This window comes from Aquimarina sp. AD1 (assembly GCF_003443695.1).
GTDB classification, from domain to species: Bacteria; Bacteroidota; Bacteroidia; order Flavobacteriales; family Flavobacteriaceae; genus Aquimarina; species Aquimarina latercula.
Genome location: NZ_CP031966.1, coordinates 2,562,230 through 2,677,572, shown reverse-complemented (window position 1 = coordinate 2,677,572; position 115,343 = coordinate 2,562,230). Strand labels below are relative to the sequence as shown.

The 115,343-nt window shown below is 32.6% G+C and carries 111 protein-coding genes and 1 tRNA gene (2 of these 112 running past the window's edge); 74 read left to right on the top strand and 38 right to left on the bottom strand.

The window, feature by feature from the left end:
• Together D1815_RS11895 and D1815_RS11890 are read right to left on the bottom strand one after the other, a co-directional pair.
• A protein-coding gene (locus tag D1815_RS11895; RefSeq protein ID WP_118387160.1) for a hypothetical protein crosses the window boundary here: on the bottom strand, positions 1–553 show its 5' portion. Its footprint begins 170 nt before the window's first position; the window shows 553 of its 723 coding nt (coding positions 1–553); it begins with the start codon at positions 551–553; its stop codon lies off the left edge, out of view.
• Positions 554–594: 41 nt separating this feature from the next.
• Positions 595–6,690 (bottom strand): alpha-2-macroglobulin, encoded by a 6,096-nt coding sequence (locus tag D1815_RS11890; protein WP_118387158.1) that lies wholly within the window; start codon positions 6,688–6,690, stop codon positions 595–597.
• 482 nt (positions 6,691–7,172) lie between these two features.
• Here D1815_RS11890 and D1815_RS11885 point away from each other — a divergent pair, with 482 nt between their 5' ends.
• Positions 7,173–7,871 carry a peptidoglycan-binding protein gene (locus D1815_RS11885; RefSeq protein WP_118387156.1) on the top strand — a complete coding sequence of 233 codons (699 nt, stop codon included), beginning with the start codon at positions 7,173–7,175 and terminating at the stop codon, positions 7,869–7,871.
• Between the two features lie 119 nt (positions 7,872–7,990).
• Positions 7,991–9,343, top strand: a complete 1,353-nt coding sequence (gene murC, locus D1815_RS11880) for a UDP-N-acetylmuramate--L-alanine ligase (RefSeq protein WP_118387154.1) — start codon at positions 7,991–7,993, stop codon at positions 9,341–9,343.
• Position 9,344: 1 nt separating this feature from the next.
• Here the strand turns inward: murC and D1815_RS11875 are convergent, their stop codons facing one another.
• From D1815_RS11875 to D1815_RS11865, 3 genes are all read right to left on the bottom strand, one after another.
• Entirely contained in the window at positions 9,345–9,944 is a 600-nt protein-coding gene (locus D1815_RS11875) for an FMN-binding negative transcriptional regulator (protein WP_118387152.1), read from the bottom strand.
• 3 nt (positions 9,945–9,947) lie between these two features.
• Positions 9,948–10,391 carry a DUF1569 domain-containing protein gene (locus D1815_RS11870; RefSeq protein ID WP_027392569.1) on the bottom strand — a complete coding sequence of 148 codons (444 nt, stop codon included), beginning with the start codon at positions 10,389–10,391 and terminating at the stop codon, positions 9,948–9,950.
• A 125-nt stretch (positions 10,392–10,516) separates the two neighbouring features.
• Positions 10,517–10,963 carry a hypothetical protein gene (locus D1815_RS11865; RefSeq protein ID WP_027392568.1) on the bottom strand — a complete coding sequence of 149 codons (447 nt, stop codon included), beginning with the start codon at positions 10,961–10,963 and terminating at the stop codon, positions 10,517–10,519.
• Positions 10,964–11,191: 228 nt separating this feature from the next.
• On the opposite strand from D1815_RS11865, the gene radC reads away from it, so the two are divergent.
• The 6 genes from radC to D1815_RS11835 are packed head-to-tail and all read left to right on the top strand — an operon-like array spanning position 11,192 to position 16,768.
• On the top strand, positions 11,192–11,890 hold the full coding sequence (gene radC, locus D1815_RS11860; RefSeq protein ID WP_118387150.1) for a DNA repair protein RadC: 699 nt from the start codon (positions 11,192–11,194) through the stop codon (positions 11,888–11,890).
• Between the two features lie 8 nt (positions 11,891–11,898).
• A complete protein-coding gene (locus tag D1815_RS11855) occupies positions 11,899–13,209 on the top strand; it encodes a polysaccharide deacetylase family protein (RefSeq protein WP_118387148.1) in 1,311 nt (436 codons plus the stop codon).
• Complete coding sequence (locus D1815_RS11850; RefSeq protein ID WP_027392565.1) at positions 13,190–13,879, top strand: YjjG family noncanonical pyrimidine nucleotidase; 690 nt, start codon at positions 13,190–13,192, stop codon at positions 13,877–13,879. The genes D1815_RS11855 and D1815_RS11850 overlap by 20 nt, the downstream gene beginning before the upstream one ends.
• A 47-nt stretch (positions 13,880–13,926) precedes the next feature.
• On the top strand, positions 13,927–14,517 hold the full coding sequence (locus tag D1815_RS11845) for a hypothetical protein (RefSeq protein ID WP_027392564.1): 591 nt from the start codon (positions 13,927–13,929) through the stop codon (positions 14,515–14,517).
• The gene (locus tag D1815_RS11840) at positions 14,514–15,914 is read left to right on the top strand and encodes a DUF5723 family protein (protein WP_118387146.1); all 1,401 of its coding nucleotides are present in this window, start codon (positions 14,514–14,516) and stop codon (positions 15,912–15,914) included. The genes D1815_RS11845 and D1815_RS11840 overlap by 4 nt, the downstream gene beginning before the upstream one ends.
• Entirely contained in the window at positions 15,914–16,768 is an 855-nt protein-coding gene (locus tag D1815_RS11835; protein ID WP_118387144.1) for a hypothetical protein, read from the top strand. Before D1815_RS11840 ends, D1815_RS11835 begins: the two co-directional genes overlap by 1 nt.
• Before the next feature lie 2 nt (positions 16,769–16,770).
• Here the strand turns inward: D1815_RS11835 and D1815_RS11830 are convergent, their stop codons facing one another.
• Positions 16,771–18,048 (bottom strand): replication-associated recombination protein A, encoded by a 1,278-nt coding sequence (locus D1815_RS11830; protein WP_118387142.1) that lies wholly within the window; start codon positions 18,046–18,048, stop codon positions 16,771–16,773.
• A 141-nt stretch (positions 18,049–18,189) separates the two neighbouring features.
• On the opposite strand from D1815_RS11830, the gene D1815_RS11825 reads away from it, so the two are divergent.
• On the top strand, positions 18,190–18,930 hold the full coding sequence (locus tag D1815_RS11825; protein ID WP_027392561.1) for a rhomboid family intramembrane serine protease: 741 nt from the start codon (positions 18,190–18,192) through the stop codon (positions 18,928–18,930).
• A gap of 16 nt (positions 18,931–18,946) precedes the next feature.
• On the opposite strand, the gene rlmB is transcribed toward D1815_RS11825, so the two are convergent.
• The 5 genes from rlmB to D1815_RS11800 all read right to left on the bottom strand — a co-directional run bounded on the left by rlmB (position 18,947) and on the right by D1815_RS11800 (position 27,839).
• A complete protein-coding gene (gene rlmB, locus D1815_RS11820) occupies positions 18,947–19,681 on the bottom strand; it encodes a 23S rRNA (guanosine(2251)-2'-O)-methyltransferase RlmB (RefSeq protein ID WP_027392560.1) in 735 nt (244 codons plus the stop codon).
• An 89-nt stretch (positions 19,682–19,770) separates the two neighbouring features.
• Positions 19,771–20,772, bottom strand: a complete 1,002-nt coding sequence (locus tag D1815_RS11815; RefSeq protein WP_118387140.1) for a hypothetical protein — start codon at positions 20,770–20,772, stop codon at positions 19,771–19,773.
• Positions 20,773–20,784: 12 nt separating this feature from the next.
• Entirely contained in the window at positions 20,785–22,482 is a 1,698-nt protein-coding gene (locus D1815_RS11810; RefSeq protein WP_118387138.1) for a SusD/RagB family nutrient-binding outer membrane lipoprotein, read from the bottom strand.
• Positions 22,483–22,507: 25 nt separating this feature from the next.
• The gene (locus tag D1815_RS11805) at positions 22,508–25,711 is read right to left on the bottom strand and encodes a SusC/RagA family TonB-linked outer membrane protein (protein WP_118387136.1); all 3,204 of its coding nucleotides are present in this window, start codon (positions 25,709–25,711) and stop codon (positions 22,508–22,510) included.
• 433 nt (positions 25,712–26,144) lie between these two features.
• On the bottom strand, positions 26,145–27,839 hold the full coding sequence (locus tag D1815_RS11800) for a ShlB/FhaC/HecB family hemolysin secretion/activation protein (protein WP_118387134.1): 1,695 nt from the start codon (positions 27,837–27,839) through the stop codon (positions 26,145–26,147).
• 183 nt (positions 27,840–28,022) lie between these two features.
• On the opposite strand from D1815_RS11800, the gene rpsL reads away from it, so the two are divergent.
• The 38 genes from rpsL to D1815_RS11610 all read left to right on the top strand — a co-directional run bounded on the left by rpsL (position 28,023) and on the right by D1815_RS11610 (position 52,062).
• Positions 28,023–28,397: a 30S ribosomal protein S12 gene (rpsL, locus tag D1815_RS11795; protein WP_024770883.1), complete on the top strand. Its 375-nt coding sequence runs from the start codon at positions 28,023–28,025 to the stop codon at positions 28,395–28,397.
• Positions 28,398–28,420: 23 nt separating this feature from the next.
• Entirely contained in the window at positions 28,421–28,897 is a 477-nt protein-coding gene (gene rpsG / locus D1815_RS11790) for a 30S ribosomal protein S7 (RefSeq protein WP_027392555.1), read from the top strand.
• Between the two features lie 12 nt (positions 28,898–28,909).
• On the top strand, positions 28,910–31,036 hold the full coding sequence (gene fusA / locus D1815_RS11785) for an elongation factor G (RefSeq protein WP_027392554.1): 2,127 nt from the start codon (positions 28,910–28,912) through the stop codon (positions 31,034–31,036).
• Between the two features lie 10 nt (positions 31,037–31,046).
• On the top strand, positions 31,047–31,352 hold the full coding sequence (rpsJ, locus tag D1815_RS11780; RefSeq protein WP_010181931.1) for a 30S ribosomal protein S10: 306 nt from the start codon (positions 31,047–31,049) through the stop codon (positions 31,350–31,352).
• 148 nt (positions 31,353–31,500) lie between these two features.
• Positions 31,501–32,118: a 50S ribosomal protein L3 gene (gene rplC / locus D1815_RS11775; protein ID WP_027392553.1), complete on the top strand. Its 618-nt coding sequence runs from the start codon at positions 31,501–31,503 to the stop codon at positions 32,116–32,118.
• A complete protein-coding gene (gene rplD / locus D1815_RS11770) occupies positions 32,118–32,747 on the top strand; it encodes a 50S ribosomal protein L4 (protein ID WP_118387132.1) in 630 nt (209 codons plus the stop codon). The genes rplC and rplD overlap by 1 nt, the downstream gene beginning before the upstream one ends.
• 5 nt (positions 32,748–32,752) lie before the next feature.
• A complete protein-coding gene (gene rplW / locus D1815_RS11765; RefSeq protein WP_027392551.1) occupies positions 32,753–33,043 on the top strand; it encodes a 50S ribosomal protein L23 in 291 nt (96 codons plus the stop codon).
• A 9-nt stretch (positions 33,044–33,052) separates the two neighbouring features.
• Positions 33,053–33,877 (top strand): 50S ribosomal protein L2, encoded by an 825-nt coding sequence (gene rplB, locus D1815_RS11760; RefSeq protein WP_118387130.1) that lies wholly within the window; start codon positions 33,053–33,055, stop codon positions 33,875–33,877.
• A 6-nt stretch (positions 33,878–33,883) separates the two neighbouring features.
• Positions 33,884–34,162: a 30S ribosomal protein S19 gene (gene rpsS, locus D1815_RS11755; RefSeq protein ID WP_027392549.1), complete on the top strand. Its 279-nt coding sequence runs from the start codon at positions 33,884–33,886 to the stop codon at positions 34,160–34,162.
• 8 nt (positions 34,163–34,170) lie between these two features.
• Complete coding sequence (gene rplV / locus D1815_RS11750; protein WP_027392548.1) at positions 34,171–34,578, top strand: 50S ribosomal protein L22; 408 nt, start codon at positions 34,171–34,173, stop codon at positions 34,576–34,578.
• A gap of 10 nt (positions 34,579–34,588) precedes the next feature.
• Positions 34,589–35,314: a 30S ribosomal protein S3 gene (gene rpsC / locus D1815_RS11745; protein ID WP_091411336.1), complete on the top strand. Its 726-nt coding sequence runs from the start codon at positions 34,589–34,591 to the stop codon at positions 35,312–35,314.
• Positions 35,315–35,334: 20 nt separating this feature from the next.
• Positions 35,335–35,754 carry a 50S ribosomal protein L16 gene (rplP, locus tag D1815_RS11740; RefSeq protein WP_118387128.1) on the top strand — a complete coding sequence of 140 codons (420 nt, stop codon included), beginning with the start codon at positions 35,335–35,337 and terminating at the stop codon, positions 35,752–35,754.
• A gap of 12 nt (positions 35,755–35,766) precedes the next feature.
• Entirely contained in the window at positions 35,767–35,961 is a 195-nt protein-coding gene (rpmC, locus tag D1815_RS11735; RefSeq protein WP_118387126.1) for a 50S ribosomal protein L29, read from the top strand.
• A 12-nt stretch (positions 35,962–35,973) separates the two neighbouring features.
• Entirely contained in the window at positions 35,974–36,231 is a 258-nt protein-coding gene (gene rpsQ, locus D1815_RS11730) for a 30S ribosomal protein S17 (protein ID WP_027392544.1), read from the top strand.
• A 2-nt stretch (positions 36,232–36,233) separates the two neighbouring features.
• Positions 36,234–36,602, top strand: a complete 369-nt coding sequence (rplN, locus tag D1815_RS11725) for a 50S ribosomal protein L14 (protein WP_027392543.1) — start codon at positions 36,234–36,236, stop codon at positions 36,600–36,602.
• Between the two features lie 13 nt (positions 36,603–36,615).
• A complete protein-coding gene (gene rplX, locus D1815_RS11720; RefSeq protein WP_118387124.1) occupies positions 36,616–36,927 on the top strand; it encodes a 50S ribosomal protein L24 in 312 nt (103 codons plus the stop codon).
• Between the two features lie 2 nt (positions 36,928–36,929).
• Positions 36,930–37,481: a 50S ribosomal protein L5 gene (gene rplE / locus D1815_RS11715; protein WP_118387122.1), complete on the top strand. Its 552-nt coding sequence runs from the start codon at positions 36,930–36,932 to the stop codon at positions 37,479–37,481.
• 2 nt (positions 37,482–37,483) lie between these two features.
• Positions 37,484–37,753 (top strand): 30S ribosomal protein S14, encoded by a 270-nt coding sequence (rpsN, locus tag D1815_RS11710; protein WP_118387120.1) that lies wholly within the window; start codon positions 37,484–37,486, stop codon positions 37,751–37,753.
• Between the two features lie 68 nt (positions 37,754–37,821).
• The gene (gene rpsH, locus D1815_RS11705) at positions 37,822–38,220 is read left to right on the top strand and encodes a 30S ribosomal protein S8 (RefSeq protein WP_091411328.1); all 399 of its coding nucleotides are present in this window, start codon (positions 37,822–37,824) and stop codon (positions 38,218–38,220) included.
• A 20-nt stretch (positions 38,221–38,240) separates the two neighbouring features.
• Positions 38,241–38,783: a 50S ribosomal protein L6 gene (gene rplF, locus D1815_RS11700; RefSeq protein WP_027392539.1), complete on the top strand. Its 543-nt coding sequence runs from the start codon at positions 38,241–38,243 to the stop codon at positions 38,781–38,783.
• Positions 38,784–38,793: 10 nt separating this feature from the next.
• Positions 38,794–39,150 carry a 50S ribosomal protein L18 gene (gene rplR / locus D1815_RS11695; protein WP_118387118.1) on the top strand — a complete coding sequence of 119 codons (357 nt, stop codon included), beginning with the start codon at positions 38,794–38,796 and terminating at the stop codon, positions 39,148–39,150.
• A gap of 6 nt (positions 39,151–39,156) precedes the next feature.
• The gene (gene rpsE / locus D1815_RS11690; RefSeq protein ID WP_027392537.1) at positions 39,157–39,681 is read left to right on the top strand and encodes a 30S ribosomal protein S5; all 525 of its coding nucleotides are present in this window, start codon (positions 39,157–39,159) and stop codon (positions 39,679–39,681) included.
• Between the two features lie 11 nt (positions 39,682–39,692).
• The gene (gene rpmD, locus D1815_RS11685) at positions 39,693–39,872 is read left to right on the top strand and encodes a 50S ribosomal protein L30 (protein ID WP_027392536.1); all 180 of its coding nucleotides are present in this window, start codon (positions 39,693–39,695) and stop codon (positions 39,870–39,872) included.
• Positions 39,873–39,881: 9 nt separating this feature from the next.
• Positions 39,882–40,334 carry a 50S ribosomal protein L15 gene (gene rplO / locus D1815_RS11680; protein ID WP_027392535.1) on the top strand — a complete coding sequence of 151 codons (453 nt, stop codon included), beginning with the start codon at positions 39,882–39,884 and terminating at the stop codon, positions 40,332–40,334.
• Between the two features lie 10 nt (positions 40,335–40,344).
• Complete coding sequence (gene secY / locus D1815_RS11675; protein WP_027392534.1) at positions 40,345–41,685, top strand: preprotein translocase subunit SecY; 1,341 nt, start codon at positions 40,345–40,347, stop codon at positions 41,683–41,685.
• A 1-nt stretch (position 41,686) separates the two neighbouring features.
• Positions 41,687–41,902 (top strand): translation initiation factor IF-1, encoded by a 216-nt coding sequence (gene infA / locus D1815_RS11670; RefSeq protein ID WP_010181908.1) that lies wholly within the window; start codon positions 41,687–41,689, stop codon positions 41,900–41,902.
• A 117-nt stretch (positions 41,903–42,019) separates the two neighbouring features.
• Positions 42,020–42,136 (top strand): type B 50S ribosomal protein L36, encoded by a 117-nt coding sequence (gene ykgO / locus D1815_RS11665; protein WP_013621733.1) that lies wholly within the window; start codon positions 42,020–42,022, stop codon positions 42,134–42,136.
• Between the two features lie 2 nt (positions 42,137–42,138).
• Complete coding sequence (gene rpsM / locus D1815_RS11660; RefSeq protein ID WP_027392533.1) at positions 42,139–42,513, top strand: 30S ribosomal protein S13; 375 nt, start codon at positions 42,139–42,141, stop codon at positions 42,511–42,513.
• Between the two features lie 8 nt (positions 42,514–42,521).
• Positions 42,522–42,905: a 30S ribosomal protein S11 gene (rpsK, locus tag D1815_RS11655; RefSeq protein WP_027392532.1), complete on the top strand. Its 384-nt coding sequence runs from the start codon at positions 42,522–42,524 to the stop codon at positions 42,903–42,905.
• 136 nt (positions 42,906–43,041) lie between these two features.
• The gene (rpsD, locus tag D1815_RS11650) at positions 43,042–43,647 is read left to right on the top strand and encodes a 30S ribosomal protein S4 (protein WP_027392531.1); all 606 of its coding nucleotides are present in this window, start codon (positions 43,042–43,044) and stop codon (positions 43,645–43,647) included.
• Between the two features lie 23 nt (positions 43,648–43,670).
• Positions 43,671–44,663, top strand: coding sequence for a DNA-directed RNA polymerase subunit alpha (locus D1815_RS11645; protein WP_027392530.1), 993 nt, complete (start codon positions 43,671–43,673; stop codon positions 44,661–44,663).
• A 63-nt stretch (positions 44,664–44,726) separates the two neighbouring features.
• On the top strand, positions 44,727–45,194 hold the full coding sequence (rplQ, locus tag D1815_RS11640; RefSeq protein ID WP_027392529.1) for a 50S ribosomal protein L17: 468 nt from the start codon (positions 44,727–44,729) through the stop codon (positions 45,192–45,194).
• A 125-nt stretch (positions 45,195–45,319) separates the two neighbouring features.
• Positions 45,320–46,435 (top strand): glutamine-hydrolyzing carbamoyl-phosphate synthase small subunit, encoded by a 1,116-nt coding sequence (carA, locus tag D1815_RS11635; protein WP_118387116.1) that lies wholly within the window; start codon positions 45,320–45,322, stop codon positions 46,433–46,435.
• Between the two features lie 184 nt (positions 46,436–46,619).
• A complete protein-coding gene (gene eno / locus D1815_RS11630; protein WP_027392527.1) occupies positions 46,620–47,912 on the top strand; it encodes a phosphopyruvate hydratase in 1,293 nt (430 codons plus the stop codon).
• Between the two features lie 280 nt (positions 47,913–48,192).
• Positions 48,193–49,479 carry a citrate synthase gene (locus tag D1815_RS11625; protein WP_027392526.1) on the top strand — a complete coding sequence of 429 codons (1,287 nt, stop codon included), beginning with the start codon at positions 48,193–48,195 and terminating at the stop codon, positions 49,477–49,479.
• A gap of 218 nt (positions 49,480–49,697) precedes the next feature.
• Positions 49,698–50,612: a dimethylarginine dimethylaminohydrolase family protein gene (locus D1815_RS11620; protein WP_118387114.1), complete on the top strand. Its 915-nt coding sequence runs from the start codon at positions 49,698–49,700 to the stop codon at positions 50,610–50,612.
• A 3-nt stretch (positions 50,613–50,615) separates the two neighbouring features.
• The gene (gene ctlX / locus D1815_RS11615) at positions 50,616–51,548 is read left to right on the top strand and encodes a citrulline utilization hydrolase CtlX (protein WP_118387112.1); all 933 of its coding nucleotides are present in this window, start codon (positions 50,616–50,618) and stop codon (positions 51,546–51,548) included.
• Between the two features lie 103 nt (positions 51,549–51,651).
• On the top strand, positions 51,652–52,062 hold the full coding sequence (locus D1815_RS11610) for an Rrf2 family transcriptional regulator (protein WP_118387110.1): 411 nt from the start codon (positions 51,652–51,654) through the stop codon (positions 52,060–52,062).
• 4 nt (positions 52,063–52,066) lie between these two features.
• Here D1815_RS11610 and D1815_RS11605 read toward each other — a convergent pair whose 3' ends face one another.
• The 3 genes from D1815_RS11605 to D1815_RS11595 form a co-directional block, all read right to left on the bottom strand.
• Complete coding sequence (locus D1815_RS11605; protein WP_118387108.1) at positions 52,067–52,696, bottom strand: chromophore lyase CpcT/CpeT; 630 nt, start codon at positions 52,694–52,696, stop codon at positions 52,067–52,069.
• A 53-nt stretch (positions 52,697–52,749) separates the two neighbouring features.
• The gene (locus D1815_RS11600; protein WP_118387106.1) at positions 52,750–54,204 is read right to left on the bottom strand and encodes an SDR family oxidoreductase; all 1,455 of its coding nucleotides are present in this window, start codon (positions 54,202–54,204) and stop codon (positions 52,750–52,752) included.
• A gap of 95 nt (positions 54,205–54,299) precedes the next feature.
• Positions 54,300–54,731 (bottom strand): hypothetical protein, encoded by a 432-nt coding sequence (locus D1815_RS11595; RefSeq protein ID WP_118387104.1) that lies wholly within the window; start codon positions 54,729–54,731, stop codon positions 54,300–54,302.
• Between the two features lie 107 nt (positions 54,732–54,838).
• Here D1815_RS11595 and argS point away from each other — a divergent pair, with 107 nt between their 5' ends.
• The gene (argS, locus tag D1815_RS11590; protein ID WP_118387102.1) at positions 54,839–56,617 is read left to right on the top strand and encodes an arginine--tRNA ligase; all 1,779 of its coding nucleotides are present in this window, start codon (positions 54,839–54,841) and stop codon (positions 56,615–56,617) included.
• A gap of 5 nt (positions 56,618–56,622) precedes the next feature.
• On the opposite strand, the gene D1815_RS11585 is transcribed toward argS, so the two are convergent.
• Complete coding sequence (locus tag D1815_RS11585; protein WP_118387100.1) at positions 56,623–58,611, bottom strand: tetratricopeptide repeat-containing sensor histidine kinase; 1,989 nt, start codon at positions 58,609–58,611, stop codon at positions 56,623–56,625.
• A 152-nt stretch (positions 58,612–58,763) separates the two neighbouring features.
• Between D1815_RS11585 and D1815_RS11580 the strand changes: the two genes are divergently transcribed.
• On the top strand, positions 58,764–59,234 hold the full coding sequence (locus D1815_RS11580) for a GNAT family N-acetyltransferase (RefSeq protein ID WP_118387098.1): 471 nt from the start codon (positions 58,764–58,766) through the stop codon (positions 59,232–59,234).
• On the opposite strand, the gene D1815_RS11575 is transcribed toward D1815_RS11580, so the two are convergent.
• From D1815_RS11575 to D1815_RS11565, 3 genes are all read right to left on the bottom strand, one after another.
• On the bottom strand, positions 59,231–61,690 hold the full coding sequence (locus D1815_RS11575; protein WP_118387096.1) for a TonB-dependent receptor domain-containing protein: 2,460 nt from the start codon (positions 61,688–61,690) through the stop codon (positions 59,231–59,233). The genes D1815_RS11580 and D1815_RS11575 overlap by 4 nt on opposite strands.
• 32 nt (positions 61,691–61,722) lie before the next feature.
• Positions 61,723–62,625 carry a FecR family protein gene (locus tag D1815_RS11570; RefSeq protein WP_118387094.1) on the bottom strand — a complete coding sequence of 301 codons (903 nt, stop codon included), beginning with the start codon at positions 62,623–62,625 and terminating at the stop codon, positions 61,723–61,725.
• Positions 62,626–62,689: 64 nt separating this feature from the next.
• On the bottom strand, positions 62,690–63,205 hold the full coding sequence (locus D1815_RS11565) for an RNA polymerase sigma factor (protein WP_118387092.1): 516 nt from the start codon (positions 63,203–63,205) through the stop codon (positions 62,690–62,692).
• Between the two features lie 79 nt (positions 63,206–63,284).
• On the opposite strand from D1815_RS11565, the gene D1815_RS11560 reads away from it, so the two are divergent.
• The 5 genes from D1815_RS11560 to D1815_RS11540 all read left to right on the top strand — a co-directional run bounded on the left by D1815_RS11560 (position 63,285) and on the right by D1815_RS11540 (position 70,293).
• On the top strand, positions 63,285–63,974 hold the full coding sequence (locus D1815_RS11560; protein ID WP_162897360.1) for a hypothetical protein: 690 nt from the start codon (positions 63,285–63,287) through the stop codon (positions 63,972–63,974).
• A 137-nt stretch (positions 63,975–64,111) separates the two neighbouring features.
• Positions 64,112–65,482, top strand: coding sequence for a fasciclin domain-containing protein (locus D1815_RS11555; RefSeq protein ID WP_118387088.1), 1,371 nt, complete (start codon positions 64,112–64,114; stop codon positions 65,480–65,482).
• A 166-nt stretch (positions 65,483–65,648) separates the two neighbouring features.
• On the top strand, positions 65,649–67,829 hold the full coding sequence (locus D1815_RS11550) for a fasciclin domain-containing protein (protein ID WP_118387086.1): 2,181 nt from the start codon (positions 65,649–65,651) through the stop codon (positions 67,827–67,829).
• A 214-nt stretch (positions 67,830–68,043) separates the two neighbouring features.
• Positions 68,044–69,372 carry a signal recognition particle protein gene (gene ffh / locus D1815_RS11545; RefSeq protein ID WP_027392512.1) on the top strand — a complete coding sequence of 443 codons (1,329 nt, stop codon included), beginning with the start codon at positions 68,044–68,046 and terminating at the stop codon, positions 69,370–69,372.
• A 36-nt stretch (positions 69,373–69,408) separates the two neighbouring features.
• A complete protein-coding gene (locus D1815_RS11540) occupies positions 69,409–70,293 on the top strand; it encodes a bifunctional 5,10-methylenetetrahydrofolate dehydrogenase/5,10-methenyltetrahydrofolate cyclohydrolase (RefSeq protein ID WP_027392511.1) in 885 nt (294 codons plus the stop codon).
• A 304-nt stretch (positions 70,294–70,597) separates the two neighbouring features.
• Here D1815_RS11540 and D1815_RS11535 read toward each other — a convergent pair whose 3' ends face one another.
• The 3 genes from D1815_RS11535 to rho all read right to left on the bottom strand — a co-directional run bounded on the left by D1815_RS11535 (position 70,598) and on the right by rho (position 75,176).
• Positions 70,598–71,758 carry an SH3 domain-containing protein gene (locus tag D1815_RS11535; protein ID WP_147404189.1) on the bottom strand — a complete coding sequence of 387 codons (1,161 nt, stop codon included), beginning with the start codon at positions 71,756–71,758 and terminating at the stop codon, positions 70,598–70,600.
• Positions 71,759–72,662: 904 nt separating this feature from the next.
• Positions 72,663–73,334 carry a peptide-methionine (S)-S-oxide reductase MsrA gene (gene msrA, locus D1815_RS11530; RefSeq protein ID WP_027392510.1) on the bottom strand — a complete coding sequence of 224 codons (672 nt, stop codon included), beginning with the start codon at positions 73,332–73,334 and terminating at the stop codon, positions 72,663–72,665.
• A gap of 168 nt (positions 73,335–73,502) precedes the next feature.
• Entirely contained in the window at positions 73,503–75,176 is a 1,674-nt protein-coding gene (rho, locus tag D1815_RS11525) for a transcription termination factor Rho (protein ID WP_118387084.1), read from the bottom strand.
• A gap of 200 nt (positions 75,177–75,376) precedes the next feature.
• On the opposite strand from rho, the gene D1815_RS11520 reads away from it, so the two are divergent.
• Positions 75,377–75,787 (top strand): DUF4293 domain-containing protein, encoded by a 411-nt coding sequence (locus D1815_RS11520; protein ID WP_027392508.1) that lies wholly within the window; start codon positions 75,377–75,379, stop codon positions 75,785–75,787.
• 57 nt (positions 75,788–75,844) lie between these two features.
• Here the strand turns inward: D1815_RS11520 and D1815_RS11515 are convergent, their stop codons facing one another.
• On the bottom strand, positions 75,845–76,339 hold the full coding sequence (locus D1815_RS11515; RefSeq protein WP_118387082.1) for a metallophosphoesterase: 495 nt from the start codon (positions 76,337–76,339) through the stop codon (positions 75,845–75,847).
• Positions 76,340–76,457: 118 nt separating this feature from the next.
• On the opposite strand from D1815_RS11515, the gene truA reads away from it, so the two are divergent.
• Both truA and D1815_RS11505 read left to right on the top strand, forming a co-directional pair.
• Entirely contained in the window at positions 76,458–77,207 is a 750-nt protein-coding gene (gene truA / locus D1815_RS11510) for a tRNA pseudouridine(38-40) synthase TruA (protein ID WP_118387080.1), read from the top strand.
• Positions 77,207–78,973, top strand: coding sequence for an ABC transporter ATP-binding protein (locus tag D1815_RS11505; protein WP_118387078.1), 1,767 nt, complete (start codon positions 77,207–77,209; stop codon positions 78,971–78,973). The genes truA and D1815_RS11505 overlap by 1 nt, the downstream gene beginning before the upstream one ends.
• Here the strand turns inward: D1815_RS11505 and D1815_RS11500 are convergent.
• From D1815_RS11500 to folP, 4 genes are all read right to left on the bottom strand, one after another.
• A complete protein-coding gene (locus tag D1815_RS11500) occupies positions 78,970–79,746 on the bottom strand; it encodes a DUF3667 domain-containing protein (protein ID WP_027392504.1) in 777 nt (258 codons plus the stop codon). The genes D1815_RS11505 and D1815_RS11500 overlap by 4 nt on opposite strands.
• A gap of 31 nt (positions 79,747–79,777) precedes the next feature.
• A complete protein-coding gene (locus D1815_RS11495) occupies positions 79,778–80,572 on the bottom strand; it encodes a DUF3667 domain-containing protein (protein ID WP_118387076.1) in 795 nt (264 codons plus the stop codon).
• Complete coding sequence (locus tag D1815_RS11490; protein WP_027392503.1) at positions 80,572–81,348, bottom strand: diadenylate cyclase; 777 nt, start codon at positions 81,346–81,348, stop codon at positions 80,572–80,574. The genes D1815_RS11495 and D1815_RS11490 overlap by 1 nt, the downstream gene beginning before the upstream one ends.
• A 79-nt stretch (positions 81,349–81,427) precedes the next feature.
• Positions 81,428–82,258: a dihydropteroate synthase gene (gene folP, locus D1815_RS11485; protein ID WP_118387074.1), complete on the bottom strand. Its 831-nt coding sequence runs from the start codon at positions 82,256–82,258 to the stop codon at positions 81,428–81,430.
• An 83-nt stretch (positions 82,259–82,341) separates the two neighbouring features.
• Between folP and D1815_RS11480 the strand changes: the two genes are divergently transcribed.
• From D1815_RS11480 to D1815_RS11445, 8 genes are all read left to right on the top strand, one after another.
• Positions 82,342–82,884 (top strand): DUF1599 domain-containing protein, encoded by a 543-nt coding sequence (locus D1815_RS11480; protein ID WP_118387072.1) that lies wholly within the window; start codon positions 82,342–82,344, stop codon positions 82,882–82,884.
• Positions 82,885–82,971: 87 nt separating this feature from the next.
• Positions 82,972–84,711 carry a BT_3928 family protein gene (locus D1815_RS11475; protein ID WP_233557628.1) on the top strand — a complete coding sequence of 580 codons (1,740 nt, stop codon included), beginning with the start codon at positions 82,972–82,974 and terminating at the stop codon, positions 84,709–84,711.
• 2 nt (positions 84,712–84,713) lie between these two features.
• Positions 84,714–85,784 (top strand): ABC transporter permease, encoded by a 1,071-nt coding sequence (locus D1815_RS11470; protein ID WP_118387068.1) that lies wholly within the window; start codon positions 84,714–84,716, stop codon positions 85,782–85,784.
• A 54-nt stretch (positions 85,785–85,838) separates the two neighbouring features.
• The gene (tpiA, locus tag D1815_RS11465) at positions 85,839–86,591 is read left to right on the top strand and encodes a triose-phosphate isomerase (RefSeq protein ID WP_118387066.1); all 753 of its coding nucleotides are present in this window, start codon (positions 85,839–85,841) and stop codon (positions 86,589–86,591) included.
• 94 nt (positions 86,592–86,685) lie between these two features.
• Positions 86,686–87,525: a 50S ribosomal protein L11 methyltransferase gene (gene prmA / locus D1815_RS11460; protein ID WP_118387064.1), complete on the top strand. Its 840-nt coding sequence runs from the start codon at positions 86,686–86,688 to the stop codon at positions 87,523–87,525.
• A 57-nt stretch (positions 87,526–87,582) separates the two neighbouring features.
• A complete protein-coding gene (locus D1815_RS11455) occupies positions 87,583–87,858 on the top strand; it encodes an ATP-dependent Clp protease adaptor ClpS (RefSeq protein ID WP_027392496.1) in 276 nt (91 codons plus the stop codon).
• 863 nt (positions 87,859–88,721) lie between these two features.
• The gene (locus tag D1815_RS11450) at positions 88,722–89,564 is read left to right on the top strand and encodes a M57 family metalloprotease (protein WP_118387062.1); all 843 of its coding nucleotides are present in this window, start codon (positions 88,722–88,724) and stop codon (positions 89,562–89,564) included.
• 372 nt (positions 89,565–89,936) lie between these two features.
• Positions 89,937–90,809 (top strand): M57 family metalloprotease, encoded by an 873-nt coding sequence (locus tag D1815_RS11445; RefSeq protein WP_118387060.1) that lies wholly within the window; start codon positions 89,937–89,939, stop codon positions 90,807–90,809.
• Between the two features lie 81 nt (positions 90,810–90,890).
• Here D1815_RS11445 and D1815_RS11440 read toward each other — a convergent pair whose 3' ends face one another.
• The 3 genes from D1815_RS11440 to D1815_RS11430 all read right to left on the bottom strand — a co-directional run bounded on the left by D1815_RS11440 (position 90,891) and on the right by D1815_RS11430 (position 94,978).
• Positions 90,891–93,374: a TonB-dependent receptor domain-containing protein gene (locus D1815_RS11440; protein WP_162897359.1), complete on the bottom strand. Its 2,484-nt coding sequence runs from the start codon at positions 93,372–93,374 to the stop codon at positions 90,891–90,893.
• Between the two features lie 111 nt (positions 93,375–93,485).
• Positions 93,486–94,397 carry a FecR family protein gene (locus tag D1815_RS11435; RefSeq protein WP_118387056.1) on the bottom strand — a complete coding sequence of 304 codons (912 nt, stop codon included), beginning with the start codon at positions 94,395–94,397 and terminating at the stop codon, positions 93,486–93,488.
• Between the two features lie 71 nt (positions 94,398–94,468).
• The gene (locus tag D1815_RS11430; protein ID WP_027392492.1) at positions 94,469–94,978 is read right to left on the bottom strand and encodes an RNA polymerase sigma factor; all 510 of its coding nucleotides are present in this window, start codon (positions 94,976–94,978) and stop codon (positions 94,469–94,471) included.
• Between the two features lie 269 nt (positions 94,979–95,247).
• Here D1815_RS11430 and D1815_RS11425 point away from each other — a divergent pair, with 269 nt between their 5' ends.
• Positions 95,248–98,619 (top strand): T9SS type A sorting domain-containing protein, encoded by a 3,372-nt coding sequence (locus D1815_RS11425; protein ID WP_118387054.1) that lies wholly within the window; start codon positions 95,248–95,250, stop codon positions 98,617–98,619.
• Positions 98,620–99,001: 382 nt separating this feature from the next.
• On the opposite strand, the gene D1815_RS11420 is transcribed toward D1815_RS11425, so the two are convergent.
• The 4 genes from D1815_RS11420 to D1815_RS11405 all read right to left on the bottom strand — a co-directional run bounded on the left by D1815_RS11420 (position 99,002) and on the right by D1815_RS11405 (position 101,746).
• Positions 99,002–99,328, bottom strand: a complete 327-nt coding sequence (locus D1815_RS11420; protein WP_118387052.1) for a hypothetical protein — start codon at positions 99,326–99,328, stop codon at positions 99,002–99,004.
• A 669-nt stretch (positions 99,329–99,997) separates the two neighbouring features.
• A tRNA-Arg gene (locus D1815_RS11415) sits at positions 99,998–100,071 on the bottom strand.
• 44 nt (positions 100,072–100,115) lie between these two features.
• Complete coding sequence (locus D1815_RS11410; protein WP_118387050.1) at positions 100,116–100,343, bottom strand: putative signal transducing protein; 228 nt, start codon at positions 100,341–100,343, stop codon at positions 100,116–100,118.
• Positions 100,344–100,405: 62 nt separating this feature from the next.
• Complete coding sequence (locus tag D1815_RS11405) at positions 100,406–101,746, bottom strand: SPFH domain-containing protein (protein WP_027392438.1); 1,341 nt, start codon at positions 101,744–101,746, stop codon at positions 100,406–100,408.
• A 365-nt stretch (positions 101,747–102,111) separates the two neighbouring features.
• Here D1815_RS11405 and D1815_RS11400 point away from each other — a divergent pair, with 365 nt between their 5' ends.
• Complete coding sequence (locus D1815_RS11400; RefSeq protein WP_027392437.1) at positions 102,112–102,624, top strand: adenine phosphoribosyltransferase; 513 nt, start codon at positions 102,112–102,114, stop codon at positions 102,622–102,624.
• A gap of 61 nt (positions 102,625–102,685) precedes the next feature.
• On the opposite strand, the gene D1815_RS11395 is transcribed toward D1815_RS11400, so the two are convergent.
• The 4 genes from D1815_RS11395 to D1815_RS11380 all read right to left on the bottom strand — a co-directional run bounded on the left by D1815_RS11395 (position 102,686) and on the right by D1815_RS11380 (position 106,239).
• Positions 102,686–103,507, bottom strand: a complete 822-nt coding sequence (locus tag D1815_RS11395) for a hypothetical protein (protein WP_027392436.1) — start codon at positions 103,505–103,507, stop codon at positions 102,686–102,688.
• Positions 103,508–103,634: 127 nt separating this feature from the next.
• Entirely contained in the window at positions 103,635–103,784 is a 150-nt protein-coding gene (locus D1815_RS23925) for a hypothetical protein (protein WP_027392435.1), read from the bottom strand.
• A 66-nt stretch (positions 103,785–103,850) separates the two neighbouring features.
• Positions 103,851–105,878 carry a M56 family metallopeptidase gene (locus D1815_RS11385; protein WP_118387047.1) on the bottom strand — a complete coding sequence of 676 codons (2,028 nt, stop codon included), beginning with the start codon at positions 105,876–105,878 and terminating at the stop codon, positions 103,851–103,853.
• A 4-nt stretch (positions 105,879–105,882) separates the two neighbouring features.
• A complete protein-coding gene (locus tag D1815_RS11380) occupies positions 105,883–106,239 on the bottom strand; it encodes a BlaI/MecI/CopY family transcriptional regulator (protein ID WP_027392433.1) in 357 nt (118 codons plus the stop codon).
• Positions 106,240–106,422: 183 nt separating this feature from the next.
• Here D1815_RS11380 and D1815_RS11375 point away from each other — a divergent pair, with 183 nt between their 5' ends.
• Entirely contained in the window at positions 106,423–107,376 is a 954-nt protein-coding gene (locus tag D1815_RS11375) for a calcium/sodium antiporter (protein WP_118387045.1), read from the top strand.
• 292 nt (positions 107,377–107,668) lie between these two features.
• Here the strand turns inward: D1815_RS11375 and D1815_RS11370 are convergent, their stop codons facing one another.
• Positions 107,669–108,691, bottom strand: coding sequence for a glutamine synthetase beta-grasp domain-containing protein (locus D1815_RS11370; RefSeq protein ID WP_118387043.1), 1,023 nt, complete (start codon positions 108,689–108,691; stop codon positions 107,669–107,671).
• A gap of 220 nt (positions 108,692–108,911) precedes the next feature.
• Between D1815_RS11370 and D1815_RS11365 the strand changes: the two genes are divergently transcribed.
• The 6 genes from D1815_RS11365 to D1815_RS11340 form a co-directional block, all read left to right on the top strand.
• Positions 108,912–111,098: a glutamine synthetase III gene (locus D1815_RS11365; protein WP_027392430.1), complete on the top strand. Its 2,187-nt coding sequence runs from the start codon at positions 108,912–108,914 to the stop codon at positions 111,096–111,098.
• Positions 111,099–111,433: 335 nt separating this feature from the next.
• On the top strand, positions 111,434–112,624 hold the full coding sequence (locus D1815_RS11360) for a hypothetical protein (protein WP_035084888.1): 1,191 nt from the start codon (positions 111,434–111,436) through the stop codon (positions 112,622–112,624).
• An 83-nt stretch (positions 112,625–112,707) separates the two neighbouring features.
• Positions 112,708–113,223 (top strand): hypothetical protein, encoded by a 516-nt coding sequence (locus D1815_RS11355; protein WP_118387041.1) that lies wholly within the window; start codon positions 112,708–112,710, stop codon positions 113,221–113,223.
• A 50-nt stretch (positions 113,224–113,273) separates the two neighbouring features.
• Entirely contained in the window at positions 113,274–113,966 is a 693-nt protein-coding gene (locus tag D1815_RS11350; protein WP_158594453.1) for a CsgE family curli-type amyloid fiber assembly protein, read from the top strand.
• A 16-nt stretch (positions 113,967–113,982) separates the two neighbouring features.
• The gene (locus D1815_RS11345; RefSeq protein WP_027392426.1) at positions 113,983–114,390 is read left to right on the top strand and encodes a curli production assembly/transport component CsgF; all 408 of its coding nucleotides are present in this window, start codon (positions 113,983–113,985) and stop codon (positions 114,388–114,390) included.
• Positions 114,391–114,396: 6 nt separating this feature from the next.
• On the top strand, positions 114,397–115,343 hold the 5' portion of the coding sequence (locus D1815_RS11340) for a CsgG/HfaB family protein (RefSeq protein ID WP_118387037.1). It continues 529 nt past the right edge of the window; only the first 947 of its 1,476 coding nucleotides appear in the window; the start codon lies at positions 114,397–114,399; its stop codon lies off the right edge, out of view.

Below are 115,343 nucleotides of genomic sequence, written 5' to 3'. Positions count from 1 at the left end.
AATCTGGGGTTATCTTAGTAAAATTTGACCCATCGATATTGCTGATGTATAAAGATTTTAAATCTTGATAATCTAGAATTTGATCTTGATTAGTGTCTTTATCTATCACCTTGTACAGTAAATATTTTGATTTAGTTCGATCAAACACTTCCTTTAGAAAAGTTACCGATTGAATATTAATTGTCTCTTCTGTTAGTGGAACTAGTTTTTCAGAATCGATATGTTGAAACTTTAAATTTGTTAAGTTTCCAGTAATCTGATATTTAGATTGATTGGATACAGAAAAATTGGTATTCTTATAATCCGAAGATCTGTAAGATGTTTTAGACCAAGATTTGCTAATTTTTAAAAAACCAATCGGGTGTATTAAATAATCTGTACTATCCATCTGAATCGGCAGATCCGCAGCCTCGATTAAGGTAGTATCTTTTTTTAATTCTGTTGTTTCTTTGTTTTTACCGCTGTTATCATATACTATTTTTGGCTTTTTATCATCAGTACAACTTGCTAGTACACAAATTAAAAGTATAAGTATTAAACTATTTTTTATCATTATATTTTAGTAATCAAATTAATTAGATTCGAACTTAAAGTCTATTTTACTTTTACTCTTATTCCTTCAGAATGGCTGCTAAACTCCGGTGCATACATACTTTGTATTGTAGTGATGCCATTAGAGAAATCTCCTTTATTATTCACACGTAAATCATATTCAAAGACATAAACTCCTTTTGGTAAATAGTCAAAGAAAAAGTTGGTAGAAGCATCTTTTGTGCTTTGATAATAGCCCAATCCATCTTGGTATTTGTATCGTGAGATAACATTAATAGGTTCCAATCCAGAAGCACGCATATCTTTCATGTGTACAAATTCCATAGCGCGATCAGATCGTAACTCGATACGAACTCTAACTAAATCTCCTAATTCTAATTGTGTCTTATCTGTGATTTCTGTAATCTCTTCACCAGTATCCGCATTCTTTTTTAAGAATAATTTTTTCTTCAACTGTAAAGGGGTTTCTGCTGAGGTAATTTTATCCAGATTTTCAAAATATTGCCAGTACAATGCTCCCCAAGCGATCCCTTTTCCTTTTTTGGTGATTTTGGCAGTTGCCATATCTTTCTGTATCTCATTCCCATTCCAGGATGTTTTGAAATATCCTGTTCCTGCTTCTACTTTTACATCTTCCATCGTACTAGGATCAATTTTTTGATTTCCTAATACGATTTCTACCATATCAGTTACAGATAACCAGTCGCTACCTTGTAATAATAATGCATACACTGCCTCTGTAGTAGCTTTGGTAGTTTTCCATTGATTAGTTTGTTTGTTTTTAAGTAACCAAACTTTAAGATTGTCTACAATTTCAGTCTTTTTGGGTTCTTGTTCGATTTCTGCAAAAACTTCAATCATCAAGGCTTGTGTTTCTATAGGAGCCTGATACCAATACCAACTAGCAGTATTAGATTTCCAGTACATGCCTAGTTCTTCGCTAGTGATGCTTTTTTCATCTAATGATCTAATGATTTTAGTGGCAGTATTAGTATCATTATTTCGATGTAATATTAGCGCTAATAAACCTTGTGGATACAAACCTCTTTTTAACCAATATTTTTTGGATTGTCCTAAATAATAATCCCAAGCTTCATTAGTATTATTTGCTCTTTTAATATCTGTAAAGAAGCTACGCATATATAGATAATACATTTGCGTGTAACTAAGATGGTCTTCATTAATATCTATCTTGTTGCGCTTACAATATCTTTTAAGCTCTTCATATTCTTTTATAAATTCTTTATCTAGATAACGAACTGCTTTTTGAAGCATATTCTGAGTTTTGTTGTCATATTTTGTAACACCTAGTTTTTTAAGATGTCCAAAACCTGAAGCTATGTGCTGAGTGATATAACGATTTTCTCTTCCTTCTTTAAACCAAGGGAAAGCTCCAGAACCATACTGCATTTGCTGTAGTTTGTTAATAGCACTTTGCAATTCATTATTCATCTTATTAAGATCGAAAAGTAATGCAATGCGTTTCTTTTGTTCTGTTTCACTTTGTGCATCTCTTAACCAAGGTGTCTCTTGTATGATTAGCGATTTTAATTCTTGATTTTTCTCTAGATTGCTAAGTAAAGCATCCGTGTTTTTCCACTGATTGAATACTTCCTGAATTCTTGGGTTAGAATTAGCAATATGACTTGCTAAAGAATTTGCATAATATCTAGAGAATGTTTGTTCTGCACATTCGTATGGATACTCCATTAAGTAGGGTAGTGCTTGCACAGCATACCAAGCTGGATTAGATGTCATCTCTAATGTGAGCTTATGATTTTTTAATGTAGTGGATGTGTTTTCTTTTAATTTATCTAATGTAAATGTCTTGGTCTGATTAGAACGGATCCACATAGGTAATGTTTCTGTAACCAGCATTCGGTTTGATAACACAGGTAATACATTCTGTTCTCCATCAGAAAACTCACCAGCTTTTGCTATAATTTTATATTGTACCGTTTGTACAGTAGAGGGAATCGAAAGTTCCCACGATACATTAGTATTTCCAGCCGCTTTTACAGAAAAATCTTTGCGAATACTAGTGTTCTGTAAATCGGTATCAATTGATTTACCGGTCAAAGCATCTGTTAATTGTAACTCGATAACTCCACTAAGATCTTTAGAAGAAATATTAGAAACTTTAGAACTCAGAATAATCTTATCACCTTCTCTAAGAAATCTTGGAGGATTTGGTAAAATCATTAGTTCTTTTTGGGTAATAGTTTCTAATAGTTGTGTTCCAGCATTTAGCTTTTTAGTATGTGCCAATAGTTGCACTTTCCATTTAGTCAATGCCTCTGGAGCAGTAAAATTAAAACTTATGTTACCTTCTGCATCCGTAGTTAACTTCGGAAAGAAAAATGCGGTTTCCTGAAGATTTTTACGAATCTTAACTCCTTCTAGGGATGGTTCTTTTTTCTCTTCATCTTGTTCATTCTTTTCAAAAGTACCTCCCAAAATTTCTTTAGAAGATTTTTCTTCAACTACAGCAACTTCTTCTAGTTCTGCATCATCCGCGGCCATTTCCATAGATGCCATGGGAGCAGAAGCTAATTTTCTGCTTTTTTTACCTCGTACACCAGAGGCGAAAGAGTCCATTCGGTAATTGTATGAATTTCCAAAATATAATCCAAACCAATTTAGTTGATCATATCCCTGGTGTTGGAAACTAGCGATCCATAGTTGTTGATCATAGATATTAAAATTCCCTTTAGCAAAACTTTTGGTTGCATTTCGTTGTGAGTACGAATAGTAAATAGGTCGATTGATAGGATTAAAATACCATTGATGCGGCTTAAATTGATCTAAAGAAGCATCATACATACTGGCTAGTAGCTCTGCAGTTACTTTATCTCCTTTAGGTCCTTTTACAGTAAAACTCCAAGTTTCTTGTTGTCCTGGTTGTAACTTATCTCTAAAGGTGTTAGTTTCTATAGTAAGCGCTGTCGGTTCATACGGAACTGCAATCGGTATAGTACCACTTTGATATGCATTATAATTTGCAAAACTATATGTAACGGCAAAACCACCTAGATCTTCTTTATTTACGGGTATTTTGATAGTCTTACTATTGTTAGATAATTTAATCAGTTTAGTTTCAATTACCTTTTGATTTTTCTCAATATCTAAAGTGACTGTAATATCTTCTGAGGCAGAACTTAGTTTTAGTATAACTTCATCTCCAATTGCGTATTCACCTTTGTCCGTAGTAATTTCAAACAGTTTATTGTCGGCTATAGTTTTATCAGATTGGTCATAGATATTAATATATTTAATATCCTTTACTTCTTGTCCAAATCGATCTTTAGTTAAAAGTTCAATTACATACTTACCAGTTTGCCATTTCTTAATAGTTTTTAGTAATATGTCCTTAGTTCCTTTTGCATTTTCTTTAGTTTCCTTAGTGTCATACATTCTTTCTAAAACAAGATTTCCTTTTTCCCAATTCCTATAATCATCTTCGTTTTTATAAGCATCATGCGGGAATAATTTCTTGAATTCTTCTTTACTCATATTACTGTAATCAGGAGCTTTCCAAGGGCGAACTCGTAAAGGGCATTCAGGAGCTTGTAGTCTGTAAATTTTAAGACTTCCTGTATTTGCTATAAATTCATTGTTCAGATTTTGAGTAGTAATATTTAGGATATTGCCTTTTTTGGTTTTATCAATTTCGGAATCAATATTAATAGATGCTGTTAATGCATGATATCCCACGTTTACATAGGTTGTAGTGCTTCTGGTTTCTCCATTAATATCTGTAACATCCGCTATTATTTTATAAGTAAAAGTAGGTTGATTATCTTTTGAAACACTTTTGTCTGGTAAAGCAGCGAATGTAATGTTGTATTCTCCTATATCATTGGTCGTGGTCTCACCATGTGTGATTTCTTGTTCTTCACTGTTTCTAGGATACCAATAACACCAACGAGGATACTGTATTTGTCTATATACTCGGTATACTACTTTAGCGTCTGTAATATTGCTACCGGCATAGGCAGTAGCAGTTGCTGTGAGTTTAATATTATCATTAACTCTATAGGTTTCTGTAACTGGATTAAAATTTGTTTCGAATTTAGGGCGCTTGTATTCTTCTACAGAAATATAGGTGCTATTGTAATTATCTGTTTGGATTGTATAATTACCTGTTAACCCAGAAAAAGGTAGAATAAATTCTCCAGCAAATGATCCATATTCATTGGTAGTGAATTTTAGTAGTTTAATTTCTTGCCCATTTACATCAATAAGTTTTGCAAAGGTTGGTCTATTAGCTACTACTTTAGGATCTTCTTTTCCTTTGGTAGCCATCATAATCCCTTTGAAATATACGGTTTGTCCAGGTCTGTAAATACTTCGGTCTGTAAAAAGAAAAGTAGAATATCTGGTGCTATTATCTGGTTGACTATCACCACCATATTGATTAAGATATATTCCTTTAAAATTTGCTTTATCTGTACCCTTAGTAACAGTTGCTAATACATTGTAGTAATAACCTTCTTGAGAAAAGAACGCTTCTCCTTTTTCGTTAGTTGTTAGCGTTTTATTTAAACTATTTCTTCTACTATCTGCAAAGAGTTTAATCGAGGCATTAGGTATTGGTATTCCATTATTTCTATCAATAACCTGAAACTTAGTTTCTTTTGTTGTTTTGTTTTCTAAAAGAGTCAGGTTAGTAACTTGTAAATCTCCAAAAGTGAATGTATGATCTGCGCTTAAATCTTTGGTAATTGATCCAACAATAATATATGATCCTTGCCCTAATGAAGGAACGGCAATTTCCATGTTATGGTTTTGGTAATCTTTTTTGTCAATAAATTTTGATTCCCATGAATGAACTTCTGATAATTTGTTTAGAAATGCTACTTTCTTTTTTGGCTCATATATTTTCTGTAAAGATTGTATTTGATTTTGATTTGCTTTTAATACTTTAAAATATAGAAGTTCAAGGTTTTTATAGTTTACTAGAAGCCTAGATGGTTTGTTAATTGGGATGTAACTTTCTAACTTTATAGAATTAACTTGCGCATCAAGAATTTGTTCTTTTTGATATGCACAATTAATAGCTCCTCTGGATTTAGGATATTGCGAAATAGCTGCTTCACAAACTTCCAAGGCTTTTTTAAGTGCCCAACGATGAGTTTCATTCTCTTCAGGAATATAAGTAGCGGCTTGTGTCTGATAAAGAGTAACTATTTCATAGTCGTATAGGGTGGAGGATGGGCTGTTTTTATGTTTTTCTTTTTCTGAAAGTAAGGTAGCTAGTAAAAGTTCTTGTTTATCATTAAACACAGCATTGTCATGAATGAATTTTAAACGTTCAATATTTACTTCGATTAATGCATCAGGTTTTTTATCTCTCTTATGAAAATTGATAAGACTTTGGTATATTTTTAAAGCATGGAACTGTAAGGATAAAGAATCCTTAGTGTTAAGTTTGATTATAGAAAAAGGTTCGTGATCTTTTAAGTAATCAGGGGAGTCAATTTCAAAAGCATATGCTGGTTTAGTAATGCTTGTTTCTGAAGTTTTATAAAAAGCTAAAGCATTATGCGATAGAAAATCAAAAAGTGTAGGTCGATATATTTTAGAACCTGTAGACTCTGATAAAATGTCATTGAATCGTATTAGATCTGTCTGTTGAGCTAATAAGCCATTTTCTAGTGATTTCTGATAATACAGATGGATTTCTGCAAATAACGTTTCTAAATCCCATGTTCTGAAATCTTCTTTATCTACTTTTTCAGAAGTTTTAGTACGATCATAAAATTGCCATCTATGTTCTTGGAAATATTGCCAATATAAATTGGCTAAAATACTTTCTAAGATATTTCTGCTAGGGAATTTACTGTTAGAAATTTCACTTTTAAATTCCTTAATGATATTTAGCTGAGCATTTTCTTCTAAAACTAAATTGTATTTAGCTTTGTAAATCAAAGCTTTAGTGATTTGATTTGTGTTGTTTGCTTTTTTTGCCTTACTATGGATCGTTTCTATAATTTCTAGAGCGGATTTAGGAAGACCTTGTTGGTCAAACTCTTCTACTTTTTTCCAATCGTCTTGATAATTATAGTCGTTCTGAGCCATCATATAATTTAGGTTTGTAATAAAGAGTATGAAAACAAGAATGATGTGTTTTTTCATCTGTTTGGTTTTTTTGTGTTTGTTAAAACAATAGTACAAGTCTTATACCACATATTTTAGATAAAGATTTGTAAATAGTAAATAACTATATAAAGCTACATAATTGCAACGATAAATTAGGGAAAAGCTTGTTTTGATTAGTGTAGTATTTAATTGAATGAGTATTTAGAGCTCTATTAAGTGGTGATTTTAGTGATTTATGTTCAGGAAATAGACCTAGATTTAATTTGAAAGTATGCCTATTAGTCACATTTTATTTTTGATTTTAGCTGTTGGTGTTAATACTCCATACAGTACATTCTGAAATAATTGAGGGTCGTAGACTTAATAGTTTCTGTTTTTATGACTATATTTATAAGTAATAATAAAAGTTGATTTTTCCCCAAAAAAAGGTTCGTATCCGTTTCGAGCCAACTATACTCACTGTGCTTATGTATAGCAGATGATCATTTATATTTTTACTATAAACCAAATTTTAAATTATGAAGGGTATTATTATTTTTCTATTAGTTATTATAACATTAGTTATGGGGTATAATCAGTATCACAAATACCAAAGATTTCATCCTAAAAATGTGAATTATGTATCCAAAGATACCGTGGATAATTCCTATTACGATCAAAATGTTGTGATGGATTATTATGAAGCAATTGAGATGTTAAATGGATTTGTTATATCCCAATGGTCTACAAACCGTATAGATGTTAGAAATCCAAAAAAAGACAATGCCGCGACTCAATATGCTGTAAATGAGTACCAAAAAAAAATAGGGAAAGTGAAGTATTATGAAGCTATTTTGCTTCAATCTACGGCGTATAAATCTAAAGGATTATCTAATGAAGAGATTCGATTACTAGAGAATAATCAACGGTCTAGCGAAGATCTTTCGAAACAAAAACAAAAAGATGAGTTTTATAATGTTTTCGAAAAGGTAATTTTACAGAAAACACTACAAATTGGAGACCGAGGACCTTTCGTATATGAGTTGCAAAAACAACTTACTATAGATGGATATGTTATAGCGGTTGATGGGAATTTTAAAATTGAAACACAAACTGCATTAAAGGATTTTGAATTAAAAAATCAATTGTATCCAGATGGAATATTAGATGTTTTAACGCTTCGTGAACTTCTGAAATCTCCAAATGAGAAGACACGACCATTAATTGCTACTCAATAATCTATTCATTTATGATCGTTTATAAATACGAACAAAACCTTTTACTTATTTTAGGTTTTACTTTCTTTTATAATTAAATGTAGATTGTATCTTTACTTTTTTGAATTAAGAATATAATTATGCGTGTACATTTTATTGCTATAGGAGGTAGTGCTATGCACAATCTAGCTATGGCGTTGCATCAAAAAGGAGATGAGGTAACAGGGAGTGATGATGTAATTTTTGAGCCTTCAAAATCTAGATTAGATAGATTTGGACTATTGCCACAAGCTTTCGGTTGGTATCCTGAAAAAATTACTTCTAATATTGATGCGATCATCCTTGGAATGCATGCAAAAGAAGACAATCCAGAGTTGCGTAAAGCGCAAGAGTTAGGATTAACAATATATTCATATCCAGAATTTCTGTATGAACAGTCTAAGAGTAAAACACGAGTGGTGATAGGAGGTTCTCATGGTAAGACTACGATTACTTCTATGATTCTTCATGTATTGCATTATCACGATAAAGAAGTAGATTATATGGTTGGAGCCCAGTTAGAAGGGTTTGATACGATGGTTCATTTAACTGAAGAAAATGATTTTATGGTTTTGGAAGGTGATGAATATCTTTCTTCGCCTATAGATCGAAGACCCAAATTTCATCTATATAAACCTAATATAGCATTGCTTAGTGGTATTGCTTGGGATCATATTAATGTATTTCCAACATTCGAAACTTACGTAGAACAGTTTCAGATTTTTGTGGATAGTATAGTTCGTGGAGGAAGTATAAACTATAATTCTGAGGATCCAGAGGTTGTTAAAGTAGTGGAGAATTCTGAAAACCAAATTCGAAAAATAGCTTACAATACTCCAGAATATAGGGTGGAGAATGGAGAGACTCTTCTGCAAACTCCAGAAGGAGAGATGCCTATAGAAGTTTTTGGGGCTCATAACCTGAGTAATTTGGCTGGTGCAAAATGGATTTGTCAACATATGGGTGTTGATGAGGATGAGTTCTATGAAGCCATAGCTTCTTTTACGGGAGCTTCTAAAAGGTTAGAAAAAATTGCAGAAAGTGATACCGCGGTTGCTTATAAAGATTTTGCGCATAGTCCATCTAAAGTAAGTGCAACTACTAAGGCAGTTAAAGAGCAATATAAGGATAGAAAGGTTGTCGCTTGTTTGGAGTTGCATACATATAGTAGTCTTAATGCAGAATTTCTAAAGGAATATGAAGGTGCACTGGATTTTGCAGATGAAGCTGTAGTTTTTTATTCGCCTAATGCAGTAAAAATAAAACAACTGGAAGAAGTATCAGCGGATCAAATAGCAAAAGCATTTAATAGAAAAGATCTTATTATTTATACAAATCCCGAAGAGTTTAAAGCATACTTGCACCAAAAAGATTTTACTAATGCTGCTTTGTTACTGATGAGCAGTGGTAATTATGGCGGGTTAGATTTTGATGAGATAAAAGGAATGATGTAATCTAAAAATGCTTTTTAAATAATCCATTTACAAAATCAGCAACGCTTTTTTGATTGTTTTTAATCAATTCCTGTTTTGCATTTTCGATATCTTCAGGTATTTTGTCCTGGCTTAGTTTAAATTTTCCTTCCCAGTCTTGTACTTCAATTTCGAAAGTATGTATATAAGGAATTAAGCGATCCATTCTGGGGTCCTCTATGGATAGTTTAAAATTTTGATCAGGGTTTTCTAAAAAATCAGTCATAATGACCATGGATTTTTTTATTAATTCTGGATCTTTAATTTCTTTAACAGTTCCTGTGGCATGTGCAATTATATAATTCCAAGTCGGCAATTGGTTTGTTGTGTATATAGATGGCGAGATATATGTCTGAGGCCCCTGAAAAACTGTTGTGATAGGATAATTATCTTTTAGTAAACTTATATGAGGATTGTTTGCGTCAATATGGCCAACCAGTTTGTCTCCATGAAATATAAGAGGAGCGTGTGTAATAAAAGGTTTTGTTTCTTGAGCTGAGACTAATATAGCAAAAGGGTAGGTAGTCGCTACGCTTTTGATGTTTTCTAAATTATAGTCTTGATGGTGCTTTGGTGGATACACAGACTATACGTTAAATTGTTGTAAATGATGATCTAAATGCTTGTACTGCATTTTTCCCCATTGATCTTTTGTGAATTTTCCGAACATAGGATGTGGATCCCATTCTGAAACGGTTCTTTTTTCAGAGAATTCATTAACAAGCGCTACAAGATGTTTTTTCTCCTGATCAAAAACTTTAGCGTCTACAACTTTTAATTTGGGATGAGTAGGTAAACTCCTTTTCCAAGGTTTGTCGTTATACAAAGATTTTTTAAAGAATAATTTAGCCAGTAAGCTAGGTTTCATTGATGGATACTCCTTTTTAAGAGCTATTTTAAGAGGAAACTGGCAATGATAAAACATCTGAGAAATATCCATTTTACCCCAAGAAGGAGTACTCGTGTTAGATAGTCTATGAATACGTTCTTCTATTTCGTTTTTCGTAGTTTCGTCAAAAAGAGATTTCATATCAGTGTAGTTTAGTATTCACTACTCAAAAATAATAGAATTATTTTAAAAATAGTATATAAGAATACTAAGCTATTGCTAAATAACTTCTTAATCAATATTTATGAAATAAAAAAGATTTGGTATTAACCTACTTTCTCGAAAACAAGTTTTAGAATTCCTTCTAAATCTCCATTGGCAGAAATATCTTGAGGTGTTCCGAGATTAATCATTAACGGTTGCTCTTTAATTTTTCCCATTAAGAAATATTGAAAAGTAGTACCTGATTTAAATTTGAAACCTGTTAGTTGAGATCCAAATGAAGTAAAAGTTACTGCTGTTTTGGAAGTGTTATCAGCTCCAAATGCGTCTATAGTAGCATCAAAAACTGCGGTTAACATATCATCACTGTAATAGTCCCATTTAATAGAGGTTCCATTACAAGCCTGTAGTTCATATTCTGATTGTGCTTGACATCCTCTTGGTACTTGTATGTGGTTTCCTACTAGATTTAGAAAGCTAATACGTTTTCTGTCTTGTCCATAAAAACTAATAGTAGCCAATAATAATACGAAAGTAAAAATGTTCTTCATAAATAGGTTAATTTGAAGTTGTTAAATTCTTTGTTTTTAGATTATGGGTGGTCAAATATAGTAAAACTTTCATTTTCAAACAAATATATGTATGATGAATATTTAAATATCGACAAGATATTCCGTTTTCATTTGTATTTTTTAGGCAATAATATCTTGTATTTGAGATAAATAGTTTATACTTATAGGTTGAAAGTTATAGGGAATAAAACTGCATAAAAAAATTGTATGAGTGAGCTTAATTCGTCATTTTCTATTAGGAAATGGAGTGAAAATGATCGACCAAGAGAGAAATTGTTGGTTAAAGGGAAGAATTCGTTAACTGATTCAGAGCTGATAGCAATTTTGATTGGTTCTGGAAACCGTGACGAAAGCGCTGTAGCATTAAGTAAACGAATTTTGGCAAGTGTTGATCATCAAATTAATTCGTTAGGAAAATTATCTATCAAACAGTTGATGAGTTTTAAAGGAATAGGAGAAGCTAAGGCAATATCGATAGTAGCAGGTTTAGAACTAGGGAGAAGAAGAAAGGAAGAAATTGTTCCGGTTATACCCAAGATTAGTACAAGTAAAGATGTTTTTGATATACTAAGTCCTCTTGTAGGAGATTTAGAACATGAGGAGTTTTGGGTATTGTATCTTAATAATTCGAATAAAGTATTACAAAAGAAGCAAATAAGTGTAGGAGGAAAGACCGGTACATTGGTGGATCCTAGAATTGTATTTAGATATGCGTTAGAATTTAATGCAACTTCGATAATATTAACTCATAATCATCCGAGTGGCTCATTAACTCCCAGTCAGTCTGACAAATCATTAACTCAAAAACTAAAACAAGCCGGACTTAGTTTAGATATTAAATTATTAGACCATTTGATAATAACAGAAAAGGAGTATTTTAGCTTTGCAGATCAAGCAATACTATAATTGAGAATATGTTATTAGTCTATGTTCAAAAAATAACTCCGAGGGTATCTTATACTTTTAAGCATATTTGTAAGCGAATTTTGGGATTGGAAGTAGGCTTTACTTCTAAAATAGAGTCTTTTATTGCTCATGATGGACCTAAACTTTCTTATGGTAAACAGCCCTTAGGTAAAGAACTTTACTTTCAGAGTGTAGATTTACTTTTCGAACATGGATTTAATGAGGTGGATATTCAAGTGATTCCCTGGGGAGAAACCCAATGTTTCTTTCAGGTTAAACATCCTGATACTGCTTTGCCTTTTGATATTTTTGCAGCTAGTTTTTACTTATTAACCAGATACGAGGAATACCTTCCGCACGTAAAAGATGAGCTTGGTCGATTTACAGCTACAGAAAGTATAGCTTACCAACATGGATTTTTGCAAGAACCAGTGGTTGATATATGGGCGTTTGAATTTAAGAATATTCTAAAAGAAAAGTATTCGGATATAGCATTTCAAGAAAAAGAATTTAGAATATATCCCATATTGTATATCAATCAAACTTTTGCTTATTGGCAAAAAGGAATTTTAAGATCAATTGGTGGCGGTTTACGTGATTTATGGCAGTTAAAAATAAGTGATGTCACGGATAGGTTTAAAGTAATGTTAGGGATAAAGAAAGACCCTTATAATACATTTGATTTTGTAATTAATTTACAAAAAAATAAAATAAGAGACTGTCTTGTATTTTTTGGTTTAGGTGATTATACTAACCTTGAAAAAAACATTAGTCATAGTAATCCAGAACACCGAAAAGTTATCAAGCACGTTTCTGATTATGTAAACGTAGGACTTAAAGTGTCGTATGATGCTATCTCGGATTTAGAAATGTTAAAAGAAGAGAAAACTAGAATAGAGAATATTGTGAATAGGCAGATGCTGTATTCTCTATGTTCATTTTATAAAATAAAACTACCAGAAGCCTATAGAAATTTTATTGAATTAGAGATAAAGGAAGATTTTTCTATGGGTTATCCTGAGCAAGCAGGGTTTAGAGCAGGAACGTGTACCCCGTTTATGTTTTATGATTTAGATTACGAGGTGCAAACTCCTTTAGTGATACATTCTTTTTGTTGCACTGCTAAAAGTTTTGATAAGGCAGAAAATGAGTTTACAGTAAAGCAAGAATTACTAGATTATATTAAAAAGATAAAAAAAGTAAACGGATTATTTATTCCTGTTTTTAGCAATGGTTTGTTTAGTGATCTTAATGAGCAGAGTTTTTGGGAATCAATATTTGAGTTTATTTGGAATCAAGATGAAGATAAAAAAGATTGATCATGTGTTTTTTGATTTAGATCATACGCTATGGGATTTTGATAAAAATTCTACTTTGGCTTTTGAGTTGATGTTTACTAAATTCCAAATATCAGTTCCCGTAAATGATTTTTTAGTTGTTTATCAACCTATAAATTTACACTATTGGAAACTCTATAGAGAAGAACAGGTTACTAAAACAGAACTTAGAAGAGGTCGTTTAATAGAAGCTTTTGCTGCTTTTGAGATGCAATTTCCTTTAGAGATTATCGATGCTTTATCAGATGATTATATTAATTTTTTACCATTGAATAATTACCTTATTGCTGGTGCAAGAGAGCTGTTGACATATTTAATGCCTAAATATCAATTGCATATCATTACCAATGGTTTTAGAGAGGTCCAAAATACAAAGCTTTCTAACTCCGAAATCAATCATTATTTTAACACAGTTACAAATAGTGAAGATGTGGGAGTTAAGAAACCAAATCCAATAATATTTGAACATGCAATTAGGGTTTCTGGCGCGAATATTGTTAATAGTTTAATGATTGGAGATAATTACGAAGCTGATATTGTTGGTGCCGAATCATTGGGAATTAAAGCAATATGTTTTAATTATCATAAAGAAAAGTTACCAGAATCCGCAATACAAGTTTCTGAATTAAATGAAATAAAAAGATATATTTAGTAATAAATATTTGTATATTTTCGTTAATACTAAACAACTCCCCCCAGATGAAAACAAAAAAAGCCAGTTTATTACTGCTACTTTTTAGTGCAGTTTTAACAACAGTTTCCTGCGTAAAGGAACTAGATTTTGAGCAACTCGAAGATGTTGTTCTCACACCTGTAATTGAAGCAGATTTTATTTATTCAGAATTTGATGTGTCCGATTATATACCTGATGGCCTTCCTTCGGATACAGATTTTACAATTCCTCCGGATGTTCTAAGAGATACTATTAATTACGATTTAGTTGGGACTGATTTTGCAATCGATAATTTAGATAGAGTAGAGCTAACTATAGAGGTTCGCAATACAATTCAAAGATCTTTTACGCTTCAGTTTCAGTTTTTAACAGAAGGTGAACAACCATTAGGCCAATTATATAGTGTTCCTGTGCAAGCTGGGATGGGAGAAGGTACAGAGCCTGTAGTGTCGTTCTCTGTTCCTAATCCAATTGTATTGGATAATGCTACGTTAAATCAATTATCATCTGCCCAAAAAATTGCAACAGAGATTATTGTACCAACTCTCAATACCGATTTAAGAGGTGTTTTAAATATAAGGTCTAAAGCTAGTTATTATGTAAATTACGAATTATGAGAATCTTATTATGCCTTTGCTTAGGTTTATTGGGATACTCGGGATATTCTCAGAACAAGGAAACCTTATATGATTTTACAGATTTGCCGCAATCATTAATGCTTAATCCTGGTGCGGATGTAAATTTTAAATACCATGCTGGAGTACCGTTTTTATCGCAAATTCATTTCAATGTTGGATTTAGGGGAACCTCTCTTTATGATGTTTTCGCTGATGATGGTAGGGATATTAATGATAAGATAGAGAATACTATAAATACATTAACAAGTAAAGATTACTTTACATTTACCCAGCAATTGGATATTATTAATTTTGGTTGGAGAAGTAGGCGTAATAAAGATTTATATTACTCTGCTGGTTTATATCAAGAGCTAGACCTGATTGTATATTTTCCTAAAGATTTTGCAGTATTGGCTTATCAAGGAAATCAAGACTTTATAAATGTACCGTTTCGATTTTCTAATGTAAGCGCTACTGGAGAGTTACTCACAGTATATCATTTTGGTTATAATAAAAAAGTAAATAAAAAACTCACTTTCGGTGCAAGAGCAAAATTGTATTCTAGCATATTTAATTTTAGAAGTACCAAAAATAGAGGTACGTTTACTACTATAGAAACTCCACAAGGAAATAATATATACCAACATGTAATTAGTAATGCAGATGTAAGTATTCAAACGGCGGGATATGCTTCTTTGAGGGATATCGAATCGGAAGATAACTCGGATGGATCAAAACAAGTTCTAAATAAATTTTTGGGTAGAGCATTTCTTGGAGGTAACTTGGGGGTTGGTGTCGATGTTGGGTTTACCTATAAGTTAGAGGATCAATGGACCATTACGGGTAGCGCAACTGATTTAGGGATGATTTTTTATACTAAGGATGTTGAAACATATCAGGCAAGAGGTAATTTTGTTTTTGAAGGATTCGAAACTCCAATTACAGATGATAATGGCCAGGATATTTTAGATGAGTTAGAAGAGGCGATCCCAATTGATACTTTAAATACTAGTTATGCTGCTTTACGTCCTTTAAAACTTAATGGTTCTATTAAATATTCTTTTAATAGATATGATGATGGGACTTGTAATTGCTTTATTGAAGGCGAGGATCCTCCTTATCAAGATGCTTTTGGTTTGCAACTGTTTTCTCAATTTAGACCTAAAAGACCGCAATACGCTGCTTCTTTATTTTATTACAAACGCTTATCTAATTTTTTAAAAGCGAAAGTTACTTATACAGTCGACGATTACTCTTATAAAAACGTTGGATTTTTAATGTCTACTCATATTAACAAAATTAATTTCTATATTTCGGCAAATAATCTTTTAGAATATTCTAATCTTGCAGATGCCAGGGGGGCATCTATTCAATTAGGATTTAATGTAATAATGTGATGAATATAATACGTGTTTTATTTTTTGGGCTTTCTTTTTTCTTTACAATTAATTTTTCGGCGCAGAGTACTGTGAATGATTATAAATATGTTATAGTGCCTGAAGGATATGTTTTTTTAAGGGAAAACGATGATTATCAATTAAATTCATTAACCAAATTTTTATTTGAAAAATATGGATTTACAGCATTTATTAGAGGAGAAGATTTGCCAGAAGATTTAAGAATGAATGGTTGTAAAGGGCTAAGAGCAGATGTGAGGAAAAATTCAGGATTATTAAAGACAAAACTTATAGTCGATTTAATTGATTGTAATGGGATTGTCGTATTCAGTACAAAAGAAGGAACTAGTAGAGAGAAAGAGTTTAAAAAATCATACCATGAAGCTCTTAGAGATGCTTTTAAGGATATAGAAGCTCTCAACTATAAGTATAATGGTAAAAAGGAGAATAATCCTGCTAAAAGCGATATTGTTGTTAAAGATAAATTACCTTCTGTTAATCAGACCGTACCTTCTAAAGATGCAATTGCTAAAAATAGTGAGGAGATAATTAAGAAAGCCGAAAGTAAGGTTTCTAAAGGAGATGTGTCCAAGGCTAAATCTTTGTCATATGTTTATAATGAGAGTATATATGCATTTGAGAAAAAAATATATGGTTTTGAATTGTTAAAAAAGAATGCTGATGGATCCGTTTCTATTGGTAAAATATATAAATCTAGTAGAGATAATAATTATATAGTAAGAGCAGGAGATTTAAGCGGTGTTGGCTATTTTGATTCGTATGGAAATTTTATTCTTGATCGAGTTAATCCTGCAACTAGTAGGTTGATAACGGATACTTTTGCTCGTCAATAATATTAGTAGTTATATTTTTCTCCCCATCGGGATTTAAGAAAAGATCTAAATGCATTTTCTCGCTGGTTATCTCCAGGTTCATAGAGCTTAGTGCTTTCTATTGACTCAGGAAGAAACTCTTGGTTAATAAAGTTGTTTTCGTGATTGTGCGCGTACTTATAATCTTCTCCATACCCTAATTCTTTCATTAATTTGGTTGGCGCATTTCTTATGTGTAATGGTACGGATAAGTCACCAGTTTGTTTTACTAACTGTTGCGCTTTGTTAATAGCCATATAGGAAGCGTTACTTTTTGCAGAAGTAGCAAGGTACACTGCGCATTGACTTAAAATAATTCTTGCTTCGGGATATCCAACTGTAGTTACTGCCTGAAAAGTATTGTTAGCCATTATTAAGGCTGTTGGGTTAGCATTGCCAATATCTTCAGATGCTAATATTATCATTCTACGGGCAAGAAATTTAAGGTCTTCTCCGCCTTCTATCATTCTTGCTAACCAATAAACCGCTGCATTGGGGTCGCTACCACGAACAGATTTAATAAAAGCAGAGATGATGTCATAATGTTGTTCTCCTGTTTTGTCATATCTGACAGTATTTTGCTGTACAAGTTTTAAAACAAGATCATTAGTTATTATAATTTTGTCTTGATCTTGACTAGAGACTATAAGCTCAAAAATATTTAATAGTTTTCTTGCATCTCCACCACTTAATCTTAATAAGGCATCTGTTTCGTTTAGTTTTATGTCTTTGGATGAAAGGTGTTCGTCTTGTCGCATAGCTCTCTCTAGCAATGCTTCTAATTCTTCTTTTCCAAAGGCATTAAGAACATACACTTGGCAACGAGATAACAATGCTGGAATTACTTCGAAACTAGGATTCTCTGTAGTTGCACCAATTAACGTGATCCAACCTTTTTCTACAGCTCCTAGTAGAGAATCCTGCTGAGATTTGCTAAAACGATGAATCTCATCTATAAATAGTATAGGGTTTTTAGAAGTAAATAATCCACCACTTTGTTTAGCTTTGTCAATAACTTCTCTTACTTCTTTTACTCCGCTATTAATTGCACTTAGTGTATAAAACGGTCTATCCGATTCGTTGGCTATAATATTAGCTAAAGTGGTTTTTCCCACACCAGGAGGACCCCAAAGAATCAGAGAAGGTATAATTCCTCTTTTTATTTGTTTAGTCAAAGAACCATTGTCTCCAATTAAATGTTCTTGACTCAAATATTCCTCCAGAGATTTAGGACGTATTCTTTCAGCTAATGGTTTGTTCATATTTACAAAGGTAACAAGTGTTTAATAGAATATCATAATCGTTAACTTTATTCTGCGTTTCATTATTATAAATATTTGTATTACTGACAATTTAACTGTAATTAAATTTTTGGATGGTTTTTTGATTATTATAATAAAATTATGGAAGAAAATAGTGATTTTAGATTTAGTACTGGAGTTGTAGGGTATCCACTATTGTTTGTATTAGCAATTTGGGTGGTTTTTTGGTTTGAGGTTCGTTTTGGTTTTGACTTTAATGGTTTTGGAATATATCCAAGAACCTTGATAGGGGTTAGGGGAGTATTATTTTCTCCTTTTATTCATGGTGATTTATCACATTTGTGGCATAATACTTTGCCACTTTTGATTTTATCTATGGCTCTTTTTTTCTTTTATCCCAAAAACTCTTGGAAAGTATTGCTTTTTGGAGCAATTTTAACAGGTGTTTTAACTTGGTTTTTTGGAAGACCTGCTAATCACATAGGGGTGAGTGGGGTTATTTATATGTTGTTTGGTTTTTTGTTTTTTAAAGGAATACTGGCAAAGCATTTTAGATTAATTGCGCTATCATTTATCGTTGTTTTTATATATGGAAGCATGATATGGTATACGTTACCTGTAGATCCAAAAATTTCTTGGGAAGGGCATTTATCTGGTCTAATTGTAGGAGTGTTATTGGCTTTTTGCATAAAAAAAGGTATTGCCAAGCAAAAAAAGTATCACTGGGAAACAAAAGATTTTAATCCAGAAGATGATCCTTTTTTAAAACATTTTGATGAAAATGGGAACTTTATAGAAATTTTACCAGAAGAAGAGTTGAATGATGAAAGTGTTGAAATAATTTATGAGTATAATCCGAGAGATGAAAAAAAAGGTGACTAAAAATAAGTTTTAGATCTTATAATCTTTGGCGGATTGATTCATATAAAATTACACCACAGGCTACAGACACATTAAGAGAAGCTATTTCACCGTACATAGGTAGTTTAGCCGAATGATCCACTATTTTTAAAACAGAGTTGGATATACCTTTACCTTCACTACCCATTACTATTGCAGTTGGATTTGTGAGATCTTGGTCATAAATAGTTGAATTTGCCTTTTCAGTAGCGGCTATTATTTGTATGCCAGAAGCTTGTAAATAAAACATGGCATCTTTAATGTGGTCAACTTTACAAATAGGGATTTTAAAAATTGCTCCTGCTGAAGTTTTTACAGTATCTGCACTTACAGGTGCTCCTCCTTTTTTCTGAATAATAATACCATGAACCCCCGTACATTCTGCTGTTCTTATGATCGCACCAAAGTTACGGACATCGGACAATTGATCTAGGATTAAAAACAAAGGAGTTTCACCAGATTCAATCACATTTAATACTAAGTTTTCCAAGTCTTGAAATTCAATAGGTGCGATATGTGCTACAACTCCTTGATGATTTTTATTAGTTAATCGGTTGAGTTTTTCTACAGGAACATAGGAGATATTAATATTTTCTCTTTTCAGTAAGCTTATTAATTCTTTTGATAAATCACCTTGCAGACCTTTTTGAATAAAAATTTTGTCAATTGTTTTTCCCGAGTTTATGGCCTCTAAAACCGTTCGGATACCAAAAATTTTTGATTCATTTTTCATAGAGAACAAATATAGTGTATAAAAAAACATCCCGATGAAATTTTCATCGGGATGTTCTAGTTAATTTATTGTATTTTAAACTATAAATTTTATATTCTTGTAAAACGAACTTGTACAAGTCCAGCAGCTGGACCACTACAACTAGATGTGTCTTCTGTCATATTGATCTCGAAACTATTGTCATCTGTAAATGTAGTATCAAATTCAGTATTTGTAGTAGCAGTTCCTAAAGCGATTATAGGTCCGCCTGGACACTGTAATCCTGTACTCTGTGCTGCATCCCAAATAATTTTACCACATACTAAAGAGAAACTATAATTTCTGTCTAGACCAAATCCATTCCAGTCTCCATCAAATCTTCTTTTTGTAGGGTCATTTTCATCAACTGTAATTTCTACTGTTTCATCAAATACAGATCCAAATGCACCATTAACTGTAGTTTCTATCATATAAGTACCGGTAAAAAAAGCTGGCTCATCAAATACACAAACAACCGATCCTTGATATTCAAAAGGAGAGTTAAATACAGGTTGGCTAACAATGTTAGTACCGGTATTTGTTGTAGTATAAGAGTTTCCGTCTGTTAAATTAAGCGTAAATCTTACGAAAAAATTATCAGCACCATCAAGATTGTCATTAATCAATCCAAGAGCAGTCAAAACTTCTGGCATAGTAGTTTGATACGTTACCTCAGGCTGGCTATTACTATTCATTGAAAAAGCGGATGCCGGGATAGTTTCATAAAGAATTTCGTCTTTACTGTTATCAATGTCATCATCTGGATCCATTGGAGTAGTTGTACCATCTTCATCAACAGTGTTGTCAGTAAATCTTACATATACATCAACATCTTGTATTAAGCTTCCATCATTTAAAGCATCATGCTCTTCTAGAGTTACTTCAAATCCAGATCCATCAATGTCGAATAAATCTACTACGAATGATGAGGATATGGTTTTTAAATAAGCACCATTTGTTTCTACATCAGATGCTTCTAAAGGATTTGGTAGTTTTTCGTCATCAGTACAACTATTAAATAGTAAACCAATTGATAATCCACCTAGAACTAAAAATTTATTTATTAATTTCATTTTCATATGTTTTTAATTGATAAATCCTGCAGGATTCGTGTCCCAAAAGATTTGTTCTGTTCTTTGTCTTTGTGATGCATTAGTGTTAGCATTCACATAATCGCTAGGATATAGAGCAGACCTGTAGAAATCACCAGGAGTTGGAGATAATGAAGGTTGTAAATTTGCAGGATATCCCGTTCTTCTATACATATTATAGGCTTCAATACCATTACCAAATAATGCAAGATAATACTCTTTAGCAACTATTTCTAATCTTTGTTCGTCGTCCATGGATGCTAGATATTCTTGATCAACAAATGATTGATATAAAGCAAGATTTCCAACAGATTCGGCACTACCTGCAAAATTACTTACTTTGCTAAAGCTATCTGCGATACCTTGAGTAAGATATACTTGTGCGTCTCCTGTAGTCCCAAGAGTTAAAGCTGCTTCAGCAAGCATAAAGTTCACAAAAGATGATGTTAAGATTGGTGTAATTCCTGCACCACCAGATCCATCAGCTCCTTCATTTTGTACGGATCCTCCAGAACCATCATCAAATTTACCACCAGCAGGGTATAACCCCATAACTGTTCTCTTATTTGAGTCAGGTGGTAATCCAGCGTTATCTAAGTGATCTCTTCCCCAATATCCTCTGTTTATGTCGGTAACACAGAATGGGACAACAGTATTGTTTCCATCGTATTGAGAAGTCACACCAAAATAATGAGGAGGTGTTGCTGCGGTTGCACATTGTAATGTAAAATTATCTTCATTAGTAGCATCAAGATCCTGTCTGAAAAAGTAAAAAGGTGTTCTTGGATCTTCTAATGGTTTTTCAAATAACATTGTCCACATGTAGTAATTCGAAACATATTGTCCTCCTGGATCATTCTCGTAGAAAGTTGAATAGGCAGGATGTCTATTGTCAGGATTTTGTCTATTACCACCGTAATTTAGTTGCCAATCTTCGTCGGCTGCATCTATTAAATTACCCTCTGCGATCAAAGTGTTAATTTCAGATGCTATATCTGTATTAATAGCAGTACCATTTAATCTTGCAGTTAAATATATTTTTAATTTTAAAGTATTTGCTGCAGTAACCCATTTCGCCTGAGTTGTAGCATCAGTACCATCACCACCTAAACCATAAAATAAATCTAGAGGAGGGAATGAACTTGGTTCAGTATTTAATAACGCAATCGCTAAATCTAATTCATTAAGAGCATCAATGTAAATCTGAGCTTGATCGTCTGCATTAGGATTTAGATTGTCATTTCCTTGTAAAGCCTCACTAAAAGGAACATCTCCGAATAGATCAACTAAAGTAACAATTGTATATGCTTTTATCACTTTAGAAACACCTTGGTGGTATGTTAAGTTAATATCAGCGGCTAATGGTTCTAAAGAAGATATATCTTTTAATACGTCCGCATAAGCAGCTTCCCATACTGCATCAAAACCAAGTGGGCTATATGCTTCAGAATATATAGCTCCTCCTGTTGCAGCGTGCATTCTGGTAAGATCTGATGCAAATGAGGTAAATCCAGCAGCTTGTTCTACGAAATTATAGAATGAAAGTTGGACGTTGTTAAATAAGAAGTCAGGATCAACGTCTTCTTGACCTACTTGATTCGGATTTACTGTTAAATCCAGTTCTGTAGTCTCACAAGATGTAATTATACTTATAATTACAAAGAGACTGAAATATTTAAATATTTTTTTCATAATAAACTTTATTATCTATGTTATCTTAAAAAGTTAACGATAAGTTGAAACCGTATCTTTTAGCTGTTGGACCAGTTAAGTAATCAAATCCTTGACCATTACCAACACCTAAACTAGTAACTTCTGGATCAAAGTTAATACCCTTTGGGAAGTTGAACGCTTTATACCACATGTTTTGTGCTATAAAAGATATTGAAACTCTACCAAAAGGAGTTTTATCTAAAAATTTACTAGGAACATTATAGCCTAAAGTAGCTTCTCTTAGTCTTAATGTAGTTGCATCGTAAATACCTCTTTCGTTAATTCCTCCTGCGGAAGCTACACCTATATTGTTAAAGTATAAATCCGTAGCATTTATTTGAACTGTGTTAACCGATCCATCTGTTTGAACTCCATCAAGAACGAAAGTTTGTGTTCTGTCAAAATCAGTATCGGTTGTTAAACCACGAGCAAGTAAAGCACCAGCTGTTGTAGAATAAATATCACCACCATGAGTATATTCCCACTGCATTCCTAAAGTAAATCCTTTATAACTGAAATTGTTTATTAAAGTAGCTCTCCAATCTGCGTTAGGATCACCAATAATCGTTGGTTCAGGGTTAGCTATATAGTTACCGTCAGCACCAACAACTCTATTTCCGTTGTCATCTCTCTGATATGTAGTTCCAAATATAACACCATAAGCTTCTCCCGGAATAGCATAGTTACCGAATCCAATAAATCCAGCGATAACTTCACCTTCAGATTCACCACCTAAACTCTCAACAATATTTTCATTTATTGTATATTGACCAGAAATATCCCATCTAAAATCATCAGGGTCATTTCCTCTTATTGGCGTTAATCCAAATCCAACTTCAAGTCCTTGGTTAGAAACTTCAGCAACATTGTCGGAAGTTACTGTATTACCTGTTGAAGGATCAAGAAATCTATTATTAAGTATTAAATCTTTTGATCGTTTGTCATAAACAGATACATCAAACGAAACTCTATTGTCAAATAACTTAGCTTCAACACCAGCTTCTAATTCAGTGATTAATTCTGGTTTTAAGTTTGCGTTACCAAGTCTGTCTGCTTCGGATAGTGAATTAATTATTGCACCACCATTTGGATCAATAAATGTATTAGCATTACTATCTAATCCAATTACTGTAGCGTAAGGATCAGGGAAACCTGCTGAAGATCCATATCCTAATCTTAATTTTAAATAATTAATAGCTTTACTTCCTCTTAAACCTTCGAAAGCACTAGTTGGTACAAAAGATAAACTTGCAGATGGGTAAAAGATCGATCTGTTTTCTTTCTGTAATGAAGAATACCAATCATTTCTACCAGCAACGTTAAGGAATAAGTAGTCATTGTAATCTACAGTAGCTGATAAATATGCTCCAACGATATTAAATTCTCTTAAATCACTAAAACCAGTAGTTTCTTCAAAGTTTTGGTGATTAATTAAACCGAATACAAATTGTTCAGTACTACTGGTGAAATCTCTTTTTCTTTCTTCTCTCCTTGGGTTAAATCCAAGGTTACCACTTAGTCCCCAAGAATCATTAAGGTCTTTGTCAAAGTTTAAACTTAATGTATGATCCCAAACTGTATTTGAAGTTACAAAAGTTGATAAAAATCCACCGGGTGCTTGAGTACCACCTTTATTTACATATCTATCCTCATCCTGAACATAAGAATCTAGTGATAATCTGTAACTTAAATTAAGCCAATCGTTAAACTCATACAAAGCCGTAAAGTTTCCAAAAAATCTTCTAGTATCTTCAATGTTACGAGCATTTTGTTGAGTCCATCTCGGGTTTTGAATACTATTATCAGTACGATAATAAACACTAGAACCATCAACAGGGTTTTGAAAAGGCAGATTGAATAAATCGATACTTCTCGGGGTATACAAAATGTTTGCAAATAAACTAGCCGCTCCATCATTTGCATTACTTCCAAAACCGGCAGATGTTGGAGGAGTTATTAAATCAGTTAATACGTAGTTAAATGAACTACTAATTGTAAATTTATTAGAAAGTTTAGTACTTCCTCCAGCACTAAAGTTTAGTCGTTGGTATTTGTTACCAATAACAAAACCTTCATCATCTGTTCTACCAACACTGATGTTGTAAGATGAAGTGTCATTACCTGAAGAAACAGATAAAGAAGAAGTTACTACATTACCAGTTCGGAAAAAAGGCTCGATGTTATCGTATGGTCTGTAGTCATATCTCGCTCCTACGAATTCTGGAAAAACTGCATTTAAATCTGAGCGATCGTATGGATGGGCAATAGTTCCATCAGCGGCAACCCCATCACCTGCTATTCTCTGATTAAAATCTGCTCCCCAATTAGAGAATGCTGCCGATGCCGTTTGGTTAAATCCATTTCCATAAGAATCTTGAAAATCAGGTAAATCTGAAATCTCATTTGAAAAATAAGATTGATTAAACGTAATTTCGAATTTTTTATTAGCGCCTCCTTGAGCGGCTCCAGATTTAGTAGTTACTAAAACTACACCGTTTCTACCTGCTTGTCCGTATAGCGTTGTTGCACTTAATCCTTTTAATATAGAAATTTCCTTAATATTATTAGGGTCTATATCAAGAAATCTACTTGAAGCTGAAGCTCCACCTGTAGTAAATCCTTCAGAACTGTTGGTGTCAGAATTGAATGGTACACCATCAACAACAAATAAAGGTTGGTTATTTCCGTTTATAGAAGAATACCCTCTAATAATAATATTAGTACCAGTACCGGATAGTCCAGATGTTTGTGTAATATTCACTCCTGGCGCCTTTCCAGTAAGTGATCTTACTACATCGGTTTGAGGTTGAGATGCAATATCTTCTGATGCAATCGTAGCTACCGCATATCCTAAGGCTTTTTTAGCTTTTCGAATACCTTGGGCAGTAACAACCACTTCTTCCAGTGTCGCTGCATCTTCAGCCAATTGAACATTTACCGTGTCGCCGTCTCCAACAACAACTTCTTTTGTTGTAAATCCAAGGTAGCTAAATGAAAGTACAGCTCCTCTGTTTACTTGAATGGTATAATTACCATCAAAATCAGATTGCGTACCCTTACTAGTACCCTTTACAACGATATTTACCCCTGGCAGAGGTAACCCACTATTGTCGGTTACATTACCTGAGATCGTTTTTTCTTGTGCAAACGTTAGTTGCACTACAAACGCCAGCAATAGCGTTAGAATTCCTCTAAACTTTGTTCTCATTTTATAATTTATTTGAATTAGCCAATGCCAAAAATCATAATAATATCTTAATTAAACAACTTTTATTTAGTTAAAAATTAAATTATTGTTCACGTCTGGTTAATATAATGTGAAATCCTACTATAACGTTGTAGTGGGTGGTTTTTGCTTTTTTGTTAACAGTGTTACGTGATATTTTGGTCCGAAAATTTTGATTTCAAAAATGGAGTGCTTGTTTTTTTCTTAGAGGTTGTAAGGCTTTTGTTTTGAGAGTATTATCTGTTGCTTGGTGTTTTGGTTTTGGGCGGTGGTAATACAGCTTTTTTTGTTTCTAAGTCCTTTGGTACTCTAAGATGAATAAGGTTTTGGTTTAGGGCGAAAGATCTCCGATCTTGAGGGGGTATAGGCTTTTTTTGGTTATTGATTTTTGTGATTTTTTTAAGGAAGATTATTGTTAAAATGATGCATTTAGGCTTAAATGAACCTTTGTGTTGGAGAATTTGAAGTTGGAATCACTGCTTTTTCCGTTTGCGAAAATTATTTTAAATAGGCCAGTTTGTGTGTTTAAGCCAAGGCCTATTCCAAAACTTGTGAGGTTGTCTGATATTTTGTTGGTTTCGTCTTCAAAATAGGAATAATCTATAATCGAATGGATGTACAAGTTCGAAGATAGGATGTATTGATATTCGGTGTTTAAAACATTAAAAAGGGAGGCGTTGATGCTGTTTTCTTCAAATCCTCTAATTGAATTAATACCTCCAAATCTAAAAAGTTCATTTGTAAATAGGTTGTCAGAAAAAATAACGGAAGCAGTGTTTTTTATTAGTACAGAGTTTCTTTGGTTTAATTCGAAAATAGAACCAAGACTAAGGGAGCCTTTTGTTTGATTTAAATTAGTGTTATCAGTTCTTCTTGATCCAAATTCAATTTCTATATTATAAAAATTTTTTATTGGGAATAAGTTTTTGTTTTGTCTTCTGGTGTGGTTGAAGCCTATTCCGAAGAATGATGAGTCGTAATCGTTGATATCGAGTGAAGGCAGGGGGTTGTCAAGAAGGTTGTTTGAGGAAACTGAGGAATACCCTAGCCATATTTTATTTTTATCACTGATTAGGTAATTAAGATTGATATTTTGCTCGGTTATCAAAAAGCTGGAATCTTTTTTGAATATTTCTAGGCCTGCTTCAATACCAATTGGTGTTTTAAGGATGTAAGGTAGCGTGATATTAGCTTGAAATCTTTGTTGCTCATTTCCGTCGCTTTTGTAGATTAGATTTAGTCTTTCTCCAAAATTTAAATTATTGACAAGATTTAGATTTAGATATCCGTTTAGTTCTAAGTTTCCGGATTCTGTGTCTGTTGAGAATCCAAGAAAACCATCAAAATTGTTTGCTGATTTTTTTTCTAAATATAAGTATACTTTTGTTGAGTCTTTTTCGAATAGAACTTCTGGTGCCTTGATGTTTTTGGCAAAACCTAGGTTGTCGATTGTTAGAGATTTTTTTAAAATATCATTCTTTTTAAAAATTGCCCCTTTGCGTATTCTGCTATTATATTTTAAGTAAGAAAAAGGGAACTTGCTGTATCCTTTGATTATAATGTCGTCGATTTTTCTTATGTTACTCTTTGAACTAATAAGTTTTGCGGATATTTCGTTGCCGTGTTTTGTGATTCCTATTAATGATAAGTTACTAAATGTATTTCCTTGGTTTACGAGGAAGTTTGTTAGGAATTGAATTGTTTTCTCTGTGTTTTTTAAGGGTATTGAGAAGTGTTTTTCTGTAATTTCTGTGGATATTTGTTCTAGGATATTACGCGGTATAGACTCCTTGTTGTATTGGATTCTTATTTTTTTGTATTTTTTGTTTAGCTCGAAAACACCTCTAAATGTGGAGTCAGATGTTTTTTTTAGTTCTAATAGTTGAGAGTCTAAATATCCTGATTCTAGTAATTTCTTTTGAGTTTTTATTATCTCTTCTTTTAAATCTAGAAAGTTTTTGAAAGTCTTAGTGTATTGGGTGCTATCTATTTTTTGTGTTTCTAGAGTGTCTTTTCCTTTAATGCTTAGGTTTATAATTGGATTTTGTGCGCTACAAAATGAATGTATACATATAATAAGGACAAGGATGTGTAACGAATGAGTTTTCAAATTTCTTTTTAATACTGCTAAAATAACGGAAAATACAGGGATTTCTTACGGTTAGACAATATGATTTTAAATCTGTTTGAAAATTAATGCGTTAGGATTTGAATTGATAAAAAATATTTCTACCTTTGCAGCCCTCATAAAAGAGGTAATTAAAAATATTTTAATAATAGTGTAAAGCAAATTATGCCAACAATTTCACAATTAGTAAGAAAAGGTAGAGCCAAAATAACTAAGAAGAGTAAATCGGCTGCTTTGGATTCGTGCCCGCAACGCCGCGGTGTTTGTACGCGTGTTTATACTACTACACCAAAGAAACCAAATTCAGCTATGCGTAAAGTAGCTCGTGTTAGGTTAACTAATGGTAAAGAAGTAAACGCATACATCGGTGGTGAAGGTCACAATCTACAGGAGCACTCGATAGTATTAGTTAGAGGTGGAAGGGTAAAAGATTTACCAGGAGTTAGATATCACATTGTACGTGGAGCTTTAGACACCGCTGGTGTAGAAGGAAGAACGCAACGTAGATCTAAGTATGGTGCAAAACGCCCTAAGAAGTAATTAAAAAACTTTAAGAAGAAGACATGAGAAAAAGAAAGGCTAAAAAAAGACCTATTTTGCCGGATCCACGTTTTAACGATCAGTTAGTGACTCGTTTTGTAAACATGATGATGTGGGACGGAAAAAAATCGGTTGCTTTCAAAATTTTCTATGATGCTATTGATATCGTAGAAGAGAAAAAACAGAACGAAGAAAAAACAGCTTTAGAGATGTGGAAAGATGCGTTGTCTAACGTAATGCCACATGTAGAGGTAAGAAGTCGTCGTGTTGGAGGTGCTACCTTCCAAATTCCTAACCCAATTAGACCTGATAGAAAGATATCTACTGCTATGAAGTGGTTGATTCAATTTTCTCGTAAGAGAAATGAAAAGTCTATGGCTCAGAAACTTGCTGCGGAGATAATTGCAGCAGAAAAGGAAGAAGGAGCTGCGGTAAAGAAGAGAGTAGATACCCATAAGATGGCTGAAGCAAATAAAGCATTCTCACACTTTAGATTTTAATCACGAACAGAAATGGCTAGAGATTTAAAATATACAAGAAATATAGGAATTGCTGCGCATATTGACGCAGGAAAAACTACGACTACCGAACGTATTTTGTATTATACTGGGGTGAGTCATAAGATAGGTGAGGTGCACGATGGGGCTGCAACAATGGACTGGATGGAACAGGAGCAAGAAAGAGGTATTACTATTACTTCTGCTGCAACCACTTGTGAGTGGAAGTTTCCTACAGAAAATGGTCAGGCAGTTTCGGATACCAAAGGATATCATTTTAATATTATTGATACTCCAGGGCACGTTGATTTTACGGTAGAAGTAAATCGTTCATTACGTGTTCTTGATGGGTTAGTATTCTTGTTTAGTGCTGTAGATGGTGTAGAGCCTCAATCAGAAACTAACTGGAGACTAGCTGATAATTATAAAGTGCCTCGTATTGGATTTGTGAATAAAATGGATCGTCAAGGATCTAACTTTATGGCTGTATGTCAGCAAGTTAAAGATATGTTAGGGTCTAATGCTGTGCCAATTGTAATGAATATTGGTGACGAGGCGGATTTTAAAGGTATTGTAGATTTAGTGAAAAATCGTGCTATCGTTTGGCATGATGAAACACAAGGATCTACTTTTGATGTAATCGATATTCCTGAAGAATTAAAAGAAGAAGCGGCTGAATTAAGAGGTAAGCTTATAGAAGAGGTTGCGGCTTATGATGAGAATCTTCTTGAAAAATTTATGGAAGATGAGGATTCTATTACAGAAGAAGAAGTACACGCTGCACTTAGAGCTGCTGTTATGGATATGTCTATCATTCCTATGATTTGCGGATCTGCATTTAAGAATAAAGGAGTTCAGTTTTTATTAGATGCGGTATGTCGTTACTTGCCTTCTCCAACAGATAAAGAAGGTATCGTGGGGGTTAACCCTAATACTGATCAGGAAGAAACACGTAAGCCTGATGTGAAAGAACCTTTCTCAGCTTTAGCTTTTAAGATTGCTACAGATCCTTTTGTAGGTCGTTTAGCATTTTTCCGTGCATATTCGGGTCGTTTAGATGCAGGTTCTTATATATTGAACAACCGTTCGGGTAAAAAAGAGCGTATTTCTCGTATTTATCAAATGCACTCTAATAAGCAGAATGCTATTGATTTTATTGAGGCAGGTGATATTGGTGCTGCTGTAGGGTTTAAAGATATCAAGACTGGTGATACTATGACTGATGAAAAGAATCCTATTGTTTTGGAATCTATGGATTTTCCAGATCCAGTAATTGGTATTGCAGTGGAGCCTAAGACAAAAGCTGATGTAGATAAGTTAGGTATGTCTTTAGCAAAACTTGCTGAAGAAGATCCAACGTTTACAGTAAGAACAGACGAAGCTTCAGGACAGACAATTATTTCTGGAATGGGTGAGCTTCACTTAGATATTATTGTTGATCGTTTAAAGCGTGAATTTAAAGTAGAAGTTAATCAAGGTCAACCACAGGTTGAGTACAAAGAAGCTATTACTCAGGCTGCTGATCACAGAGAGGTTTATAAAAAGCAATCTGGTGGTCGTGGTAAATTCGCAGATATTGTATTTACAATTGAACCAGCTGCTGAAGGTGAAGTAGGTCTTCAGTTTGAATCTACAATTAAAGGTGGTAACGTTCCTAAAGAATTTATACCTTCAATTGAGAAAGGATTCAAAATGGCGATGGCTAATGGTCCTTTAGCTGGGTATGAAGTTGATGCTATGAAAGTAACGTTGAAAGATGGTTCTTATCACGATGTGGATTCTGATCAATTGTCATTCGAATTGGCGGCTAAGTTAGGGTTTAAAAACTCGGCAAAAGCTGCAAAAGCTGTGATAATGGAGCCTATTATGAAATTAGAAGTTATTACTCCAGAAGAAAATATGGGTGATATCGTAGGTGATCTTAACAGACGTAGAGGACAAGTTAGTGATATGGGTGATAGAGCAGGTGCAAAAACTGTAAAAGCTACTGTGCCACTTTCAGAAATGTTCGGTTATGTTACTACATTAAGAACATTGTCATCTGGTAGAGCAACATCTACTATGGAATTTTCTCACTATGCTGAGACTCCTTCTAATATTTCAGAAGAAGTGATTGCAGCAGCAAAAGGAGTTAACGCTTAATTTTACAGAAATGAGTCAAAAAATTAGAATAAAACTAAAATCTTACGATCATAATTTGGTAGATAAGTCTGCAGAGAAGATTGTTAAGACCGTTAAAAGTACTGGAGCTGTGGTTACAGGCCCGATTCCATTACCAACACATAAAAAGATTTTTACAGTATTACGTTCTCCGCACGTTAATAAGAAATCTAGAGAGCAGTTTCAATTAAGTTCTTATAAAAGACTTTTGGATATTTATAGCTCGTCTTCAAAAACAATTGATGCGTTAATGAAGCTAGAGTTACCGAGTGGAGTTGAAGTTGAAATCAAAGTTTGATAAAGCTTCTAAGTAAGAAAATCTTACGATAAATGTCCCGAGCTGCGTGCGAGGGAAAAACGGCAAAAGAATACATTCAGGGTTGAAGTATTTTGACCCTGTTTTTTTGCAAAATAATAAGTGAAATACTAATTAATAATTAATAAATATGTCTGGGTTAATAGGAAAAAAGATCGGTATGACCAGCATCTTCGACGAAAATGGAAAGAATATTCCATGTACAGTTATCGAAGCTGGACCATGCGTGGTTACCCAAGTCAGAACTGAAGAAGTTGATGGTTACAAAGCTGTTCAGCTAGGTTTCGATGACAAAGCAGACAAAAATGCTACAAAAGCGGCTTTAGGTCACTTTAAAAAAGCAGGAACTGTTGCTAAACGTGAAGTTGTCGAATTCCAAGGTTTTGATGAGGAGTACAAATTAGGTGATACGATAACAGTAGAGCACTTCGTAGAAGGAGAGTTTGTAGATGTGTCTGGTACATCAAAAGGTAAAGGTTTTCAAGGAGTTGTTAAGAGACATGGTTTCGGCGGTGTCGGACAGGCGACTCACGGTCAACATAACCGTTTAAGAGCTCCAGGTTCGATTGGAGCGGCATCTTATCCAGCTAGAGTATTCAAAGGAATGCGAATGGCAGGAAGAATGGGTGGAGATAAAGTAAAAGTTCAAAACTTAAAAGTGTTAAAAGTAGTTACTGAAAAGAATCTGCTTGTTGTGAAAGGGTGTGTACCTGGACATAAAAATGCTTATGTAACTATTCAGAAGTAATGAAGGTAGCAGTAATTGATATTAACGGAAAAGAAACAGGTAGAAAGGTAGACCTTTCTGATGCTGTTTTCGGTATAGAACCAAACGATCATGCTGTATACTTAGATGTGAAGCAGTATTTGGCTAATCAACGTCAAGGAACTCACAAGGCTAAGGAACGTGCTGAGATTGTAGGTAGTACAAGAAAGATAAAGAAGCAAAAAGGAACTGGTACAGCGAGAGCAGGTAGTATTAAATCTCCTATCTTCAAAGGTGGGGGTAGAATTTTTGGTCCTAGACCACGTAACTATTCTTTTAAATTGAATAAGAATTTAAAAAGATTAGCACGTAAATCTGCACTAAGTATTAAAGCAAATGACAAAGCTATTACAGTTGTTGAAGACTTTACTTTTGATACAATAAAAACAAAGAATTTTACTGCTGTTTTAAAGTCTTTGGGGCTTGAAGGTAAAAAATCTTTATTTGTGTTGGGAGAGTCAAATAAAAATGTATATTTGTCGTCACGCAATTTAAAAAGTTCTGAAGTTGTAACTTCCTCAGAATTAAGTACTTATAAAATACTTAATGCGAAGAATGTTGTGCTTTTAGAAGGTTCTTTGAAAGGAATTGAAACGAATTTAAGTAAATAGAAGCCATGAGTATCTTAATAAAACCTATTATTACGGAAAAGGCTACTGCTGATAGTGAGGTGTATAACCGCTATGGTTTTGTAGTTGATAAAAAAGCGAATAAGGTAGAGATCAAAAAAGCAGTTGAAGCTGCTTATGGAGTATCTGTTACTAAAGTTCGAACTATTAATGTCCGTCCGGACCGTAAAACTCGTTATACAAAAACGGGTATGGTTACTGGTAAAACAAAAGCTATTAAAAAAGCTATTGTACAGGTGGCGGAAGGTGATGTAATTGATTTATATAGTAATCTTTAAGACTAAGAAATGTCAGTAAGAAAATTGAAACCAATTACCCCAGGTCAGCGTTTTAGAGTAGTTAATGGGTACGATGCCATTACTACTGATAAGCCGGAAAAAAGCCTATTGGCTCCGAAAAAAAGATCTGGAGGTAGAAACAATCAAGGAAAAATGACCATGCGCTACAAAGGTGGTGGTCATAAAAAAAGGTATCGTATTGTTGATTTTAAACGTGATAAGCAGGGAATTCCTGCTACCGTAGCAACAATAGAGTACGATCCAAACAGAACTGCTTTTATCGCGCTTCTAAATTACCAAGATGGTGAGAAGCGTTATATTATAGCTCAAAACGGTCTACAAGTTGGTCAGAATGTTGTTTCTGGAAGCAATGTTGCTCCTGAAATAGGAAATGCAATGCCGCTTAGTGATATTCCATTAGGTACAATCATATCTTGTATAGAGTTACGTCCTGGTCAAGGTGCTGTTATGGCGCGTAGTGCTGGTTCGTTTGCGCAGCTTATGGCTAGAGATGGTAAGTTTGCGACTGTAAAATTACCTTCTGGAGAAGTGAGATTAGTGTTAGTTAATTGTATGGCTGCTATAGGAGCTATCTCTAACAGTGATCATCAGCTAGTTGTAGGTGGTAAAGCAGGTAGAGGAAGATGGTTAGGTCGTCGTCCTCGTACAAGACCAGTAGCTATGAACCCTGTTGATCATCCAATGGGTGGTGGAGAAGGTCGTTCGTCTGGAGGTCACCCTCGTTCTAGAAAAGGTCTTCCTGCTAAAGGATTTAGAACCCGTTCTAAGACGAAAGCGAGTAATAAATATATTGTAGAACGTAGAAAGAAATAATAAGATATGGCACGTTCATTAAAAAAAGGACCTTACATTCACTATAAGTTAGAGAAAAAGGTAGCTGCGAATGTAGAGGCTAATAAAAAGACTGTGATAAAAACTTGGTCAAGAGCATCAATGATATCTCCGGATTTTGTTGGTCAAACGATCGCAGTACATAATGGTCGCCAATTTGTTCCTGTATATATTACAGAGAATATGGTAGGTCATAAACTAGGAGAATTTTCGCCAACACGTTCTTTCAGAGGGCACGCTGGTGCTAAAAATAAAGGTAAAAAATAATTTAAGCTATGGGAGTTCGTAAAAGAGAAATGGCAGAAAGAATTAAGGAAGAGAAAAAGCAGATTGCTTTTGCTAAACTTAATAACTGCCCTACTTCACCTCGCAAGATGCGCTTAGTAGCAGATTTGGTACGTGGTGAGAAAGTTGAAAGAGCGCTTCATATTCTTAGATTTAACCCTAAAGAAGCATCACGTCGTTTAGAAAAGTTATTGCTTTCTGCGATAGCTAACTGGCAAGCGAAGAATGAAGACGCAAACATCGAAGAAGCAGACCTTTTTGTAAAAGAGATTCGTGTAGATGGAGGTAGTATGTTAAAAAGACTACGCCCTGCTCCACAAGGTCGTGCACACAGAATAAGAAAACGCTCTAATCACGTTACAATCGTGGTTGCAGCAAAAAATAATACACAAAGCTAATATAAATAGTATGGGACAGAAGACAAATCCAATCGGAAATCGCCTTGGTATCATCAGAGGATGGGAGTCCAACTGGTATGGAGGTAATGACTACGGTGACAAACTTGCCGAAGACGATAAGATTAGAAAGTACGTACACGCACGTTTATCTAAGGCTAGTGTATCTAGAGTAATTATTGAGCGTACGCTTAAACTTGTAACCGTTACTATCACTACTGCTAGACCTGGTATTATTATCGGAAAAGGTGGTCAAGAGGTAGACAAGTTAAAAGAGGAGCTTAAGAAAATTACAGATAAAGAAGTTCAGATCAATATCTTTGAAATTAAGAGACCAGAACTTGATGCATTTCTAGTTGGATCTAGTGTTGCTAGACAAATTGAGAGTCGTATCTCTTATCGTCGTGCAATTAAGATGGCTATTGCGGCTGCAATGAGAATGAATGCAGAAGGTATCAAAATTCAAATTTCAGGACGTTTGAATGGAGCTGAGATGGCTCGTTCAGAGTCTTATAAAGATGGTCGTATTCCTTTATCAACGTTTAGAGCTGACATAGATTATGCTTTAGTTGAGGCACATACTACTTATGGTAGATTAGGTGTAAAAGTATGGATTATGAAAGGCGAAGTATATGGTAAGAGAGAGCTTTCTCCTTTAGTTGGTCTTTCTAAGAAACAAGGAAAAGGAGGCGATAGAGCCGGACGAGGTGGAAATAATAAATCACGTCGTAGAAAGTAATTTTTTAAAGTAAATTAACAATGTTACAGCCTAAAAGAACAAAATTCCGTAAACAACAAAAAGGACGTATGAAAGGTCTTGCTCATAGAGGGCATACTCTTTCTAATGGAACTTTCGGAATTAAATCATTAGATTCAAGTTTTGTTACTGCTAGACAAATAGAAGCAGCACGTATTTCTGCTACTCGTTATATGAAAAGAGAAGGTTCTCTGTGGATTAAGATTTTCCCAGACAAGCCTATTACAAAGAAACCTCTTGAAGTACGTATGGGTAAAGGAAAAGGAGCTGTAGAATATTGGGCAGCAGTAGTAAAACCAGGAAGAATCTTATTTGAGATCAGTGGTGTCCCTTATGATGTAGCTAAAGAAGCATTACGCTTAGCTGCTCAAAAGTTACCAGTAAAAACTAAGTTTATCGTAGCTAGAGATTATCAAGCTTAATAATTGAAGATTATGAAACAATCACAAGTAAAAGAGTCATCTACAGCTGAATTGCAAGAAGAACTTGGTAAATATCGAAAAGAATATTCAGATTTAAAAATGGCTCATGCGATGTCTCCATTAGAGAATCCTTTACAGTTGCGTAAAGTAAGAAGATCTATTGCAAGAATGGCTACTGAGTTAACTAAAAGAGAATTAAACGGTTAATTCTGCTGAAAGATGGAAAAAAGAAACTTAAGAAAAGAGCGTATAGGTGTAGTTACTAGTAACAAGATGCAAAAATCAATCGTTGTTGCTGAAGTAAAAAAAGTAAAACACCCGATGTACGGAAAGTTCGTGTTAAAAACAAAGAAATATGTTGCACACGACGAGAAAAATGACTGCAATATTGGTGATACTGTAAAGATCATGGAAACAAGACCTATGAGTAGAACCAAATGCTGGAGATTAGTAGAAGTAATTGAAAGAGCGAAGTAATTATGGTACAACAAGAGTCTAGATTAAAAGTAGCAGACAACACAGGTGGTAAAGAAGTTTTAGTTATCCGTGTTTTAGGTGGTACAAAAAGAAGATACGCCTCTGTAGGAGACAAGATCGTTGTCAGTGTTAAAGAAGCAACTCCTAATGGAAACATTAAAAAAGGAGCGGTTTCTACTGCAGTTGTAGTTCGTACCAAGAAAGAAGTGCGGAGACCAGATGGTTCTTACATTCGTTTCGACGATAATGCTTGTGTTCTTTTGAACCCTGCAGGAGAAATGAGAGGAACACGTGTTTTTGGTCCTGTAGCAAGAGAACTTCGTGATAAACAGTTCATGAAGATTGTTTCACTAGCGCCAGAAGTGCTTTAATAGTATAGCAAAGATGACAAAGCTAAAAATTAAATCAGGAGATACAGTAAAGGTTATCGCTGGAGACAATAAAGGTCAACAGGGAACTGTACAGAAAGTATTGAAAGATAAGAACAAGGCAATTGTAGAAGGTGTAAACCTAGTGTCTAAACACCAAAAGCCTAGTGCTGCTAATCCACAAGGTGGTATAGTGAAGCAAGAAGCAGCTATTCATATTTCTAACTTAACATTGTTAACCTCTAATGGGGATGCAACTAGAGTAGGATATAGAGTAGAAGGAGATAAGAAAGTAAGATTTTCTAAAAAATCTAATGAAGTAATATAGTTATGGCTTATATCCCAAGACTAAAACAAGAGTATAAGGACAGAGTAATGTCTACTCTTACAGAAGAATTCAGTTATAGTAATGTAATGGAAGTGCCAAAACTTAAAAAAATTGTTTTAAGTAGAGGTGTAGGTGCAGCTGTAGCTGATAAAAAGTTAATTGACTACGCTGTAGATGAATTAACAATGATCACAGGTCAAAAAGCCGTTGCTACAATTTCTAAAAAAGATGTTGCGACTTTCAAGCTACGTAAAGGAATGCCAATTGGTGCTAAGGTTACGTTAAGAGGAGAAAGAATGTACGAATTTTTAGATCGTTTAATTACTTCAGCTTTACCTCGTGTAAGAGATTTTAATGGAATTAACGCTACTGGTTTTGATGGTAGAGGTAATTATTCATTAGGAATTACTGAACAGATCATTTTCCCGGAGATTGATATTGATAAAGTGAACAAGATTTCAGGAATGAATATCACTTTTGAAACTTCAGCAAATACGGATAAAGAAGCAAAATCATTGTTAACAGAACTAGGGTTACCTTTTAAAAAGAATTAATTATGGCTAAAGAATCAATGAAAGCCCGTGAGGTGAAGAGAGCAAAAACAGTTGCTAAATATGCTGAAAAACGTAAAGCTTTAAAAGAAGCTGGAGATTATGATGCATTACAGAAACTTCCAAAAAATGCGTCTCCAATCCGTATGCATAATCGTTGTAAATTAACAGGAAGGCCAAAAGGATATATGCGTCAATTTGGTATTTCTCGTGTTACATTTAGAGAGATGGCTAATCAAGGATTAATTCCAGGAGTAACTAAAGCTAGTTGGTAATAACAAAAAATTAATTGATCTCAGGTTCGATTATACTAATTGAAAACCAAGATCATAAATTATATACAATGAATACAGATCCTATAGCAGATTATTTAACCAGAATACGTAATGCAAATAGTGCTCAACATAGAGTTGTTGAGATTCCTGCATCGAAGGTTAAAAAAGAGATCACTAAGATATTATTCGATCAGGGATATATTTTAAGTTATAAATTCGAAGATAATACAACACAAGGTAGTATTAAGATAGCTCTTAAATACAATAAACTAACAAAAGAACCTGTAATAAAAGAATTACAAAGAATCAGTAAGCCTGGTTTGCGTAAATATGCAGGATCTAGCGAGATACCAAGAATTCTTAATGGATTAGGTATTGCGATTGTTTCTACTTCTCACGGTGTAATGACTGGTAAACAGGCTAAGCAAGAGAATGTAGGTGGTGAAGTACTTTGTTACGTATATTAACAGTATAAAAGACAAAAGAAATGTCAAGAATAGGAAAAAATCCAGTAACTATTCCGTCTGGTGTCACTGTAGAAGTGACAGGTAATGTTGTTACTGTTAAAGGAAAATTAGGAGAGCTTACACAAGAGATAGATGCTATCAATGTGAAAGTAGAAGAAGGTCAGGTTGTTCTAGAAAGACCTACGGAAGCTAAGGATCATAAAGCAAAGCATGGCTTGTACAGAGCTTTGATTAACAATATGGTGCAAGGTGTGTCTGAAGGTTTTACTAAAGAGTTGGAATTGGTTGGAGTAGGTTATAGAGCTTCTAATCAAGGACAAAAATTAGATTTAGCTTTAGGTTTCTCTCACAATATCGTTTTAGATGTTGCTCCAGAAGTGAAAATAGAGACTATATCAGAAAAAGGTAAAAACCCGATCGTAAAATTAACTTCCCATGATAAACAATTAGTGGGACAGGTAGCAGCTAAAATTAGAGGTTTCCGTAAGCCAGAGCCTTACAAAGGTAAAGGAGTTAAATTCGTAGGAGAACAATTAAGAAGAAAAGCAGGTAAATCTGCATAATAACGAAGTTATGGCATTCTCAAAAGATTTAAGAAGATTAAAAATCAGAAAGCGAATCCGCGGTAAAGTAAGCGGAACAGAACAACGTCCTAGATTATCTGTTTTTAGAAGTAATAAAGAAATCTATGCACAAATCATAGATGATGTTACCGGTAAAACTATCGGTTCAGCTTCTTCAAGAGATAAAGATATTGCTGCTGCATCAGGTAATAAAGCAGAAAAGGCAAGCTTGGTAGGTAAAGCCCTTGCTGAAAAAGCTAAGGAAGTTGGTATAGATACCGTATCATTTGATAGAGGTGGATATTTATATCACGGAAGAGTAAAATCATTAGCTGAAGGAGCTAGAGAAGCAGGACTTAAATTCTAAGAAATTATGTATCAAAAATATAAAAACGCAGAATTAGTAAAACCAAGTGGACTTGAATTAAAGGATCGTTTAGTTGGAGTACAACGTGTTACTAAAGTAACTAAGGGTGGTAGAGCATTTGGATTCTCTGCTATTGTAGTTGTAGGAGATGAAAACGGTGTTGTAGGTCACGGGTTAGGTAAGTCTAAAGAAGTTGCTGAAGCTATTGCAAAAGCAGTGGAAGACGCTAAGAAAAATTTAGTCCGTATACCATTAACTAAAGGAACATTACCTCATGAACAAAAGGGTAAGTACGGTGGAGCAAGAGTATTATTAATGCCTGCTGCAACTGGTACAGGAGTTATCGCGGGTGGAGCTATCCGTGCGGTATTAGAATCAGTTGGTGTTCACGATGTACTTTCTAAAAATCAAGGATCGTCTAACCCACACAATGTGGTGAAAGCAACGTTTGATGCTTTATTGCAAATGCGTAGTGCAGAGCAAGTAGCAAAACAACGTGGTGTTTCACTTGAAAAAGTGTTTAAAGGATAAATATAGGAACGATGGCAAAGATTAAAATAACTAAAGTAAAAAGCGCGATTAACCGTACTCAGAGACAAAAAAGAACTCTGGAGGCTTTAGGTCTTAAAAAGATCGGTCAGGTTGTTGAGCATGATGACACTCCTAATATCCTTGGGATGGTAAATAAAGTTAAACATTTAGTTTCTGTAGAAACAAAATAATATAAGCACATGGATTTAAGTAACTTAAAACCTGCTGCAGGTTCAGTAAAAAATAACAGTAAGCGATTAGGTCGTGGTCAGGGTTCCGGAAAAGGTGGAACTGCCGCTCGTGGTCATAAAGGAGCGAAATCTCGTTCTGGATACTCTAGAAAGATAGGATTTGAAGGTGGGCAAATGCCTCTTCAAAGACGTGTACCAAAATTTGGTTTCACTAATATCAACAGAAAAGAGTATCAAGGGATAAACCTAGATACGCTACAAAAGTTAGTTGATGCTGGTAAAATAACTGATACAGTTGATTTAGACGTGTTATTAAATACACGTCTTGCAGGAAAGAATGATTTAGTTAAGATACTGGGAAGAGGTGAGTTAAAGGCTAAATTAAAAGTCACAGCTCATAAATTTACAGCCACTGCAAAAGCAGCTATAGAAGCAGCAGGCGGCGAAGCAGTAACCTTATAAAAGACATTTCATGAAATTTATTGATACAATAAAAAACATTTGGAAAATTGAAGAACTAAAAAATAGAATTCTAGTTACACTGGGATTGCTTTTGGTTTATCGTTTTGGAGCGCAGGTAGTTTTACCTGGAGTTGACGCGGCAGAATTAGCTAATTTGGGTACTCAAACTCAAGATGGTTTATTAGGGTTGCTTAATGCATTCACAGGAGGAGCATTTGCTAATGCTTCTGTATTTGCTTTAGGGATTATGCCTTATATATCCGCTTCTATTGTTGTTCAGTTGATGGGAATAGCTATTCCTTATTTGCAAAAACTACAAAAAGAAGGAGAAAGTGGAAGAAAGAAAATTAATCAGATTACGCGTTGGTTAACAATTGCGATTACCTTGGTTCAAGGTCCTGGTTATATTTATAACTTGTTCGCTACACTACCTCCTGCTGCCTTCAGTACGGAAATAAGTCAAACTGTTTTCGTTGTATCATCTGTAATAATATTAACTACTGGATGTATATTCGCTATGTGGTTGGGTGAGAAGATTACCGACAAAGGTATTGGTAATGGTATTTCATTATTGATAATGGTTGGTATTATCGCTACTTTACCTCAATCATTTGTTCAGAATTTTATTTCTAGAACATCTGGTGAAGGTGGAGACATTATAATGGTGTTGATAGAACTAGTGATATGGTTTGTAATAATATTGGCGTCTGTATTATTGGTAATGGCTGTTCGTCAGATTCCTGTGCAGTATGCTAGAAGAACTGCTAGTGGAGGGTATGAAAAGAACGTTTTTGGTTCAAGACAATATATTCCATTAAAGTTGAATGCTTCAGGAGTGATGCCAATTATATTTGCTCAAGCTATTATGTTTATCCCTGCTGCTGTTGCTGGTCTTTCTGAATCAGAAACTTCGCAAGGAATAGCTGCTGCTTTTAGCGATATTTTTGGATTATGGTATAATTTATTATTTGGATTATTAATCATAATATTTACATATTTCTATACTGCTATTACCGTTCCAACTAATAAAATGGCTGATGATTTAAAAAGAAGTGGTGGTTTTATACCTGGAATTAGACCAGGTAGTGAGACTGCAGAGTATTTAGATAAGATCATGTCACAAATAACATTACCAGGATCTATTTTCCTAGCGTTAATTGCTGTTTTTCCTGCAATAGCTGTAAAGCTTTTAGGTGTTCAACAAGGTTGGGCATTGTTTTTCGGTGGGACTTCATTATTAATTATGGTTGGAGTTGCTATAGATACAATGCAACAGGTTAATTCATATTTATTGAATAGGCATTATGATGGATTGATGAAAACTGGTAAAAATAGAAAAGCGGTAGCATAAAATGGCAAAACAACCAGCAATAGAACAAGACGGGAGTATAATCGAAGCTTTATCAAATGCAATGTTTCGAGTAGAATTAGAGAATGGTCACGTAGTGACAGCTCATATTTCGGGTAAAATGCGTATGCATTATATTAAATTATTACCAGGAGATAAGGTGAAGTTAGAAATGAGTCCTTATGATTTATCTAAGGCTCGTATAACATACAGATACTAATAATTTTAAGAATATTAGTTAATTAAGATTTTTTACGTACTTTTGCGGGCTGAAAATCTTGTTAACGAGACCTTCTGAAATGCTTACTAAGTATTTTCAGGATTTAAACACAAAGAGATGAAAGTTAGAGCATCAATAAAAAAGAGAAGTGCCGAGTGCAAGATTGTGCGTAGAAAAGGCCGACTTTACGTAATTAATAAAAAGAATCCTAGATTTAAACAAAGACAAGGGTAATTATGGCAAGAATTGCAGGGGTAGATATACCTAAACAAAAGCGAGGAGTTATAGCATTAACCTATATCTTCGGAATTGGTAGAAGTAGAGCTAAAGAAATTTTAGACGTTGCCAAAGTAGATGAAAGTATTAAAGTTTCTGATTGGGATGATGACCAGATTGGTCGTATTCGTGAAGCTGTAGGAGCCTATACCATAGAAGGAGAATTACGTTCTGAAGTACAGTTAAATATCAAACGTCTTATGGATATAGGATGTTACAGAGGTATTCGTCACAGAGCAGGTTTACCACTTAGAGGTCAACGTACTAAGAATAATTCTAGAACGCGTAAAGGAAGAAGAAAAACAGTTGCTAACAAGAAAAAAGCAACTAAATAATAAGTAGTATGGCAAAGTCAACTTCAAAAAAACGTAAAGTAATTGTTGAGTCAGTAGGAGAAGCACACGTAACAGCATCTTTTAACAACATTATTGTTTCGTTAACAAATAAAAAAGGAGACGTAATTTCTTGGTCTTCAGCTGGAAAAATGGGATTCAGAGGTTCTAAAAAGAACACACCTTATGCTGCACAATTAGCTGCGGAAGATGCTGCTAAGGTTGCTATCGAAGCTGGACTGAAGAAAGTAAAGGTATACGTTAAAGGTCCGGGGAACGGAAGAGAATCTGCAATACGTTCTATTCATAACTCAGGAATTGAAGTTTCAGAAATTATTGATGTAACTCCAATGCCTCATAACGGTTGTCGTCCTCCAAAAAGACGTAGAGTATAAGTAAATGCATCCCGAATATTTTCGGGATCTTTTATGTTTTATATTATAATTAAAGTAAGTCAAATGAGGAACAAAGGATTATCGAAGGAAAGTGACCTTAATTCATATCCTCCTCAACAATTAAATTAATAAGAAAATGGCAAGATATACTGGTCCAAAAACAAAGATCGCTCGTAAGTTTGGAGAAGCGATATTCGGTGACGATAAGTCATTCGACAAGAGAAATTATCCTCCTGGTCAACACGGAAATAACAGACGAAGAGGAAAGAAAAGTGAATATGCAATCCAGTTAATGGAGAAGCAAAAAGCTAAATACACATATGGAGTATTAGAACGTCAGTTCAGAAATATGTTTGAAAAAGCGACAAGATCTACAGGTATTACAGGTGAAGTTTTACTTCAATTGTGTGAATCTCGTTTAGATAACGTTGCTTTTAGAATGGGACTTTCAAATTCTCGAAGAGGAGCTAGACAATTAGTTTCTCACAGACATATAACTGTAAATGGGGAATTAGTAAATATTCCTTCTTACCAATTGAAGCCTGGTGATGTTGTTGGGGTAAGAGAAAAATCAAAATCATTAGAAGTTATCCAAAACTCTCTTGCTAACAATAGTAAAGTGTACGAGTGGATTACTTTTAATAATGATACAAAAGAAGGTACTTTCGTATCGGTTCCGGCAAGAATTCAAATTCCGGAAAACATTAACGAACAATTCATCGTCGAATTATATTCGAAGTAATAACTCTTAGAAGAAACAATAATATGGCAATATTAAATTTTCAGAAGCCCGATAAAGTTATCATGATCGACTCTAGTGAGTTTGATGGTAAATTTGAATTTAGACCATTAGAACCTGGGTACGGATTGACAGTTGGTAACGCTTTACGAAGAGTTTTGCTATCTTCTTTAGAGGGATTCGCTATAACTTCTTTAAGAATTGAAGGGGTAGATCACGAATTTTCTACTATTTCTGGAGTTGTAGAAGATGTAACAGAGATTATTCTTAATCTTAAACAGGTACGTTTTAAACGTCAGATTGAAGATATCGATAATGAATCGGTTACAATTTCAATTTCTGGTCAAGAGCAATTAACTGCTGGAGACTTCCAAAAATTTATTTCAGGTTTTCAGGTTCTTAACCCGGATTTGGTTATCTGTAATATGGATAAAAAAGTAGCTCTTAACCTAGAGATTACTATAGAAAAAGGAAGAGGATACGTTCCTGCAGAAGAAAATAAGAAAGCCAATGCTCCGATAGGTACAATCTTCACAGATTCTATATATACACCTATCAAAAATGTTAAGTATAGTATTGAGAATTATCGTGTAGAACAAAAAACAGATTACGAAAAATTAGTTTTTGAAATTGTTACTGATGGTTCAATTCATCCTAAAGATGCATTAACTGAAGCTGCTAAGATTCTTATACACCACTTTATGTTATTCTCTGATGAGCGTATAACATTAGAGGCTGATGAGATAGCACAAACAGAAACATATGATGAGGAATCATTACATATGAGACAATTGTTGAAAACTAAATTGATCGATATGGATCTCTCTGTAAGAGCACTTAATTGTTTAAAGGCTGCAGAAGTAGATACTTTGGGAGATTTGGTATCATACAACAAAAACGATTTAATGAAGTTCCGTAACTTCGGTAAGAAATCTTTAACTGAGCTAGAAGAGCTAGTAAATGTTAAAGGACTTAATTTTGGTATGGATCTTTCTAAATACAAATTAGATAAAGACTAACACATCATATTTTGCTCTCTACACGAGGTAGATTGAGCAAGATGGTGTTTAAATTTTAACGTCATGAGACACGGAAAAAAAGTAAACCACTTAGGTAGAAAAACTGCACATCGTAAAGCTATGCTTGCTAATATGGCTTGTTCTCTTATAGAGCATAAGAGAATAAACACTACTGTGGCAAAGGCTAAAGCGCTTAAGCAATTTGTAGAGCCATTAGTAACTAAGTCGAAAGAAGACACAACGCATAATAGACGTCTTGTTTTTAGTAAGCTTCGTAACAAGTATGCAGTTGCAGAATTGTTTAGAGATGTTGCTGCAAAAGTTGGTGACAGACCTGGGGGGTATACAAGAATAATCAAATTAGGAAATCGTCTTGGAGATAATGCTGATATGGCGATGATAGAGTTAGTTGATTATAATGAGTTATATAACGCTGGTAAACCTGCTAAAAAGAAATCTACTCGTCGAGGTAGAACTAAGAAAGCGGAAACTGCACCAGTAGTAGAAACTCCTAGTTCTGAAGAAGAATAAATGAAAAATGTGATATACACATAGTTATAAAGGATAAACGTTCATCGTTTATCCTTTTTTTTTGAATTTTTATAAAAAAAGTCTAAGTCCTTGAAAGGGAATTTTAATATTAAAAAAGATAAAGGATGAAATATCAATCTCGAAAGAAAGCAATTGTTTTATTAGCAGACGGCACGATTTTTTATGGCAAAGCTGTAGGAAAAGAAGGAACAGCATTTGGTGAAGTATGTTTTAATACTGGAATGACAGGATATCAAGAGATTTTTACAGACCCATCTTATTTTGGACAATTGATGGTTGCTACTAATGCACATATTGGTAATTATGGAACTAATATTGAAGAGGTGGAATCTGATTCGATAAAAATAGCAGGTTTAATTGTGAAGAATTTTAGTTATGAGTTTTCACGTGATCGAGCCGATAGCTCTTTACAGGATTTTCTTGAAAAAAATAATTTACTTGCTATATCCGATGTTGATACTAGAGCACTAGTTAGTTATATTAGAGATAATGGAGCAATGAATGCATTAATTTCTACAGAAATTGATAATATTGATGCATTGAAAAAGCAATTAGCAGCTGTTCCGGATATGAATGGATTAGAGTTAGCTTCTAAAGTTTCTACTAAAGAACCGTATTTTTTTGGTAATCCAGATGCAACTTATAAAATCTCTGCTTTAGATATTGGAGTGAAAAAGAATATACTACGTAATCTTGCAGAAAGAGATGCTTATATAAAAGTATTTCCTTATGATGCTACATTTGATGAAATGAGTGAATGGCAACCTAATGGTTATTTCTTGTCAAATGGCCCTGGTGATCCTGAACCATTATCTCAGGCTATAGAGACTGCAAAAGAAATTATTTCAAAAGATTTACCACTATTTGGAATTTGCTTGGGGCATCAAGTAATTGCATTGGCAAATGGCATCAGTACTTATAAGATGCATCATGGTCATAGAGGTATAAATCATCCTGTTAAAAACTTAATTACGGGTAAGGGAGAGATAACGTCACAGAATCACGGTTTTGCTATTAATAGAGAAGAAGCAGAAAGCAACCCAGATGTAGAAATAACCCATGTACATCTTAATGATAATACTGTGGCTGGTATGAGAATGAAAAGTAAAAATTGTTTTTCAGTTCAATATCATCCAGAAGCTAGTCCCGGTCCAAATGATTCAGTTTATCTATTTGATCAATTTATAAATAATATAAAAAATACAAAGGTAGAAGCTTAGAATTTGAAGTTTATTGTAAATATTCTGTACTCCGAATAATAGGTTGATCTATAACGTTATAGTTGATAACTTGTCGTGTTTACTAGGGTTTAAGCAATAAATTAAGAGATTTTCTGAGGTATTTAAATTTACCGGTTTTGTATATTGCGAAGAATTAAAATTATCCAACAAAAACAAATCAAAAATGAGTGTAATTATAAATATTCACGCCAGACAAATTTTAGATTCACGTGGTAACCCAACAGTAGAAGTTGACGTGATTACCGAAAATGGTGTTTTAGGTAGAGCTGCTGTTCCTTCAGGAGCTTCAACAGGAGAACACGAAGCAGTGGAGCTAAGAGATGGTGGTAGTGACTATATGGGTAAAGGGGTTAAAAAAGCGGTTGAAAATGTAAATACTATAATCGCAGAAGAATTATTAGGATATTCTGTGTTTGATCAAAATTTATTGGATCAAACTATGATAGAAATAGATGGAACTCCTAATAAATCTAAATTAGGTGCTAATGCAATATTAGGTGTTTCATTAGCAGCAGCAAAAGCTGCGGCAAATGAATTAAATATGCCATTGTATAGATACGTTGGAGGAGTTAGTGCTAATACACTGCCGGTGCCAATGATGAATATCATTAATGGAGGATCGCATAGTGATGCCCCAATTGCTTTTCAAGAGTTTATGGTAATGCCAGTGAAGGCAAAAGACTTTACTCATGCTATGCAAATGGGTACAGAGATTTTTCATAATTTAAAGAAAGTACTTCACGATAGAGGATTAAGTACCGCAGTTGGAGATGAAGGTGGTTTTGCACCGACATTAGATGGAACAGAAGATGCATTAGATTCTATAGCTTTAGCAGTAGAGAAAGCGGGATATAAGTTTGGAGATGAAGTTATGGTAGCTTTAGATTGTGCAGCTGCTGAGTTTTTTGTAGACGGTAAATACGATTACACAAAATTTGAAGGAAAGACTGGTGTAATAAGAACAAGTGAAGAACAAGCAGATTATCTAGCTGAGTTAGCTTCTAAATACCCTATTATATCTATTGAAGATGGAATGGATGAAAATGATTGGGATGGTTGGAAATACTTGACTGATAAGGTTGGGGATAAGGTACAGTTGGTAGGTGATGATTTATTTGTTACCAATGTAGAAAGATTATCTAGAGGAATTGAAAATGGTATTGCTAATTCAATTTTGATTAAGGTGAATCAAATAGGAACATTAACCGAAACTATTGCAGCTGTGAATATGGCTCATAATGCAGGTTACACTTCTGTGATGTCTCATCGTTCTGGTGAAACTGAAGATAATACAATTGCTGATTTAGCAGTGGCGTTAAATACTGGTCAAATAAAGACAGGTTCAGCTTCTCGTAGTGATAGAATGGCTAAGTACAACCAACTACTTCGTATAGAAGAAGAATTGGGTGTTGTTGCTTATTATCCGAAAGAAAAAGCATTTAAGATTAAAAAGTAAATTAAAGCGTAATAATAGAAACTTTCGGTTTACTAAACTTTTTATTAATGAAAGAACCCTAGATATTACATAATAAGATTATGTTAGTATCTGGTTTGTTCATTTTTTCAAAAAAAACACACGTTTTTAAAAGAGGATTCATAACGAATCCTCTTTTTTTAGCTATAACCATAAAGTGATGTTTCTATTGTAAAATAGATGGTGTGATTAATAATATATTAACACTATATTTTGTAATTTAGCATCCCTTATTATAACAGCAAAATTCTAAATAATCACAATGTCAAAAAAAGCTACTTTAGAAATAGACGGTAACAAATATGAGTTCCCCATAATAGAAGGAACTGAAAAAGAATTAGGAATTGATATCAAGACTCTCAGAGGTGCCACAGGTGGTATAACAACTATTGATCCTGGATTTAAAAATACAGGAAGTTGTGAGAGCGGAATCACTTTTCTAGATGGAGAAAAAGGAATTCTAAGATACCGCGGATATTCTATAGAAGAATTAGCAGAAAAAGCTGATTTTTTAGAAGTGGCTTATTTGTTAATTTTTGGTGAGTTACCAACTGCTGAGCAGTTGGATAAGTTTGATAAAGATATTAAAGAGGAGTCTCATGTAGATGAGGATATGAAGAGAATTCTTGATGGATTCCCTAAAAGTGCTCATCCTATGGGAGTACTTTCATCTTTAACTAGTGCATTGATAGCTTTTAATCCAGGTTCTGTAGACGTAGATTCCGAAGAAGCTATGTATAATGCTATTGTAAAAATAATGGCTAAATTTCCTGTTCTTGCGGCTTGGACCATGAGAAAGCGTAAAAGCCTTCCTTTAGATTATGGAGATAGTTCGTTAGGCTATGTGGAGAATTTACATAAAATGATGTTCTCTAGGCCAAACAAAACTTATGAAGCAAATAAAATTGTAAATGATGCATTGGATAAGCTTCTAATATTACACGCTGATCATGAGCAAAACTGTTCTACATCTACGGTGCGTATTGTAGGTTCTTCACACGCAGGTCTATTTGCATCGTTATCAGCTGGAATTTCCGCTCTTTGGGGACCATTACATGGAGGTGCAAATCAAGCAGTTATTGAAATGCTTGAAGCTATCAGAGAAGATGGAGGAGATACTGCAAAATATATTGCTAAAGCTAAAGATAAAGAAGATTCGTTCCGTTTAATGGGATTTGGACATAGAGTATATAAAAACTTTGATCCAAGAGCCAAGATCATAAAAGTATCTGCAGAAGAAGTTTTAGGAGATTTAGGAATAGAGGACCCAGTTCTTGATATTGCCAAAGGTCTTGCTAAAGTTGCGTTAGAAGATGAGTATTTCGTAAAGAGAAAGTTATACCCTAATGTAGATTTTTATTCAGGGATTATATACAGAGCTTTAGGTATTCCTACTGAGATGTTTACGGTAATGTTTGCATTAGGAAGATTACCTGGTTGGATAGCACAATGGAGAGAAATGCGCCTTCGCAAAGAACCAATAGGAAGACCTAGACAAATATATACCGGTGAGACTTATAGAGCTTTTAAATCTGTTTCTGAGAGATAAGAAAACCAACAATATAGAAAAGGGATGTAGCACTAGTGTTACATCCCTTTTTTTATGGAATCAATAATTTATTGTTTCCTTAAGGATTGAATTTTAGGATTTGATAAAAAGTTTGTATTTTTTTTAAATAAAATTAGCATCTACATAATACCTCTTCCTATATTTGTTCATATATAAAAGTTAGTTATTAATAATAGTTTTACTTTAAAATCAGGCCATTGAAATTAAATATTAAAAATGAAACTTCTAGACTTAGAGCAGTTGTTTTAGGAACAGCCATTAGTAATGGTCCGATACCTAAAATTGAGGAGGCGTACGATCCAAAGTCAATACAACATATAAAAGCCGGTACCTACCCAAAAGAAGTAGATATGGTTGCTGAAATGAAAGAAGTCGCTAGGGTATTTGAAAAGTATGATGTAAAAGTATATAGACCTGAGATAATAGAAAATTATAATCAAATTTTTGCAAGGGATATCGCATTAGTTATAGATGATACTTTTATAAAATCTAATATACTACCGGATAGAGAAAAAGAAATAAAAGCAATTCAATACGTAATAGATCAGGTGGAACCTGGAAAAGTTCATAAAGCTCCATCAGAGGATATCCATTTTGAAGGAGGTGATATTATTATTCATAATGATCATATTTTTATTGGAACCTATAAAGGGAATGATTATAGCGATTGTATTGTGGCTAGAACTAATATGAAAGGAGTAGCATATATTAAGTCTCTTTTTCCTAATAAAATTGTAAAAGAATTTGATCTTCAAAAATCAATGGAAGATCCTAGAGATAATGCTTTGCATTTAGATTGTTGTTTTCAACCTGTTGGAAAAAATAAAGCTATAATTCATAAAGAAGGATTTAGGAATGTAGAGGATTATAAGTATTTAGTTGACTTTTTTGGTAATGAAAACTTATTTCATATTGATAGAGATGAGATGTATTACATGAATTCTAACGTGTTTTCAATATCAGAAGACGTGATAATTTCTGAAAAAGGATTTACGAGATTAAATGACTGGTTACGTAATTTAAATATAACGGTAGAAGAAGTTCCATATGCGGAAATAGCAAAGCAAGAAGGACTTTTACGTTGTTCTACAATGCCACTGATAAGAGATTAGATAATGAAACAGATAACAAATACTATAGTGATGATTCGTCCAGTTAAGTTTAGGATGAATGAACAAACAGCTGTAAATAACTATTACCAGAACAGTTCAAGTAGTAGTACAGAAGATGTGCATATAAAAGCACAAAATGAATTCGACGGTTTTGTTGAGAAATTGAAATCTATCGGAGTAAATGTAGTGGTTATTGATGATAAGGAAGAAAATGATACTCCAGATTCTATATTTCCAAATAATTGGGTTTCCTTTCATGAAAATGGTGATATTGGATTATATCCTATGTTCGCTGTTAATAGAAGGAGAGAGCGCAGACCGGAAATTTTAGATATTATAGAAGATACTGGTTTTGAAATAAAAAACATTGTTGATTACACATCAGCAGAAGAAGATGATGTTTTTCTTGAAGGTACCGGTAGTCTTGTACTTGATCGAGTAAATAAAAAGGCTTATTGTGCATTGTCTCCTAGGGCAGATGAAGAACTACTTATTGAATTTTGTGAGGATTTTGAATACACTCCAGTTATTTTTACAGCATATCAAACAGTAAAAGGTGAACGATTAGCAATTTATCATACAAATGTTATGATGGGGATTGGAGAAACTTTTGCAGTAGTATGTGTAGATTGTATAGATGATAAAAAAGAACGAAAGAATCTTCTGAATCACCTAAAAAATGATGGTAAAGAAATTATATCAATTACAGAAGCTCAAGTAAATAATTTTGCTGGGAATATGTTACAAGTCATTGGAGCAAATGACAAGAGATATTTGGTAATGTCTTCAGCTGCATATAATAGTTTAAGTAAAGACCAGGTATCGAAAATAAAAAAACACTGTGAGATTGTTCATAGTGATCTGGGAACAATAGAAGAACTTGGAGGTGGAAGTGCCCGATGTATGATGGCAGAAGTTTTTCTTCCAAGAAAATAGATAGTTTGTCGATAACTTTTCTGAGTCTGAAAATAGTTAAAAGATATCATTGAAATACCAAGTTATATCTTTTAACTATTTTTGATTATATTCAATTTAAAAAATGCTTTCGAAGAAAACAAAATACGGATTAAAAGCCCTAACATATATAGCAAGAAAAAAGTGTGAGCACCCCGTTTTAATATCAGAGATTGCTAAAAGCGAAAATATTTCTCAAAAATTCCTGGAAAGTATATTACTTACACTACGTAAAAATGGTTTTTTAGGCTCCAAAAAAGGAAAAGGAGGGGGTTACTATTTAATTAAAGAACCTAGCGAGATTTCAATGGCTGCGGTGATTAGAGTGTTAGAAGGGCCTATAGCTATGTTACCATGTGTAAGTCTTAATTTTTATGAAAAATGCGATGACTGCCCGGATGAAGATGCCTGTACAGTGCATGAATTGATGATTGAAGTTAGAGATAATACGTTAAAAGTTCTAGAGAATAAGACCTTAGGAGATTTTATGGATTAGGTTTTTACTCTTCTTCTATAACCCTAAGGAACACATAAGGACCTTGAATTTTTCCCCATACCTGTTTTCCTTGATTGTTGTACCCTCTGTCCCAAGAAGAAATTTTATTTCTACTAATTACTATATTACTGGTTGTGTAGGATATTGTTTTGCTAAAACTACTAGAACATGTTCCTTTTTCGGTTTTTCCTTGATAAATAGTGGAAGTCTTTTTTTTAAAATAAACATCGCACCCTTCTCTAATTTTCAAACTGTCTTTTGTTAAACTATCAAAAACAGATACATTTTTCCATGAATTAACATATTTTTTTTGATTCGGAATAACATAGCTGGTTGTACTTATTGTAACACTATCCACTCTTTTAATATGTACTATTCTTTGATTATATACAGAGGTGTTATTTTTATGATCAAATAGTTCCTGATAAAACCAATACCCAGATCTGTTTTCCCAGATTGGATAATTATAAAGATTAACCGCAGAATAACCGGATTCTTGTTTAGATTGTTTTTTAGAAGAAAAATTCCCCGATATTATTTTTACAAAATCATCTAGCTCTTGGTCTTTGCTTTTTTTTGTATTACAACCAAGAGTTACTATTATTAGAAAAAGAATCAGAAAGGGTTTCTGCATTTATTTTTTAGTAAAAATACTAATATTAGATCAAATAAACGCTATTTATCGTGTTATTTTGCTTTTTGTCCGATTTTTTTGATCTTGTTTGAACTAATGTTACGTATCATTCCTCCAAATATGAAGTAGTGAAAAGGTACCATCAGATACCAATATAATCGTCCCCAAATGCCTCTTGGTCTAAACGTAGCAGTTTGATGAAGTATGTTGTTTTTGTCGATATCAAATTCAAGCCAGGCTTCACCGGGAACCTTCATTTCTGCAAAAAGTAGTAAACGTTTTTCATTCTTATCAGCCACTAAAACTCTCCAAAAATCTAAAGCATCTCCAGAGTTGATTTTATCGGGATTAGTCCTTCCTCTTCGTAATCCTACTCCGCCAAAGAACTTATCAATATGTCCTCTTATTTTCCACATCCAATCTCCATAATACCAGCCAGTCTCACCACCGATAGCCCATATTCTTTCGATTACTCTATTAGGGTTATCTATATTGATTTTTTTATAATCTCTAAGACATCCCTTTTTTGGAACTTTTACATATTTCTGAATATCTTTATCAAAACGACCACTAACCATAGAATCTTTCCAGCTTGATACCACTTGGTTTTGTTCTATTTTAATAAAAGCTAATTCTAAAGCTTTGGTATATGTCATAGGTTCAATACCTAATATCTTTTGTAATCGATTGTCGTTTGCAATTACTGGAATACTCATACTATCAACTAAATTTAGCGCAAGTTTATATGATGTAGAAGTAACAAAATATAACCAATATGAGGAAAGTTTGGGAGTCATTACAGGAAGCGTTAAAATAAGTAGCCTGATTCCACGTACTTTAGAATATAACAAAAGCATTTGTTTATAAGTAATAACATTAGGCCCGCTGATATCAAATGATTGATTATAACATTCAGTATTTCCTAATACTCCAGTCATAAAACTTAAAACATCTCTTATGGCAATGGGATGTGTTTTGGTATTTACCCATTTTGGTGTTAACATAATAGGTAATTTCTCACATAGATCTCGGATTATCTCAAAAGAAGAACTACCAGACCCAACAATAATTCCTGAGCGTAAAACAGTAAGATTAAAATTTCCTTTATATAAGGTTTCTTCAACATTTTTTCTAGACCATAAATGTTTAGATAGATTTTTTTCGTTTACAATACCGCTTAGATATATTACTTGTTTTATGTTAGTTTGCGCTACATAGATATTGAAATTTTGAGCAGAAATTTCTTCTTTTTTGTCAAAATCTGAAGTAGAAGAACTCATAGAATGAATCAGGTAGTATGCTACATCAATATCACGAGGTAGTTTAGAAGTATTTGGGTCTTCTAAAAAGTCTATTTCTACAATAGATACTTTTTCGATCATTTCATGATCTATAGAAAGCCTGTCTCGATCTCTTACGCAGCAAATGATATCGTGACCAGCGTCTAGTAATAATGGGAGCAACCTCATGCCAATATAACCATTAGCACCTGTAAGTAATATTCGCATCTTTTTAGGTATAAGATACGAAGAAATACATTGTGATTTTGTCAAAAAAGTAGATTGCTAAAGTTTTTATTACTTAAAATTAGTGTCAACTCGATTTATATGTCTTCGATGTTCGTAGGACTATTGTCTGCTTTATAATTAAGTATTTTTTTAATGTACTGATGGATAGCAGTATCCGTGTTTTTTACTTTTATTTTAATATGATAATTGTCTTTATAAATGCAGTATTCTTCTGCTTTTCCTTTATAGATCGTTAACTTATACAAAGGGATAACTAAAAGATATGTTTCTAAACATACACTAAAACCAACCAAAATACCTTTTGGTCTCAATTCTATATTACAAGTACGTATTTGGTTATCTAACATTAATAGATTATTAATTTCTACACTGGACCCTACAATATGAAGTTTTGGAGAACCAATCCCTCCTAATTTTATTCGCTCTATTAAAGTAAATGGTTTTCCAACTTGTTCTATAAGTTTCTTTTTGAGTTCGAGGTCTCTGTAAGTATTATTAACAAGCATCTTTTTCTTTTATCACAAGATACGAATTGATGTCAATAGAGGTGGCGGAAGATTATATTTCTATTATCTTTGCTGCCTGATTTTTATATCAAAATACAATTCATAAAATGGCATTACAACAAACTATTACAGAACAGGTAAAAGCGGCAATAAAAGAATTATATAGTGCAGATTTAGAATCTATAGAGTTACAAGGTACTCGTAAGGAGTTTGAAGGAGATATTACGGTTGTTGTTTTTCCGATGTTGCGTGTAGTAAAAGGAAACCCAGTTCAGATAGGAGAGGCTTTAGGAGCTTATTTAGTTGAGCATATGAAAGAAATTACTTCTTTTAATGTTGTAAAGGGATTTCTTAATTTGGTAATAGAAGATCAATATTATTTAGATTTTTTTGCTAAAATAAAAGACACTAAAAATTATGGTTTCGCTTACCCGTTAGAGGGAGATAAGGCGGTAATGGTAGAATACTCTTCTCCAAATACAAACAAACCATTGCATTTAGGACATATTCGAAATAACTTATTAGGATATGCCGTAGCCGAAATAATAAAAGCTAGTGGTAAAAAAGTATATAAAACTCAGATTATTAACGATAGAGGAATACATATTTGTAAAAGTATGGTAGCCTGGCAAAAGTTTGGGAATGGAGAAACCCCTGAATCTACTGGTTTAAAAGGAGATAAGTTAGTAGGGAATTACTATGTGCGTTTCGATAAAGAATATAAAAGTCAGATATCAGAATTGGTAGCATCAGGAAAAACAGAAGATGAAGCAAAAAAAGATGCTCCTATCCTTATTGAGGCTCAAGAAATGCTTAGAAGTTGGGAAGCAGGAGATGCAGAGGTTGTAGATCTGTGGGAAACTATGAATAATTGGGTTTATGCAGGATTTGATCAAACATATAAGGCACTAGGTGTTGATTTTGATAGCTATTATTATGAAAGTAATACATACCTTTTAGGTAAAGATAATATAGAAGAAGGTTTATCTAATGGTGTATTTTTTAAGAAAGAAGATGGATCTGTTTGGTGTGATCTTACAGATGAAGGTTTAGATGAAAAATTAGTGTTACGTAGTGATGGGACAGCTGTATATATGACACAGGATATAGGTACAGCTATCCAGCGTGTAAAAGATAACCCTGATATTGGAGGAATGATTTACACTGTTGGTAACGAACAGGATTATCATTTTAAAGTTCTTTTTCTAATTCTTAAGAAGTTAGGATATGATTGGTCTAAAAATTTACATCATTTAAGCTATGGAATGGTTGATCTTCCAAGCGGTAAAATGAAAAGTAGAGAAGGGACTGTTGTAGATGCGGATGATCTTATTGTCGAAATGGCGGTGACTGCAGGAGAAATTTCAAAAGAATTGGGAAAACTCGATGGTTATTCTGAAGAAGAGAAGACTACAGTCTATAAGACTATTGGCTTAGGAGCATTAAAATATTTCATTCTTAAGGTGGATCCTAAGAAAAGAATACTATTTGATCCATCAGAATCAGTAGATTTTCAAGGAAATACTGGTCCTTTTATTCAATATACTTATGCAAGGATTCAGGCTATTTTACGTAAAGCTGATTTCAATTCGAGTACTTCTGTAAATGATATAGTACTGGATGGAAAAGAAAAGGAATTGATTAAATTATTGGAGATATATCCTGATATTATACAGAGTGCAGCTAAGGATTTAAGCCCTGCAGTTGTTGCTAATTACACATATGATTTAGTAAAGGCGTATAATTCGTTTTTTCAGAATGTATCAATATTTGGTGCAGATTCTGAAAACGAAAAAGTTTTTAGAGTTCAACTGTCCGAAATGGTGGGTAAAACTATTAAATCTGCATTTAGTTTGCTTGGGATTCAGGTTCCAGAGCGTATGTAATTATTTTAAGAGTTTAGGGTTTTTGGTAGTGTAATACAAAAAGAACTTCCTTTTCCAAGAGTACTTTCAACAGTTAGATTTCCCTTGTTAAGAGTGATCAATTCTTTACAAATATTTAGCCCTAGTCCAGTGCCAGCTTCATTGTTAGTGCCTTTTGTAGTCAAGGTTTCTTCAGAAAAAATTTTCTTTAGATTTTCTTCGGATATTCCAATTCCAGTATCATTAAAATAGATTTTTACAACGTTGTTTTCTTCTTTTTTAAATAAGGTTATTGTGTCTCTAGGATTACAAAATTTTATTGCGTTTGCAATTAGGTTCTGGGTTACTATGGTGCACATATCTTTATCGGCATATACTTGTGTGGTATCTTTTAAGTCATTAATGATTTTGATTTCTTTTTGAGAAGCTTTTGATGAAAAAAATATAATTTTTTCTCGTATGATTTCTGAAAAATCAAACGTACTAGGGTTTGCCTTAAGCTCATTCATCTGAGACTTGGACCAGTTTAATAGATTAGTCAATAATAACGATGTTTGATGAGCGCTATTAGAAAGTAAAGGGATTATCTCTTTAAATTCATTTTCAGAAATGACATCATCTCTTAATAAGTTAAGAGTATTATCTAAACCGTGTATTTCATTTTTTAAATCATGAGATACAATAGAAAATAATTTGTTTTTTACTTGATTAGACTCATTTAGTTCTTTTATATATTTAGCTCTCTCTAATCTACTTTTTACTATACCAATAATAAAAATGAAGGCAACAACAAAAGCTGCAATTGCTACATAGGTATATATTTTTTGTTTAAACAATTCTTCTTTAGCTAATTGTTCACTTCTTTTTTGCTTATCTAAAATTATTTGTTGCTTTTTTTCATCTTCAACTCTTCTTTTTACAAGTTCTATTTTTTGACTAGTTTCTTTAAGCGTATGGGCGTTAAATAAGTTGTTATATTTTTTTTGCCATCTATATGCGTCTTGATATTTTCCTTGCGCAGAATCTAGAGCAGACGATAAATCATAACAGTTGAGAAGTAATGGTGTAGAATTAAGTTTTTGTGATTCACTGGTAGCTGCAGAAATATAGCTTTCTGCATCTTGAAATTTCTTAGTTTTTATAGCAACTTCGCCAAGAGATAATTTTGTTCTAATTAATCTTTCTTTATAAGCTACTTTGCCCCCAATAAAAAGGGCTGATTCATAATATTTTTTAGCTTGCTGGTACTCTTGTTTAATAAAAGATATTCTACCTAGAGCACTATAGGCTTCAGCAATTCCATGACTGTCATTTTCTTTTTTATTAATTTTTAAGGATTCATTTAGTAATACTAATGCACTATCTAATTTTTTTTCTTTGATATAGATTAGTGCTAAATTATTAAGGGTAGAACCTATAGTTTTCGAGTCTGTGTTTCGTTTTAGTGCTAATGATTGATAGTAATATTTTTTAGCGGATTCAAGTTCATTAATGTCTCCATAGACATTTCCAATATTATTAATAGTTGTGGATAGGCTAGCGCTATCTTTTAATTTTTCATAATATTGATTAGCTTCTAAAAGATGAGTAATGCTTTTTTCGGGATTTCCTAGTCGCTGTTCAATTACTGCTTTATTATTTTGAATTATCGCCAGCCCTCTTGTGTAATTTATTCTTCCGTAATATAAAGCGGCTTGATCAAAACATTTTAAAGCTTCGTATAAATCATCTGTGTGATTATAGATCGCAGCTTTTTCGTTATGTATTTGTCCAACACCTTTATCGTATTTAATCTCTTTAGAAATTTTAATAATGCTATCACAATATTTTAGACCTTCTTCAAATTCTTCATTTAGATTCAATTCATAGATCAAGTCAGCTGCAAGATTAATATTTAAGGAATCCGATATAGTTTTTGTAACCTGAATAATGCTATCCAGTTTTTTTTGTTGTGATAGTCCAATACTACTAGTAAATAATAGTAGAATGGTGAGGTAGTAATAGGTATGTTTCATAAAAATAGTTTAGGGCACTTAAAAATTACGATATTTATCGCTGGTTTTATGTTTTTTTTAACTAAAAATTTCATTCCTACGGCATTTTTTTTATTTTTATAGGAAATGTTGTTTTACCCCATAATAAGAGAAGTGTTCTTCTGCCTAACTAAATGAATTATCAAATATCCAAAGCTACTGATAGTGATTTGCCATTAATGCAACGATTATTCTATCAAACAGTTACCATCTATGGTTCTAAGATTTTCACCAAAGAAGAGGTGAAAATATTTTCTAGACTAGCATTAGATAAAAACCATTGGAAAACAAAGTTTGTAGATGATTATGTATATAATGCTAAACTTAATGGAGAAGTTATTGGTTCATTTTCGCTTAGTAAAAATGGGGAAATAGAATATATTTTTGTTCATCAAAATTATCAAGGAAGAGGAATAGCAAAGAAACTTTACCAGACTTTGGAAGAAGTTGCAAGAGAAGCTAACATGATAACCTTAAGTACTCAAATTAATTCTAACACAAAAGACTTTTTCAGGAAAAATGATTTTGAGATAATTCAAAATATAGAAAAAGTTGCGGGAGGAGAGGATATTGTTGGGTATAATGGCGTTAAAAAGCTTGGTTAGAAACTTAATCGAAAAACAGCATTAGGTGTAATACCTAAACCAAATTCTTTTACAGTTTCAATTTCACTTTGATTTCTTATGACGAAATATTGATTAAAAATGTTTTCTTGATTTAAAAGATTCCATATTGAAAACCCAGCTAAACCGTTAATGCTTTTTCCTATTTTAAAAGTATAGGTAGATGAAAGATCGATTCTCGTGTAACTATTTAATCTATTGCTATTTGGGTTTTGGTAATTTATGATATCATTTTCAATGCTATTTGTGGTATTAGGGAATGTAGTTGGTTTTCCGCTATGCCAATTTACACCAGCAGATATCTTTAAGTTTTTATTGTTATATGCAGCTGCAAAGTTTACGTTATGCATAATATCAATATTGTTGGCAAAATTGGATGGACTTAAATTAGAGAATGAGTATTCATTATCTGCATATGAATAACTAAGCCAAGTACTAAAGTTTTTAAATCTCTTGTTAATCAAAAAATCAATTCCTAATACCTCGTAGGAACCGTGGTCATTTGAGAATTCGAATTGATTCTGGAATCCTTGACTTCTAGTAATAATTCCTTTTACATCTTTATAATAAATATCTGTAGTTATAAGCCAATTATTGTGGTTATAGCTAAGGCCTATAGAAGCTTGTTTACTTTTTAAAATAGGAATGTTTTCATCATTCGATAATACCCATCTTCTGTTTTCAATGCCCAGAAAATCATTCTGTAGATCTATAACTTGAGATGTAGATTGACTTTTAATTTCTCCCAAAACCTCAATTGTAAAGTGATTATTAAATCTTTTGTAAAAATTAATTCTTGGTTCCAGAATATATGTGTCAAACTTTTCTAAGTAATTGAGGCGAGCACCTAAGTTGGCGTATATGGCACTGCTATCAGAATTATATTCTATCTCAGAAAATAAACTATGCGTACGGATAACTTCCTTAGTAAGATCTCTAAATGTTGGATTGTTTAATTCTTGTAAATATGATATACCCGTTTCATTGAATTGGTACCCGTTTTTTAAATTAATATTAGCATCAGTTTTAAGAAATGTATTTAGTTTTATACCATTCTCTAAAACATCATTGTTTTGCAAAAGTCGCTGATTATTTGGTATGTCAGAATTAATTGTTTCTAGGACATAATTTGTGCCATACAGCAGTAATTCACTCTGAAAAAGTTTACTCCAATTTCTTTGATAAAGAATACCACCTACAATATTGTTTTGTGTGGCACTGCTTTCTCTAGAGTTATTAATCGTGGTGTCAGAAGAATTTTCCTGAAAAACAAGGTTATTTCGCATTAGAAGAGCATTGACCTTTATCAGATCTTTTGGTGATAATTGATACAACCATCTCATACTTATATCATAAAAAGAAAATCGCTCTCCAGAATTATTGGTGCTAAATACTTCGGAATTTTGAAATGCTTTATCAAAGTACTGGTTATATGTAGGTGTTTCTAAAATATCATTAATAGAATGTCTTACCGCTAATTGAATGGATGATTTTTTATTTATTGGAGTATCTATATAGGTGTCAACACTAATTAAATTTAAACCAATGCTTGCGTCTAACTTATTGTTAATTTTGTTGGCAGTATTCATTGCTATTACACTTGAAACACCATCACCATATTTAGCACTTGAACCATTTTTGTATACCTGAACATTTTTAGTTAAATAAGGGTTAAATGCAGAGATAAGTCCAAAAAAGTGACTGGATTGATACATTTTAATACCATCCCATAGAATTAGGTTTTGATCATTAGTACCTCCTCTTACATTGATATCAGAAACAGTTTCGTTTACACTAAGAACTCCTGGAAGCGCCTGTATGGTTTGTAATAGATCTGGTTCTGTGAGACCAGGTAGAATACCAAAATCATTATAATCAATTTGAATAGAACCATCAAGTTGTTTATCTATACCTTTAATTAAATAGTCATTCAGGACGATTTCGTTTATATATTCAAGTTTTTGAATTAATTTTATTTTCTTACAAGGTTTTCCAAAAAAATCAAGTGCAGAAATAGTGACAGGTGAGTAACCTAAAAAGCTAATTTTAATTTTTTCATTAGGAGAATTCACTTTAAGTGCGAATTTGCCATTGATATCACTAATAGTAGTATACTCAATTCCTTGAATAGAAGCATCAGATATGATTTTATTAGTGATGTCAACTAAAACACCGCATATTTCTACGAACTTAAAACTAACAGCAACAGAATTGCTTTTTAGGACAGTATAATCAAATGGAGTATTATTTCTAAGATATACAAGCGTTTGTTCGAAAGAACTGGAATTAGAAGGTTTTATAATATTAATATTTTCCAATTCTTGGTTAACATACGAAAAATCATATCCAAACTTTTCTTGTGTAGTATTTAAAAATGATATAAGCGAAATCGCATCTTTTTCGGTTTGAGAATTTACCTTAAAAAGAAAAAATAACATTAAAAAAATAGAAATGAGGATTTTGGGTTTAATCACTCTTTAGATAAAGTTACTGTTTTGTTATTAATCACATATTTTATACGCATTGGAATCGTAACTGATTTTAATGCATTTTCAATATCTGAATGTACAAAATTACCTGTAAATAATATTGAAGTATCTATATTTTTTGTTTGTAGCGTAACTCCATATTGCCATTCTAATTCTTTAAGAACTTTAGAAAAGGGAACTTTGTAAAAAGAACTTTTATTATCATACCATTTAGGTAGCCGGTCGATAGTTTTCTTATTTAAAATATCGTTTGAATGATATTCTAGCACATCTCCAGCTCTCAAATACTTTGTTTCATTACCTATAGTAACACTAACAACTCCTTCGTAACAGATTACCTCAAAAAAGTTTTCCCTTTGCTTAATATTAAACCTAGTTCCTATAACACTTACGATCCCTGATGGAGTATGGACATCAAATTTTTTACCTTTAGCAACTTTAAAATATGCTTCTCCTTGTAATGATATTTTACGTTCACTTTCCCAATTTTTTTCATTGTAAGTTAATGAAGAGGTAGCATTAAGTCTTATCATTGAATCATCAGGAAGATTAATGGTAGATTTATCACTTATCGTTTTAATTGTGGTGTCATATTGTTTGAAAAAAGAAAAATATATGCCAATCCCAATCACAAAGATTGCAGCTATAGGAAATAATCTTTTAATATAAGATTTTCTTTTTGGTATTTGTTTTTTCTTAGATAAATCGTTAGTAAGGTTTTGTAAATTACTTATTGTATCATAATCAGGCGCACTAAATTTTTTAGCAGTTTCTGATATTTTTACATAAGAATCATAGGCGTCCAATTTCTCAAACGCCTCTGATTCCTGCTTAGTGAGTTGTTCATTGTTCAACCACTTATTAATAAGATCCTCCTTTTTCATAACAAGTTTCTTAATATTATAACAACTGATAGGTGGAAATTCCTACCTTAGTTTTTAATTATTTTTAAATTCCTTCAATATCTTTTCTCAACTTCTCTAGAGCACCATAAATTCTTTTTTCTACAGCTTTTCTGGAAATGCCTAATAATTCAGCAATTTCTTTGTGCTTTTTACCTTCTATTCTATTCATTAAAAATGCAACTCGTTGAGATTCTGTTAAGTTAGACAGTGCATTTTGATATTTTAAAAGGTATTCTTTTTCCTCCATTATAAATTGAGGACTTTCATTTGTACTATTTTTTGTTTCTGTTAACTTATAATTTAATTTTACTTTATCATGTTTTATCTGATTTAAAGTAAGATTATTAGCTACGGTGAATAAAAAACTCTTTGCTTTTTCTATTGAAACTTTATTACAATTATCCCATAGCTTAATAAAAGCTTCCTGAACTTGATCTTTAGGATTTATATGAGAACCATATTTGTAATAAATGAAGTCGTGAAGATTTTTAGAATGTTTTTTAAATAATTCTGAAAACAATCTTTCCTCGCAAACATCTTTGAAGAGGGTTTTTGGCATTTTGAATTTTTTTCAAAATTAAAAAAAAACTTAAGCTAGTGGGAATTTGAGTACTTAAATTGTTATAATAGTGAATTAAATGAAGAAAAGTACTATGGAAAAAATAAGAAATTTTATAATCTTGATGTTAATAAGTTTTACGGTATTAATGATTTCTTGCCAAGAAGAAGAGAGAGAACTTATTGATCCTGAGTTGGATAATGTTATCCATCAGGATTCTCAACTCGCTGGTTTAATGAGGAGTATTGTTACTCACGATGGGTCTTTTGATGATTTAGTTGATGGAGGTAACTGCTACAGTATTAATTTACCGTATTCGATAATCCTAAATGGTGCAGATGAAATAATCATCAATCAAATTTCAGATTATGATCTTTTTACAGAAACAGATAATATTCAGATCCAATTTCCTATTACGATTACACAACACAATTATATAGAAGAAATAATCGAAAACGAATCACAATTACAAATGTTGGCGAATAGTTGTGAGCTACAAGATGACGATATAGAATGTATTGATTTTGTATATCCTTTTAGGTTCGCAACTTACAATACCGCTAATAATATTTTAAATACAATAGAAGTAATTCATGATGCTCAAGTGTATGGATTTATGGATGATCTTGATGAAAATACATTAGTTGCCATTAATTACCCTTTAAGATTATCATTAAGTGACGGAACCAGTATAGAAGTAATACATAATGATCAATTAGTATCTGAGATACTAACGTTTGAAGCATCTTGTGATGAGAATGACGGATAATTTTTTGTTTAATTTTTTCAGTTAAATAGTTAAACAAAAAGTTAAAAAAATACTAAAATCGTTTTTTAAGGTAGCACTTTTACTTTATCAGTTGTTTCATCAACGAACAATAAATTAAAAAAATAAAAACCAATAACATGAAAAATTTCTTCAAAAAAGCTTTTTTAGCATTCTGTATTATTTCAATTGCTTCTTGTAGTGATGATGATGATACTACATTTATCCCTGATGCAATGACAATAGCTGATTTTGTTGCAGATAATGCGGATTATAGTTCTTTATTAGCTGCATTAGAAAGAACTGATTTAGACGTAACATTAAATGGGAATGGTAACTTTACTGTATTTGCACCTAACAACGCTGCATTTACTGAATTCTTAGATGGAACACCATTAGAAGATGTGCCTGTTGAAACGTTAGAGCAAATTTTATTAAACCACGTTTTAGGAACTACGCAAGCTTCTACTAGTCTAACAACAGGTTATGTGAAAAATTTAGCTACAGAATCTAATTCTAATACTAATATCAGTATGTATATTAATACAGCAAATGGTGTAGTAATAAATGGGGAGTCTACTGTAACAACTCCAGATATAATGACAGATAATGGTATTATACACGCAGTGGATAAAGTAATTCCATTGCCTACGATGCTTACTTTTGTTACAGCTGATAGTGATTTCTCTTCACTTGCTGGAGCAGCAACTACGCCTGGTTTTGACACGGATTTTGTAGCTGTATTAAGTGGTGCAGATAGTAATTTAACATTACTGGCGCCTGATAACGATGCATTCATAGATTTAGGAGATATTTCTGGATTATCAACTGCTGCATTAGAGCAGGTTTTATTAAATCATGTAATTGCTGGAACCAATGTTTCGACTGCCCTTACTACTAGTTATAATAATACATTAGCTACCTACGGTGATACTATGGATAACTTAAGTATTTATATAAATACTGAAAGTGGAGTTTCTTTTAATGGTATATCCGATGTTAGTGAAGCAGATATTGTTGCTTCTAATGGAGTAATTCATAAGGTTGATGCTGTAATCACTTTACCAACAGTGGTTACTTTTGCTACAGCTGATGCAACTTTTAGTAATCTGGTAGCAGCCCTTACTAGAGATGATCAATTAGATGAAAATTATGTTTCTATATTAAGTACAGAAAATGGAACATCCCCAGCACCTTTTACCGTATTTGCTCCAACAAATGATGCATTCGCTAGTCTTTTAACAGAACTTGGAGCAGCTTCTTTAGCTGATATAGAAGAAGCTACATTAACGGCTACGCTAAATCTTCATGTTGTAGCAGAAGCAAATGTTAGAGCAGAAAGTTTAATGACTGGTACTGTAACCACATTAGGAGGAGATATTACAGCAGATGCAACCAACGCAACATTAACAGATGCTAATGATAGAGTAAGTAATATTATCGTTACAAATGTTCAGGCAGCAAATGGAGTAATCCATGCAATTGATAATGTAATTCTTCCTGCACTATAAGAAGAAATTGACTAGAACAGTAAGCTAAAATATATAGTTCATTGTGCCTCTAGATTATAATTCCCCCGAAAGGGCATTTAGATATTGAATCCCCCTATTAATTCAGGACTAAATGCCCTTTTTTCTCACACATATTTTAAATAATAACTAATTTAAATTTAAACTCATGAAAACGCTAATCAAAAGATTAACGGCACCCTTTTTGTGCCTTTTTTTAATGAACTTTATCATTTCTTGTCAAAATGATAATAATGAATTAGACCCTGAAAACCCTGATCAAATTGAATTTGAAGAATCAAAAATTATTAGTTTTGACGAAGTCGAGGAAATGACTCAGAACATTATCGATGGTGAGTTGCTTGAGCCCGTAAATGAAGATGAAGCCTTTGGTAGTTCTAAAGATTCTAGATTTGATATCAGTAGAGAACGACGAGTATATGATTTTTCTGCAACAGTGAATAGTGGAACAGGAGCAGGAACAGATATTACAGGGAAACTTCGCTTAAATTTCACCTTGTATCATGCAAGCTTTACAATTGTTCGAGGAAATTTGGTATTGCCTGATGGAACTAAAGCTAGAACTAGAGGAGCTATTGTAAGTGATGGAATTGTTTATTTAATAATTAATCCTCCTGGTAGAAATTTGATTTTTGGAATTGGAAGAGTAGATGAAGAAGGTGATCTAGAGGGGCATTTTAGAATTTTTGGAAATGGAATAGGAAGAGGAGATTGGAATGCTAAACTAGTTAAAACTATTTTCCCTAATAAAACGATCGTTGATTTAATTGTAGAAGATGGTAAATTCACATCTTTAGTTGGCGCTTTACAAGCTACAGATTTAGTAGCTCCTTTGTCCGGAGAAGGTCCATTTACTGTTTTTGCACCTACAGATGACGCTTTTGCGGCTTTAGATGAAGTTCCAGAGCTAGAGGTGTTAAAACAAGTTTTGCTATATCATGTAGCGAGTGGAAGATTTAATACTCCAAGATTGTTGCGAGAAGAAATGATAGAAACGTTACAAGGAGAAAACGTTAAGGTAAGTCTTGATGAAAACAATGAAATTGTTATCAATGATACTGTTAAGTTGCTTTCTGCAAATATTGGCGGTTCCAATGGAGTAATCCAAATCATAGATGCAGTATTAATACCACCATCTTTTCAGCCTTTACCATCTATTGTAGAGATAGCAGTTGCAACTCCAGAGCTTTCTACTTTAGTAGGAGCATTACAATCAGCTAATTTAGTGGATACATTAAATGGAGAAGGTCCTTTTACAGTATTTGCGCCAACTAATGATGCATTTGCTGCTTTAGATGCTATTCCTGATGGAGATGCTTTAACAGAGGTGCTTTTGTATCACGTAGCAGCAGGAAGATTTACTGCAGAAGAGTTAATTGCAGGGCAAACAGTTACTACGGTGCAAGGAGATGAAGTAACCATTGAAATGATTAATGGAGAGGTGTTTTTAAATGGTACTATAAAAGTACTTTTGGCAGATATCGAAGCAGCTAATGGTGTTGTACACGTAATTGATGAAGTATTACTCCCTCCAGCCGATCTTCAATCTATTGTAGAGATAGCTGTTGCAACTCCAGAGCTTTCTACTTTAGTAGGAGCATTACAATCAGCTAATTTAGTGGATACATTAAATGGAGAAGGTCCTTTTACAGTATTTGCGCCAACTAATGATGCATTTGCTGCTTTAGATGCTATTCCTGATGGAGATGCTTTAATAGAGGTGCTTTTGTATCACGTAGCAGCAGGAAGATTTACTGCAGAAGAGTTAATTGCAGGGCAAACAGTTACTACGGTGCAAGGAGATGAAGTAACCATTGAAATGATTAATGGAGAGGTGTTTTTAAATGGTACTATAAAAGTACTTTTGGCAGATATCGAAGCAGCTAATGGTGTTGTACACGTAATTGATGGAGTATTACTCCCTCCAGCCGATCTTCAATCTATTGTAGAGATAGCTGTTGCAACTCCAGAGCTTTCTACTTTAGTGGGGGCATTACAGGCAGCTAATCTGGTAGACATACTAAATGGAGAGGGACCTTTTACCGTATTTGCACCAACTAATGATGCATTTGCTGCTTTAGATGCAATTCCAGGAGGAGAAGCTTTAACCGAAGTGCTATTGTATCATGTGGCATCCGGTAAATTTACTGCCGATGATTTGCTTACAAGACAAACGGTTACTACTGTTCAAGGAGATGAGGTAACTATTGACATGATTGATGGACAAGTCTTTCTAAATGAAATTATTAGAGTAGATATTGCAAATATTGAAGCTTCTAATGGTATCGTGCATGTTATTAATGGAGTATTAATTCCTCCATCTTTATAAAGGACATAAAGTTGAATTAGCCTAAGAATAATGTCCGGAAAGCTATTAGAAAGATAACCTTATGTTCTTTCTAATAGCTTTTTTTGTTTCAGTAAAATTTCTTTCTTGATATTTAGAATTCTGTTATTGGCATTCTTTATTAATACACTTCAAATCATTAAATTTGCACCTGTCTACTAAAAAAGTAGATTTTTTCAAAATCTGAAGAAAGCATATGTTTGATAATTTAAGTGATAAGTTAGATAAGGCGTTACATATTCTTAAAGGCCACGGTCAAATTACGGAAGTAAATGTTGCTGAGACACTTAAGGAAGTTCGTAGAGCGTTGGTTGATGCCGATGTTAATTATAAAATCGCCAAAGATTTTACAGCTACTGTAAAGGAAAAAGCATTAGGTCAGAATGTACTAAAAAGTTTAAAACCTGGTCAATTAATGGTGAAACTTGTAAAAGACGAGTTAACCGAATTGATGGGAGGAGAAGTAGCAGGTGTTAATCTTTCGGGTAATCCTTCAGTAGTTTTAATGTCTGGATTACAAGGATCTGGTAAAACTACTTTTTCTGGAAAATTAGCAAACTTTCTAAAGAATAAAAAAACTAAAAAACCTCTTTTAGTTGCTTGTGATGTATATCGACCAGCAGCTATTGATCAGTTACATGTAGTTGGAGAACAAATAAATGTAGAGGTTTTTAGTGATAGAGGAAATAATGATCCGGTTGCGATTGCTAAAGCAGGTGTTGCCCATGCTAAAGCAAACGGATTTAATGTAGTTATTATAGATACAGCAGGTCGTTTAGCGGTTGATGAAGTCATGATGACCGAGATTGCTAATATCCATAAAGCGGTTACTCCTAATGAAACATTATTTGTTGTAGATTCTATGACAGGTCAAGATGCCGTTAATACAGCAAAGGCATTTAATGATGTGTTAAATTTTGATGGTGTTATTCTTACTAAATTAGATGGTGATACTAGAGGTGGAGCAGCAATTTCTATTAAATCTGTTGTTAATAAACCGATAAAGTTTATTGGTACAGGAGAAAAAATGGAAGCAATTGATGTTTTTTATCCTTCTCGTATGGCAGATCGTATCTTGGGCATGGGAGATGTTGTATCTCTTGTAGAACGAGCTCAAGAGCAATTTGATGAAGAAGAGGCCAGAAAATTACAGAAAAAAATTGCCAAAAATCAATTTGGTTTTGATGACTTCTTAAAACAAATTCAGCAGGTTAAGAAGATGGGTAATATGAAGGATTTGGTTGGAATGATTCCTGGAGCTGGTAAAATGATGAAGAATGTCGATATCGATGATGATGCTTTTAAACACATCGAAGCAATTATTCATTCTATGACCCCTGCAGAACGAACAAAACCTCAGATCATAAATGCAAGTAGAAAAAAACGCATTGGTAAAGGATCGGGAACTTCTGTACAGCAGGTTAATCAATTGCTTAAGCAGTTTGATCAGATGAGTAAAATGATGAAAATGATGCAAGGTGGAGGCGGAAAGCGAATGATGCAGATGATGGGTAAAATGAAATAATATATAATTAAATTAATAATAGAGTAGGGGCTCAATATGGAAGTTTTAGACGGTAAAAAAGTAAGTAACGATATAAAAAATGAAATCGCTGACGAGGTTCAAAAGATGAAAGATCGTGGCGAGAAAGTTCCGCACTTAGCAGCTGTATTAGTTGGTAATGATGGTGCGAGTCTTACTTATGTTGGTAGTAAGGTAAAGGCATGTGAAAGAATAGGTTTTGAATCTACTTTAGTAAAAATGCCAAGTACTACAAGTGAAGTTGAGCTATTGGCTAAAATTAAAGAACTGAATGAAGATTCTGATATTGATGGATTTATAGTTCAGTTACCACTACCTCCACAAATTGACACTCAAAAAGTATTGTTGGCTGTAGATCCAGATAAAGATGTTGATGGCTTTCATCCAATGAATTTTGGAAAAATGGCTTTGGATATGTCTACTTTTATTCCTGCTACACCTTTTGGTATTTTAGAACTTTTAGAACGTTATAATGTTGACACAAAAGGAAAGCATACCGTAGTTATAGGTAGAAGTCATATTGTAGGTAGACCAATGAGTATTTTGATGGGTAGAAAAGGATGGCCTGGTAACTCTACAGTGACATTAACACATAGTCATACAAAAAATATTACTCAAATCATTTCTCAGGCAGATATTGTTATATCAGCTTTAGGTGTTCCTAATTTTCTTAAAGCAGAAATGGTAAAAGACGATGCTGTTATTATTGATGTAGGTATTACTAGGGTAGCTGATGATTCTAGAGAAAGAGGATATCGAATTGTAGGGGATGTGGATTTTGAAAATGTTAGTAAAAAAGCTTCCTTTATTACACCAGTTCCTGGAGGAGTTGGTCCGATGACCATTGCTATGCTTCTTAAAAATACATTGTTAGCTAGAGAGAGACATCGCAATAATGGGTAATGTTTAAAAGATAGTGTTTAAAGGATTTTTTAGATTTATTTATTTTTTAATCTGCAATTAGTTAAATTATTAAAAGCTTTAGGTTTAAAAAAACTTAAAGCTTTTTTATATATGTGGTTTAATTTGATAAACTAATATTTGTGATACTATTGTTTATCATTCTTAATTGTATTTATCTGTAAACATTAAAATAAGTTTTGTGCGGTATAGCAACAAAAAAAACGTCCCTAAAAGACGCTTTTTTATCTTACATTTATTATTGGTGATAATAAAATTAATATTTTAAATTATATACCTTCTTGTCTTAGAAAGAATTGAAATCAGACGCTTTGATATTATCTTGATCTTCTGATCCGTTATATAATGTTCCATTATCCATAAGATCTAATGAAAGACTATAATTAGGTACATTTAATCCTGCCTCAGTTTTGATAGTTTTGAAGTCTAAGATGTCCTGTCCTTTTTCATACAAAGCGTTTTTTGTAAACGTTCCTTGACGCTTTCCATTTTTGCTAGGAGACTCTCTCCATTCTTTTCCATAAGCAATAACACAGTAGTATTCCCCTTCTGGTATATTTCTTATAAATTGGGTTTGGCTACTATTGATAAAAACGATTCTCACTGTTTCATCATCTTTCGCAGTTTTACCCATTTTTACTAGTTTAACAACAACGTCCGTATTTTGACCAACCTCTATTTTAAGATAATTATCTAACTTGTATTCATATTTACCTTTAAAGTTAAATGATTTAGGGGTAGCTCCTGATTTATATGCTTTCTTTTCCCAACTAGAATATTTATTTTCTCTGGTTACCTTAGTAGGAGCAGCAGTTGCTCTTGTTCCAGCATTACTGCCGCCTGAAGCTGTTTTAGATTCAATAGGAGTATACGCAGTTTCTGTAGATCCTAAAGTTCTTTTATTAGCTTCTTCTAGTGCTTTTTGGGTCTCAGCTAATTCAGCTAATCTTCTTCTTTCAGCAGCCGTTTGATTTTGTTTCGCGGCAGCAGCAGCAGCTTCAGCAGCAGCTGCGTCAGCTTCAGCTTGTCTTGTTAATCTTTCTGCTTCGGCAATTGCTTTTCTTGCAGCTTCAGCAGCAGCAATTTTTGCTTGTTCTGCTTTTCTAATTGCTTCTTCTGCTGCAAGTCTAGCAGCATTTCTTCTAGCTTCAGCAGCTTTTGCAGCTCTTTCAGCTTCTGCAATACTACTATCTTCTGCTAGTAATTTTGTTAGTACAAAACCGTTTCCGTTTTTGTATTGAACTGTACTCCAGTCTCCATAACCAGAACTAATAACATATACTTGTGTTCCTTGTGGGATTTCACCAATAATGTCAAAATTTGCTCCTGGTCCAGTTCTTAATTCTAATTTGGCGGTGGACATTAAATAGCGATCCAGCGACTTTATTTGAGCGAAAGTCGAGGAAGTCATCACCAATAGCAAAATAAATGTAAAAATTGATTTCATAATCTTTCTGTGTTTACATAGTTAAAATTCAAAAATAAAGCAGATTAGGGTTCTTTAATCTTAAGACGTTAATCTTTAGTTGCTTTTTTTATACTCTTTTAAATAATTTTTTAAAAGTTATTGTTCAAAAATCCGTTCTCAAAAAACATGCCAAACTATTTTTAATGACATTTCTAAATTGTTAACAAAAGTTGCCTTTGTGTTAAAAAAAGTAGATTTTTAAAGAACATTTATAAGTTTAAGTTGTTGTTTTTCAGTTAATTAAACATGTTTTCCTTGAGCACAAGTTTAAACTTATTTATTAATCAGCTGAGTTGAAAACTCTTAAACTATAAACAAAAGTAAGTTATTAATATGAAAAACACAACTTGTTTTGACTTTATTTGCATAAAAATCTACTTTTTTTTTAATCAATTTGTGTTTTTCAACGATTATTTTGTGTATTACAACTGATTTACGCCGTGTTTATTGGGCTTGAAGTCGGTGGGCGATTTTTTAGTTTTTTTAAAATTTATTTTTACTTTTTTTATCAATGGATTATTAGTGATTGGATTTTGTTTTTTACAATACTTTAACATTTTTAATTATGCATGCATAGTATATTTCTGTGCTTTTAAATAGATATTATTCTTCTTGGTGATCTTATCTTTTTGATATTAAGTAGTTTGAGTTTTTTCTTTCTTTGTTTTGTTTTAAATTCTCATATATTTCAGTTTGTTGTATTAGGTATTTTATTTTAAGATTAACATGGCTAATACTCTATTGAAAAATTCACTTATTTACGTTGTTTTTAGATCGAGTTTTGCCTCCGTCAGAAATAGCTGACCGTTTTTGTGGTGTAAGATTTTAGTGAGAATGTGATTATTATTTAAAAGAATTTGTATATAGTCGTTTAGAAAACGATTTAGTGGTTTTCTTTGATTAATTCAGGGAATTTTTTTTGAAAACGTTTTAATCTTGGTATGGATACATTCTGAATATATCTATTATATGGATTTCTTTTTTCGTAATCTTGGTGATAATCTTCTGCTTTCCAAAATTTTTGAAATGGAGTTACTTCTGCTGCGATTTGTCTATTTAAACTTTTGCTAAGAAAGTTTTTCTTTTTTTGAATTATATTTTTTTGTTCATCATTTTGATAAAATATAATTGATCTGTATTGAGACCCGTGATCTGGGCCTTGGCCGTTTATTTGTGTTGGATTTTGGGAACCAAAATAAACGTCAATTAGTGATGAAAAGGAAATTATTTTTGGATCATATAAAACTTCTACAGCTTCTGCGTGCCCCGTGCGTCCAGTATTGCTCGATTCATAGGTGGGATTTTTGGTATGTCCTCCAGAGTATCCAGAGACTACTTCTTGTACGCCAATAACGCTTTCATATACTGCTTCTACGCACCAAAAACATCCGCTGGCGAAATATGCTCGTTCTAATCCATTAATTGGTTCGGTTTGGATAGCTTTTATGTTTTGATTTTGAGCGGTATTACTAATTTGGTTATTATTTTGACTATTACCTTGGCAACTAGTTAGTAAAGTAGAAACGGTGAGTATGCTATATATTAAGGTCTTCATAATTTTTTTTTATAATAGTCTTTGTTTGTTGTTAAACCTTTCAGTGTTTAATCTTTATTGCAAAATTACATAGATGTGCTGATTATGATGCTTAAAAAAACTGTAAATAAAAAAATGGCTGTCATTTTAGTGACAGCCATTTTCTACATTATATATATAAGGTGTGTTTTATCCGTTCATGGAAATCAAGAATTCATCATTGTTTCTTGTTTGTTTAAAACGCTCATTGATAAATTCCATAGCTTCTACAGGATTCATATCCGCTAGGTATTTTCTCATTACCCACATCCTTTGTATTGTGTTTTCGTCTAATAATATGTCATCTCTACGTGTACTTGACGATGTAAGATCAATAGCAGGGAAAATTCTACGATTGGATATTTTACGATCTAATTGTAATTCCATATTACCTGTTCCTTTGAACTCTTCAAAAATAACTTCGTCCATCTTAGAGCCGGTTTCCGTTAAGGCTGTGGCGATAATAGTAAGGGATCCTCCATTTTCTATATTACGTGCAGCTCCAAAGAAACGTTTTGGTTTGTGTAGTGCATTTGCATCAACACCACCACTAAGAATTTTACCAGAAGCAGGTTGTACGGTATTGTATGCTCTTGCTAGACGGGTAATAGAGTCTAGTAGTATTACTACATCATGACCGCATTCTACTAATCTTTTAGCTTTTTCTAAAACTATATTGGCTATTTTTACGTGCTCGTGAGCTTCCTTGTCAAATGTTGATGCTATAACTTCTCCACGAACATTACGCTGCATGTCGGTAACTTCTTCGGGTCTTTCATCGATCAGTAATATCATTTGGTATACTTCGGGATGATTGGCTGCAATTGCATTGGCTACATCCTTTAGTAGCATTGTTTTACCTGTTTTTGGTTGAGAAACGATCATGCCTCGTTGTCCTTTACCAATAGGGGAAAACAAATCCATTATTCGTGTTGATATAGTGCTTTGTCTTTCTGCTAATTTAAATTTCTCTTGTGGAAAAAGTGGTGTTAGGTGTTCAAAAGAAACTCTGTCTCTTACTACTTGAGGATCGAGGCCGTTAATTTTATTTACCTTTATAAGAGGGAAATATTTTTCACCTTCTTTAGGAGGTCTTACTTGTCCAAGAACTGTATCCCCTGTCTTAAGCCCAAATAGTCTAATTTGTGATTGTGAAACGTATATGTCATCGGGAGAAGAGAGGTAGTTGTAGTCACTAGATCTTAAAAAGCCATAACCATCTTGCATGATGTCAAGTACTCCTTCGCTTTGGATGATTGCATCAAATTCGTAATCTGGTTCTTTATAGCGATTTCTATTGTCTCTATTTCCGTTATCCCTATTTCCGTTATTATCTTTTTTATTATTGTTATTACGGTTTTTGTTTTGGGATTTATCGTTATTTCTATTGCGATTATCTTTCCTGTTATCGTCTTTACGTTCCTCTTTTTTGTCTTCCTGTTTTCTTTGAGGTTTTTTGTTTTCCTTGACCTCTTTCACAGGTTGGGTGTTCTCCTTAGGCTCTTGTTTAACAGGATTACTTTTTTCTACAGGAGGATTTGTGTCTTTTTTAGCTTGAGGATTTTGAGTGTTTGCAGTTTTACGCGGTCTTCTTTGCCTTGGCGCTTGCTTTGATTGTGGTTTTTCGGTTTTCTTCTCTGTTTTAGTAGAAGAATCTTCTGTGATAACCTCTTTTACCTTGTTAGGGTTTGCTGCTTGGTAATCAAGTATTTGATATACCAAGTCTAACTTTTTCATGGTGCGAAATTTAGGTACATTTAAACTTTTCGCAATTTCCTGTAGCTCAGGAAGCTTTTTTGCTTTTAATTCAGAAATCTCTAACATTTAAATTTGTTATATAATTTAAGGTTCTGGTATTAAATTTTCTAAAGAAGAATTCTAGGAAAATTTTATTTTGAAGGTAAGTAACCTAAATAGAATGGGTTACATAAATTGTGATGCAAGTATACGACTTTATTTTTGATTTTTACACATAATTATGAAAAGAAACTCTTATTTTTGCTTTTCCAAAAGAATAAGGGGGAATGATACAAAGAATTCAATCAGTCTATTTGTTTTTAGTAGTTTTAATATCCGGTGGGTTGTCTACTATTTTGCCTTATGGACTTAATGAAAATGGAGAGGAATTATTACCTCAGGATAATCTTTTGGTTTTGGGAATGTTTGCTGGGTCAGCAATTTTGGCTTTAGTAAGTATTTTTTTATTTAAAAATAGACAGCTTCAATTTGTTTTGGGGCGTATCAATATCTTATTAAACTTTATTTTACTAGGAGTATTTGTTTATTGGTCACTAACATTATCTGGAGAAACCTTGGTTTCGGAGAAAGGTATTGGGATGTTGATTCCTATTATTTCTATCGTTTTATTAGTTGTAGCCAACAAGGCTATAAAAAAGGATGAAAATCTCGTAAAATCTGTAGATCGATTACGATAAACCTAAAATCTTAGTAGTATTAGTGCGTTAGGACCCGGAGTATGCCAACTTCGGGTCTTATTTTTTACCAAGCTCGATTACTTCGAGGTTTTCTATTTTTCCTTTACTCAATGTAAATCGTAACATGGTTCTTACTTTATGAAATCCGTGTTTTCCGGCTGCTCCAGGATTCATATGTAATACGCCGTTATTTTTGTCAGGAATCACTTTTAAAATATGTGAATGTCCACATATGAATAATTGCGGTGGGTTTGTTTTTATTTCCTGTATTGTATTGCGATTATATTTTGGTGGATATCCTCCAATATGAGTGATCCAAACAGAAACTTCTTCACAAGAAAATCGCTGATGTAGCGGAAAACAAACTCTGGCTTTGTCATCATCGATATTTCCGTAAACAGCACGAAGTGGTTTAATGGCTTCGATCTTATCGGTTACTTTGAGGTCACCGATGTCTCCTGCATGCCAAACTTCATCTGCTTCGTTTACATAATGTAAAATACGATCGTCGATATAGCTATGAGTATCGCTAAGTAAGAGTATTTTTTTCAAATTATTGAATAAGAAAGATTTATGATGTAATAAATAAACCGAAGTGTTACTATATAATTCATCTCTATATTATAAAGTATATTTGCGATTAGAACTAGGACAAAAATAGGATAAACCTTTGAGATATTTTTTAGAACTTTCATATAATGGAACTCCATATCATGGATGGCAACGACAACCTAATGCAATTTCTGTACAAGAGGTTTTAGAAAATTCGCTATCATTATTGTTGAAATCTAAGATTGATATTGTTGGTGCTGGTAGAACAGATGCTGGCGTTCATGCAAAACAAATAATGGCTCATTTTGATAATGAGGATGAATTGGATGTTGTTCAATTTCGATATAAGCTTAATTCTCTTCTTCCTAAAGAGATTTCAATAAAAGAAGTGAGTTTGGTAAGTGATGATGCGCACGCAAGGTTTGATGCGATAAGCAGATCTTATGAGTATTTTGTAACACTGTATAAAGACCCTTTTAGCATAGATAGTGCGTATTATCTAAAGAAAGAGTTGGATGTTGACTTGATGAATGAAGCTGCTAAATTACTGTTAAACTATACGAGTTTTAAATGTTTTAGTAAGTCTAAAACCGATGTAAAAACGTATAATTGTACTATTACCCGTGCTGTTTGGGAGATGAATGATAATAAATTAATTTTTAAGATTTCCGCAAATCGTTTTTTAAGAAATATGGTAAGAGCGATTGTTGGAACGCTTATAGAAATTGGAGAACATAAATTAGGTTTAGAAGATTTAGAAAGAATAATTAAAAGTGAAAACAGAAGTGAAGCTGGGTATTCTGTGCCAGCTCATGGTTTATATTTGACAGAAGTACAGTACCCAAAAACTATTTATTGTAAAAAATAATGGCTGAAAAAAGCGGAAAGGCATTTGATTTTAAATTATTTAGAAGATTGATTAGTTATACTAATCCTTATCGGTTTACATTTTATTTTGTGGCTTTATCTGCTATCTTATTATCCGCTTTTGCGGTGTTAAGACCTCTCTTATTACAGAAAACAATTGACGAAAGTTTTATTCCTAAGGATGAAAAATTAATAGTTTTTTATATCAGCTTAATCTTCGGAGTGTTATTATTGGAGGTTATTTTCCAATTTCTATTTATATATTTTGCTAATTGGTTAGGTCAGGAGGTGATTAGAGATGTTAGAGTGAAGCTCTTTGATCATATGTTAGGTTTTAAGAAACAGTATTATGATAAGTCTGCGGTAGGTAGATTAGTAACTCGTGCAGTGAGTGATATAGAAACGATTGCCAGTATATTTAGTCAAGGACTTTTTATGATTATAAGTGACTTGTTAAAAATGGCGGTTATTCTTTGTTTTATGTTGTACTACAGTTGGCAACTTACCTTAATTGTTTTAGCAATTTTACCTTTTATAATTTTTGCTACTAGGGTTTTTCAAAGAAAAATGAAAACTGCTTTTGAAGAAGTAAGAACTCAAGTTTCTAATTTAAATTCTTTTGTACAGGAACGAATAACTGGAATGAAAATAGTTCAGCTCTTTACTAGAGAGGATATTGAATATGATAGTTTTAAAGAAATAAATGAAAAGCACAAAAAAGGATGGATAAAAACCGTTTGGTATAATTCGATATTTTTTCCTATTGCAGAAATGTCTAGTTCGATCACTATAGGATTAATAGTTTGGTATGGAGGATTGAGAGCTGCGCAGGGTGATGTGATTACCTTAGGTGTTGTAATTGCTTTTATTGAGTTATCTCAAATGCTTTTTAGACCACTGCGACAGATAGCGGATAAGTTTAATACTCTACAAATGGGTATGGTTGCGGCTAATCGAGTATTTGCAGTATTGGATACACATTCTAAGATAAATGATTTAGGAACGATAGAACTTCAGAATATAGAAGGGAATATTGATTTTAATGATGTTCGTTTTAGTTATATAGAAGGAGAAGAAGTGTTAAAAGGAATCTCGTTTTCTGTTAATTCTGGAGAAACAGTTGCAATTGTAGGGGCCACTGGTGCAGGTAAATCGACAATTATAAATTTGTTAAATAGGTTTTATGAAATCGACGGAGGAGTTATTTCTATTGATAAAAAACCTATTGATACCATTGATTTAAAATCTTTGCGAAGCCATATCGCTGTAGTTTTGCAAGATGTGTTTTTGTTTGCAGATACTATTTTTAATAATATAACGCTAAATAACACGAATATAACAGAGGATCAAGTTGTGAAAGCTGCTAAAGAAATAGGGATTCATGATTTTATAAGTAGCCTTCCTGGCGGTTATCATTATAATGTGAAAGAAAGAGGGGTGATGCTCTCTTCTGGTCAAAGGCAATTGATATCTTTTCTTAGAGCTTACGTTTCTAATCCTGGTGTTTTAGTTTTAGATGAAGCCACATCTTCTATAGATTCTCATAGCGAACAATTGATCCAGGACGCTACCGACAAGATTACAGAAGGTAGAACTTCTATTGTTATTGCTCACCGATTAGCAACCATTAAAAATGCTGATAAAATTATCGTTATGGATAGCGGTAAGATTGTAGAACAAGGAAACCATAATGAGCTGTTGGAGGTTGAAAACGGCTACTACAAAAATCTTTATGATGTGCAATTTTCAGAAGTCCGAGAAGCTTAGTTAAGAAACCCGTATTCTTCAAGAAACTTTGTAGATAGAGCCATCGCAACTGCTAATCCGATAAAGATTAAAAGAATCAATAAGAATCCAATAAGTCCTTTTACGATAACCTTTATGTATTTAATTTTATATAAATTTTTGAATAAAAATGTTGCGTAAATAGCCTGGATCCCTAAAAAAACAAAACTACTTTCTTCTATATAATCACCAAAGCTAAACGAAATTAGATAAGGAATAAAGGTTAATATCGTTAGATGTGCTATTAGGTATGTGTTTATTACGATATGTTCTGTGAAATTATACTTCTTATATTTTCTAAATATAAATTTGGATATAAACGAGTAAAAAGGTATTAATAAAAAATAACCAAGTGTAGGATATTTTTCTGTTACTTCTATAAAAAACTTCAATGTTTCTGATTGGTCATCTAATTTTTCATATTCAGATGCAATGTTAAAAGCTTTTTCCTTTAAGAAGGTTAAGATAGTCGATAATGTAAGTGATAATAGAAAGTATGAAGGTAGATTAAGGTGTTTTTTTCTGACACCATTAATATAATCATCGATTACTAAGTGAGGTTTTATAGTAAGATCTCTAATTGTTTTTATAAAAGTGTTATCTACATTAAGATAGACTTCACTTATTTCTGTAAGTAAGTTTTTAAAAGTAATACGTTTTGTGATTTTTTTAGCACCACAGTTAGAACAGAAATTAACATTTTTTATATTATCTCCACAGTTCTTACAATTATTAACTGCAACAGTTTTATCCATTATATATTACGCTTGTTTTTTTTAATATTAATTAAATAGAAGATGTTGATTCACCGGTCATAACACCTGTTTTCATCATTACAATTGCTACGATTATGCTAAAAATCACAAATAAAACAGACATAATTATAATAAAAAACAAGGTCTTAATTAGTATTTTTTTTAGATTTATCTCATAAAGACTTTTAAGTACGTATGCAATATAAATAATGGAAACGGGGAACTGAACCCATAGAATTAAGTATATGTTTTTAACGGTTAGAAGTAGTGGTAAAGTAATAAAACTTATAACCATAGTAATATGTGAGTACGCATATAAGTAGATTACAAAATGTTCAGTAAGGTTATATTTTTTATAGTTTATAAATACCAGTCGCGATATCAAAGCTAGAATCGGTATGGTTAAAAATGAGATCACAGATTGATATTCAAACGAAAAATCAGAAGCTACTTTTGAGGCTTTAATTTGATTGGCATCTGTAAATACATTCGAGAAGATTACATCTTTATACTTACCGAGAATGAAACTATATAAACTTGATATAGTTAGAGAAATAGCAAAGTAACTAAAAACATTTACATATCTTTTTCTTAGACCATGAATGAATCCGTCAATTACAGTATTCGGTTGGGTGAATAGGTGTATAAATGTTCTTATAAATGAATTGTCAAGATTAAGAAATCGATCACTAAATTCTTGAGTTAAGTTTTTAAATGTGATGCGTTTCGTTATTTTTTTAGCACCACAATCAGGGCAAAAGGAATAGTGATCAATCTGAAAACCACAATTTTTACAATGATTTATATTAGTTGGATAGTTGCTCATTATTGTAAATCCCTTGTTATTTTTTCAATCAATTCTTCAGGAGTTTTAAAAATTACAAACTCTCCATTTTTAACATAAGATATTTGCCCCGTTTCTTCACTTACAATTAATGCTAGTGCATCTGTTTTTTCTGTTATACCTATAGCTGCCCGATGTCTTAATCCAAAACGTAAAGGAATGTTTCTGTCGTTAGTCACAGGGAGAATTACTCGTGTAGCAACAATTCTATTATCTTCTACAATCATAGCACCATCGTGTAATGGACTATTTTTATAAAAAATGCTTTCTATTATTGGTGTCTTTACTAAAATATCAAGTTCATCTCCTGATGTTTTTACAAAATCTAATGATGTATTCCTCTTAATTACTATTAATGCACCAGTGAATGTGTCTCCCATTTTCGTGCAAGCTTTAACAATAGCAGTAACATCCGTAAGACTATCTTCTGGAGTGTCCCTAATAAATTTTAGTTGTCTTAGAAATTTTCTTCGTCTTCCAAAATTTGTAGATCCAATCATTAATAAGAATTTTCTTATTTCTTGCTGAAAAACAACAATTAAAGCAAACATTCCCACGCCAATAAATTCTCCTAAGACACTACTTAGCATTTCCATGGCTAGAAATTGCGTAAGTTTCCAAACCAAGTAAATCATTACGATTCCTATAAAAATGTTAATTGCTGCTGTTCCCTTAACCAACTTATAGATATAGTATAGCAAAAGTGCCACGAGTACGATATCTAGTACATCTAATATTCTAAGGTTGATTAAATCCAAATGCGGTCTTTTTGTAAAAATAGAAAAATTAGTGAAACTCTGATTTGAAAAGCTTGAAAAAGCATCGTTTTAAAAAACATTAAGTCTGTACTTTATATTTGTTCATCAGTGTAATGCATTCCATAGCTTCTTTTACATCATGTACTCTTAAAATCGAAGCACCTTTTAGTAACGCAATAGTGTTTAAGGATGTTGTGCCATTTAAAGATTTAGATGGGTCAATTTTTAATGATTTGTAAATCATTGATTTTCTTGATACGCCTACTAGAATTGGTAACCCTTGAAGGTTAAATAAATCAAGTTTTTTTAGGAGCTCAAAGTTTTGGTTTATATTTTTTGCAAAACCAAAACCAGGATCGATAATAATATCGTTAATTCCTTCTTTTTTGGCTTCGATTATTTTTTTAGAAAAATAAAGCTGCACGTCCTTAATCAGATTATCATATTGATTTAAAGATTTCATGGTTTGCGGAGTACCTTTCATATGCATCATAATATAAGGGACTTTGAGCTTACCGACAGTTTTAATCATTTCTTTGTCTAGACTACCAGCAGAGATGTCATTGATAATTGATGCACCAGCTTCAACACATTGTTTTGCAATTTTACTTCTAAAGGTATCAATCGATAAAATAGTATTAGGAAACTTAGAGAGAAGTAATGTTATTATTGGTAAAATTCTATTCTCTTCTTCTTCGATCGAAATATGATCTGCACCAGGTCTAGACGAATAAGCTCCAAGATCTATAAAGGTTGCTCCTTCTCGCAGCATTTTTTCGGCTTGATGTAAAATCTGTGATTCGTCTTTATATTTTCCACCATCATAAAAAGAATCTGGTGTTAGATTTAAGATACCCATCACTTTTGGTGTAGAGAGATCGATTAAAGAACCTTTGCAATTAATAGTCATAGAAGAGTTTATACTATATTTTTAATGTTTATTTGGTATAATTGCCATATTAAAGCGAAATTTACGCAAAATTCAACAGTAATATGCAAGATACGTCAACACAATATGACGCGGTAATTAAGAAATGTCGTGATCTCTTCATCAACAAAATGAAAGATTACGGTAGCGCTTGGAGAATTCTAAGATTACCATCCCTTACAGATCAAATTTTTATAAAGGCACAACGAATTAGAGGTTTACAGGAGAATGCTGTAAGAAAAGTAGATGAAGGAGAGGTTTCTGAATTTATTGGAATCATAAATTATAGCCTTATGGCTTTAATACAGTTAGAAAATGGAATTACAGAACAGCCAGATTTGTCTACAGATGCAGCTACAGAACTGTATGATAGGCATATTGGTATTACAAAAACACTAATGATGAATAAAAATCATGATTATGGTGAGGCTTGGCGTGATATGAGGGTTAGTTCACTAACTGATTTAATTATTCAAAAATTGTTACGAGTAAAACAAATTGAAGATAATAAAGGTAAAACATTGGTGAGTGAAGGAATCGATGCTAATTATCAAGATATGATTAACTATGCAGTTTTTGCGATGATTCATTTAGGTGAAGCGAAATAATGTAGATTTTATAAAATACTGTTAAACTAAAAGTAACAAGATGTAAACCTATTATCTTGTTCAAAATAAATTATAATTACTATTCTAATGATGAAAATACTTGTTGGTTTTTCCAGAATATTTGTAGCAGCTCTTTTCTTATTTTCAGGTTTTATTAAACTTAATGATCCTTTAGGATTCTCCTATAAACTACAAGAGTATTTTAGCGAAGGCGTATTAAATATGGAGTTTTTGATTCCAATTGCCTTACTTATGGCAGTATTCCTTTGTATTTTTGAAATAATAGTTGGGATTACATTGCTTTTAGGATATCTACCCAAGTTTACGGTATGGTCATTATTGGGTATGATTGTCTTTTTTACATTTCTTACCTTTTATTCGGCATACTTTAATAAAGTTACTGATTGTGGATGTTTTGGGGATGCACTGCCATTAACTCCTTGGGAATCTTTTACTAAAGATGTGATTTTATTAGTGTTTATTTTAATATTATTCTTTGGAAGAAAATATATAACACCTATTCTCCCGGAAGCTTCTCATAAATGGATTGTGTTTGTTTCTTTTACGGCCTGTTTAGCATTTTCGTATCACGTATTAATGCATTTGCCTTCATTCGATTTTAGAGCTTATAAAATAGGAACAAATATAGAAGAAGGAATGTCAGTTCCGGATGGGGCTGCAGAGGCAGAGTTTAAGTATTCTTGGAAGTTTGATGTAAATGGTAAAGAAGAGATTGTAACGACTAGTGGAGAATATCCGCAAGTTGATGGTAAGTATATTGGTGTAGAAACAGAAATGATTAATGAAGGATATATACCACCTATTCATGATTTTGCCATTGAAAAAGATGGAGAAGATTATACCACAGAATTTTTAGAAAAAGAAAATGTTGTGCTTATTGTAATGTATAATTTATCAAAAAGCGAAGGAGAAGGAATGAACGTGATAAAAGGACTTACTGATAAGGCTATGGCTCAAGGGTATGATGTAATAGGTCTTACCGCATCTTCTCCTCAAGAAGTTTCTCAGAAAAAAGAACAGTATAATCTAAGTTTTGATTTTTACAGTACTGATGAGACTGCTCTTAAAACAATATTAAGATCAAATCCTGGAATCGTAAAACTAAATAAAGGAACCATTACAGAAAAGCTGCACTGGAATGATGCTGATCAGTTAATTTTGGATAAAGTAGAACCGTCTAAACCTAGAATTAATGTACGATTAAAATCTCAGTTAGATAGTATCGCTAAACTAGACCAAAAGTTTAGAAAATTAATGCAAGCTAAGACAATAGAGGAGCGAGATAGTATCGCGAAGTTAGTCGGAGCAACAGAAGAAGAAGTAACTACAGATCTATGGCAACAACAGAGTGCAATAGATTCTTCGAATACAGTATTTATAGAACAAGTTTTTAAAAAACATGGATACCCTGGTAAAAGTTTAGTTGGTGAACCAACCAATAAAACAGCTTGGTTTGTGATTCAGCATTCTTATAAAATAGATCAATACCTTCCATTGATTAAAAAAGCAGGAGAAGAAGATGAGATTCCTTTTAGGTTAGTAGCTATGATGGAAGATAGACATCTAATGAGCATTGGTGAAGAACAAGTATATGGTACCCAAGGAACAACATTGAATCATAATACGAATACACCGATCAAGATTATTTGGCCAATTAAAGACGTCGAAAATGTTAATCAACGCCGAAAAGATGCTGGATATAATACTACAATAGAGGAATATGCTAAAAGATTATATGGAGATACTTTTGAATATAAAGTCTATACATTGGAAGAGGTCGAAAAGTTGAAAGAAAAGGCAAATTAGTAATGACTAAATACTTCTATAAATTTGGGTATGCATTACTTACTTTATTAGGAGTAATTACTGTTATATTTCTTTTGTTTACTATTCTTCCCGGAGATCCGGCGCAAATGATGATGGGACAGAATGAAAATAAAGAACAATTAGATATTATTAATAAAAAATATGGTTTTGATCTTCCTTTAAGTACACAATATCGATATTATCTTAATGACCTTTCGCCAGTTTCATTTCATAGTATAGAAGAAAATGACTTTTCATTTTTTGACACCGAAAAATATACAGGCTTTTCATTATTTACAATTGGTAGAACAAAAACAGTTTTTAAGTACCCTTATCTAAGAGAGTCCTTTCAGAAGAACGGTAAAAAAGTAAGTCAGGTGATTAAAGAAACCTTGCCAAATACTGCAGTACTTGCTGTGTCTGCTATTTTAATAGCTATATTTCTGGGGATTTCTATGGGTATTGTTAGTGCATTAACTAAGGATCAATGGGCAGATCGATTAATTCAATTGGTAAGTACTATTGGTATGAGTGTACCCTCTTTTTTTAGTGCTATTATTTTTGCTTGGTTGTTTGGTTATGTTTTACACGAGTATACCAATCTTAATATGACAGGAAGTTTATATGAAGTAGATGATTTTGGAGAAGGAACTTATATTCAATGGAAAAATTTAATATTGCCTGCAATAGTTTTGGGAGTGCGACCATTAGCAGTAGTTACTCAATTAATGAGGAATTCATTATTAGAAGTGATGAGTCAGGATTATATACGTACAGCTAAGGCAAAAGGCTTATCACTATTTCAGGTAATTAAAAGACATGCATTAAAAAATGCGTTAAATCCTGTAGTGACGGCTATTTCTGGTTGGTTTGCATCCATGTTAGCAGGAGCCGTTTTCGTAGAATATATTTTTGGTTGGAACGGTCTTGGTAAAGAAATAGTAGATGCATTAAATACATCAGACCTTCCTATTATTATGGGAGCTGTAATCGTAATCTCCTCTGTATTTATCTTAATCAATATATTTGTAGATCTTATATACAGGTGGCTAGACCCTAGAATAAGGGTGTAAGTATCTTTTTTAGAATTGTAACCAAATAAAAACCACACACATAAATTAAAATTAATGAGAACAAAAATTGTAGCAGGAAACTGGAAAATGAATAAAAATCTTGCGGAGACAGGAGTTTTACTTTCAGAATTAAAGGCAAAATTTGAAGATTCACCAGAAGCTAAAATAATCGTAGCTCCAACCTTTACAAATCTTTATTATGCTTTCGAAGAACTTAAAGAAGTTGATATCGATGTAGCAGCACAAAATATGCATCAAGCAGAAAGTGGCGCATTTACAGGAGAGATTTCTGCGGATATGTTAAAAAGTGTAGGTGTACAAACCGTTATACTTGGTCATAGTGAGCGTAGAGCTTATTTTGGGGAAACAGATGAGTTGTTAGAAGAGAAAGTAAATACAGCTTTGAAGCATAAAATGACTATTATCTTCTGTTTTGGAGAAGAACTAGAAGATCGTAAAGGTGGTAACCATTTTAATGTAGTAGAGGCGCAATTAAAGAATGCTTTATTTAAATTAGATAATGATGCTTGGAAACATATTGTTTTAGCATATGAACCAGTTTGGGCAATAGGAACAGGAGAAACTGCAAGTCCAGAACAAGCACAAGAAATGCATGCTTTTATTCGTAAAACTATTGGAGACGCTTTTAATGCAGAAATTGCAGAAGATGTTTCTATATTGTATGGAGGAAGTGTAAAACCTGCAAATGCTAAAGAGATTTTTGCAAAACCAGATGTAGATGGAGGACTAATAGGAGGAGCTTCATTAGACCCTGATAGTTTTGCAGCTATCGCTAATTCATTTTAAATTATATTTTTAAAAACAAATAAGAGGTATTCGTAAGTGCGAATACCTTTTTTGTTAGTCAAAGTATTAACTTTGCTGCCTAATTTAAATAAAGATGACTACACCTATATACATAGGCTATTATTTTAATATTGCACCATTGCAGCCCGCTACAGAAATTCTGATAGCAGAATTAGGGAATGTTGGTTTTGAGAGTTTTGTTGAAACAGAAAAGGGGTTAGAGGCCTTTATCCAAAAGGAAGAGTGGAAAGAGAATATTTTAGATGATATTTATATACTAAACTCTGATGAATTTGAAATTACTTTTTCAACTAAAGAAATAGAACAGGTAAATTGGAACAAGGAGTGGGAGAAGAATTTCACTCCAATCGTAGTCGATGATACTTGTGGTGTAAGAGCACCTTTTCATGAAAAGCCAGAATTACTTTATGATATCGTGATAGAACCAAAAATGTCTTTTGGTACAGGTCATCACGAGACAACCCATATGATGATTCAGCACTTACTTAAACAAGATTTACAAGATAAAAAGGTTTTGGATATGGGGTGTGGAACAGGTGTTTTGGCAATTTTAGCTGAAATGAAAGGAGCGCAACCTATAGATGCAATTGATATTGATAATTGGTGTTATTTAAATACAATTGAAAACGTAGAGCGAAATAATTGTAAGCATATTACCGCTTATGAAGGAGATGCTGCGTTATTGCTGGATAAAAAGTATGATGTGGTGATTGCTAATATTAACAGAAATATATTGTTAAAAGATATTCCTACTTATGCCAACACTTTACGTACTGATGGTGTTCTTTTGTTAAGTGGTTTTTATCAAGAGGATTTAGAGTTAATTACCAAGCAATGCAAAGACAATAATTTAGAGTTTGTTGAGTGTTTTGATAGAAATAATTGGATAGCAGCTGGTTACAGGTTAAAATAATGTGAGAGACGATAATTTTTTCTTTTCGAAATAGTATATTTGTATAAAATTAATGAGATGAGCACTCAAGAAAAGGTTTTAGAAGAAGTTTTAGAAAAAACAGTAGAACAAAATAATAATGAAATTGTTCTATATAATGATGATGTCAATACGTTTGATCATGTCATTGAAACATTAATATATACATGCGAGCATACACCAGTTCAAGCAGAACAATGTGCAATGTTAGTTCATTATAAAGGAAAATGTACTGTAAAAACAGGAGTTTACGAGGAATTAGTACCTAGATGTTCTAAGTTACTGCAAGCCGGTTTAAGTGCCGAAATCGTATAGGAAAATATATTTAAAAGAAAAATCGCTCAATAAAATTGTTTATTGAGCGATTTTTTTTTGAATAAAAACTGTTTTATGATTTTAACCTAATAATGATCGAGTTTGAATCATTTTTGTGATTGTATCATTCGTAGAAAAAATCGTTTTACACTAAATATATGTAGAGTTTTAGTCATTTTTTACTGGAAAAAGAGTGTTGGTTCTGATAGGGTTATATATCCTAGGTGCGCTAACAGGTAATGATGCAACAACTGGAGAGTTTAATGGAAATGATATAGCTGCCTGAAAATATTTTCATTAAAATTTTAGAATAATTGTAATTGCTATAGTAAGATAATAAAAGTGCAATTTCCGTTAGGTTTTTATTATTGTAAATTATTCATAATGTTCTTATTGGAAATGTTACTCTCTATTTTTTTTAAAAAACAAGTGCTAAAGCCGATATTAATTTTTTTTTAACACTTTTTAGTTAAAAATTTATAATATGAAAGAAAAAGACTACATTTTTTATAAAAAATAAAATACTTATGAATTCTTTAACATCTCTTATATTATCATAATTTTTTGCTTAATCGCTAAGTTGGGTGTTAATTTTAAATATGCATTTAATCGGTTTTATTGTGTAATTTAAGGATATGTATTTGTTATTAATTACACTACTTTATTGAATTAAATATATGTATTCGCCTTATTATTAGGGGATTATTTAAATTTTTAACTGATATTTTAAAAAAATTATCATATCTTCAACCCGCTTAAAATTTAAAAAGGTTCAAAGCTTTACTAAATTAAATGCAGGCAAAATAAATTTTGTTGAAGATTTATTTTGTTAATAGTAACTACACAAACTCAACTTTTTAAAAATGAAGAAAATCAAAGTATTAGCGCTTTGCGCTATCGCGGCTGGTGTAATCACATCTTGCCAAAAAGACGAAATTAACAACGAAACACAACCTGAAACTGCAGCATTGACAAAAGCTCATTTGGATGCACTTATCGATGCTGGTGTTAACACTTACGGAGCTACATACACTACCTTTAAAGGTCTTCCAGGTGATCCAGAGATACAAGGTGTTCAATCTGATGATATTTTTATGTCAATAGAAGATTTAGAGTCGGGTGTGCAAAAATTAGGAGTAACAGAAGATGGTAACAAGCAGTTTAGAACTAACAACTTGGTTACTGGTTCCAATCGTAGCTTTAGAGTTGTTGGATATACAGGATCTTGTTGTGCGTTAACGAGCAAAATGAGAACTGCTTTACAATGGGCGGTTAATAATTATAATAGATTAAATACATCTCTTAACTTATCTCTTGTTTTCCAAAGTAACTTTAATAACACCGATATGGTTGTTTATAATAACGGAGCTTCTGGTGGAGGTGGATCTGCTGGATTCCCATCTGGTGGACAAGCATTTAAAAGAGTTCAGATCAATGCTGGTACGGATTCTTTTAGTACAAATGTAGTAGAGCACGTAATGACTCACGAAATCGGTCATTCTGTTGGATTCCGTCACCAAGATTGGACAACTCGTCAGAGTTGTGGACAAAATACTAATGAAGGAACTGCTGGAGTTGGAGCAATCTTAATTAACGGTACTCCAAGTTCTGATAGAGCAGATTCTATAATGTTAGCTTGTTTTGGTTCTGGAGAAGACGGAGAATTCACAAGTACAGATATTACTGCTTTAAACGCTTTATACTAAAACTAACTAAGTATACAGTAAAAATTATATAATATAAAGGCTTTGAATCTTTTTATAAAACCATCTTGATAAAATTTCAGGATGGTTTTTTTATGAAGGATATTGAAAATAAGATTGTTATAGATTTGTTTTCTTAAATTATGGAATTGGTATTTTCATGCCTTTTTAAGGTTTTTTAATAAATTTATTTTACAGTTTTCCCGTATTTTCAATAAATTATTCAAAGTTTTTGTTGTTTCATTGAAATAAATGTATAACTTGCAGGCTGCAAAAATTTTTAAAAAAGTTCAAAGCTTTCACAAAAATATTTGCTTGCAGAATAGATTTTAAAACGGATCTATTCTGTAATAATACACAAACTCAACAATTTAAATGAAAAAATTAAAATTTTTAGCGCTTTGCGCTATGGCTGCTGGTGTGGTTACATCTTGCCAAAAAGACGAAATCACAAATGATGAACAACCGGTTTCATTAGAATTAAGTAAAGATTTACAGGATAAAATATGGGCTACAGGAGTTAATCCTGGTAATGCTACTATTGAAAAGATTACTCTTCTTAATGGAATAGAAGAGGAATACGTTCTTTCTGGAGATATTATGATGAAACTTTCTGAGATTGAGAAAGGAAGTTATGATTTAGAAGATTCAGAAGATGGTGTTAATAAGCAATACAGAACGAATAACTTAGTTTCTTCTGCTAATAGAACTATTGATATTTTAGGATATACAGGATCTGGTAATGCATTAACGAGTAATATGCAGACAGGTTTACAATGGGCTGTTAATAACTATAACAGAATTAGTACTACTTTAAACTTTAGATTAACTTTTGGGACTAATTTTGAAGCTGCTGATATGGTTGTTTATAACAATAATGGTAGCGGAGCTGGTGGTCAAGCAGAATTTCCTGAAGGAGGAAGACCAGGAAAGTTTATCCAAATCTTAAATGGAACAGGAACTTTCGGTGGAAGTAACGTAAATAATGTAAATGAGCACGTAATCGGACACGAAATAGGTCATGCCTTAGGTTTTAGACATACTGATTATGCTCGTAGAAGATGTGATAATAGTAATGAGGGAACTGCTGGTAGTATAGGAGCAATTAATATTCCTGGTACACCTACTGCAAATCAGTGGGGTCAGAGCGGTTTGGATTCTGGTTCATTAATGATCTCTTGTTTTGATGGTAGTGAAGATGGAGAATTTAGTAGCTTTGACATCGTAGCTTTAGAATATCTATACTAATAATAAATTATAGTATAAAATAAAGCTTTGAACTTTTTATAGACCATTCCAAATTTGTTGTTTGGGATGGTTTTTTTTGTTTTAAAAATCTATTCGAAAAGACACATTAGGTGTAATTCCGGCAGAAAAGGTGTTTACTTCTTGCAGTAAATAAGTATTATTATCAAATCTAACACTATATGTTCGATTTAAAGTATTCTCTCTATCATAAAGATTAAATAACGATAAACCAATTTTGCTTTGCAAAGCATCATCTTTTGATAAATTAAATTTATAAGAAGCAGAAAAATCTAGACGATGGTAAGTATCTAATCGATCACTATTAACTTCTCCATAGTCAATAAGAATAAATTCATTAGTTTCTACAATACCTAAAGCAGGAGTATAAGGTCGACCTGTTCTTGCAGTCCATCCTAATGAAAATTCGAAATTATTCCATTGATAGCTGTGTATCCAAGATAAGTAGTGTTTAATGTCAAAATTACCTCGAAAATATTGGTTGTCATTTACATTTTCAAATCTGAAATCTTGATCTGTATATGAATATCCAACCCAAGTTCTATAATTTTTTATTCTTTTTTTGATTAATACGTCTATTCCAAAAACCTTACTTGATCCTGTTTCTAAGTCTAGAACCCCATTAAAACCATTAGCAAATGAAGTAAGTCCGCTTGTGGATTTATGATATCCTTCGATATCAATATACCAGTCGTTTTTGTTAATAGTAAATCCAGTAGATATTTGATCACTACTAAGCATGGATACAAACTCTGAATCTGCCAATAACCATATTTGATTATCTAGGTTAAAATCATTCGGTAAATAATTAGATATTTGACTAATTACTTGGTTTTTTCTTTCAGCTGCTAACTTTGTTATGATATTTTTTGATAGGTTCACCTCTAAGTTTATTCGAGGTTCCCAGTATGTTTTATTAAGAACAGAGAAATAATTACCTCTAACTCCCGCGCTTATTTTAAGTTTCTCATTAGCATTAAATTTATATTCTCCAAATATGGCGTGGGTAATATTACTATTACTTTCATCAAAAGAAAAATTGTCAAAAGAATAGTCAGCATTATATGCTACATCATTGGTTGAAAAATCATAGCCAGAAGCAAAATTGTGTTTAGTATTTATTGTCCAATTAGTATGAATAGAGGCGCCAGAGTCTCTAATTGTATTCTCTTCTATTATATTATTATCAAAGAACAGAAACCCATCACTACTTGCTCTAGATTCTCTTAATCCGTTATAGTTAAAATCATAATTAGAAAAATAAATATTAGTTGAATGAGAGAAACTATTGTTCCATTTTTTATCCCATTTTATATTAGCTCCTTGATTTACAAATTCTAAATTGTCTTTTTGGATTTCATCGAATGGTTCACTAAATCCTTGAATGTTTTTAATATTAAGGGTGTAGTTGAGGTTATTATTAGTGAAAATAGAACTAATTATTAATTTTTCATTTTTGTCAATATCAAAAATTCCTTTTACAGTAAGATCAGTAAAATAAAATACATTTTTATTTTCTACAGTTTCTTGATCTAATTTTTGATTGTCTACAAAAAATCTAATACTTTGAAAAGCTCTATCAGAATAGCTGCGAAAAGTTGGTGTTTCTATAAAATCAGTAAATGCTCTTCTAGCCGATATGATAACTCCAAACCCTTCATCAACAGGAGCTTCGAGATAAGCGTCAATATTAGTCATGTTAAAACCAAAACCGAAGCCTAACTCTTTAGGTAGTTTGTTTTTAGATTCGATATCTACAACTCCAGAAATTCTATTTCCATATTTAGCTTCAGTACTGCTTCTATAAAGTTTAATATTTTCGGTTATGTATGGATTGAAAATGGATAATAAATCAAAAAAATGACCTGAACTATACATTTTTATTCCATCCCATAAGATTAAATTATGATCAGGGGTTCCACCTCTAATATGTAATCCAGAAGCGGTTTCGGTAGGGCTTTGAATTCCAGGGAGAAACTGAAGTGTTTGTAATACATCGGGTTCTACTAGTCTGGGTAAAATACCTAGTTTACTGGGATCTATATTTACTGCACTACTAGCTCCTTGTCTTGATATTCCAGAAGTCATATACTCCGTAATTACTACTTCGCCTAATTGGAAATCATCTTCGGATAGTAGTATTTTAATACAATCACTATTTTCTAATTCTTTGGCAATGAATTGTCTTTTTTTGTAGCCTAAAAACTGAATGTTAATAGTGTCATTAGGGCTTGATAAGAATAATTGAAAATAACCTTTATGATTTGATGTTGTAGATTTGGCTTGGCTTTTATTATTAATAAAAGCTTCGGACAACGGTTCTTTTGTTAAATTGTCTAATAAATACCCGCAAATTGAAATTTTTCCTTTTTGATTCTTTTTTCTTATTACATAATACCTGTCATTGATTTTTTCAAAAAGAATAGAGGTTTGAGATTCAATCTCTTTAAGAACTTCTTCTAGAGATGTTATTTCAGAAATATTGATTGATTCGTTTTTTACTATTTCAGGATTAAAGGAGAATTTAATTTCATTAGATTTTTCCAAGATTTTTAAAAACTCTTGTAGTGATATATTTTCATATCTTTTGTTGACCGTAGTTTGAGAAAAACAGTTAATATATATAAGTACAAAAAAAGATAAAAAAAAAGATTTCATTTATTCCTTAACGAGAACTATGTGGTTTTCGTTGTTAAAAGTATATGAAATTTCCATAGGAACAAAGATTGTTTTTAAAGCTAGCTCAATATCATTGTGATTGTAGCTACCTGTAAAACGCTTATCTTGATTAATGCTTTTCTTGTCAAAAGAAATTTTAAACTGATTTTCTAAAGATTGTATTACTTGTTTTAGGGGAGTGTTTATGAACGTAGTTTCTCCAGACATCCAGCTAGGCTCTGTTATTTCAGTTTCCCAATTTTCAACTATGTTATCCGAAACTCTAAAGGCTTTTCCTTTGGTAAGAATGACTTCTTTAGTACTATTATGCCCTATAGCTTTTACCTTACCTTCAGAACATATTACCTCAAAATAATCTTTTTGTACATTAACATTAAATTGCGTCCCTAATACTCTAACCTCTCCGGATTCAGTTTCTACAACAAAATTAGATCCTTTTTTAACTTTAAAAAAAGCTTCTCCTACCAGAGTAACTTTTCTTTGGTTTTCCCAATCTGATTTTTTGAATTTTAATTCCGATTTCGAATTTAAAACTACTTCAGATCCATCTAAAAGCTCAATGGTGATTTGTTCTCCGTAATCCGTAGCATGAGTAGTAGTGTTGTCAAAGAAAAAAAACAGTCCAATAAGAGCTAACAAGGCAGCAGCAGCACCATAAGTCCATCTAGTAATAAAAGTTCTTACTTTTGGTTTTTCTTGTAATTCATTTTTAATAGTGTTAAAAACTTCTTTCTTGTTGTAGTTAGGAGATTGTAATTTATCTATTTTATCAATAATAGTGATGTATTTTTGATAATCTTTTGATTTTTCAAATTCCGCTTTCTCCTTATCATTTAGATCGTTATTTAACCACCTTGCTAAAAATGTCTCGTCTGAATATGGATTTTTCATTAATTTTTCTTCTACTTCGTTTAGGCTTCCTTAATTATTAACAGGCTTATACTATATTACCCTACAAATGATTACAAAATATCTCCTAATTTTTGCCTTAAGCTTAATAAAGCATAATGTATTCGCTTTTCTATAGCTTTAACGGAAACTCCTGTAATTTCGGCAATTTCTTTATATGATTTTTTATCAATTCGTGATAATAAAAATGTTTCTCTTTGTTTTTTGGGGAGACTATTTATTGCATCATTAAGTTTAATCATAAATTCTTTCTCTTCAATAATAAACTGAGGATCTTGATTGTTAAGATCTGAATGAGGTCTTTGTTCGTATCTTAACACAACCTTTTTATGAGCTATATGATTTAATAAGTTGTTATTTGCTACTGTGTATAAATAAGATTTAGCTTTGAAAAAAACTACTTTTTTACAGTTCTTCCATAACTTTATAAATGCATCTTGTATTATATCTTCTGCTAAATCAATATCTCCACATTTATAATAAATAATATTCCGCAGTGACTCAGAACAATCATCAAAGATTGATTCAAAATTTTTTTCATCACAAACAGATTTCTTTTCCATATATTTTTCGAAGATATTTATTTTATTGATATATCAAAACAGAATATAGTTTACTCTCTAAAAAATAGTACTCTATCTTTTAAGAAACACATTTTATGACTTTTAATTTTATGTATTAATGAGAAAATTATGATATTTTAAGTTTGACATTATATTTAATGGAGTATGAGCGTGTTTTCAGTTTGTGATTTTTAAAGGAATTATTGCCAATAAGAAGTAGGGTTTTTATTTTTTTACTTGTTTATTTAAAATAAACTTATACTCAACTAATGAAAAAATATATTACTCTTTTAATCACACTCGTTTTTTTCTCTTATGGATACTCACAGTTTAATTCTGATGCGCCATGGATGAAAAACCTTAATACTAAGAAAAATTCTTCTGAATTAAATGAACCTTTAAAGTTTCAGGAAATTGTTGAAGCATTTAATCAATATTGGAAAGATAAAGATCACACCAAAAAAGGTTCTGGTTATAAACCATTTAAGCGATGGGAGAATTATTGGAAGCATCTTGTTAAAAACGATGGGACTTTACCTACTCCAGAAGAAATGTTAGAAGTTTTTTATCAAAAACAAGAATTAAAAAACAGTAGAGTAGATGTTAGTAATTGGCAATCATTAGGTCCTTATATTCATACAAATACTGGATCTTGGTCATCTGGTCAAGGACGTGTAAATGTTATTGCAGTCGACCCGAATACACCAACAACTTATTATATTGGAGCTCCAGCAGGAGGTATATGGAGATCTACTGATTCTGGAGCTACTTGGACTCCTCTTTCAGATAATTTATTGCAGATAGGGGTTTCAGCAATAGCAATTGATCCTCGTGATTCTAATGTTATCTATATTGGAACTGGTGATGATGATGCTGGGGATACATATAGTTTAGGTGTTCTTAAGTCAATCGATGGAGGACAAACCTGGAATTCAACTGGACTTTCTTTTTCTGATACTAGATCGTCAATTAACGAAGTATATATTGATCCAGTTGATAACGATAAGATATTTGTTTCTTCTAACAAAGGGTTTTATAAATCTACTGATAAAGGTGTTTCTTTTACTCGAACGCTTAATCAAGATTTGGATGATACTAAACTAAAACCTGGAAATTCTAATATTATTTACGCAGCGACAAGAAACCAGGTGTATAAGTCTAGCAATAATGGTGATTCTTTTGCTTTAGCTTCGAGTGGCCTGCCTTCTTCTGGAGGAAGAATAGTATTAGCAGTTACCTCTGATGCTTCTGATAATTTATATGTGTTGAGCGCAGATACTAATTTTGCTTTCCAAGGGGTGTATAGGTCTCAAGATTCTGCTAATAATTTTACTAGACTTGATGATGGGACAGAAGATTTATTTGGAGGATCAACGCAAGCGTGGTATGACCTGGCTTTTGAAGTTTCGGACAATAATAAAAATGATATATATATAGGCGTGTTAGATGTCTATAAGTCTACTGATGAGGGAGCTAGCTTTTCTCAATGGAATAGTTGGAGTGCTCCTGGAACGGCTACTTATACACATGCTGATATACATATGATCAGAGATATTAACGGTATTATGTTTTTTGGTACTGATGGCGGAATTTATAGATCCACTAATGGTACTTCTACAGAAGATCTAACAGAAGGTTTGGCTATTGGTCAATTTTATCGTATTGCGGTTTCTCCACAAACATCAAGTAATATGGTTGGTGGTTTGCAGGATAATGGGGGATATGCTTATAGTGATAACAATTGGAAGAATTATTATGGAGCAGACGGTATGGATACCGCTATTGATCCGAATAACCCCAATAAGTATTATGGGTTTATTCAGAATGGAGGAGGTTTATATTTTTCTAATGACGCAGGAGCAACATTGGGAGGTTCTATTGGAGCTCCTGCTTCCGAGAACGGAAACTGGATCACTCCGCTGAAAATGAGTAAAGAAGGAGAATTGTATGCAGGGTATGGAAGCTTGTATCGATTAGAGGGAGGTAGTTTTAATAAAATTTCTCAATCATTTTCGTCTTCTTTGGATGGAATAGAGATTGATCCATTAGATAATGATATCATTTATACTTTTGTTGGAGGAGAACTTTATAAAAGTGAAGATCGCGGTGTTAATTTTACTAACATAGAAACATTTACTGGTAGTTTTATTACAAGTGTCGCTGTAAATAGCACAAATAATGATATTGTATATTTAACAACTTCAAATAGCGTATTTAAGTCGGTAAATGGTGGAGTTGATTTTGAGAATATATCTTTTAATCTTCCTAGTGATGCTAAATTGATAGTAAAGCATCAAGCTTTTCATCCTAATAATCCAATTTATTTAGGAACAAGTTTAGGAGTTTATAGGCTTGACGATACTGCTAATACTTGGGAGGCATTTCTTAATAATCTTCCCAATGTTGCTGTAAGAGACTTAGAAATTAATGAGAATGATGGAAATATTACTGCTGCGACATATGGAAGAGGAGTATGGCGTTCTAATATTCCAGTTGTTTCTGTAGCAAGTGACCTGCAATTAGAATCTGTTACTGTAGATAATAATAGTCAAATTGTATGTGATAGTGTTTCTCCAAAGATTATTGTAAAAAATAATGGTACGGATGTAGTAACTTCTTTTAATATTCAATTTGTAATAGATGAAGGAAACCCAATAAGTCAATCTTGGACAGGGAATTTAAATTCTGGAAGCACAACGGAAGTAGAGTTTTCAGAAACTGATATCACAGGCTTAGGTGAACATAAGCTTAGTTTTGAAGTTTTGTCATCAGGAGATGTATTTCAAGTAAATAATACCGGTTCGTTATCCATTAGTAAAAATGATAGTGATACAGTAGGTATTAACGAGTTCGAATCGAACAATGATGATTTATTAATTTTAGGGGCATTATGGGAACGAGGAATTCCGACAGGAACATTGCTTAATGACGCGGCATCAGGTCAAAATGTGTATGGTACAAATCTAGCAGGTAATTATGTAGATAGTTCAGTTAGTTATTTGATTTCCAATTGTTATGATTTAAGTTTGATTGAATCTCCGATACTAAAATTTAATATGGCATTTGATATTGAGCTAGATTGGGATTTTGTTAATGTAGAGTATTCTCTTAATGGAGGAGGAAGCTGGAGTATACTCGGTTCGGCAAGTGATGCTAATTGGTATAATAGTAATACTTTACCGAATAATGTAAATTGTAATAACTGTCCTGGAGCTCAATGGACGGGAACTGATAGTGTATTGAAGGAGTATAGTTATGATCTGATTAGTTTTACAAATGAAGAGAGTTTTATCTTTAGATTTAATTTTGTATCCGATCAAGCCGTAAACAGGGAAGGAGTAATAATTGATGATCTTAGTATTGAAGGTAACCTTCTTAGTATTGATGATTTTGAGAATGCTCCCGTGTTAAGTCTTTTTCCAAACCCTTCTAGTGATGTGTTTAATATCCAATGGAGAAATGCTAATAACGTATCATATACGGTTACAGATTTAGCTGGGAAATTAATTGTTTCTAGAAATACGGTTAGTTCTTCTGAAAATGTTGCACAAATTAATTTATCTAGTTTTGCTAAAGGAATGTATTTCCTAAATGTAAATTTAGATGGAGTAGAAGAAACTATGAAGCTTATTAAGAACTAAATATATTAATTATTTAGAAATAAAATTTCTAAAGGCGTTGTAATTTACGAAGGCTACCGGATTTTATTATTTGGTAGCCTTTTTCTTTTGAGCTATTTCTATAGGCTGTTTAATAAAGTCATTCTTTTTTAAAAAGAATGAAATACTGGCAGTCAGGCATATTATTAGTACCAAAAGCACGTATAAAAAGTCCGTATAAAAAGTCCGTATAAAAAGGTAGTTTCATTAGGGTCATTTAATTCGTGTAGTTGTTCTGCAATTAAGTTAAATGCTTTGCCTCAACTTATAGGTTGATAATGGATGCTGTCTGGATATAAAACCATTGGTTCTGTAATTCATCCACTCTTTCCGATTTCATAATCTGTCCATTGCGAAATTTCTTCTACAGAATACTTTGAAAAAAATTGGCATCAACCTTTTTATTGGTAGCTTCTTCGGCTAATGCTTTTGCGCCATTTTCACAATATTCGCCTACTTTAGAAGGTTTTTCTGGATCCGGCCAGGCACAACCTGGACAATCAAAACCTTCTTTTTGATTCATTTGAGCGAGTCCTGTGAAAGATTTCACTATTCCCATTTCTTTAAAAGCGTGCTTGAGCGCTACTGTAACTCCTTTGGTACCTGCAGCATATGTCGAAGGTTCCTTTAATATTAACTTAGAAAGTGCTGTTGATCCAGTTACGGAAATGTCTCTTTTAGAATGACTCATCTAGATTAAAGAAGAAATTAATAAAATTTAATATACAATTATTGATGTAATAAATACAATAGTTCTTGAAAATAAATATTACTAGGAAATGTGTTTACTGAAGTAAGCTTGTAGTTTAAAAAGATGAATTAGGCTATGTATGTAATAGTAATGTTCTGGGATGTAGTTTTTTGCTTTCTCAAGTTTTCTAAAGGTAAAAAAGCCTGCAAAAAAATGCAGACCTTTTATCGATGCTCCCCAGGCATCTAGAGTTCAAACTTTTCGATGTACGAATTGTTTGAAATTGAAAAATCGAATTTTATCAATTACTGTCTTGAAAAAAATGAAGTCAATTTTATTTTCTTGTTAAAGTACGAAGTGCGCAACCGTGGTCTTGAGTATGACCGCATTCGCCTGCGTAGTATGTATAGATCATGTTTCCGCCGATGATTTGTTTAAACTCAAGCTTAGAAATGACTTCTTTGTTTAGTTTTAGTTTTTGCAGTTTACTGTTTTTTTTCATCTTTATTAATAGTTTAAAGGATTATTTAATTACCGATAAAACTATGCCTGAAGAGGGGTGAAATGGTGAAGCCTTATAAACTTTTACTTTTAAAATGATAAAACGGTATTTAGGAGAATAAAAAAAGCGGACAAAAAGTTAATTTTAACTTGTTTGTCCGCTTAAAGTGACCTCGGCAGGATTCAAACCTGCAACCTCTTGAGCCGTAATCAAGTGCACTATTCAGTTATGCTACGAGGCCTTTTTTGCGGGTGCAAATATATGAGTATTTAATAAAATATAAAACTATTTTGAAATTTCTTTTTTAAAATTTTCAATGATTTCACTAGCTTTTTTGGCATCATCGTTATAAATGAATAGCTCAGTTGAACCTTCAATAGCTCCAAAACCTGCTAACCTTCCAGATTCTTTGTGATCTTTTATAATAAAATGAATATTTATTTCATCTAATAAATAAGCTAGTCTGTTAATTATGATAGATGTTCCTGTATATATTTTTATATGCTTTTCCATATGTATTATGTTTATTTAGTTATTAGCGGAATGAAAATGTTTCATTCCGCTTTTTTTTAATGTTACTCTTTGGATGTTTTTTGTGACATCATCTTTTTGGCAAGATCAGCACCAATCAAAGATTGTAGTAGGTTGCCGTTGGTTCCCGATTTACTTCCATCTTGGATATAAATCTCTGGAAGCTGTAAATCTTTAAGCTGTTTCGCAACATTGACAGAGGTTTTAAATTCCCACTCCGCTCGTTCCTGTGGCGTAAGTCCTGCTGTTACTAGTTTTGCGTTTTCATAAGATTGTGCATCGGCCATGGTTTTCTGAGTTTTGGCCTTAAACTGTGCCACCTCATAATTTTTACGCTCCTCAATAAGGTTAAATTCTGCTACTTTGGCTTTTGTTTCGGCTTCAATAGTTTTCTGAATTTGCTCTTTTTCTAATCTAGCTCTTTCTGCGGCTTTTTCAGCTTCACCTCGTGCAGTTTCTTTTTGAGCACGATAAAATTCACGTTCTGCTTGTTGTTTTTCTAACTGAGTCTGCGCAACTTCTTCTTTTTGTAACTGAAGACGTTTGTCAAATTCTGGTTCCCAGTCTATTTCTGTAACAACAGCTTGTACAACCGTTAGACCGTATCCTTTTAACGAGTTTCCTTTTTCTCTAACAGGTTCTCCATTATGATATTTAATTCTAAAACGTTTTTGCTTTGATTCCTTGTTAACAATTGTTCGGACTGTAGTACTATCACCAATGGTTTCTCTGTTTTCATTAGCAATAAACTCCTCTAGAACATACATTCCATTTTCTAATTGATCTTTAAAATATCTATCAAAATCCGAAGCTTGTCCAGATATATAATCTTGAGCATCCATAAGCTTACAGGTGTTTTTAATAGATTGGTCGATATTAGGAATGATTCTGGATCTAATCAAGTTTCTTTCGGTTTTGTTACGATCAGCAACAGATAAAAATTGATTTTGATCTGCTGTATTGATACTGATAACTACCGAAGTTGCAATTCTGGCTTTTACTGCATCACTAAACGCCCAATATTTAGCTTTGTCAACATTAGCGTATTTACTTTGCTCTCCTAATTCATTTTTCTTGTTAGGGATTACATATTTAATAGGTAATTCGAATTGAATAGGGATTAATCGTCCCCACATTTTAGTATGTATTCCTTGATGTACAACCGCTTTTTGACTCCCCCAAGGATACTGAACTGCATAAGCGGTTCCTGGTTCTGCATAAAAGAACATTCCTGAAATTACGCTCATGACTAATCCTATTATAATCATCGAGATATTTCTTTTTCGAGTAAACTTATGCAGTGTTTTTGATTCTTTAAAAAAAGGTTTAATTATGAAAATGGTGAGTCCGATAAACACCATGGTAATTCCTAGATATGTTAGCATATTAATTTTGTTTTAAAATTTATTAATCACTTAGTTGATAATTAAAGAATGCTTAGAATTACATGATTTCTATGGTTTTTATAATAGTTATAATTGATTTCTTTTTTAAAATATAGATCAAAGAATGATTAGAAAAATTTTTAAATAAAAATCTATGAAATTAAATAGGTATTGTAAGTTTAAAGATGGTTATGGTTTTGGAGTGTAATTAGATTTTCTTTAATGTTGTTATAAATTTAAATTAAAAAATAATATTTGATTGGTAATTGTAATGATTGAAGATGCTTTTTTCGAGTACTTTTATTTCTGTAGTCGTTTTTCATTCTTTTTTGTACTCTTTTTTCTAATTTCATTATTTTGCGTTCATGAATTTAGAAGAATTAATTAGAGATGTTCCTGATTTTCCGAAGGCTGGTATTGTTTTTAAAGATATTACACCGCTTTTAGCGAACTCAGAAGCTTTAGTGTATTGTGCGGATCGATTAGCAGAACAATGTCCTACGGGTGTAAAAATTGATAAAGTTATTGGTATTGAAGCAAGAGGTTTTATGTTAGGCTGTATGATTGCAGAACGATTAGCCGCGGGTTTTATTCCGGTGCGTAAGAAAGGGAAGTTACCTTCTGAAGTAATTTCAAAAAGCTATGGGTTAGAATATGGAGAAGATATTTTAGAAATCCATAAGGATGCAATCAAACCGGGGGATAACATTTTGATACATGATGATGTTTTAGCAACAGGAGGAACAGCAAATGCTGTTTGTCAACTTGTAACAGAATTGGGTGGAAATATAGTACAATGTAATTTTATAATGGAATTAGGTTTTCTAAATGGGAAGGAAAAACTTAACTGTAATGTAGCTTCGTTGTTAAGTTATTAATAAAAAAGAAACAGCTTTCAGTATTATAACCTGAAAGCCGTTTCTTTAATAATTTGGAATCTTATTTTTTAGAAGTTGCGATAATAGCACCGTCTTTTGCTTTGTCACCATATAAACTTATTGCAGTAGTAGCTTTTAGGAAGTCTACCGCTTCTAGTTTATCTGCTTTAGCTAATTCGTCCAATGTTTTAAAATCAGATTCTTTTCCGTCAATGATTATTAGCTTTTCTATGTCTGGATCATCTATAAAACTAAACTTTTTTGATTTGCTAAAATGCGAAGGGAATTGTTGTCCATTAAAAATTAGGTTTCCGTTTTCATCTTCTTCAAATTCGAAAGAGTTCATGATTTGATCTTTTAAACTACCAATATCAAAATGTTTTCCATTAAAAAATATGGAGTCGCCTTCTTTGTCAAAATCAAAGTTAAATTTAAAGTTTTGGTTTTTTAAAATACTATCTAAATCAAAGTTTTGTTTGTTAAAACCAATCTGATTTCTCCAAGAAGAAATGTCAAACATGCCAGAGTTAGTGATGTAAAGATTTCCATTCTTATACCCAAGCTCAACATCAGATATTGGTTCGGATGATGAGGAAGAGTATTTGCTTTTAGCATTTCCTTTTTTTAGAATAATGTTTAAACTAGTGATTTCATTTTGACTATTAAACTCTATGTTTTCAATAATTAGCTCAATGCCATTTTCTAAAAAAAACATTTTAAGATCCTCTAACTCCTTTTCAGTGGTGTTTTTGTTTATTGTTGCTATAATTTCATTAAACTCAGATACTAACTGTTGAGGTGTGTTTGTAGTCGATCCTGAGGTGAATGCTGATAGGGAAAGTATACCTAGTATACCCATTCCAAAAATGATCCATTTTTTCATACTAAATATTATTTTGATTTTCGATTTTTAATTGAAATGAATTCAATATAAATACGAAAAAGGAAAATGGATGTTGCAGAATATAATTCTTTCTTATCAGAGTTTGTTGTTTGTATTTAAGCGGATACTAAAGAGCTCTTTTGGTTACATATAATCTCCAACCAAAAATTAGCATTTGTAGTTTAGAAGCTTTACTAAGATCCAGTTGTCGTTTTGTAAAACTAGGAAGTAATAGTTTGTTTAATTTTGCTAAAAATATAAAAAGCTGTTTTTTCATATATCTAAAATAAAAAAACTCACTTAAATTTAAGTGAGTTTTTAAGTAATTGTGATATTGATTTCGTTATTTCAATATAACTTCTACAACACCATTTTCTCCTTTAGAGCCAAATTTAGTGATTGCTTTTAAGGATTTATAGACATTTACAGATGCTATATTATCCGGATTTATGTTGGTGAGTTCACTGTATTTAGATTCTTTTCCATTAATAAAAATTAAGGGCTTCGGTTCGTTGTCATTAGATGATCCAATTTGGATATCCTCTTTATCTATTCTAATATCAAAACCAGTTTCTTTTTTCGCGCTCTTTTTTGTTGTAATATGAATGACACCATCTTCTCCTTTTTTTCCATATTTCATTACATTTTCTTTTCCTTTGGATACATCTATACTTTGTATCTCATCAGTCTTCAGCTTTTTCACTTCTTTTTTACTAGCTTCTTTTCCATCGATAATGTATAAAGGGTCTTTATCAGAATCATTATCAAAATCAAAAAGTGTTTTGCTACCGTTGGAGTGAAAAGATAAATGACTTTGATTGTCATCAGTTTTTATGAAAATTGTGTTTTTTCCATCTTTTTTTCGTGATACTTTTCTTTTTTTCTTTTTATCACCTTCTACAATAAAAATACTTTCTTCGTCATCATCAGAATTAATTTCTATAATATGTGTATCACTATGTTTACTTCCCTTATTCTTGCTGATCCAAATGTTATTGCTGGATTGTCCGATGTTTATTTTGTCTTCTTTACTATTATAGGATAAAACTAATGGTGTAATTGGAGAATCATTTGATAATGAAAAATTAGCATTACTGTTTTTAGATGATACATCAACACTTATACTAGTGATGTCATTATTACTGTCGCGTTCGACATCACTAAAAGTCACTTTTACGTTATATTCATTTTTTAAAATCCGCTTTATTTTTTCAAGATCTTTTTTGGTGGATTTCTTATTGATTACAAACTCAATCGTATTTTTCTTACTTTTTGCAAGGACTTCTTTTTTTACACCAGTTTTGTTTTCTTCAATATTTTCTTGTTTAGGGAACTTGGTTGATAGGATTACTTTTTCTTTGTTAGGTGTATTATTGGTTGGGTACTCTTTTTTAGAATCCTCTTTCTTTTTTACAGGGAATTTCTCCTTTTTAATAATATTATCAGTTTCATTAGGTGCTATATCTTCTATAGTAGTTGTGGCTTGATCAGAAGTTTTGTTTTGGATATATTGTATTTCTGTTTTAGTGTTAAAACTCCATAAAAATAAACTTAGCAATGGTAAGATAATGGTTGCTTTCCATAAATTTTGATTTTTTGATTCCTTTTTGTTTAGCATAACGATTCGTTTTTTGATTAATGATTGATAAAAATTATTGGTGATAGATGAATAATTATTAGATGATACTTTGACCAGTGTTAATTGATACTCTTTTTTTGAAGGAATATCTCGTACGGCCTCTTGATCAGCGATAAATTCTAAATTTTGCTGTAAACTTTTTTTGTATATCCAAGAAAAAGGGTTGATCCACTGAAATATCACAAAAACATTGGCGATCAGTATATCTAGTGTATGATATTGTTTGGCATGAATTTTTTCATGTTTTATGATCATTTCTAGTTCTTTAGATTCGTGTAATGTGGGATTGAATATGATGTATTTAAAGAAAGAAAATGGAGCGATATCTTCTTCGGTTTTTAAGAAAGAAAACCCATTATTTCGTTTATTAGGACTTTTTTTAAATATCCTTTGTAAGGATACAAGTTGAAAAATAAATCGTATTAATAAAATGGAGGTAATAGTGATATATGTGCTAAAGATTATAACCCACCAGTCTATCGACGTTGTCTGATTTTCGGAAATAGAAGCAGTTGAAGAATTAACTTCTATTATCTGAAAATTAGGTTGTTCTATAAATTCTATTGTTGTGAACTCTAAGAGTGGTAGTAATAGAGCGCTTACAATTCCTGTAAGTAAGAAGTGTCTATTAACTGTAAAGAAAGTGTCCTTTCTTAAAAGAAAAAAATAAACAAGGTAAAATAAGGATAATACAATACTGGACTTAACTAAATAGATTAAAAAAGCTTCCATAAGTTTATTTTTTTTGTTCGATTACATCTAAAATCTCTCTCAACTCTTCTGCGGTTATTTTCTCTTCTTTAGCAAAAAAAGAAACCATGTTTTTGTAAGAGTCATTAAAGTATTGACTCATCGCTTTACTAACAAAGTTGTTTCTGTACATTTCTTTTGTAATAACAGGGAAGTATTGGTGTGTTTTTCCATATGCTTTATGATCAATGTACCCTTTTTCTTCAAGGTTTCTTATGATAGTCGATACTGTATTATAATGAACAGTATTGTTTAATTCAGCTTGAACCTCTTTAGCAAAAGCTTTTTCTAATTTCCATAGCGCTTGCATGATCTCCTCTTCCTTATTAGTAAGTTTTTCCATTTTATCTTTTTATATGAGTTCAAATATATAACTACATAATTAGTTTCACAACTATTTTTATAGTTATTTAACTATTTTAATAGTTTTCATTTGTTTTTTAAGCAGAGTTACTACTAAAAAATGATTGTTATATTCATTACATATGGTATACTTATTTTATATTCGCAAACAAATTAACAGCATATGATTCAGAGTGTACTTTTTGTAATTATAGGATTTGTACTTCTTGTAGTTGGAGGAGAATATTTAGTACGTTCTTCGGTGGCATTGTCTTTTAGATTAAAGCTTTCAAAAATGGTGATAGGTCTTACAGTAGTTTCTTTTGCTACTTCTGCGCCAGAGTTATTAGTTAGCTTACAGGCCGCTTTGGGAGGTTCTGCTGATCTTTCTTTGAGTAATGTGATTGGATCAAACGTTGCTAACATTGGGTTGGTTTTAGGTATTACTGCATTAATTGGTCCATTGGCTATAGATAAAGATTTTTATAAGTTTAATTGGCCAGTGATGATGCTTTTGTCTTTAGTACTTTATTTTTTCTTAGATAATGATGGTGTTCTTACCAGAGTTGAAGGAGGGGTATTATTAGGATCACTTTTTGTGTATATGTTTTTGTTGATAGGAAGAGCAAGAAAGCACGCTGATAAAACGGTAGAAGATGTTGATGATTCGTTAGAAAAGATATCTAATTTTAAAATGATTCTCTGGTTGCTCATTGGTGGTGTAGCTTTGTATTTTGGTTCAGAGTTGTTAGTAGAAGGAGCCAAGGATATAGCAACTAGAATGGGAGTTAGTGAAGCTGTGATTGGTCTTACGATGGTTGCAATTGGGACTAGTGTTCCCGAATTGGCAGCTTCAGTAATTGCTGCATTGAAACAAGAAAAAGCAATTTCTCTAGGAAATCTTATAGGTTCTAATATTTTTAATATCGCATCTGTTTTAGGTGTTACTTCTTTAATTCAACCTATCGCTGTAACAGATACTCGTTTAATGAATATAGATATATTTTGGATGTTAGGATTTGCAATGATTTTATTGCCTTTGGCATTTATTCCCAAAAAAATGGTTTTAGGTAGACCAAAAGGATTTTTGATCTTTTCTTGTTATTGCGTGTTTATTGCCTTGGTTTTTTTTAAGTAGATAGTTTTATGTAAGCTTAATGGTTTCTGTTAGTTTGTTTTAAATTGATTTATTTACTGTTAGTTTGATTTTTTCTTGCAATAGAAATTTATACACATACATAGTTATTGCGGGATGTAGCTTATTCTTTTTTTAGGTTTAATAAGATGTAATCTCTGTTTTTAATGTGTTATTAGTGCTATGGTAGTTTAAATTGGTATTTTATTTAGGATAAGAGAATAAAAAAGCCTTCAAAGTATTTTGAAGGCTTTTTTGCGTTTAACAAATTTAGTTAGTTACTTGCTTAAAATCATTAGGCGGTGATTGCTGAAACATCAGCGGTTTTAACAGTCTTAACGATTCTAGCAGCGATTTTATAAGGATCACCATTAGATGCAGGACGACGATCTTCTAACCATCCTTTCCATCCATTCTCTACAGTGATAATAGGAATTCTTATTGAAGCTCCTCTATCTGATACTCCGTAAGAAAATTCATTAATAGATTGAGTTTCGTGTTCTCCTGTTAATCTTTGGTCATTAAATTCACCGTAAACAGCAATGTGCTCTTTAGTTACTGGTCTAAATGCTTCACATATAGTTTCATAAACTTCTTTAGAACCACAAGTTCTTAATATTTCGTTAGAGAAGTTAGCGTGCATACCAGAACCATTCCAGTCACCTTTTACTGGTTTTGGGTGATATTCAATATAGTATCCATATTTTTCTGTAAGTCTATCTAGTAAGTATCTAGCTACCCATATTTCATCTCCAGCTTTCTTAGCTCCTTTAGAGAATAATTGGAATTCCCATTGTCCACTTGCAACTTCTTGGTTGATCCCTTCAAAGTTAAGACCAGCATCAATACATAAGTCAGCGTGTTCTTCTACAAAATCTCTACCATGAGTATTTCTACCTCCAACAGAACAGTAGTACATACCTTGTGGTCCAGGATATCCACCTACAGGGAAGCCTAAAGGTAACTGAGTATTTCTGTCCATAATAAAGTATTCCTGTTCGAAACCAAACCAGAAATCACCATCATCATCAATTGTAGCTCTTGCATTTGATTCGTGCGGAGTTCCATCAGCATTAAGAACCTCTGTCATTACTAGGTATCCATTTCTTCTTGTTGGATCTGGATAAATAGCAACTGGCTTTAATAAACAGTCAGAAGATCCACCTTCTGCTTGTTTCGTAGAACTACCATCAAAAGACCATACAGGACAATCTTCAAGCTTTCCACTAAAATCATCTTCAACTTTTGTTTTACTTCTTAGATTAGCAGTTGGCTTATAACCATCTAACCAAATGTATTCTAATTTAGCTTTACTCATAATTAACACTTTATAAATTGAACTCTTAAAGGTTTCAAAATTAGTTTTATTTTGTGATAACGGAAAAAAAATAGGGGGTCAATTGTGGTTTTTTTATTAATTTTTATCAACACCCTACTTTTTTGTAGGGTATTTTGGTTTTATTTTAATTTTTAAAGAGCATTTTTTTAATATTAACAATAAAAACTTCTTTTATATTTGTAAAAAAACTTATTCAATTATGTCAACACTTAGATTCCAAGCATTAAAAGAAGCATTAAATCGTAGTTCTGTGGTAATTACAGAAACAGAACGTAGATCTGTCTTGTTTGGGGAGAATGTATTTAATCAATCAACGATGCTCCAATATTTGACCAAGGACGCTTATAGCAGCGTTATGGATGCGATTGATCATGGAACTAAGATTGATAGAAGAATTGCCGATCAGATTGCATCTGCAATGAAAGATTGGTCATTGTCAAAAGGAGTAACTCATTATACACATTGGTTTCAACCTCTTACGGGAGCGACTGCAGAAAAACATGACGCGTTTTTCGAAACTATAGGTAATGGTTTAGGTATAGAAAAATTTGGTGGAGGTCAGTTGGTACAACAGGAGCCCGATGCTTCTTCTTTTCCTCATGGAGGTATTCGTAATACATTCGAGGCTAGGGGTTATACTGCTTGGGATCCTACATCTCCAGCATTTATTTATGGAACTACTTTATGTATACCAACTGTATTTGTTGCTTACACAGGAGAAGCTCTAGATTATAAAACGCCATTGTTAAGGGCTTTACATGCAGTTGATACTGCGGCTACAGCAATTGCGAAGTATTTTGATAAAAATGTAAAAAAAGTAAATGCTTCATTAGGATGGGAGCAAGAATATTTTTTAATAGATCGAGCTTTAGTAGAGTCTCGTCCGGATCTTGTAATGACTGGTAGAACTCTTTTAGGTCATTCTTCTGCCAAAGGGCAGCAGTTGGATGATCATTATTTTGGGAGTATTCCTAATAGGGCTTTGGCTTTTATGAGAGATTTGGAAATTGAATGTATGTTATTGGGTATTCCTGTAAAAACTAGACATAATGAAGTAGCTCCGAATCAATTTGAACTTGCTCCTATTTATGAGGAAACTAATCTAGCAGTTGATCATAATTCTTTATTAATGGATATTATGGAAAAAGTTGCTTCTAGGCATAATCTAAAGGTTCTGCTACACGAAAAACCTTTTGCAGGAGTAAATGGATCCGGTAAACATAATAATTGGTCATTAAGTACGAATACAGGTGTAAATTTATTAGGACCTGGTAAAACACCAATGAGTAATCTTCAGTTTTTAACATTTTTTATAAATACAATTAAGGCTATTAATGAGCACGAAGAGTTGATGAGAGCAGGAATAGCTTCGGCTAGTAATGATCATCGGTTAGGAGCTAATGAAGCCCCACCTGCTATTATGTCTGTTTTTATAGGAGAGCAACTTACTTCTGTCCTAAAAGAATTAGAAGGTGTTACTGACGGTAAGTTATCTCCAAAAGAAAAAACGGATTTAAAGCTTAATGTAGTTGGTAAAATTCCTGAAATCTTGCTAGATAATACGGATCGTAATAGAACATCTCCTTTTGCGTTTACTGGAAACAAGTTTGAATTCAGGGCGGTTGGGTCAAAAGCGAATTGTGCTAATCCGATGACAATATTAAATACTATAGTGGCAAAACAACTTGTGGAATTTAAGAAAGAAGTTGATGTGCTAATCGATAAGAAAAGTCTAAAAAAGGATGAGGCGATCTTTAATGTATTAAGAGAGTATATTAAGCAATCTAAAAGTATTCTTTTTGAAGGTAATGGATATGGAGAGGCTTGGGAGAAAGAAGCTAAAAAGCGAGGTCTTAGTAATAATAAAACAACTCCAGAAGCATTAAAAGCCAAGGTTTCTAAAAAAACAATAGACCTTTTCGAAGAAATGGGTGTAATGAATAAAATAGAAGCAGAGGCACGTTATGAAATCGAAATCGAAGAATATGTAATGCGTATTCAGATTGAAGGTCGGGTATTGGGTGATGTAGCAAGGAATCATATTATTCCTACAGCGATTAAGTATCAAAACATGCTAATTAGTAATGTTTCTGGATTAAAAAATCTCTATGATAAAGATTTTAAGAAATATGCAAAAGAACAGATGGAGATTATAGAAGAAATTTCTAAACATATTGGTGAGATAAATACTAAAGTCAATGAAATGACCGAAGAACGAAGAAAAGCTAACAAATTATCTAATATAGAAAAGAAGGCCTTAGATTATTGTAAGAAAGTAAAACCTCTCTTTGATCAGATTCGATATAGTTGTGACGAATTAGAGTTGTTGGTAGATGATGAGTTGTGGCCTTTAACTAAGTACAGAGAGCTTCTTTTTACTAGATAGGTAAGAATTTACTGACCATTTATTTTTTTTGTTTTATTCTTAACAAAAAATTAATATCTGTTAAACCCTTGACAAAATCATATAAAACTCTGGTTTTTATGGCTTTTCCGTAATGCATTTTGTCGAATTCTTACAGAATATGTAAAAATACCCTTAAGGTTTTCATAAATTTGCTTTGTTCGGCAATAGCGCATAAATATTATTTGCAGAACGACTCCCCCAGATTTTTTATAAGGAAAGAGCGTTAGGTATTGATAAATATCTATCACTCAATCGTACGCCCCAAAATGTTTATTGAGAATTGAATTATTAATCAAATTTAATATATTTTACGTATGAAAAAAGTAATTTTTAGTCTAGCAACTTTATTAAGCGCGTCAGTGATGGTTGCACAGTCAAATGCTAGTAGCGTTGATCAATCGGGTGATATGAATGCTGCTAACATTACGCAAGTAGGTTTAGCAAATACAAACACTACAACTCAATTAGGAGCAGGTAATAATGCAGAAGCTATTCAGGGTAGTGAAGCATTCGCTTCTAGAAACGGAATTGTTACTCAAATGCAAACAGGAGATAAGAATAGCGCATTCGCTCAGCATGAAGAGGACAGAAATGAAGTTTATCAAGTACAAATAGGAAACGGAAATACTGCTTCTGCTACTCAAAATTTATTAAATTTTGGTGGAGATAATCTTTCTGAGCAACTTCAAGAAGGTAATGGTAACAATGCTACGATCTCTCAAGAAGGAGCTGGTTTCTTCGGAAATGGATCATTAAATTATGCTGGTCAAGGTCAGTTTGGAGATGCTAACACAGCAACTACTTCTCAAGGAGGTGAAGAAAACTTTAGTTTAATTATTCAGGATGGTTCTTTTAATACAGCTTCTATGGCGCAAGTAGGAGATGTTAATACTGCTGACCAGAGACAAGTTGGTGAAGCTAACTTAGCAAGTGGAGAGCAGTGGGGAACAAATAATACGTTAATTCAATCACAAACTGGTGGAGGTAACGTAGCTACTTCATTACAAGGTAGTAGTTTCTTTGATTCTAGAGGTGGTGTCGTTGATCAATTACAGTCTGGAGACGAGAACGAGGCATTTGCTCAACACGAAGAAGATAATAATTTTATTATTCAAACTCAGTTAGGTGATGGAAACTCTGTTTCTGCAACTCAAAATTTAGCATTTTTCGGTGGAGATAATATTGCAAGTCAGTTCCAATCAGGTAATGGAAATGTTGCTTCAGCTTCTCAAGAAGGTGACTTCGGTATTTTCGGAGAAGGAAACTTAGTACTTCAAGGACAAATAGGAGATGAAAACATTGCAGAATCTTTACAAAATGGAGCTAGTAATATCAGTGATATTTTCCAATTAGGAGATTCTAACTTTGCACAAGATACTCAGTTTGGAACAGGTAACACTACTTTTGTAACTCAAACTGGAGAGTCTCATAGTAGTATCATTCTTCAAAGTGGAACAGGTAACGCTGCTGTTGTAACACAGAGCGGTTCTGGAGGAGAGCTTTAAGAAATATTTTTAATATATTTGAGAGAGTTACACTGACCTTTAGTTAGTGTAACTCTTTTACTACTTTTAAAACCCTTTTACTAATGAAAAAATACTTCACATTTTATATCATAGCGTTAGGCTTATTTCTCTGTGGAAATTCCTACGCTCAGAATAGCGAGAACCGAGATGAATCATTGGTAGGGAGTCAAGAACGATTCATAACACTGAATCAAATAGAAAGTAATACTAATGTGCAGCTTGCAAGAGAGAGTATGATAAATAATAGCGCAGTATTTATCCAGCAAGTAGGTGCTAATAACCAGGTGTTTTCTAATATAACAGCGGAGCGGTCCGATATTCGTTTAAGTCAGAATGGAGAGCAAAATTTAATTGATATAAATGAAACTTCTCGCGAAATTGAAAAGTTAATAACTCAGAACGGTAATAATAATTCAGTAATAGATTTTTCATTTAACCGAGATGTTTCAACAAATCTCGAAATTCTTCAAGAAGGAGATAATCTGTCATTCGAACGATTTGGTAGTAACGAGCTAACTAAAAATTTAAAGTTTAAAATGACGGGTAATGCTCGTACAATTATTGTTAGGAGTTTTTAAACGATATTTTATTACTTCTTATGAACTTTAAACTGGTCATACTGTTTTTTTTGGTATTTCAATTCTCGAATGGTCAGCATACCAATATAGAAGTAGTCGCTAAGATTAAAACAGAAAGAATAGATGATATTGTTTCTATTAGTGCAGAAGCGACAAATGCTACAGAGGTTTATAAAAGTTTAAAATATACATTTTCAGTTTTTAGAACAGACAGCAAAAATAATGTTACTAAAAACAATCAAGAAGAAAGATTTACATTAGAAGCTAATGAACAAAAGAGTCTTGCTGCTACATCTGTAGGTGTCGATGAGCAAGATAAAATTGTGATACTTTTGTTGATTTATGAAGAAGAAACAATAGTGGGTAAAGATCGAATTGCCTTTAATGAACAAACGAAAAAAAAAGAAAAAGAAGAAGAGTACGTAGAAGATGATGGTATCGAATTAAAAGGTATTGTTATTGAAGAAACAAAAACAAAACCTGGAAAGGATTTTTATGAGTTTTTTTATAATTCTTATACACTAAATAGAATAAATGGTTCTAAAATAGTTGGAGTTTATGAAAAACTTAGTTTTGGTAGAAGTACAATTATCCAGGTTAAAATAGAAGATAGAGTCATTCATGAATTCCTTGGGAAACCAGATGTAGAATATTTAGAGCAAATGTCTAAAATTTCAATACGTCGGGTTTACAAATATTTTAAAGATCTTAAAAAACAAAAAAGAGATATTTTTCAGTATTAATTACTTATTAAAACATATGAAGTCAATCATAGTAACTACTTTGCTTGTTTTCTCAGCTTTTCAATTTAGCTATGGACAAGACTTAGTATATCGGCCAAAAAACCCTGCTTTTGGAGGTGATACTTTTAATTATCAATGGCTGTTAAGTTCTGCAGAGGCCCAGAATACATTTACAGATGAAAATGATCCGAACGCTGATGATAGATCAGAGTTAGAAAGATTTACAGAAAGTCTAAATAACCAATTATTAAGTCAGATATCCAGAACTTTATTTAATGAACAATTCGGACAAGAGGGACTAACTGAAGGTACTTTTAGTTTTGGAACATTGTTTATTGAGATTTTTCCCTCTGGAGAAGGATTGGTGATAAACATTTTAGATACTAGCACCGGAGATCAATCTCAAGTAATAATTCCTAATTAATTTTTAATGCGTCATAAGTTTTATCAAGTAATTCTAGTAATTTCTTGTGTCATATTGTTGTCCGGATGTGGAACCTATTTTAATCAGCCTATTACAATAGAACAAGCAAGAATTGGGGAGGATACACAGTTTACTCAGACTTTAAGAGATTTTCCCAGGCCTACGGAACCTGTAGTGGTAGGAGTGTATAAATTTAGAGATCAAACAGGTCAGTATAAGCCTACTGAAGCAGGAAGTACATTTAGTACCGCTGTTACTCAAGGGGCAACTACCATTTTGGTAAAAGCCTTAGAAGATTCTAAGTGGTTCGTACCTATCGAAAGAGAAAATCTTAGTAATTTATTGAATGAGCGAAATATTATTCGTTCTACTAGAAAAGAATATAGAAAAAATAAAAATTCTAAAGAACCTCAATTACCACCATTATTGTATGCTGGAATTATTTTGGAAGGTGGTATTGTTTCCTATGACTCTAATATCATTACGGGAGGATTGGGAGCAAGATATTTTGGAATAGGTGGTTCTACTCAGTATAGACAAGATAGAATTACGGTATATTTAAGAGCTGTTTCTACATCAAGTGGTAAAATTTTAAAAACAGTTTATGTCTCTAAAACAATATTATCACAGGCATTAGATGCTAGTTTTTTTAGATATGTTAAGTTCAGTAGATTGTTAGAAGCCGAAACTGGTTTTACCAAAAATGAACCCGGACAGATAGCGGTTTCTGAAGCGATAGAAAAGGCAGTTGAAGCCTTGATAATAGAAGGTATAGAAGATAAGCTTTGGAGTTCCAAAGCAGAACCAGAAAAAGTAAATGCGTTAGTAGCAGATTATAATGAAGAGAAGAATGAAGCGCATAATACTGGGCTCTATGAACGATATTTTAAAGAAAGACGAGGAGAAAAATCATTATTCGCTAACGGAGGAATGGCTCTTATTAGTGGAGATTA

What these genes read in the sequence shown, in the direction of transcription:
- D1815_RS11385 (WP_118387047.1), bottom strand. Translation starts at nt 105,878, where the DNA reads ATGGAAGCTTTTTTAATCTATTTAGTTAAGTCCAGTATTGTATTATCC.
- argS (WP_118387102.1), top strand. Translation starts at nt 54,839, where the DNA reads ATGGCATTACAACAAACTATTACAGAACAGGTAAAAGCGGCAATAAAA.
- eno (WP_027392527.1), top strand. Translation starts at nt 46,620, where the DNA reads ATGAGTGTAATTATAAATATTCACGCCAGACAAATTTTAGATTCACGT.
- rpsN (WP_118387120.1), top strand. Translation starts at nt 37,484, where the DNA reads ATGGCTAAAGAATCAATGAAAGCCCGTGAGGTGAAGAGAGCAAAAACA.
- rpsJ (WP_010181931.1), top strand. Translation starts at nt 31,047, where the DNA reads ATGAGTCAAAAAATTAGAATAAAACTAAAATCTTACGATCATAATTTG.
- D1815_RS11845 (WP_027392564.1), top strand. Translation starts at nt 13,927, where the DNA reads ATGAAAACAAAAAAAGCCAGTTTATTACTGCTACTTTTTAGTGCAGTT.
- rpsD (WP_027392531.1), top strand. Translation starts at nt 43,042, where the DNA reads ATGGCAAGATATACTGGTCCAAAAACAAAGATCGCTCGTAAGTTTGGA.
- rplE (WP_118387122.1), top strand. Translation starts at nt 36,930, where the DNA reads ATGGCTTATATCCCAAGACTAAAACAAGAGTATAAGGACAGAGTAATG.
- rplX (WP_118387124.1), top strand. Translation starts at nt 36,616, where the DNA reads ATGACAAAGCTAAAAATTAAATCAGGAGATACAGTAAAGGTTATCGCT.
- D1815_RS11865 (WP_027392568.1), bottom strand. Translation starts at nt 10,963, where the DNA reads ATGAAGAACATTTTTACTTTCGTATTATTATTGGCTACTATTAGTTTT.
- D1815_RS11355 (WP_118387041.1), top strand. Translation starts at nt 112,708, where the DNA reads ATGAAAAAATACTTCACATTTTATATCATAGCGTTAGGCTTATTTCTC.
- D1815_RS11835 (WP_118387144.1), top strand. Translation starts at nt 15,914, where the DNA reads ATGAATATAATACGTGTTTTATTTTTTGGGCTTTCTTTTTTCTTTACA.
- D1815_RS11420 (WP_118387052.1), bottom strand. Translation starts at nt 99,328, where the DNA reads ATGAGTCATTCTAAAAGAGACATTTCCGTAACTGGATCAACAGCACTT.
- D1815_RS11445 (WP_118387060.1), top strand. Translation starts at nt 89,937, where the DNA reads ATGAAAAAATTAAAATTTTTAGCGCTTTGCGCTATGGCTGCTGGTGTG.
- D1815_RS11500 (WP_027392504.1), bottom strand. Translation starts at nt 79,746, where the DNA reads ATGGATAAAACTGTTGCAGTTAATAATTGTAAGAACTGTGGAGATAAT.
- D1815_RS11375 (WP_118387045.1), top strand. Translation starts at nt 106,423, where the DNA reads ATGATTCAGAGTGTACTTTTTGTAATTATAGGATTTGTACTTCTTGTA.
- ykgO (WP_013621733.1), top strand. Translation starts at nt 42,020, where the DNA reads ATGAAAGTTAGAGCATCAATAAAAAAGAGAAGTGCCGAGTGCAAGATT.
- D1815_RS11560 (WP_162897360.1), top strand. Translation starts at nt 63,285, where the DNA reads ATGAAGAAAAGTACTATGGAAAAAATAAGAAATTTTATAATCTTGATG.
- D1815_RS11555 (WP_118387088.1), top strand. Translation starts at nt 64,112, where the DNA reads ATGAAAAATTTCTTCAAAAAAGCTTTTTTAGCATTCTGTATTATTTCA.
- D1815_RS11625 (WP_027392526.1), top strand. Translation starts at nt 48,193, where the DNA reads ATGTCAAAAAAAGCTACTTTAGAAATAGACGGTAACAAATATGAGTTC.
- D1815_RS11830 (WP_118387142.1), bottom strand. Translation starts at nt 18,048, where the DNA reads ATGAACAAACCATTAGCTGAAAGAATACGTCCTAAATCTCTGGAGGAA.
- D1815_RS11610 (WP_118387110.1), top strand. Translation starts at nt 51,652, where the DNA reads ATGCTTTCGAAGAAAACAAAATACGGATTAAAAGCCCTAACATATATA.
- prmA (WP_118387064.1), top strand. Translation starts at nt 86,686, where the DNA reads ATGACTACACCTATATACATAGGCTATTATTTTAATATTGCACCATTG.
- rplF (WP_027392539.1), top strand. Translation starts at nt 38,241, where the DNA reads ATGTCAAGAATAGGAAAAAATCCAGTAACTATTCCGTCTGGTGTCACT.
- D1815_RS11885 (WP_118387156.1), top strand. Translation starts at nt 7,173, where the DNA reads ATGAAGGGTATTATTATTTTTCTATTAGTTATTATAACATTAGTTATG.
- ffh (WP_027392512.1), top strand. Translation starts at nt 68,044, where the DNA reads ATGTTTGATAATTTAAGTGATAAGTTAGATAAGGCGTTACATATTCTT.
- rplC (WP_027392553.1), top strand. Translation starts at nt 31,501, where the DNA reads ATGTCTGGGTTAATAGGAAAAAAGATCGGTATGACCAGCATCTTCGAC.
- msrA (WP_027392510.1), bottom strand. Translation starts at nt 73,334, where the DNA reads ATGAAGACCTTAATATATAGCATACTCACCGTTTCTACTTTACTAACT.
- D1815_RS11345 (WP_027392426.1), top strand. Translation starts at nt 113,983, where the DNA reads ATGAAGTCAATCATAGTAACTACTTTGCTTGTTTTCTCAGCTTTTCAA.
- rho (WP_118387084.1), bottom strand. Translation starts at nt 75,176, where the DNA reads ATGTTAGAGATTTCTGAATTAAAAGCAAAAAAGCTTCCTGAGCTACAG.
- rplB (WP_118387130.1), top strand. Translation starts at nt 33,053, where the DNA reads ATGTCAGTAAGAAAATTGAAACCAATTACCCCAGGTCAGCGTTTTAGA.
- rpsS (WP_027392549.1), top strand. Translation starts at nt 33,884, where the DNA reads ATGGCACGTTCATTAAAAAAAGGACCTTACATTCACTATAAGTTAGAG.
- D1815_RS11410 (WP_118387050.1), bottom strand. Translation starts at nt 100,343, where the DNA reads ATGGAAAAGCATATAAAAATATATACAGGAACATCTATCATAATTAAC.
- rplV (WP_027392548.1), top strand. Translation starts at nt 34,171, where the DNA reads ATGGGAGTTCGTAAAAGAGAAATGGCAGAAAGAATTAAGGAAGAGAAA.
- D1815_RS11825 (WP_027392561.1), top strand. Translation starts at nt 18,190, where the DNA reads ATGGAAGAAAATAGTGATTTTAGATTTAGTACTGGAGTTGTAGGGTAT.
- rpmD (WP_027392536.1), top strand. Translation starts at nt 39,693, where the DNA reads ATGGCAAAGATTAAAATAACTAAAGTAAAAAGCGCGATTAACCGTACT.
- rplW (WP_027392551.1), top strand. Translation starts at nt 32,753, where the DNA reads ATGAGTATCTTAATAAAACCTATTATTACGGAAAAGGCTACTGCTGAT.
- D1815_RS11585 (WP_118387100.1), bottom strand. Translation starts at nt 58,611, where the DNA reads ATGAAACATACCTATTACTACCTCACCATTCTACTATTATTTACTAGT.
- rplN (WP_027392543.1), top strand. Translation starts at nt 36,234, where the DNA reads ATGGTACAACAAGAGTCTAGATTAAAAGTAGCAGACAACACAGGTGGT.
- D1815_RS11805 (WP_118387136.1), bottom strand. Translation starts at nt 25,711, where the DNA reads ATGAGAACAAAGTTTAGAGGAATTCTAACGCTATTGCTGGCGTTTGTA.
- D1815_RS11520 (WP_027392508.1), top strand. Translation starts at nt 75,377, where the DNA reads ATGATACAAAGAATTCAATCAGTCTATTTGTTTTTAGTAGTTTTAATA.
- D1815_RS23925 (WP_027392435.1), bottom strand. Translation starts at nt 103,784, where the DNA reads ATGAAAAAACAGCTTTTTATATTTTTAGCAAAATTAAACAAACTATTA.
- D1815_RS11605 (WP_118387108.1), bottom strand. Translation starts at nt 52,696, where the DNA reads ATGCAGAAACCCTTTCTGATTCTTTTTCTAATAATAGTAACTCTTGGT.
- tpiA (WP_118387066.1), top strand. Translation starts at nt 85,839, where the DNA reads ATGAGAACAAAAATTGTAGCAGGAAACTGGAAAATGAATAAAAATCTT.
- D1815_RS11495 (WP_118387076.1), bottom strand. Translation starts at nt 80,572, where the DNA reads ATGAGCAACTATCCAACTAATATAAATCATTGTAAAAATTGTGGTTTT.
- rpsH (WP_091411328.1), top strand. Translation starts at nt 37,822, where the DNA reads ATGAATACAGATCCTATAGCAGATTATTTAACCAGAATACGTAATGCA.
- D1815_RS11855 (WP_118387148.1), top strand. Translation starts at nt 11,899, where the DNA reads ATGTTATTAGTCTATGTTCAAAAAATAACTCCGAGGGTATCTTATACT.
- radC (WP_118387150.1), top strand. Translation starts at nt 11,192, where the DNA reads ATGAGTGAGCTTAATTCGTCATTTTCTATTAGGAAATGGAGTGAAAAT.
- D1815_RS11580 (WP_118387098.1), top strand. Translation starts at nt 58,764, where the DNA reads ATGAATTATCAAATATCCAAAGCTACTGATAGTGATTTGCCATTAATG.
- D1815_RS11815 (WP_118387140.1), bottom strand. Translation starts at nt 20,772, where the DNA reads ATGAAATTAATAAATAAATTTTTAGTTCTAGGTGGATTATCAATTGGT.
- fusA (WP_027392554.1), top strand. Translation starts at nt 28,910, where the DNA reads ATGGCTAGAGATTTAAAATATACAAGAAATATAGGAATTGCTGCGCAT.
- D1815_RS11475 (WP_233557628.1), top strand. Translation starts at nt 82,972, where the DNA reads ATGATGAAAATACTTGTTGGTTTTTCCAGAATATTTGTAGCAGCTCTT.
- D1815_RS11570 (WP_118387094.1), bottom strand. Translation starts at nt 62,625, where the DNA reads ATGAAAAAGGAGGATCTTATTAATAAGTGGTTGAACAATGAACAACTC.
- D1815_RS11595 (WP_118387104.1), bottom strand. Translation starts at nt 54,731, where the DNA reads ATGCTTGTTAATAATACTTACAGAGACCTCGAACTCAAAAAGAAACTT.
- D1815_RS11470 (WP_118387068.1), top strand. Translation starts at nt 84,714, where the DNA reads ATGACTAAATACTTCTATAAATTTGGGTATGCATTACTTACTTTATTA.
- rpsQ (WP_027392544.1), top strand. Translation starts at nt 35,974, where the DNA reads ATGGAAAAAAGAAACTTAAGAAAAGAGCGTATAGGTGTAGTTACTAGT.
- rplR (WP_118387118.1), top strand. Translation starts at nt 38,794, where the DNA reads ATGGCATTCTCAAAAGATTTAAGAAGATTAAAAATCAGAAAGCGAATC.
- D1815_RS11370 (WP_118387043.1), bottom strand. Translation starts at nt 108,691, where the DNA reads ATGAGTAAAGCTAAATTAGAATACATTTGGTTAGATGGTTATAAGCCA.
- D1815_RS11565 (WP_118387092.1), bottom strand. Translation starts at nt 63,205, where the DNA reads ATGCCAAAAACCCTCTTCAAAGATGTTTGCGAGGAAAGATTGTTTTCA.
- murC (WP_118387154.1), top strand. Translation starts at nt 7,991, where the DNA reads ATGCGTGTACATTTTATTGCTATAGGAGGTAGTGCTATGCACAATCTA.
- rpmC (WP_118387126.1), top strand. Translation starts at nt 35,767, where the DNA reads ATGAAACAATCACAAGTAAAAGAGTCATCTACAGCTGAATTGCAAGAA.
- D1815_RS11405 (WP_027392438.1), bottom strand. Translation starts at nt 101,746, where the DNA reads ATGCTAACATATCTAGGAATTACCATGGTGTTTATCGGACTCACCATT.
- D1815_RS11360 (WP_035084888.1), top strand. Translation starts at nt 111,434, where the DNA reads ATGAAAAAAGTAATTTTTAGTCTAGCAACTTTATTAAGCGCGTCAGTG.
- carA (WP_118387116.1), top strand. Translation starts at nt 45,320, where the DNA reads ATGAAATATCAATCTCGAAAGAAAGCAATTGTTTTATTAGCAGACGGC.
- rplQ (WP_027392529.1), top strand. Translation starts at nt 44,727, where the DNA reads ATGAGACACGGAAAAAAAGTAAACCACTTAGGTAGAAAAACTGCACAT.
- D1815_RS11400 (WP_027392437.1), top strand. Translation starts at nt 102,112, where the DNA reads ATGAATTTAGAAGAATTAATTAGAGATGTTCCTGATTTTCCGAAGGCT.
- rpsM (WP_027392533.1), top strand. Translation starts at nt 42,139, where the DNA reads ATGGCAAGAATTGCAGGGGTAGATATACCTAAACAAAAGCGAGGAGTT.
- D1815_RS11870 (WP_027392569.1), bottom strand. Translation starts at nt 10,391, where the DNA reads ATGAAATCTCTTTTTGACGAAACTACGAAAAACGAAATAGAAGAACGT.
- rpsE (WP_027392537.1), top strand. Translation starts at nt 39,157, where the DNA reads ATGTATCAAAAATATAAAAACGCAGAATTAGTAAAACCAAGTGGACTT.
- folP (WP_118387074.1), bottom strand. Translation starts at nt 82,258, where the DNA reads ATGACTATTAATTGCAAAGGTTCTTTAATCGATCTCTCTACACCAAAA.
- rpsC (WP_091411336.1), top strand. Translation starts at nt 34,589, where the DNA reads ATGGGACAGAAGACAAATCCAATCGGAAATCGCCTTGGTATCATCAGA.
- D1815_RS11850 (WP_027392565.1), top strand. Translation starts at nt 13,190, where the DNA reads ATGAAGATAAAAAAGATTGATCATGTGTTTTTTGATTTAGATCATACG.
- D1815_RS11890 (WP_118387158.1), bottom strand. Translation starts at nt 6,690, where the DNA reads ATGAAAAAACACATCATTCTTGTTTTCATACTCTTTATTACAAACCTA.
- D1815_RS11540 (WP_027392511.1), top strand. Translation starts at nt 69,409, where the DNA reads ATGGAAGTTTTAGACGGTAAAAAAGTAAGTAACGATATAAAAAATGAA.
- rpsG (WP_027392555.1), top strand. Translation starts at nt 28,421, where the DNA reads ATGAGAAAAAGAAAGGCTAAAAAAAGACCTATTTTGCCGGATCCACGT.
- rplP (WP_118387128.1), top strand. Translation starts at nt 35,335, where the DNA reads ATGTTACAGCCTAAAAGAACAAAATTCCGTAAACAACAAAAAGGACGT.
- infA (WP_010181908.1), top strand. Translation starts at nt 41,687, where the DNA reads ATGGCAAAACAACCAGCAATAGAACAAGACGGGAGTATAATCGAAGCT.
- D1815_RS11395 (WP_027392436.1), bottom strand. Translation starts at nt 103,507, where the DNA reads ATGAAAAAATGGATCATTTTTGGAATGGGTATACTAGGTATACTTTCC.
- D1815_RS11550 (WP_118387086.1), top strand. Translation starts at nt 65,649, where the DNA reads ATGAAAACGCTAATCAAAAGATTAACGGCACCCTTTTTGTGCCTTTTT.
- D1815_RS11575 (WP_118387096.1), bottom strand. Translation starts at nt 61,690, where the DNA reads ATGTTATTTTTTCTTTTTAAGGTAAATTCTCAAACCGAAAAAGATGCG.
- D1815_RS11425 (WP_118387054.1), top strand. Translation starts at nt 95,248, where the DNA reads ATGAAAAAATATATTACTCTTTTAATCACACTCGTTTTTTTCTCTTAT.
- D1815_RS11480 (WP_118387072.1), top strand. Translation starts at nt 82,342, where the DNA reads ATGCAAGATACGTCAACACAATATGACGCGGTAATTAAGAAATGTCGT.
- rpsK (WP_027392532.1), top strand. Translation starts at nt 42,522, where the DNA reads ATGGCAAAGTCAACTTCAAAAAAACGTAAAGTAATTGTTGAGTCAGTA.
- ctlX (WP_118387112.1), top strand. Translation starts at nt 50,616, where the DNA reads ATGAAACAGATAACAAATACTATAGTGATGATTCGTCCAGTTAAGTTT.
- D1815_RS11365 (WP_027392430.1), top strand. Translation starts at nt 108,912, where the DNA reads ATGTCAACACTTAGATTCCAAGCATTAAAAGAAGCATTAAATCGTAGT.
- D1815_RS11645 (WP_027392530.1), top strand. Translation starts at nt 43,671, where the DNA reads ATGGCAATATTAAATTTTCAGAAGCCCGATAAAGTTATCATGATCGAC.
- secY (WP_027392534.1), top strand. Translation starts at nt 40,345, where the DNA reads ATGAAATTTATTGATACAATAAAAAACATTTGGAAAATTGAAGAACTA.
- D1815_RS11380 (WP_027392433.1), bottom strand. Translation starts at nt 106,239, where the DNA reads ATGGAAAAACTTACTAATAAGGAAGAGGAGATCATGCAAGCGCTATGG.
- D1815_RS11840 (WP_118387146.1), top strand. Translation starts at nt 14,514, where the DNA reads ATGAGAATCTTATTATGCCTTTGCTTAGGTTTATTGGGATACTCGGGA.
- rplD (WP_118387132.1), top strand. Translation starts at nt 32,118, where the DNA reads ATGAAGGTAGCAGTAATTGATATTAACGGAAAAGAAACAGGTAGAAAG.
- D1815_RS11600 (WP_118387106.1), bottom strand. Translation starts at nt 54,204, where the DNA reads ATGCGAATATTACTTACAGGTGCTAATGGTTATATTGGCATGAGGTTG.
- D1815_RS11430 (WP_027392492.1), bottom strand. Translation starts at nt 94,978, where the DNA reads ATGGAAAAGAAATCTGTTTGTGATGAAAAAAATTTTGAATCAATCTTT.
- D1815_RS11810 (WP_118387138.1), bottom strand. Translation starts at nt 22,482, where the DNA reads ATGAAAAAAATATTTAAATATTTCAGTCTCTTTGTAATTATAAGTATA.
- rpsL (WP_024770883.1), top strand. Translation starts at nt 28,023, where the DNA reads ATGCCAACAATTTCACAATTAGTAAGAAAAGGTAGAGCCAAAATAACT.
- rplO (WP_027392535.1), top strand. Translation starts at nt 39,882, where the DNA reads ATGGATTTAAGTAACTTAAAACCTGCTGCAGGTTCAGTAAAAAATAAC.
- D1815_RS11450 (WP_118387062.1), top strand. Translation starts at nt 88,722, where the DNA reads ATGAAGAAAATCAAAGTATTAGCGCTTTGCGCTATCGCGGCTGGTGTA.
- D1815_RS11535 (WP_147404189.1), bottom strand. Translation starts at nt 71,758, where the DNA reads ATGAAATCAATTTTTACATTTATTTTGCTATTGGTGATGACTTCCTCG.
- rlmB (WP_027392560.1), bottom strand. Translation starts at nt 19,681, where the DNA reads ATGAAAAATGAATCAAAAATTTTTGGTATCCGAACGGTTTTAGAGGCC.
- D1815_RS11505 (WP_118387078.1), top strand. Translation starts at nt 77,207, where the DNA reads ATGGCTGAAAAAAGCGGAAAGGCATTTGATTTTAAATTATTTAGAAGA.
- D1815_RS11435 (WP_118387056.1), bottom strand. Translation starts at nt 94,397, where the DNA reads ATGAAAAATCCATATTCAGACGAGACATTTTTAGCAAGGTGGTTAAAT.
- D1815_RS11455 (WP_027392496.1), top strand. Translation starts at nt 87,583, where the DNA reads ATGAGCACTCAAGAAAAGGTTTTAGAAGAAGTTTTAGAAAAAACAGTA.